A 114,167-nucleotide genomic window follows, 5' to 3' on the forward strand; every position below is an offset into this window, starting at 1 on the left:
GTCTCGCGCCATCTCCGTGACCAGCCGGTGGATTTCCGCCTTGGCGCCGACATCGATGCCGCGCGTCGGCTCGTCGAGGATGAGGATGCGCGGATTGGTGAGCAGCCAGCGCCCGATCAGTACCTTCTGTTGATTGCCGCCCGAAAGATTTTCCACCCGCTCGTAAAGATTGGGCGTTTTCACGCGCAGCTTTTTTGCCATGTCTTCGCAGGTTGCCTCGACTGCGCCCTGCTGCACGAAGCCGCCCTTGACGTATCTGTCCTGCAGAACGGCGATCTGCATGTTCTCGAGAATATCGAGGATCAGCAGGCAGCCGGTATCTTTGCGGTCTTCGGTCAGGAACGCCAACCGATTGCGGATGGCCTCGGTCGGCGAAGAAATGGCCACCGGCTTGCCGTAGAGCTCGATCGAGCCGGAGCTTGCCGGCGTCACGCCAAACAGTGTTTCGGCGACATTCGACCGGCCGGAACCGACGAGGCCGGCCACGCCGAGGATTTCGCCGGCCCTGACCTCGAAAGAGACGTTCTTGAAGACGCCGTTGAGACACAGATCCTTGACGGAAAGCACGACCTCGCCGATCGGCACCTCTTCCTTGGGAAACATCTGGGTGATCTCGCGCCCGACCATCATGCGGATGATGTCGTCGCGTGTGACGTCGGTCGAGGCATGCGTGCCGATATATCGGCCGTCACGGAAGACGGAGAACTCGTCGGCGATTTCGAAAAGCTCGTTCATCTTGTGGGTAATGTAGACGATGCCGATACCCTGGGCCTTGAGGTCGCGGATGATACGGAAAAGATGCTCGACTTCGCGCTCCGTCAGCGCTGAAGTCGGCTCGTCCATGATCAGCACGTCGGAATTATAGGAAACTGCCTTGGCGATCTCGACCATCTGCCGGTTGGCGACCGACAGGAACCGAACCTCGATATCGGGATCGATTGCGATATTGAGCCGAGTAAACAATTCCTCGGTCATGCGGTGCATCACGCCGTGATCGATGAAACCGAGGCGGTTCTTCGGTTCGCGGCGAATCCAGATATTTTCTGCGACCGTCATGAACGGCATCAGGTTCAGCTCCTGATGGATCATGGCAATGCCGTTCTCCAGCGCGTCGAGCGGAGATTTCAGCTGGATCTCGATCCCCTTCAGGCGAATATCGCCCTTATCAGGCGTATAGATGCCGGCGAGGATCTTCATCAATGTCGATTTGCCGGCGCCGTTTTCGCCCATCAGCGCATGCACGGAGGCGCGCTTCAGCCGGAACTGCACGTCGTCAAGTGCGACGACACCAGGAAATTCCTTGCGGACACCCTCGGCGCTCAAGAGATATTCCGCATTCGGAACTGCACCGCTCGCGCGCACGGCGGCCATGGTTGTCGGGCTGACGGCCATATCATCTCCTCCGGATACGGGTAGGCGAAAAGGATGCGGGCAAAGCCCGCATCCTGTGTGGCGTTCGCCTCAGTTCTTGGTGACGAAGTCCTTGACGTTGGCAGGCGTCACGAGTTGGAAGGGAATGTAGACCTTCTTGTCGATCTTTTCGCCCTTGGCGAGCTTGAGCGCTGCATCGAGCGAGCCCTTGCCCTGGCCGGCGGCATCCTGGAACACCGTGACATCGAGATCACCCGCCTGCATGGCGGCAAGCGCGTCCTGGGTGGCGTCGACGCCACCGACGACGACCTTGCTCATATCCTTGCCGGCTGCCTTCAGCGCCTGGATGGCGCCGATCGCCATTTCGTCGTTGTTGGAGATCACGGCGTCGAATTCGATGCCGCTGGAGAGCCAGTTGGTCATCAGGTCGGCGCCCTGGGTGCGGTCCCAGTTCGCCGTCTGCTCTTCGACGATCTCCAGGCCCTTGCATTCATCCGTCTTGATGACGTCATGAACGTCCTGGGTCCGCATGCGCGCAGCCTGGTTGGAGAGCTCGCCCATGATGACAACGGCCTTGCCTTTGCCGCCGAGAATGCGGCAGATTTCCTTGGTTTCCAGCGTGCCGGATTCCTGCTCGTTGGAAGCGACGAAGGCCTGCTTCTCCGGCAGCGTGTCGACGTTGACCGGCTGACGGTTGACGTAAACCAGCGGAATGCCGGCATCGGCCGCGAGCTTCGACATTGCCGTGGTCGCATCGGTATCGACTGGGTTGACGATGATCGCATCGACCTTGGATGCGATGAAATTCTGGATCTGGCTCTGCTGCTTGGAAACGTCGTTCTGTGCGTCTTCGACCTGCAGCGTCACACCGCTGAGTGTCTTTGCATAATCGGTCATGCCGTTGCGCAGAACCGTCAGGAAATTGTCGTCGAATTTCGCCATCGAGACGCCGACAGTTTCCGCGTGAGCCGCCGTCGACATGACGAGCGCCATCGCAGTGCCCAGGATAAACTTTTTCATTTTACTTCCTCCACAAAGCGGTGCCCGGCTGCACCCTCCTCACGCCGGAGCTCCAGGCATTTGCTCTGAAGCCGCAATTCCCCGCGCCACCTCTCCCGCGGCACTTCACAAAACGGAACAAACAAACCGTCAAATCCGTTCTGCGGAATATTCATTCCATTTTCTGTGAACGGCGTCAAGTCTCTTTAGCGGCGACAAGAGATGGATAAGAGCGCAATGCCATGCGGGCTTCAGGACCAACGCCCGCATTGTCGGTGTTGTGAAAGACGAAACGAGCATCCATCTATGCAGGGTCGAAGACAGGCTCACGGCCGCAGACGCCTTCGACCTCTCGCCGCGACCCAATCATTTGAAGATTTTGGAGACAGGACAGATGTCCATTTCGATGTATCGCCTTACCGTTCCGATGTTCCAGCGCGGCCTCGCCAGCCTGAAAACCTACCTCGACAAGGCCGAAGCCTATGCGAAGGAAAAGAATATCGACCCCGTCATATTGGTCGCCGCTCGCCTTGCGCCCGACATGCTGCCGCTCTCCGGCCAGTATCAGCGCGCCAGCGACACCGCCAAATTTGCGCTCGCCCGCCTGACGGCGACCGACGCCCCGAAATTCGAGGACAACGAAACGACATTCGACGACCTGCGCGAGCGCCTGGCAAAGACCGAAGCCTATCTCGCCGGCTTCTCCACGCAAGCACTGGAAGGCACGGAAACCTGTCAGATCACTCTGCCGGGAAAGAGTGGTATCGTGCTGCCGGGTGACGAATATATCGCCACCTTCGCCCTGCCGAATTTCTATTTCCACGTCACGACGGCCCACGCCATCCTGCGTAGCCAGGGTGCTCCGATCGGCAAGCGCGATTATCTCGGCTGAACCCTAGTTCGGCTCGGCTAGACCACTGCATAATTCCTTAAATCGGAATCGATTTAAGGATAAAATTATGCAGCGATTCAAAGTGTTACAGCGTCCTTTGCGCGTCTGAAAGAGACGCGCGGCGCTGTAATATCAGGGCCGGTGGGTCACCGGCCCTCTTTCCGTCAGTTCGGTATAGGCGAGCGTCTGATCGAGATGCCGTGCTCGGAGCGACAGCAGCTTCTCGGCATAGTCGAGCCGTATCGCCGCATAGGCCGGATCCGCCGCGACATTGTCGAGCTCCATCGGATCATCGGCAAGATTGAAGAGCAGCGGCGGCAACGCGGTGAAATGCACATATTTGAACTGCGCGTCTCGGATCACCGCGAGATTGCATTCGTTGGACCGCAGCCCGAAATGCCGCTCGGCCCCGCCATGCGCAATGTCGCGGAAATCGAATTCCCAAAATGCCGCGTCCCGCCAGCCTTGTCCGCCGCCACCCCTGACAAACGGCATGAGCGACCTGCCATCGAGCCCGTTCTTCGCGTCGACGCCGAGCCTTTGGCAAAGTGTCGGAAAAATATCGGCGGCGCTGCTGAATTTGTCGACGACTCCACCCGCAGCACTGCTTGCGGGATCGCGGATCACCAGCGGAATATGATAGCTGCCGTCGAAGAAGCCGCCCTTGCCGAGCGTCCAGTGATCGCCCGCCATCTCGGCGTGGTCCGAGGTGAAGACAACAAGCGTATCGTCCCAGGCGCCTGCGTCCTTGAGGGCCTGCCAGATGCGGCCGAGCTGCGCATCGACCTCTGATATCATGCCGTAATAGATCGCCCGGATCGCGGCAAAGTCCTCACCGTTCCAGCCGCTGAGCGGCCCCGTTGCCCCGTGGATGAAGTTGCCTTTGTCGGAGCGTGGCATGGCATAGGCGAGGTAGGGATGACTGTCCTGTTCGGCTTCGCAGTTTGCCGCGCGTGCAAAAACCGGTCCGTCCCCCGGCTTGAACATTCGGTTGAACGGCTCCGGCACGGAGAATGGCGGATGCGGACGCAAGAAGGAGACATGCGCGAACCACGGCCTGTCCTGTTCGCCCACCCAGCGAATGAACTCGCCGGCCAGGAAAGCCGTCTGGGTCTCGTCGCGCAAATAGGCCGGCGCCGCATTTGAAATTTCTCCTGCTTCCACGCCGCCAGGAATATGGATATCGCGGCTGACGGCATCGGCATGGCCGCGAGACCTGAGCCAGGAGAGCCACTGTCTTTCGTGCTCGGGCAGAAGCTGGCGGGCCGTAAATCCCGGCAGCACGCCTTCGTAGGTCGTCAGATGCGGATCGCCGGCATCCATCCCGCGCGGATCGGGCGCCGTATCCGTGTAGCCGAACAGCGTCGGGTCGTATCCCGCCCGCCGGGCCGCCAGCGCCAGATTGTCGAAGCGAGCATCGAGCGGCGAACCGTTGCGGCAGACCCGGTGGTTCATTTGATAGAGACCGGTATAGAGCGTGGCCCGCGCCGGTGAGCAGGGTGCCGCGCCGGCATAGTGCCGCCGGAAGAGCGTGCCTTCCCGCGCCAGCGCATCGACACCCGGCGTCTTTACACAGGCATGACCGACAGCCGACAGGCAATCGCCGCGCCACTGATCCGCCGTGATCAGCAGGATGTTCGGCCGACGCGCCTTCTCAATGCTGGTTGGATTTTGCATGCCAGTCCCAGGCGGAGCGGATGATCTCAGACAGATCATACTGCGGTACCCAGCCGAGCACGTCGCGCGCCTTGTCGTTATTGGCGACCAGCGTATGCGAATCGCCTTCGCGCCGGCCGATATATTCGACCGGGAAAGGCAGGTTCGACACCTCCTCGATCGCGCCGAGCAATTCCTTGACTGTCGTGCCGGTGCCGGTTCCGAGGTTGAGCGCGACGGAATCGCCGCCCTTCAGCAGATATTCGACGGCGCGTACATGCGCATCGGCAAGATCCAGCACGTGGATATAGTCGCGCACACAGGTGCCGTCGCGTGTCTCGTAATCGCTGCCGAACACCTTGAAACCCTGGCGGCGGCCGAGTGCCGCGTCGATCGCCAGGGGTATCGCATGCGTTTCCGGCTGGTGCCATTCGCCGATCCGGCCCTCGAAATCGGCGCCGGCCGCATTGAAATAGCGCAGCACCACCGAGCGCAGGCTCCTGTACTGGTCGTAATCGGCAAGCGCCTGTTCGACGATATATTTCGTTCGCCCGTAGGGATTGATCGGCACCTGCCGATGCGTCTCGTCGAGCGGCACGCTCTGCGGCAGGCCGTAAGTGGCGCAGGTGGAGGAAAAGACGAAGGCGTTGATGCCGGCCGCTTGCGCCGCCGAAAGCAGCGTCAAAGTGCCGATCACATTGTTCTCGTAGAAGGAAACCGGGTCCTTGACCGATTCGCCGACTTCGATCAGCGCCGCGAAATGCAGGATCGCCGCCGGCTTGTGTTTGGCCAGCACTTCATCCAGCCGGGCGCGATCGCGAATATCGCCTTCCTCGGCCGGCCCCCATTTGACGAACTCGCGATGACCGTTCGAAAAATTATCGAAGACGACAGGCGTATAGCCCTTGTTCGCCAGGTCGAGGCACGTATGCGAGCCGATATAGCCGGCGCCGCCGACGACAAGAACCGTTTCACCTGCCATGCACCACCCTTATTGTTCACGAGAGATGAGAGAAACCTAGACGAGATACACGTCAATAAAAAGAAGGAACTGCGATCGGCGTCAACGGACAATACGTCAAATGCCGATCCCCGCTCGACCGGGCGCGATCCGCCACCCGTGCATTTGTGCCGGATCAGGAAGAAACATGAATTATTCGCGTGATTTGCATAACGGCCCGATCTAAGGGGCTTGCACCACATGTGATGATCAACGGTCTGCAGCCATCAGGCAGGGAGAGCGCGAATGAGGAAGGCATTGGTCGTTTGGGGCGGCTGGCAAGGTCATGAACCGGAGCAATGCGCCGATATCGTCGCCGACCTCCTGCGCGAGGACGACTTTACCGTCGAGGTAACCGGCGATCTCGGCGTGTTCGGATCTCCGACGCTGGCGAAGGCCGATCTGCTGGTGCCCATCATTACCGGCGAAACGCTCGAAAAGCCTCATGCCGCTGCCCTGGTCGAAGCGGTGCGCGGCGGGCTGGGGCTTGCCGGCCATCACGGCGCACTCGCCACGTCCTTCAAGGAAAGCGCCCCTTTCCGTTATGTCTCCGGCGTCACCTGGGTCGCCCATCCCGGCAATATTATCGACTTCCGCGTCGCCGTCACCCGCCAGGACGATCCCGTCATGGAGGGCATTCCGGACTTCGACTATCGTTCGGAGCAATATTATCTCCACTATGATCCCACAGTCGAAATCCTTGCGACCACCACCTTCACCGGCGCCTACGATCCGGCAGCCCGCAATGTCGTGATGCCCGTCGTCTTCAAGCGCCATTTCGGTGCCGGCCGCATCTTCTATTCCGCCCTCGGCCATGTCGCTGCCGAATTCGACCATCCCTACATGCCCCTCATCCTGAGGCGTGGCCTGAGCTGGGCCGCACGCCAGTAGCGTCAGGACGAGCCGCACGCCGGCAAATGCCGACCGGCGGCGACAGCCGGGCGACGTCGGCCGCTAAAGAATGAGAATTTCGAGCTGGAGGGCAGCCTCGCCTCATCGGCCGGCATGGGTGAGCGCTTGCCGATCACCTGCCCGCGCCATAATTTGCCCGGATGCAGGATAGCTTCTCTTTCTTCCCCGCCACCGCCGACCGCCTGGCCGATATAGAAGCGGTCTTCGACGATTGCGCCGACGGCCGGAATTGTCGCTGCGCCTACTGGTATCGTCCGAATGCCGACTACAAGGCAGGATGGGGCGAGGGAAATCGCAATTGGTTCCGAAGCCTCGTCGCCGAACCGCGCCCGCCCGGCATTCTCGGCTATCATGAGAACGAGCCGGCCGGATGGTGCGGTGTCGCGCCGCGCATCGTTTTCGACCGGCTGCGCCGTTCAAAACCCTTTGCGCCGGTCGATGACAGGCCGGTCTGGTCGATCAATTGCCTCATCGTCCGCAAGCCGTTCCGGCGGCAGGGTCTGTCGCGATTGTTATTGAAACAAGCCGTTGAATTCGCAAGCGCGAACGGCGCCGAATGTCTCGAAGCCTATCCTGTCGATCAGGCGGCCCGTGCTTCGAACGGAGCCGAGCTCTATCCGGGAACGCTATCGATGTTTCTGGATGCGGGTTTCGTCGAAGTGGCAAGACGCCTGCCGGCAAGACCGGTGGTCCGCCTGGAATGCCGCTGAATATTTCGGCACTCAGGGGAGTGGCAATACGGTCTAGCGAGCCGCTTTGATCTGCCGGTCGTGCTCGACGGCGGGCGCCGCCTCGTCATAGATCCGCATCAGCCGCCCGGCTGCCTTCAGCTTCTCGATGAGGTCGTTTCCATCGGGCGAGGCCTTCGTCAGCTCCAGCTGCTCGAATTCCCTCAGCGCCTGCGCCCAATGGCTTTCCCCACGCCCATCCGGCCTGCCTTCCGATTCCCATAGTGAATAAGCGCGCTGGCTGACCCAGGCGTCTTTATTATGGCTCATAATCAACCCCAGCGAGAAATTTGGAAGCAATATTCGACAAGCAACAAGGTGCCAAAACCGGCTTTAGGAGTCGTTACGAGGCAGCGTTAGTTTTTAGCTAATCCGAGATGCCCGAGGGATTATCCCGTGCACACATTCCGGGACCTTGGCCTCGTACAGTCTGCAGGGTAGGGTCACCCGCAGAAACGACAGCGATGACCGATGGCAGCCAAGACAACACTCAATGCGAAGAATCTTGAATCCCTTGGTGCGCAGCGCCTTGCCGAGCTGCTGGTCGAGATCAGCATGGGCAGTGCTGCCCACAAGCGACGGCTTCGAATGGAACTTGCCGGCAACCACGGCAGCGCCGAGGTGGCGCGTGAGGTGCGAAAGCGGCTTGCCAGCATTGCCCGCGCTCGCACCCTCATCAACTGGCGCAAAGTGAAAGCGCTGAAGAGTGATCTCGAAACGCAGCGCAAGACGATCACAGAGACGGTTGCCGTCGATGATCCCCAGGAGGCTTTCGAACTGATATGGCAGTTCCTCGCCCTGGCGAATTCGATCTTTGAGAGATCCAACGAGAGCAGCGGTTCTGTCATCCAAAGTTTTCATCAGGCTTGCGAGGATGCTGCCGCAATCGCCGCGTCCGCCAGGATCGACTCCAATGTCCTGGCCGAGAAGGTGTTCAAAGCTGTGCAAGACGATGGTTACGGCCAGTACGACAACCTGATTGCGGCGATGGCGCCAGCTCTCGGCAAGGATGGTCTCGATTGCCTGAAAACCCTCTTCGTCCAATGGTCCAAGGAGCCGAAAGACAAGCCGGCGGAGGACAAGCGCGAGATCATCGGCTGGGGAGGCGGAAGCCCCCTTTACGAAGATGAGATCGACGGCACTCAGCGAGATCTGACGGTGCGCATAGCCTTGCAGGAAATTGCCGACGCCCAGGGCGACGTTGATGCCTACATCGCTCAGCAATCCGAGAAAACGCGCAACATGCCGATGATTGCGGCCGACATCGCCAATCGTCTGGTCTCGGCCGGCCGGGCAAAGGAAGCACTTGAGGTGCTGAGTGACGTCGATACGACAGGTCAGGCCGACATGCCATTCGAATTGCAGCGCGCGCGCGTCGAGACGCTCGAGGCCCTGGGGCGTGCAGAGGAGGCGCAGACCTATAGATGGACATGTTTCGAGCAGTCACTGCATGGCGAGCACCTCAAGGCTTTCCTCAAGCGGCTGCCGGATTTCGACGATCTCGAGGCCGAGGAGAAGGCATTTGTCCATGCCCGGGCTTTTCCTGACGTCCACCAGGCACTTGCGTTTTTTCTCAACTGGCCGGCGCTTGCCGAGGCGGCAAAACTTGTAGGGAGCAGGAAGGCGGAACTGGATGGCAATCTCTATGAGCTGATGACGCTGGCGGCCGAAGCTCTGGCGGAGAAACATCCGCTCGCGGCAACCATCGTCTTGCGCTCCATGATCGATTTTGCGCTCGATAGCGGCCGGTCCGGCCGCTATAAGCATGCGGCGAGACATCTGGCGGACTGCGCGTCCTTTGCGCCTCATATCAATGACTTCGGCAACACAAGATCCCATGACGTCTATGTCGCAGAACTCAAACGTCGGCACGGCAAGAGGCATGGCTTCTGGAGCCAGGTGACCTAAGTCGCAGTGATGCTTTACCTTCAGAGAGGAATTCCATGACGACCACCGCCTGGCACGCCGATCCGCTGACTTGGGGCAATGGACCGCGCATTTTCGAGGCCTTTCTGGAGCCGACTTGCCCTTACTCGGTCAGAGCGTTCAACAAGCTCGACGAACTGCTGAGCCAGGCGGGCGAAGACAAGATCACCGTGAAGATCCGCCTGCAGTCGCAACCTTGGCATATGTATTCGGGCGTCCTCGTCCGCTGCATCATCGCAGCCTCAACGCTGGAAGGCGGCAAGCAGACAGCAAGGAAAGTGATGGCCGCCATTGCCGCCCATCGCGAGGAGTTCGAGTTTGAACGCCATGCCGGCGGCCCAAATATGGATGTGACGCCCAACCAGATCATCGAGCGCCTGGAAGCCTACAGCGGCGTCAAGCTGAAAGAAGTCTTCGCAATCCCGGATCTCGACCGGGAGATCAAATGGCACTGCAAATATGCCAGACAGAACGGCATCCACGTCTCGCCGACGTTCATGATAGGTGGTTTGGTACAGCCCGACATGAGCAGCGGCGACGAGGTTGGAGTCTGGGTGAAGAAGGCGGTCGGTAGCTGACGCGATCCCGCACCAAAAGCCCCTCCGTATATTTGTCTCCTGCCTGTTTCTCTCAAGGGATATCGGGCAGAATCAGCGCAAACAAAGCGCGATGTTTTGATTCGGGAACGGCGCTGGTGCGGCCTTGGAATGCATGCGATTCTGACCGCCGGTCATGGCAATCTCCCGGTAATCTCAAAACGTTAATAATCCCGGGTGTCCTTCCCGAGAGAGGGGTGACAGTTCATACCGGAGACATGGGTTACACTTTTTGCCTTTGCGAGGAGAGCGAAGGTGCCTTGGCAGGAGTGCAACCGCATGGACGAGCGTCTCAAATTCGTTGCGCGGGTTCTGGATGGCGAGAAGATAGCGGCGCTGTGCCGCGAATTCGGCATCTCCCGCAAGACCGGTCACAAGATCATCAGCCGCTATAACGACAGCGGTCTGGAAGGACTGACAGATCGATCGCGACGGCCTTACCGGCACGCCAATCAGCTTCCTTTCCAAATCGAGAAGCTGATTGTGCGGACCAAGCAGGACAAGCCCAACTGGGGCGCACCAAAGATCAGGGAGCGGCTGGCGCGGCTATATCCGGATGTTCACACACCGGCGATCTCAACCGTGCATGCCGTCCTCGACCGCAACGGCCTGGTCAAGCACGGTAGGCGGCGGCGCAACAGGGCTGAAGGAACAGCCCTCTCCAATCCAGGGCTGCCCAACGACCTGTGGTGCGCCGATTACAAAGGCGAGTTCATGCTTGCCGATAAGCGCTATTGCTACCCATTGACGATCACCGACTTCGCCAGCCGCTATCTTTTGGCCTGCGAAGCGTTGCACACGACCAAGGAAGTCTACGCCTTTACCGTTTTCGAACGCGTCTTCAAGGAGTTCGGCCTGCCCAAGGCGATCAGAACCGACAACGGAGTGCCTTTCGCCAGCCCCAACGGACTGTTCAATCTGTCGCGGCTCGCCGTCTGGTGGCTCAGGCTCGGTATCGACATCGAGCGCATCAAGCCCGGCCATCCGCAGCAGAACGGCCGCCACGAGCGCATGCATCTGACACTGAAACTTGAGACAACCAAGCCGGCCGGAGACAATTTCCTGCAGCAGCAAGCCCGCTTCGACGACTTCGTCGAGGAGTTCAACACCGAGCGGCCCCACCAGGCGCTCAACATGGCCTGCCCGGCAGAATGCTACGACGCTTCACCGCGCGCCTACCGCGGCCTACCCGATCTCGACTACCCGCTCCACGACCAGACAGTCACCGTCACAACATGCGGACGCATCTGCTACAAGCGGAAGAAGATCAATCTCAGTCTGGTCTTCGCCGGTCAGGCCGTCGGCATCAAACAGGTCGAAGACCATATCTGGCTTACAAGCTTTATGGATTACGATCTGGGATACTTCGATGATGAGACATGCAGGCTTGAACCTTTGCCGAACCCTTTCGGTCCAAAAGTGTTACCTATGTCTCAGGAATAAACCGTAACCTATGTGTCCAGAACGGACCGGGAAATTCATGGCGGAGAGGGTGGGATTTGAACCCACGATACCCTTGCAGGTATGCCGCATTTCGAGTGCGGTGCATTCGACCACTCTGCCACCTCTCCGCGGTCTGGTCGGCGCTTGTTCGGCGCGGGCGTTCTCATAACGGGCAAATGACAGGCTGGCAAGCCGAAAAGTCGAAGCATTCCATCCTTTTGCCTTGACACCTTTTTGTCACTCGGCTATCTCGGCTGCGCAATAGGTTTGGAGAAATCCGCGCCTTAGCTGTCCCGCGCTCGCGCGGGGCTTCACCGGCAGGACGAGTTCGAGGATTACACCTCTGAAATCCCTGCTTAACTTCGACTGATAAAAAGACAGCCACCTGCTGGATTAGCGGGGAGCGCTGGAACGAACATGAAAGGATAAAAAATGTTCGCAGTCATCAAGACCGGCGGTAAGCAGTACCGTGTGGCGGCCAACGACGTGCTGACCATCGAAAAGCTGGAAGCCACCGCTGGCGACTCCATTGAATTCACCGAAGTGCTCGTGATCGGCGAAGGCGCCGACGCTGCGATCGGTGCGCCCTTCGTAACCGGCGCCTCTGTCAAGGCAGAAGTCGTCGAACAGAACCGCGGCAAGAAGGTCATCGCCTTCAAGAAGCGCCGTCGTCAGAATTCGAAGCGTTCGCGCGGCCATCGTCAGCATCACACGGTCGTCCGTATCACGGACATCGTGGCTGCCAAGTAAGATCAACGGGACAAGGTTTTAAAGGAGAACTCCAATGGCACACAAAAAAGCTGGCGGTTCATCGCGCAACGGTCGCGATTCTCAGTCCAAGCGCCTTGGCGTGAAGAAGTTCGGCGGCGAAGCCGTCATCGCAGGCAACATCATCGTGCGTCAGCGCGGTACTGAGTGGCATCCGGGTTCCAACGTCGGCCTCGGCAAGGATCACACGATTTTTGCGCTTACCGCCGGCAATGTGAACTACCGAACGAAGGCCAACGGTCGCGTCTACGTGTCTGTCATGCCGAAAGCGGAAGCAGCGGAATAAGCCGGTAGCGCTCAAAAACAGCCGGCGTCTCATCGACCCGGCTGGCCGTATCAGGTTCAGTCTAGAAAACAGGGGAGATGGGGCGCCATCTCCCCTTTTTCTTTACCCCTCAAGGAGGACTGAACCATGCAAGGCGAATTGTTAAGGGCAGACCAATCACGGTCTCCCCGGGAAGACCAGCGGTCTTCCGAAGAACGGCTGAGGCCGGAACGGTTAAGGACCGATTGCCCTGTCTTGTTATCGGAAAGGCTCGTCATGCGCGCGCCCCACGAAGAAGACATCGACGCCCTTGCCCATCTCGCCAACAACGCCAAAGTCGCCACCATGGTATCGCGTATGCCGCACCCTTATACCGCCGATGATGCTGCTGACTTCGTGCGTCGCACGAAAAATGGCGATATTGGCAAGTGCGTCTATGCGATCACCAAGGCCGAAAACGGCGCCTTTATCGGCTGCTGCGGCGTCGAGCCGCATGCGGACGGCAAGACCGTCGAGATCGGCTATTGGTTGGGCGAGCCCTATTGGAACAAGGGTTATACGACCGAGGCCTGCCATGCCCTGGTCGATATGGTGTTCAGAACCCGCCAGGATGTCGATCAGATCGACGCCCGTTGCCGGGTAATGAACGTCGCCTCGCGCCGCGTCATCCAGAAGTGCGGCTTCCAGTTCCAGGGATCGGGGCTCGCCGCCTCGCTGGCGCTCGGCAGCAACGTGCCGGTCGAATGGTACAGGCTCGACCGCAAGACCTGGATGTCCCTCCGAAGCTGGGGGAACATCGCATGAGCACGACTGCGCTGCAAAGGCCAGAGGTCAAGCCGATGATGCCCGGCCCCGCGCCTGTCATCTCGACCGCCCGGCTGACGCTCCGCCCCCACAGGCTGAGCGATGCGCCTGCGATCGCGGAATCGCTCTCCGATTTCGCGGTCACGCGCATGCTGTCCCGCGTACCCGCGCCGTTCGACCGGCAGGATGCGCTGGACTGGCTGATCCCGGTCACCTCGGGCACTCTGCCCGACTGGCCGCTGGCGATCACCGACAAGGACGATGTCCATATCGGCAACGTCTCGATCGAGCTGCGCCACGGTCGCTGGCACCTCGGCTACTGGCTGAACCGCTACTACTGGCGGCGCGGCTATATGAGCGAGGCGGTGGCGGCGATCATCGAGCGCTTCTCGCGCCGCATGCCGGAGACGCCGGTTCATTCCGGCGTCTTCGCCGACAACCCGGCTTCGCTGCGACTGCAGGAGAAGCTCGGTTTCCACATGACGGGTTGCGGCGAAATCTATTGTTTCGCCCGCAACACCATGGTGTCGCACATCGAAACCGTGCTGCAGCCGGGCATGCTGCAGCCGCGAAAGGTCGCCTGATCAAACTCGAGACGTCGCCGCACTGGCGGCGTCTCCATCAAACGCCGATCTCGACCCATAGAGGGAAATGGTCGGAACCGACGGATCGCGTATCGATCCGGGCGGATTTCAACCGGCTCTGCAGGCCGCAACTGACGAAGCAATAATCGAGATGCATGCGTTTGCCGTGATCTTCGGGATCCATCCAGCTGTAGCTCTCCGGAGAGTAAGTCTTCAGCGCCGCAAAGGCGTCGACCGGCGTCCCGATCCTTGCCACGCGACCGTAATATCCGCCGCCAGCCCCGGCAAGCGCGCAATATTCCGGCGATTCCGGCTCCATGTTGAAATCACCCATGATGACATAATCCTCCGGCAGCGGCGGCTCCGGCAGGTCGAATTCACCACCCCCCGTCAGCGACCCACCCTCCTGGACGAAGGCATTGATATGCGCGTTCAAGAATTGCAGTTGGCGGATGCGCTCGTCGGCGGAGACATGGTCGAGATGCACGGAGTAGACGCGGACCGCACCGCCGGGTACTGCGATTACCGCCTCGGTTGCGCCGCGCTGCAGGTTGATCTTGCCGATCGTCCGACTGCGCGGCAGAAGCAGCGTTCGGGTCGAGACAACAGGCCAGCGCGACAGCACCATGTTGCCGAACTGGAAACGGGTGCCCGCCACCGGCTGGAGCCCGCCTTCATCAGCTTCGACATGCATGTCGCAGGCCGGCCCATACACCCAGAAATAGTCGGGAAAGAAGGCTGCAACATCGGCCGCCATGTCGGCAAAACCGTTGCGCGAGAAGCCGCGAGTCACCTCCTGCAGCGCGATGACATCAGCTCCCTCGAGACTTCGGGCAATGCGCGCCAGATCGTATCTGCCGTCGAGACCGAAGCCGTACTGTATGTTATAGCTCGCAAAATTCACGATAATCTTTGACCTCCGTCGGAACCGCCTATATCGAATGGGCCAAGACGGGCCGTCCAACTGCCACTGAATATTGGAAGTAAAATGAAATTTCTCGACGAAGCAAAGGTCTATATCAAGTCCGGGGACGGCGGCGGCGGCAGCGTTTCCTTCCGACGTGAGAAATTCATTGAGTTCGGCGGCCCTGACGGAGGCGACGGCGGACGCGGCGGTGACGTCTGGGTCGAGACCGTCAACGGCCTGAACACGCTGATCGATTTCCGCTTTCAACAGCATTTCAAGGCGACGATCGGCACCCATGGCATGGGCAGGAACCGCACCGGCGCCAACGGCAGCGACGTGACGCTGAAGGTTCCCGTGGGCACCCAGATCTTCGAGGAAGACCAGGAAACGCTGATCTGCGACCTGACCGTCGAAGGCCAGCGTTACTGCCTCGCCCATGGCGGCAATGGCGGCTTCGGCAACGCCCATTTCAAAACCTCGACCAACCAGGCGCCGGATTGGGCCAATCCCGGCCTGCCCGGCGAGGAAAAGACTATCTGGCTGCGCCTGAAGCTGATTGCCGATGCCGGCCTCGTCGGCATGCCGAATGCCGGCAAGTCGACCTTCCTGGCTGCCGTCACCCGCGCCCGGCCGAAGATCGCCAACTATCCCTTCACCACGCTGCATCCCAATCTCGGCGTCGCCACCATCGACGAGCGCGAATTCATCCTTGCCGACATTCCGGGCCTAATTGAAGGCGCCCATGAAGGTGTCGGCATCGGCGACCGTTTCCTCGGCCATGTCGAGCGCACCCGCGTGCTGCTCCACCTCATCTCCGCCCAGGAGGAAAAGGTCGGCAAGGCCTATAAGACGGTCAAGCACGAACTCGAAGCCTATGGAAACGATCTGACCGACAAGGCGGAGATCGTGGCGCTGTCGCAGATCGACGTGCTCGACGATGCCGAACTGAAGAAGAAGACCAAGGAACTGGCCAAGGCCTGCGGCAGGACGCCATTCCAGATTTCGGCCGTCACCGGCAAGGGCATGACCGAGGTATTGCGTGCGCTGCGCGACATCATCGTTGAAGCCAATACCGAGGAGAAGCCGGCCAAGGTTCCGAAGCTGCGCCATCGCGACATGGTCGTCACCGATGAGGGCGAGGACAAGGGTGGAGACGAGGACGATGACCAGCCGTAAGCCGCTTGGCCGCTACCGCCGCATCGTCATCAAGATCGGATCCGCGCTTCTGGTCGACCGCAAGGCCGGGCTGAAGAAGGCCTGGCTTGACGCCATGTGCGCCGATATCTCCGGCCTGAAGGCCAAGGGCATCGACGTGCTCGTCGTCTCCTCGGGCGCAATCGCGCTCGGCCGCTCGGTGCTCGACCTGCCCTCCGGCGCGCTGAAGCTGGAGGAAAGCCAGGCGGCAGCGGCCGTCGGCCAGATCGCGCTGGCGCGTGCCTGGTCGGAAAGCCTGTCGCGCGACGAGATCGTCGCCGGCCAGATCCTGCTGACGCTCGGCGATACCGAGGAGCGCCGCCGCTATCTCAATGCGCGCGCCACCATCAATCAGCTTTTGAAGATCGGCGCCGTGCCGATCATCAATGAAAACGACACCGTCGCCACCAGCGAGATCCGCTATGGCGACAACGACCGCCTGGCCGCCCGCGTCGCGACGATGACCGGCGCCGACCTGCTCATTCTTCTCTCCGATATCGACGGCCTCTACACCGCGCCGCCGCATCTCGATGCAAACGCGACGTTCCTGGAAACGATTGCGGAAATCACTCCCGAGATCGAGGCGATGGCCGGCGGAGCCGCTTCGGAGCTGTCGCGCGGCGGCATGCGCACCAAGATCGATGCCGGCAAGATTGCAACGGCATCGGGCTGCGCGATGATCATCGCCTCCGGCAAGACCGATAATCCGCTGTCGGCGATCGAAAACGGCGCGCGTTCCTCCTGGTTCGCGCCATCGGGCACACCCGTTACTGCCCGCAAGACCTGGATTGCCGGGCAGTTGCAGCCGGCCGGCGAACTGCATGTCGATGATGGCGCCGTCGTTGCCCTCGGGGCCGGCAAGAGCCTGCTTCCCGCCGGCGTGCGCAGCGTTTCCGGCCTCTTCAGCCGCGGCGATACGGTGGCGATCATCGGCCCGGCCGGCCGCGAGATCGCCCGCGGCCTGGTAAGCTACGATGCCGACGACGCCCGTCGGATTGCCGGTCGCAAGTCGGCAGAGATCGAGGCCATCCTCGGTTATGCCGGGCGCGCCGCCATGGTCCATCGCGACGACATGGTGATGACCGCACAGATCGGTTCGAAATCGGAAAGGCAGAAGAAGGACGCGAGCTATGCTTGATACCGTTGCGCCAAGCCCTGACATTGACGTGCTGATGAACGACATCGGCCGCAAGGCAAGGGCTGCGGCACGACCACTGAGCTTTGCGTCGACTGAGGCGAAGAACAACGCGTTGAATGCCATGGCCGATGCGATCCTGGCGAACAAGGCGCATATTCTTGCCGAGAACGCCAAGGACCTGAAGGATATCGAAGGCACCGAGATGCTCGCGTCCTTCGTCGACCGGCTGACGCTGAACGACAAGCGCGTCGCCGAAATGGCCGAGGGAATCCGCGCCATCGCCGCCCTTGCCGATCCGGTCGGCGAAGTCATCGCTGCCTGGGACCGGCCGAACGGGTTGACGATCGAGCGCGTCCGCACACCGCTCGGCGTCATCGGCGTGATCTTCGAAAGCCGGCCGAACGTCACCGCGGATGCCGGCGCCCTTTGCCTCAAGGCGGGCAATGCCGTTATCCTGCGTTGCGGCTCGGATTCGCGCCGTTCATCGCAGGCTATCCATGCCTGCCTGGTCGAGGGCCTGAAGGCGGTGGGACTTCCAGAGCATGCTATCCAGCTCGTGCCTGTCGCCGACCGTGCCGCCGTCGGCGCCATGTTGCGTGGCCTCGACGGGGCGATCGACGTCATCGTCCCGCGCGGCGGCAAGAGCCTGGTTGCCCGCGTGCAGAGCGAGGCCCGCGTGCCGGTTTTTGCCCATCTCGAAGGCCTTTGCCACATCTATGTCGATGCCTCGGCCGATATCGAAATGGCGAAAAAGATCATCGTCAACGCCAAGATGCGGCGCACCGGCATCTGCGGGGCGGCCGAAACCCTGCTCGTCGACGGTGCTGCGATCGGCACGCATCTGACGCCGCTGCTCGAGGTTCTGACGGAGGCCGGCTGCGAAATCCGTGCTTCGGCAACGGTGCTGAAGGTCGCACCCGGCATGAAGCCCGCGACCGAAGAGGACTGGTCGACGGAATATCTCGACGCGATCATTTCGGTTGCCGTCGTCGACGGCATATCGGGCGCCATCGCCCATATCCAGACATATTCCTCCAACCACACCGAGGCGGTCATCGCCGAGGACCCTGAAGTCGTCGCGCGTTTCTTCACCGAAGTCGATTCGGCGATCCTGCTGCACAATGCCTCGACGCAGTTTGCCGATGGCGGCGAGTTCGGCATGGGTGCGGAAATCGGCATCGCCACCGGCAAGATGCATGCCCGTGGCCCTGTCGGAGTCGAACAGCTCACCTCTTTCAAATATCGGGTGCATGGTGCCGGACAGACGCGGCCCTGACGTGACGACCGAGAATGTGGATCGGCATTATCTCCGCATGCCGCACAGCGAGCGCGGCATCGTCGTCGGTCTGTTCGGCGGTTCGTTCAATCCGCCGCATCAGGGCCACGCGCTCGTCGCTGAAATCGCCATCAAGCGGCTCGGCCTCGACCAGCTCTGGTGGATGGTCACACCCGGCAATCCGCTGAAGAGCCGCAACCAGCTCGCTCCGCTTGCCGAGCGCATTGCCGAAAGTGAGCGTGTTGCCGCCGATCCCCGCGTCAAGGTCACCGCCTTCGAACAGGCATTCGGCGTCAGCTACACCGCCAACACACTTGCCCGCGTCAAGGCGCGCAATCCACATGTGCATTTCATCTGGATCATGGGCGCCGACAGCCTGCAGACCTTTCACAAATGGCAGAAATGGCAGGAGATTGCCCGCACCTTCCCGATCGCGGTGATCGATCGGCCGGGCGCGACGCTTTCCTTCCTGTCCTCGAAAATGGCCAGGACCTTCGATTTCGCCCGTGTCGACGAGGATGATGCGCGTGTTCTCTGGAAGAAGCGTGCGCCAGCCTGGACCTTCATCCATGGACCACGCTCCGGCCTGAGTTCGACCGCAATCCGCAACGGCTCGTCGCACGGCGACGCCGAATAGAGCGCCGCGCGCCCAGCAAGACGCATGCGCCGGCCTGATTTCAGAAGATCCCGAAAACGAGAAAGCCCGACGGGGGAGGATCCGTCGGGCTTATAAACTCGATCGACAACTGGGAGGAGGAGTGTTGTCGACCCTATCGAACGGCTATGGGAGGAGGAGAAGCCGTGTCGATGAGTATGTTTTATCATATTCGACAAAAAGGTGAATATCGATTGGTGCATTGCAGCAATGCATCGGATGCAAATCTCGAGGTGAATTTGGCTTCACCATTGCCGTTTTTGTTAGCAAAAATTAAGGAGCCAGTCCCGGTCGCCGGGAGTCCTTGCGGTTTGCAAACTGACTCCCAGGTATTTTCGCCCTGCTGATTTCACTTTCGGCGGAAGCCATGCACCTCACGAATGCGTGAGCATTGCGCCGCTACGAACGCGAGCGCCGATACGGTTATATTTTCTTGGATATATCCCTAGCCAAGGCGCGCGGCCCGTTATATTCGTCGCAATATTTCGTACCCTGGGGAATAAATCATGCCAAACCGCCGCCAATGGATGAAACTGGCAACCGCCGCGATCTCGGCCCTCTGGCTTGGCGCGACGGTGCTTTCGACGCCTGCCGCCGCAGCCGAAAAACTCACCATCTTTGCCGCGGCGAGCCTCAAGAATGCGCTCGACGCCGCCAATGCCGCCTGGACGAAGGAAAGCGGCAAGGAAGCCGTTGCCTCCTATGCGGCGAGCGGGGCGCTGGCCAAGCAGATCGAAAACGCCGCGCCCGCCGATGTCTTCATCGCGGCCGATCTCGATTGGATGGATTATGTCGCCAAGAAGAGCCTGATCAAGGCCGACACCCGCTCCAACCTGCTCGGTAACAAGATTGTGCTCGTTGCGGAAAAGGACAAGGCAAAATCGGTTGAGATCAAGCAAGGCTTCGATCTCGCCGGGCTTTTGGGTGACGGCAAGCTTGCCATGGGTGAGCCGAAATCCGTTCCGGCCGGCAAATACGGCATGGCCGCGCTCGAAAAGCTCGGCGTCTGGAAATCGGTCGAAACCAAGGTCGCCGCCGCCGAAAGCGTGCGCGCCGCCCTTGCCCTCGTCTCTCGCGGCGAAGCGCCTTATGGCATCGTCTATAAGACGGATGCCGCGGCCGATAAGGATGTCGCCATCGTCGGCACATTCCCCGCCGATTCCCACCCGCCGATCATCTATCCGATCGCAATCCTCGCCGAGAGCAAGAACCCGGATGCATCAGCCTATCTCGACTTCCTGAAATCCGACAAGGCGGCCGCCATCTTCACGGCGCAGGGTTTCACCATCCTGAAATGATCTAGGCCTGAAATGATCGGGGCCTCAAGGGATTGAAGGGCTGAAATGATTGCGGAATCGTCGGCCGCAGCTTAGCGTGAAGGCTCGCCTCGGCGAGCCTTCGATTTTCCAGGGAGACCGCTGCATTTGGATATGTTGGGCTTGAGCAATGAGGAATGGACGGCGATCCTGCTCAGCCTGCGCGTCTCGATTGTCGCCATGCTGGCGAGCCTGCCCTTCGGTATCCTCGTCGCCCTGCTGCTTGCCCGCGGCCGCTTCTGGGGCAAATCGGTGCTGAATGGCGTCGTTCATCTGCCGCTGATCCTGCCTCCGGTCGTCACCGGTTTTCTTCTCCTCATCCTGTTCGGCCGCCGCGGTCCGATCGGCAGCCTGCTCGACCAGTATTTCGGCATTGTTCTCTCCTTCCGCTGGACGGGTGCTGCACTGGCCTGCGCCGTCATGGCCTTTCCGCTAATGGTGCGCAGCATCCGCCTGTCGCTCGAGGCGGTCGACCGCAAGCTGGAAGAGGCGGCCGGAACGCTCGGCGCCGGCCCTGTCTGGGTCTTCCTGACGGTCACCCTGCCGCTGACCCTGCCCGGCATCATCGCCGGCATGATCCTTTCTTTTGCCAAGGCGATGGGCGAATTCGGCGCGACGATCACCTTCGTTTCCAACATTCCCGGCGAAACCCAGACGCTGTCGTCGGCGATCTACACCTTCACCCAGGTGCCGGGCGGCGATGCCGGTGCGCTCCGCTTGACGCTCGTCGCCGTCGTCATTTCCATGGCCGCCCTGCTCGCCTCCGAATTCCTCGCCCGTCTCGCCGGCCGGAGGATCGACCTGGAATGACGCTGATCGTCGAGGCAAAACAGAGGCTCGGCGCCTTTTCGCTCGATGCCGCCTTCACCTCCGAGCGCGGCGTTACCGCGCTGTTCGGCCGCTCCGGCTCCGGCAAGACCTCGATGATCCGCATCATCGCCGGCCTCGCCCACCCGGACGAAGGTCGCGTCGTCCTCGACGGCGAGGTCTTGACCGAAACCGCAACCGGCATCTTCGTCGCGAAACATCGCCGCCGCTTCGGTTATGTCTTCCAGGAGGCCCGGCTTTTCCCGCATCTCAGCATTCGCGCCAATCTCTCCTACGGCCGCTGGTTCGCGGCGAGACCGGCACACAGCGAGAGCTTCGATCACATCGTCGACCTGCTCGGCATCGAGACGCTGCTGGAGCGCAGCCCCTCAAAACTTTCCGGCGGCGAGAAGCAGCGCGTCGCCATCGGCCGCGCACTTCTCTCCTCGCCGCGCCTGCTGTTGATGGACGAGCCGCTCGCCGCCCTCGATGATGCGCGCAAGGCCGAGATCCTGCCTTATCTCCAGCGATTGCGCGACGAAACCGACATACCGATCGTCTATGTCAGCCATTCGATCGCCGAGGTGGCGCGGCTGGCAAACCAGGTCGTCGTCATGCGTGACGGCAAGGTGGAAGCGATAGGCCCTGCCATCGACATATTGAGCCGCCCCTCCACCGCCGCCGACCGGCGCGAGGCGGGTGCACTGCTGGAAGGCACGGTGGAAAGATTCGATGCGCGGCACCATCTATCGACGGTCGCGCTGAAATCTTGTCAGCTCCACATCCCGGGAGCCGCCCTTGCGCCCGGCAAAACGGTCCGCATCCGCATCCCCTCGCGCGATGTCATGGTGGCGACCGCAAGGCCCGAGGGGCTGAGCGCGCTGAATATCCTGGAAGCAAGGATAGACGGGATGTCGTCGACCGAGGACGGAACGGTGGAAATCCGGCTCGATTGCGGCGGCGATATCATTCTTTCCCGGATCACGACATTGTCCTGCGAGCGTCTGGATCTTCGACCGGGAAGGGCGGTCTTCGCCGTCATCAAGACAGTTGCCCTGGAGGCCTGATCAGCCGCGCTCGCCCTGCTGCAGGTTGCGCTTGCCCTCGAGCCAGGCGAGATCGTCGGCAAGGCTCGTGCGCATCGTCCTTTCCATCCGGCGGAAACGCCCGAGCAATTCCTCGCCGAACGGCGTCAGCGCCGCGCCGCCGCCCTTCTGCCCGCCGCGCTGCGATTCCACCACCTGTTCGTTAAACATCCGGTTCATCTCGCTGACCAGCAGCCATGCCCGCCGATAGGACATGTCCATCGCCCGCCCCGCCGCCGAGATCGATCCGGTCTGGCGGATATGCTCCAGCAGTTCCATCTTGCCATGGCCGAGACGATCCTCATCCGGGAAGCTGATTCGCAGGACGGGCACGAGTGTTTTTGCGGCTGAGTCGGTCATTGAATCTGGAGATCGTGGAATTTGCCGCACTTTACGCTGCGGCATGGAAACTGTACACCGCCCGCACGAGGCCGCCCCGGCAGTCAAATACTTCAATTCGAACGGCAGATCGGATTTTCGGCCGTTCCGTACCTTAGCATGTCTTGAAACATTAATGGTTTGATGCCTATCTTAACCATGATCCGATCTCGATCGGATCTGTGTTGTGCATAGTTTGTCATTCCAGGAAAGGGAAAGCACTGACAACAGTACACGCCAAGGGAAAAACGTTCGCCGTTATCCCGAAGAGTGCGGAACGTGGCGCCGATGCCGCCGCCCGTGCCCTAGAAACCGTCCTCGCCAGCCTCGAGGACTCCAAAGCTGAAGATATCGTCACCATCGACATTGCCGGAAAATCGGCGCTGGGAGACTACATGATCGTCGTCTCCGGCCGCTCCAACAGGCATGTCATGGCGATCTCGGATCACCTGCTCACAGATCTTAAGGACGACGGCCTCGGTACGGCCCGCGTCGAAGGTCAGGAAGGCGGCGATTGGGTCCTGATCGACACCGGTGACATTATCGTTCACGTGTTCCGTCCCGAAATCCGCGAGTTCTACAACATCGAAAAGATGTGGGCGGCTCCGGATATGGATGAAGAAACACGGCACTGACAGGCGTGCCGGCATCTTGTCCGGCGCCTGAGACGTGGCATTGGCTGGCCGGAAAACATCACAAACCGGCCGGTGGCGTAGTGTGCGCCCGAAGTGCCGCATGAGCGGGAGCGGATGAATGCGTATAGGTCTTTTTGCGGTGGGACGGCTGAAGTCCGGCCCCGAAAAGGATCTTGCCGCCCGTTATTTCGACCGTTTCGCCAAGGCCGGCCCTGCCGTCGGCCTCGAACTTACCCGTGTTGCCGAAGTTGCCGAAAGCCGGGCCTCCAATGCGGAGACCCGCAAGCGCGAAGAGGCGGCGATGCTTTTGAAATCGCTTGCCGATGGCAGCATCCTCATTCTTCTCGATGAACGCGGCAAGGCGCTTGACAGCGAAGCCTTCGCAAACCTGCTCGGCTCCTATCGCGACCAGGGCAAACGCGAGCTGACCATCGCGATCGGCGGTGCCGACGGCCTCGATCCCTCGCTTTACGACCGTGCCGACGCCACGCTGTGCCTGGGCAAGATGACTTGGCCGCACCAGCTCGTGCGCACGCTGATCGCCGAGCAGCTCTATCGTGCCGTCACCATCCTGTCCGGCCACCCTTATCACCGCGTCTGATGCCGCGTCGGCCTGATGTGTCGGCAATGCGTCGGCCAATGCGTCGCAATGTCACGCAGCCGTGTTTGCCTGACGCTCCGTTCTCCTGCAAACGTTATGGCAAAGCGCATCAAATCAGCTTAGTCTCCGCGCGACTTGAGAAAGTGCCCCAACACGCATGACGAGAACATCCATTAGGCGACACCGCATGATCCTCCCGGCTATCGCGGCCGGCGTCGGTGTCGCGGTGATTGTCGTGTCGGCAAATCCGTTCATCGTCCGAGCACAGGATGCTACGCCCGAGGCGGCACAATCTGCCCCGCAGCCGGCAGCCGAGCCGCCGCCACCCGATCCGGCCGCCGAACTCGCCGCCAAGCGTGACCAGACCCGTGCCGAACTCGAAAGCCTGTCGAAGACGATCAGCCTCTCCACTGACAAGGTGAGCGCACTTCAGCAGAGCATCGCCGATCTGGAAAAGAGCACGGAAAGCATCCGCCAGGCACTGATCGATTCCGCCGGCCGCCGCAAGGCGCTCGAAAAGCAGATCCTCGAAAGCGAGAAGAAGCTTGCCGATCTCGGCGTCAAGGAGGATGGCATCCGCCGTTCCCTGCACGAGCGCCGCGGCCTGCTGGCCGAGGTGCTGGCAGCGCTCCAGCGCATGGGCCGCAACCCGCCGCCGGCTTTGCTCGTCACCCCCGATGACGCGCTCGCCTCCGTGCGCAGCGCCATTCTGCTTGGCGCCGTCGTGCCCGGCATCCGCAAGGAGACCGACAAGCTTGCCGCAGACCTCGCAAGCCTCGCCGCATTGCAAACTGCAAGCGCTGCCGAGAAGGCCTCCCTGACCGGGACGATGACTGATGGCATCGAGGAAGAGCGGCGCATGGACCTGCTGCTTGCCGAAAACGACAAGCTCAGCCGCAGCAATGCCGCCGAACTCGGGGCCGAAAGGAAACGTTCCGAGGAACTGGCAGGCAAAGCGACCAGCCTCGAAGGCCTCGTCGCCTCGATGGAATCCGAGATCGCTTCGGTGCGGGATGCTGCCGCTGCCGCCCGCCAGGCGGAGGAGAACCGCAAGCTTATGACGGACGAGCAGCGCGCCCAGGCCAAGGCGCTTGCCGACAGCGGCGTGCCCGATAAAAACCGCATTGCGCCCGCATATCCCTTCGGAGAATTGAAGGCGAAAATGGAGGTGCCCGTTGCGGGCGATATCCTGCGCCAGTTCGGCGATGCCGACGGCACCGGGCACGAGGCCATGGGAATGACGGTCGCCACCAATCCAGAGACAGTGGTGACGGCGCCTGCGGATGGCCTGGTGGTTTTCGCCGGCGCATTTCGCAGTTACGGCCAGATGATCATCCTCGACGCGGGCGATGGGTACCACCTGGTTCTCTCGGGAATGGATACGATCAATACCCGTCAGGGAAAATTCGTTTTCTCCGGCGAGCCACTTGCCGTGATGGGCGCAAAAAGAGTGGCAAGCGCAACTGCATTGGCGCTGGAAACGAACCGGCCAACGCTTTACATTGAATTTCGAAAGGACGGTAAACCGGTCGATTCCCGGCCGTGGTGGACCGCCAAAGACACTGGAAAGGCACGCAATGATTCGTAGGGCTTCTCTTGTTCTGGTCGGCGCATTGATGGGTGCGACCGCAATGAGCGTCATTTACTCGGCGGGTGTGCCGGCAGAAGCGGCCGGATCCTCGACATACAAGGAACTTTCGGTTTTCGGAGATGTCTTCGAGCGTGTGCGTGCGCAATATGTGACGCCGCCTGCTGAAGACAAGCTGATCGAGAACGCCATCAACGGCATGCTCTCCTCGCTCGATCCGCATTCGAGCTACATGAATGCGAAGGACGCCGAGGACATGCGCACCCAGACCAAGGGTGAGTTCGGCGGCCTCGGCATCGAAGTCACGATGGAAGACGAACTCGTCAAGGTCATTACCCCGATCGACGATACGCCGGCCGCCAAGGCCGGCGTTCTCGCCGGCGACTACATCTCCGAGATCGACGGCCAGTCCGTGCGCGGCCTGAAGCTGGAAGACGCCGTCGAGAAGATGCGTGGCGCCGTCAACACGCCGATCAAGCTGACGCTGATCCGCAAGGGTGCCGACAAGCCGATCGAGCTGACGATCGTCCGTGACGTCGTTGCCGTCCAGGCAGTCAAGTCGCGTGTCGAGGACGATGTCGGTTATCTCCGCATCATCTCCTTCACCGAGAAGACCTATCCTGACATGGAAAAGGCGATCAAGAAGATCAAGGACACCGTTCCGGCCGACAAGCTGAAGGGTTATGTTCTCGACCTGCGCCTCAATCCGGGCGGTCTGCTCGACCAGGCGATCAACGTCTCCGATGCCCTGCTGCAGCGCGGCGAAGTCGTTTCGACCCGCGGCCGCAATCCGGATGAAACCCGCCGCTTCAATGCCGGCCCGGGCGACCTGACGGATGGCAAGCCGGTGATCGTGCTGATCAACGGCGGTTCGGCTTCCGCATCGGAAATCGTCGCCGGCGCTCTTCAGGATCTGCGCCGTGCCACCGTTCTCGGCACGCGCTCCTTCGGCAAGGGTTCTGTCCAGACGATCATCCCGCTCGGCGAAAACGGCGCGCTGCGCCTGACCACGGCGCTCTACTACACGCCGTCGGGCCGCTCGATCCAGGGTACCGGCATCACCCCCGACATCAAGGTCGAGGAACCGCTGCCGCAGGAACTGCAGGGCAAGATGGTGACCGAAGGCGAATCCAGCCTGCGCGGTCACATCAAGGGCCAGAGCGAGACGGACGAAGGTTCGGGTTCTGTTGCCTACGTCCCGCCCGACCCGAAGGACGACGTTCAGCTGAACTACGCGCTCGACCTTCTGCGCGGCAAGAAGACCGATCCGGCCTTCCCGCCGAATCCTGACAAGGCCGTCGTCGCCAAGTAATCGATCCCCTCAAGGCCGGGCACCTCGCCCGGCCTTGACCCTTTCTGCTGTTTCCCGGTTTTGGAGCGGGCGAAAAATTGGGAACGGACCTGCATACGCCTCTGGGCCGCAACCGCAAAACCGGCCGCAAGCGTCCGAGTTTTCTGCGCCTGGGCCGCATCGCCGCCAGTCTTTGCCTTTTCGCCATAGGCGGCTTTTCCCTCTATACGGCATTTCGCGGCGATGGGCTCGAACGCACCAAACCGCCGGCGGCCGAACAAGCCGCAACGCCCCCTTCCAATACGCCTCAACCGCCGACGGCCGCAGCGGACCAAACGGGCGACGGTATGCCCCGCGCCGACCCGCGCTCGGGCGCCAATGTCGAGCAGATGCTCACCGGTGACGGCTCGGTCGTCACCAAATACAGCCCCCGCCCGCGCGACGGCGGCGGGCCGGTGCTGGTCGACGCCATGCAGATCGGCCAGGATCCGCGCATGGCAGCCCAGCCCAATGACGCGCTGCTCGAAGAGACGCCTTTTGGCAGGCTGCCGATCATCGGCTCCGATGGCCGTCGGCCGATGGATCAATATGCGCGTCCCTCGTCCGGCGCGCGTGGCGTCCGTATCGCCATCGTCGTCAGCGGCCTCGGGCTCAGCCAGACCGGAACGCAGCGCGCCATCGCCGAACTGCCGGAGGAAATTACCTTCGCTTTCGCCGCAAGCGGCAACAGCCTGCAGCGCTGGATGCAGGAGGCTCGCCGCGGCGGTCACGAGATCCTCCTGCAAGTGCCGCTCGAGCCTTTTGATTATCCGGCGAACGATCCAGGCCCCGAAACGCTTTTGACCACCAAGTCGGCCGCCCGCAACATCGAGAACCTGCACAAGGCGATGGGCGAGATCACCAACTATACCGGCGTCATGAATTATCTCGGTGGCCGTTTCCTGTCTGATCCCACCGCCATGGAGCCTGTCATGCGCGACATCGGCAAGCGCGGGTTGCTGTTTCTCGACGATGGTACATCAGCGCAGTCGAAGACGGCGGCGATCGCCAAGGGAACCGAACTGCCCTATGCCTTCGCCGACCTGCAGCTCGACGGCCAGCTTGATATCAATGCCGTCCTGAAGAAGCTCGACGAACTCGAGCGCATTGCCCGCAAGAACGGACAGGCGATCGGCGTCGCCTCGGCTTTTGATGAGAGCGTTGACGCCATCGCCAAATGGAGCGAGGAGGCTGCGATGCGCGGCATCGAGATTGTCGGCGTTGCCGCCCTTTCCAACGACCCCAGGAATCCTTGAGAGGAATTCCTGAGAATAGTTCCTGAACGGAGAAGAAGATGAGCCAGGCGACCGTGAAAGCCGAGGATCTGCCCTACCGCCCCTGCGTCGGCGTGATGATCCTGAACCGCGATGGCCTCGTCTGGGCCGGGCGGCGCATCTCTGACGGCAATTCCGAATATGACGGCTCGCCGCAGCTCTGGCAGATGCCGCAAGGGGGCATCGACAAGGGCGAGGATCCATTGGACGCCGCCTACCGCGAGCTTTATGAGGAGACCGGCATGAAGACAGTGACGCTGCTTGCCGAAGCGAGAGACTGGATCAACTATGATCTGCCGCCGGCACTGATCGGCATCGGGCTGAGAGGAAAATTCCGCGGCCAGACACAGCGCTGGTTCGCCTTCCGCTTCGACGGCGACGAGAGCGAGATCGCCATCAATCCGCCGCCTGGCGGCCACGAGCCGGAATTCGATGCCTGGGAATGGAAGCCGATGCAGCAACTGCCGGAGCTGATCGTGCCCTTCAAGCGCGCCGTCTATGACCAGGTGGTAGCCGAGTTCCAGCACTTGGAAACACTTCAATCGGAAGATTGATCACGGCAGGATGACTGCCTCCGTTTGCCTCCGCGGCAGCAATAGGATCACCGGCCGCCATGGGCGGCCGGCATCTCGTTCGAATCTTATTCGGCTTCGTTGGCGGAATCGGCGTTGAGCTGGCCGTATTTGCTCTCGCCGATTTTCTCGAGCAGGTCGATCTGTGTTTCGAGGAAGTCGATATGACCTTCCTCGTCCGCCAGCAGCTCCTCGAAAAGTTTCATGGAAACGTAGTCGCCGGCGTCATGACAGATATCGCGCGACTTTTTGTAGGCCGTGCGGGCGTCGTACTCGCCGGCAAGATCGGCTTCCAGAACCTCCTTGACGTTCTGGCCGATGCGTAGAGGTGCAAGGGTCTGCAGATTGGGATGGCCTTCGAGGAAGATGATGCGTGCAACAAGCCGGTCGGCATGATGCATCTCTTCGATGGATTCGGCGCGCTCCTTCTTGGCGAGCTTGGTGTAGCCCCAGTCCTCAAGAAGGCGATAGTGAACCCAATATTGGTTGACCGCACCGAGTTCGAGGAACAACGCCTCGTTAAGCCGCTCGATGACCTTTTTGTCGCCTTTCAATGTCCGCTCTCCTGTTTTCCTCATGGAATTGTTTCAAGCGGGACATGAAATCAAATATTTCGGTGTCCGTCGAGTGGCGACGGGCGTGATATTCCTCGGTCGTCTGGATAATGATGTCGACGACGTTGGGGAAGCAGCCGCAGCAGCGGCCGCGTTTTTCCATGGCGTGGTAGACCTTCGCAGGCACGATAAGCTGCCAACAGTCTTCATCGAGAAGGTTGGTGATAACCTCTCGGATTTCCTTATCGGTTATATAATTGCAGCTGCAGACGAGCACGTCTTCATTTCCAAACATGACACTGACTATCGTGTTTTCTGCTAAAGAAGATGGTGGCTGTCAAGAAAAAATTCGAGTCCCGCATCATTGAACAACGGTGTGCGAATGAGGCCTCATACATATCGTTCGGGATTACACAGCGGTTTCAGGGGGATGACGCTATAAGTCCATGAAGGCGCGCGCATGGTCCTGATCGCTGCGACGCACTTCAATGGAAGTTGCGTCCGCGCGGCATCACCTCAGCGGTTTCCACCGCGCCGGCATGGCGGCCTGTGGCAACCATCCGTTTTTCCAGCTCCGCCCTCTCCTGCGCATTCGCAAGCTTTTTCTGCCGCTGATCGACACCCGGCCTCAGCACCTCGTCTGCCCGCTCGCAGACGCCGAAACGCCGGGCCTCACCTTGCAGGATACCGAGCGCCGGCGTCATGTCCTCGATATGCTCGACGACGGTATGGATCACTCCGCTCTGGCTTTGCAGCCTGCCGCGGATTTTCACCAGCCGGGCGCCCATCACGACCGAGCGGTATTTGTCGAACATTTTCGACCAGACAATCGCATTGGCCACGCCGGTCTCGTCTTCCAGCGTCATGAAAATCACACCTTTTGCCGAACCCGGTCGCTGGCGCACCAGCACGAGACCCGCGATCGTCACCCTCTGCCCGTTCGCGACCTTCAACAGATCGACATTGCGCGTCACGCCAGCCTTGCGCAATTCCTCGCGCAGGAAGGAGACAGGGTGCGCCTTCAGCGACAGTGAGAGATAACGATAGTCCTCGATAACCTGCTCTCCCGGCAGCATTTCCGGCAGCTTTGCTACAGGCTCGATCTGGAGGTCGACATGACGGACCTGCTCGAAAAGCGGCAGCTCCTCGGCCGCGCTCTTCACATCCAGTGCCCGCACCGCCCAGAGCGCGTCGCGTCGTGACAGTTTGAGGGACTGGAACGCATCGGCATCCGCCAGTCGCTCGATGACGGATTTCTGCAAACCGGACCGCAGCCAGAGATCACGCACCGAACTGTAGCCTTCGCCTCGATTGTCGACGAGCCGTTCCATATCGTCTGTCGAGAGACCCTTGATCTGCCGGAAGCCGAGCCGCACCGCATGCCGGGTCTTGATGATCTCGCGCATCTTGTCATGCCGGAAATCGATGGCATTCCGATCGAAGGCAGCTTCTTCCAGACCGCAATCCCAGTTCGATTCATTGATGTCGACCGGCAGGATCTTTACGCCATGCTCGCGTGCGTCCCGCACCAGCTGCGCCGGCGCATAAAACCCCATCGGCTGGGAATTCAGCATCGCTGCGCAGAAGATGTCGGGATAATAGGCCTTGAGCCATGAGGAGGCATAGACGAGCAGCGCGAAGGAGGCGGCATGGCTTTCCGGGAAACCGTATTCACCGAAACCCTTGATCTGGTTGAAACACTGCTGCGCGAATTCCTGGGCATAACCCTTTGAGACCATTCCCTCGATAAACCGCTTTTCGAAGTTACCGATCGTACCCGTTCTCTTGAATGTCGCCATCGCTCTGCGAAGCTTGTCGGCTTCCGCCGGTTTGAAGCCTGCGGCGGTAATGGCGATCTGCATGGCCTGTTCCTGGAACAAGGGTACGCCGAGGGTTCTTTCCAGAACCGTTTCCAGCTCCTTGCTCGGATATTTAATCGGAATGTTCTTGGCCCGCTGCTCCCGGCGCTTCAGATAGGGATGCACCATGTCGCCCTGGATCGGTCCTGGCCGCACGATCGCCACCTCGATGACGAGGTCGTAAAACACCTTCGGCTTCAGACGCGGCAGCATGCTCATCTGCGCCCGGCTTTCGATCTGGAAGACGCCGAGCGTATCGGCCCGGCCCATCATCTCGTAAACCGGCTCGCCTTCGTCCCCATGCTCCTTGTTGCCGAGGTCTGCGAGCGTCTTCTTCACGTCGTAATGCAATTCAAGCAGCGAGAAGGCCTTCCGCAGGCAGGTCAACATGCCGAGCGCCAGCACATCCACCTTGAGGATCTTGACGTTATCGAGGTCGTCCTTGTCCCACTCGATCATGTAGCGATCCGGCATCGCCGTCTTCATGATCGGCACCACCTCGTCGAGCCTATCGCGTGTGATGACGAAGCCGCCGACATGCTGGGTGAGGTGGCGCGGGAAGCCGAGAAGTTCGGACGCATACTGAAGAACGTTTCGGGTCACCGGATCCTTGATGTCGAGACCCGCCGCCTTCGCGTCCCGCTCCGAGAGATTATCCTCCGACCAGCCCCAGACGAGGCTGCTGATCGCCGACTGGACATCCTCCGACAGCCCAAAGGCCTTGGAGACCTCGCGGCCGGCCGAGCGCGTACGGTAGGTCGTCACCCCCGCCGTCAACCCGGCATGTTCTATGCCGTATCTTTTATAGATGAACTGGATGACCTCTTCGCGTCGATCATGCTCGAAATCAACGTCGATATCCGGCGGTTCGTCGCGATCCATCGAAATGAAGCGGTCGAAGAGCAGTGTGCTTTTTTGAGGATCGACTTCCGTTATCTCGAGGCAATAGCAGATGACCGAATTTGCCGCCGATCCGCGCCCCTGGCACAAGACCTTAAGTACATAGCGGGCGTGCTGGATAATCCTGTGAACCGTCAGGAAATAAGATGCATATTTCTTTTTTTTAATGAGATCGAGTTCGTACTCGATCTGTGGCGCCACCTTGGGCGGGATACCTTTGGGATAGCGTCTTGCGGCTCCCGCTCTCGTCAGCCTTTCGAGAGTCTCCTGCGGCGTTTCACCAGGATCGTTTTCGGGCGGATAATTGTGCTCCAGTTCCTTCAGCGAAAAGGTCAGCCTGTCGAAGAATGTCTGCGTATTCTCGATCGCATTAAGATAGTCCCGGAAGATCCGGACCATTTCACGTGAATCTTTGAGGTAACGTTCAGCATTCGGCGCCAGAAGGAACCCGGCTTGCGATATCTGCACATGCTCCCGGATCGCGATCACGATATCCGCAAGCGGCCGGCGTTCAGGATGATGGTAAAGCGGCTGGTTGGTTGCAATCAGCGGCACACGGTTTCGAGCGGCAAGCATGGCAAGCACCGCAAAGACCTGCCTGTCGCGGCCATCATAGGCTGGCGCCAGCGCCATATAAAAAGCCTTGCGGAAGCGTCTGCGAAACCGCTCCAGATAATCTTCCAGCGTCGGCTGACCCGCCTGATGACCGACAAGGGCGCGATCGGGAACGAGAGCAAGCATCATCTCGTCCCCCCATTCCATGAGTTCCGCTTCCGTCAGAATGCAGCTTCCCTTGACCGCTTCCTCCTTCAGATTGCCGGCGCTCAGAAGACGGCAAAGGTTCGCCCAGCCCCGTCGATTGCATGGATAGGCGAGGATATCAGGCGTTCCATCGGAAAAGACGAGACGGGCGCCCGGCTGAATCCGGATGGGATCGAGGATCTCCTCCTCTTTTCCTTCCTTCTTCGCTTGGGCCAGAATCTCATCCTTGTTCTTGTATCTCTCCTCAAGTTGCTCCGCCTGCGCATGCGCCCGCACGACGCCGGCAACCGAATTCCGGTCCGCAATGCCGAGTCCGCCGAGCCGTAGACGAGCAGCCTGCACGACCATCTCCTCGGGGCCAGAGGCACCTTCAAGAAACGAGAAATTCGTCCTTGTGCCGATCTCGAAGAATGCGCGCGCGATTGTCATGCGAACACGCCATGCATGAACCAGTGAGGATCAAGCGCCTGACCATAAAAGCCCCGCCGATAGATCCAGAAGCGATGTCCGGTCTCATCCTCGATGCGGAAATAGTCGCGCGACTCGGCGTCATTCCCATCGATCCACCATTCCATGGCAATCCGTTCCGGCCCTTCGCTTCTTGCCACCTGATGCTGAATGCGCCGCCAGCGGAAGATCTGCGGCGGACCATCGGGCACTTCGGCAAGTATGGTCTCGACGGGCTCCGGCGTTGCAAAGAGCCGCAGTGGGCGCTCTTCGCGGAAAGGAAGCTGGATGTCCTGCGCTGCCTTCCGCCTGGGAAGGCTCTCCATCACAGGAACCGTGATGACGGCGCGTTCCGGAACATGGCTCTCGCGGAGCTGAAAGCTTTGCAGGCAATCCGCACCAAGCCGGGCCGAGACCCGGTCGACGAAAACAGAAAGCGAGATCTCTCCCTGCCGGTCGCCCTCGAAATCACCCTGCGCCTCGTTGAAGGGATCGTGCCGCAACACATTCAATCGCACGATCTCGAAACCATAGCCGGCATCGAGATCGTCATAGACCGCCTGCAATCGCTCGGAAAAAAGCCCGGCAATGAACTTTGGTTCGCGAAGCGGCTGCGAAGCACCGACGGAGATGCGAAAGACCCTGCCGTCGACGCGGAACAGGACCAGTTCGAACACCCGTCCGCCAGCCCCCCGCGCCTCCAGCGACGGCTGCAGCGATAAGGCGACCTGCCTGGTGACGGCAAGGATCTGTTCTTCCGTGCCGATGGGCTCGATCAGCCGGCTTTCGGCCGAGAGGCTGGCAACAGGACGCCGGGGCGAGACCGGCTCCTCTTCACGGCCCAGCGCCTGGTCGAGACGCAGAAGCAGCTCCGGGCCGAACCGGCGGGTCAGCGGCGACCGCGGCGCATCGATGACGTCGCCGATATATTTCAGACCGAGCTTCTTCAGGGCAGCGACGGTTTGTCCTTCCAGCCGCAAGGCTGCAACCGGCAAGGACATCAGCACATGTTCCGTCTCTTCGTCCTCGATCACGCCGCCTTGCCCGAAGCGGGACGCGGCCCAGGAAAGGCCGGGCGACGATGAGACCGCGCCGCGGGCATCGAACCCCATATGAAAAAGCCGCGCCAGCACATCCCTAAGAAGCGCCTTTTCACCGCCGAAGAGATGGGCGCAGCCGCTAATGTCGAGAAACAGGCCGTCCTTGCCGTCGAACGCCACCAGCGGCGTATAACGGTCGCACCAGTCGGCAATTGCCTCCAGCAACCGGCGGTCGGACGCCGGATCTTCTTCCGCGACCTCGAGCATGGGGTACATGGCGCGCGCTTCGGCAACGCCCAGCTCTTTCCTCAACCCCAGCCTCTCGGCCAACTCGTCCAGTGCCGTCAGCCGCATGGCATTGTTGAGCTTGCCGGAACAGACGATAGGCGGCGTCTCAGGACGCCCTTTCGAACGCCAGGAGAGCCCCCATCGCTTGCGGGCGATGCGGTCCGTTGGCAGATGCGGGAAGCTGAGCGCCAGAATGCGCTGACTGTTCGCCTGGAGGACGAACGAGGTTTGGTTCGGCGATAGGGAGAAATTCGCGTTCATGGGGGTTCCACTCCAGAAGAAAGGAGAGCGGGGCCGGATTGCGGCTCTTCTCCAGTGTGAGACGGAAAATCGGATTGCCGATGCTGCCGGAAAGTTTCGATCCATCCGGCAACGGCCGCAGACCGGACGGGGCCGGTTCGACATGCAGGCGGAAGGCCGCACTGCTTGCCTCCTCCGCTCCGGCCTGACGGACAAGAAGGAGCGGACGGCGGGCAGCATGCGCCCTGAGACTAAGCCTGCGGCTTTCGGTCAGGCCGAAATGGGCGGGATTGCCTCGCACTTCGAAGATGACGGCCGAGAAGGCAGCGCTTTCCACTGCCACCTCCGCCAGCCAGAGCGCCTCGTCCAGCTTGCGCGGCGCGGCATGGAGAAACCGCTCCGGGCTCAGTCCGAAATCCCGAAGCCCGGGGGCATAAGGACGGCCGGCCTCCAGCGTCCCGACGGCATCGCCGATCCAGAGCAACGGCAGAAGCCTGCCGGCATCCGCTTCCCGTTTTTGCAGTCGCGCGGCAACAGCCATCGCCAACCCGCTTGCAGCACCTGCATCGCGAGACAGAGCCGAGCGGAATTCGGTGATCGCATCGAGCGGCAAGCCGCCTTCCAGCGCCTCGTCGAGAAACTCCACCCCAAACGCCAGGGGCGGCAGAATGCGCTCCTGGCGGGTCTTACGTCCCTCTGCCAGGGCTTCCTGCTCCGCTGCGGCAAGCGCCGGCGCGGGCCTTCCCTCCAGTCGGGCAATGGTTTCGCGGAGCGCAAAAAGCCGCTCGCGCGCCAGGGCGTGCTGCGCCATGGCGTTCTCCGATCCGTCTTGTTCCTGTTATGTTCTTATAGATTCCAGAGAGCTAATGAAGAGTCAACGGCCATTTTCTATGAATTTATTCCTGCCTTTGATTCCGCACTCGAAAATCGGCGATAAAGGTTCTATATGGGCCCGCAAAGGAAGGAATATTCATGGCCCGCATAGACCAGAGCGATGATTGGCGGGACCGCCATGCGCCGACGATCAGCACCTTCGAGTCGCTGGCCATGGAGGCCTATAGCCATCTGCCGGATGAATTTCGCCAGCTGACGACCAACCTCACGATCGAGATCGAAGATTTCCCCGATGACGACGTTTTCGAGGACATGGCGCTGGAAACCCCTTTCGATCTGCTCGGCCTTTTCGAGGGCAGGGGCATTTCCGAACGTTTCACGCTGGAAACCGGCGAGATGCCGAACCGCATCCGCCTCTACCGCCGCCCCATCCTCGATTACTGGGCTGAGAACGACGAGACGCTCGGCGATATCATCACCCACGTCCTGATCCACGAGATCGGCCACCATTTCGGGCTGAGCGACGATGACATGGAGCGGATCGAGGCAAGCGCCGAGGAAGCCGCCGAGCGCTAGAGCGCCGCGCGTCCAAGACGCGCTAAGAACGCTCTACCACTTTCAATCACGCATAATCCTTTCCGAAAATCGTAATCGATTTTCGGGGTTATGCGCTGAGCCTCACTGCTCGGAGAGCTTCATCTCAGGATCGTAATCCTTGCCTTCGACATGCTTGACGACGGCCTGACCGCATTGCATCGCGCCGGTCGCGGCATTGAAGGCATAGGTCGGCGAGCCCTCCAGCGACCAGCCCTTGTTAAGGGCGGCAGTGACCTTGTGGCAGAAGGAAGCATCGTCGGGACCGGTCAGGAAGCGGTAGAGTTTCATCACATCGTCTTTCGTGCTACAGCCTGGCGGGCTGCGATCAGGCGGGCTTTATGGACCAGACTTTCCGCCTGGACAAGATGCAACCGCTCGACCATCCGCCCGCCTGCATTGATGACGTTCAGCCCATCGGAGGCAGGATCGGCAAAGGCTGATATGATCGCCTCCGCTTCCGCGATCGCCGCCGGATCCGGGCCGAAATGGCGATTGGCGGGCTCGATCTGCGCCGGATGGATCAGCATCTTGCCGGCAAAGCCCATGGCCCTGCCCTGCAGGCATTCGGCATCAAAACCCTGTTCGTCCCTGAAATCGTTGAAGACGCTGTCGATCGCATCGAGCCCGTAGGCGCTGACCGCAAGGACGACCTGCATCAGCCACGGCACGAGATAGCTCCGCCCCGGCTGTGGAAGCACGCCGGTTTCCTTGCGCAGGTCGTTGAGCCCGACGACGAGGCAATCGAGCCGTGAGCCCGGTGTACGCCCGGCTTCGGCGATAACAGCCGCATTCAAGATGCCGCGCGGCGTCTCGATCATCGCCCAGATGCGCAGATCTTCCGATGCATCCGCCTCGGAGAGAAGATCGCCGACCGCCATGACATCCTGCGGTTCGTCGACCTTCGGCAGCAGTACGGCGTCGGGATTGAGCGCGATTACCAGTTCCATGTCCGCCAGGCCGAAATTGGTCGACAGGTCATTGATGCGGATAATCCGTTCCTTGCCTTCGAGCGGCCGAGCCGAAAAGAAATTCCTCAGATTTTCCCGCGCTTCCGCCTTCCTTTCCGGCGCCACGGAATCCTCGAGATCGAAGATCACCGCATCGCAATCGACCGCATGGGTTTTTTCGAGGGCGCGAGGATTGATGGCAGGCACGCTCAGCACCGAACGGCGCAGGTGGGCGGAGCGGGTCGCGGGGTTTCGGCTCATGGCGAAGTAGTGCCAAGCTTTGACAGTCGAAGCAAGCAGCCCGCCCCAGAACATCTAGCAGAACAACAAAAAGCCATGCTTGCCTTGCAGAGAGGAAGAAGAAGGACCACATTCCTTTCCGAAGAAAGGTCTCTAACCATGCAGAACATTCGCTCCATCTTCCTCATGCTTGCCGGCGCCACCTTTTTCGTGGCCATGCTACTTCTCACCTTTTCGGTGACGCTCGCCGTCGGCGGCATCCTGACCGTGCTCATGGTCGGACGCGCGCTTTCGATGAAGATGAAGCCCGCTCCGGTCCGCGCCAAGGCGAACAACGGTAAGCCGGAGATGCGCGTGTGGAACGACGGCCGCGGCACGATCATCGATCTCTGATCACCGGATTTTCCAAAAATTTTGACCGACACTGTCGGCTCCAGATTCCATCATGCGTCCTTGAAACAGCCAGGCATTCTGCTGGCTCGTGAAAAACGTATGGAGGACGAGCATGGATACGACGACAGAGAGCAACCCGACGAAGATGCCACCGGTCAAGAATGGCCTGCTGCCCTATCTGACGGTCGATGGCGCGGTGAAGGCTGCGGAATTCTACAAGAAGGCTTTCGGCGCCGAAGAGGCATATCTCGTGCCGGTCGACAAGAGCGGCCGAACGATGCATGTGCATCTCTACATCAACGGCAGCTCCCTCATGCTGTCGGATGCCTATCCCGAATACGGCCATCCCTTCAAAGGCCATGAAGGCTTCGCCATCCAGCTGGTTATCGACGATATCGATTTCTGGTGGGATCGTGCCGTGGCTGCCGGCGCCGAAGTCGTCATGCCGGTCGAACTGATGTTCTGGGGCGACCGCTACGGCCAGCTTCGTGATCCGTTCGGCGTCCTCTGGGGCCTGAACGCACCGTCCAAATAAGGGACAGCCGCAATCGGCGGACCGCGCGAAACGTCGCGTGGCCGCCCTCTGTGAAAGATTCTCCTTCATTTCGGCGAAAAACTGGACTAGATGCAAATTCAGAAAGTAGATTTGCTGAAATGGAGCATGGATCATGGATAAATTCGTGAAGCTCACCGGCGTTGCAGCACCGCTGCCGGTCGTCAACGTCGACACCGACATGATCATTCCGAAGGATTATCTGAAGACGATCAAGCGCACCGGCCTCGGCACCGGCCTCTTCGCGGAAGCCCGCTACAATGAGGACGGCTCAGAAAACCCGGATTTCGTGCTGAACAAGCCGGCCTATCGCGATGCCAAGATCCTCGTTGCCGGCGACAATTTCGGCTGCGGCTCCTCGCGCGAGCACGCGCCCTGGGCGCTTCTGGATTTCGGCATCCGCTGCGTGATCTCGACCAGCTTCGCCGACATTTTCTACAACAACTGCTTCAAGAACGGCATCCTGCCGATCAAGGTCAGCCAGGAGGATCTCGACAAGCTGATGGACGACGCCTCGCGTGGCTCCAACGCCATCCTGACCGTCGACCTCGAAAACCTCGAGATCACCGGCCCCGATGGTGGCTTGATCAAGTTCGATCTCGACGAATTCAAGCGCCACTGCCTGCTGAACGGTCTCGACGATATCGGCCTGACCCTGGAAAAGGGCAAGGCGATCGACAGCTTCGAAAAGAAGAACGCCGCTTCGCACCCCTGGGCAGCCTGAGCCCTCTCCAATCGGTTATCGATCAAGCCGGGCTTTCGCCCGGCTTTTTCTTTACAGTGCCGCGCGTCTTTTCAGACGCGCAAAGGACGCTGTAACACTTTAAATTGCGGCACATCAGAGAAATTTCTCTTTCCAGGCCTCAAGCTTTTCGAGCGACACGCCGATGCCACCACAGACTTCGATAAGCGGATTGTCGAAGCGCTGAAGCAACCCTGCATGCACATCGGCAACGGCAAGGGCCGCGCCGCAAGCCGGCTCGACCAGAATGCGCTGCGCATCGGCAAATTTCAGGCAGGCGACAACGGCATCAGCATCGCTGACGACAACACTTTCGATCGGATGCTGCTTCGGCAGGTCGAAGACATGCTGCGCCACCTGCCGCGCCCCGAGCGAATTGGCAATCGAGGTAATGGCGGGAAGGGTGATACGCTCATTCGCCTTGAGGCTGGCATTCAGCGAAGCCGCCCCTTCCGTTTCAACGGCGATAACAGGCACATCGGAACGCCCGTTGCGCTTCAACCCCTCGACAATGCCGGCAAGCAGCCCGCCGCCGCCGACGCTGGTGACGACGCAATCGAATTTTGCCCCCTTCGCCACCACCTCGTCGATCAACGTAGCATGGCCATCCCACAGAAGCGGATGGTCGAAGGGATGCACATAGGTTGCCTTGCGGCTCCGGGCGAGTTCGATCGCATGGGCATTGGCCTCATCGAAAACCGAACCATGAACGAGGACATTCGCGCCCGTTGCGGCAATCGTCTGCCGGACATCGGCCGCCGTCGTCTCCGGCACCACGATCGTGACCGGCACCCCGAGCGCCCGGCCGGCATAAGCCGCGGCAATACCGGCATTGCCGCCGGAAGCGCAAAAGATCTCGCGCGCCCCATTTTCCACCTCGTACTGGCAAAGCCGTCCGACGCCGCGCAGCTTGAAGCTGCCGGAAGGCTGCAGCGCATCGAGCTTCAGCCAGAGCGGTTTGCCGCTGGCGCTGTAGCCAGGTGCCGTCTGGACCAAGGGCGTATCGAGGTGGAGAGGCGCGAAAGGCATGGGAACCATCCAGGGAAGTAAAGCTCGGGGCTGCCGTTCTAATCCGTTTGCAGGCGCAGGAGCAACTATCGCGGCTCAGAGCGAAGCGTACCGATTCACCCCTTCTCTCGCTTGAAATGCCCATTTCCGGGGTCTAAGAAGCCGCAACTAGTTTTTCCCAGGAGGGTTTCATGACAGCGCGCAATCTTTTCCTGCTGCCGGGTGACGGCATCGGTCCCGAGGCCATGGGCGAGGTCCGCAAGATCATCGCCTATATGAACGAGGCGATGAATGCCGGTTTCGTCACCGACGAAGGCCTTGTCGGCGGTTGCGCCTATGATGCACATGGCGCTGCGATCTCGGAAGCCGACATGCAGAAGGCGCTTGCCGCCGATGCCGTTCTCTTCGGCGCCGTCGGCGGCCCGAAATGGGATAGCGTGCCTTACGAAGTGCGCCCGGAAGCCGGTCTGCTGCGCCTGCGCAAGGATCTGCAGCTCTTCGCTAACCTGCGCCCCGCCATCTGCTATCCGGCCCTTGCTGCGGCCTCGTCGCTGAAGCCGGAACTGGTCGAAGGCCTCGATATCCTCATCATCCGCGAGCTGACGGGCGGCGTCTATTTCGGCGAACCGAAGGAGATCATCGACCTCGGCAATGGCCAGAAACGCGGCATCGACACGCAGGTCTATGATACCTACGAGATCGAGCGCATCGCCGGCGTCGCCTTCGAAATGGCCCGCACGCGGCAGAACCGCGTCTGCTCCATGGAAAAGCGCAACGTCATGAAGTCGGGCGTGCTTTGGAACCAGGTGGTCACCGAGACGCACAAGGCGAAATATTCCGACGTCCAGCTCGAACACATGTTGGCCGATGCCGGCGGCATGCAGCTGGTGCGCCAGCCCAAGCAGTTCGACGTCATCGTCACCGACAATCTCTTCGGCGATATGCTCTCCGACGTCGCCGCCATGCTGACCGGCTCGCTCGGCATGCTGCCATCGGCCTCGCTCGGCGCGCCTGACGGCAAGACCGGCAAGCGCAAGGCGCTCTACGAACCGGTACACGGCTCGGCCCCCGATATCGCCGGCAAGGGCATCGCCAATCCGATCGCCATGATCGCCTCGTTTGCCATGTGCCTGCGTTACTCCTTCAATTTGGTCAAGGAAGCCGACGATCTGGAAAAGGCGATCGCCAACGTGCTCGACAAGGGCATCCGCACTGGTGACATCATGGCCGACGGCGCAAGACAGGTCGGCACCGTCGAGATGGGCGATACGATCCTCGCCGAGTTCAAGACGCTTTCTGCCTGATATTTCACGTGAAACAGTTCCGGCCCTTCGCAGGATTCTTGCGGAGGGCTTTTTTCCCAGGACCGCAAGCCGCACCGGCTTGGTCGAATTATCCCAAACCGACTATCCTCGGCCACAATCTCGTGTATTTTTGCGCCGGATTTTAACGAGCGCATAACCTCGACATTGGAAACGATCTTCCAATGGATTATGCGCCAATTCAAAATAATAGAGCGTCCTTAGCGCGTCGTGGCACTTTAGGGCAAATTCGAACGGACGACGGAATGCGGGCATTTTGGGCTTCCCTGAACAGGCGTTGGCGCCGGAGCAGCGCCGGCATGCCGCCTTTGCGTTGGCAGGCCTGCCTCCTCATCACGCTCAATGCCGTGATTCTGTCCATGCTGCTCTTCGATGCACCGATCGGCGCCAGCGAGGCTCCTGCACCGGTGAAGCACCTCGGCGAAATACTGACCGGCTTCGGCGATTCCGCCTGGCTGATCTATACCAGCATCCTGCTGTTCTTTCAGGGCCGGGCGGGCTACAAGCTTGTGAAGACGGCGCGCTCCAAGGCGCAAGCGCTTTATGTCAGCTGGATCGGCGCTTATCTCTTCATCACGGTTGTCTTCTCCGGGCTGCTCGCCAATCTGCTGAAGCGGGCGATCGGCAGGGCGCGTCCCGATCATTTTCATGACTACGGCATGTTTTCCTTCACGCCCTTTTCAGGCCATGCCGCTTTCGAAAGTTTTCCGTCCGGCCATTCCACCACGGTCGGCGCCTTCTTCGCTGCCTTCGCGCTGCTGTTTCCGCGCTATCGCATTGCCTTCATCGCTTGCGCCATCTGGCTCGGCATGACGCGTGTCATGGTCGGTGCCCATTATCCGAGCGACGTCATCGCCGGCCTTGCCTTCGGCGCCTGGTTCTCGCTGCTGACGGCGATCGTCTTTGCTCGCTGCGGCTTGCTCTTCAAGCTGGCACCGGATGGCTGGCCACTCTCGAAGCGCCTGTTTCGCACTGCATAATTCCTTAAATCGGAATCGATTAAGGATAAAATTATGCAGCAATTCAAAATGTTACAGCGTCCTTTGCGCGTCCGAAAAGACGCGCGGCGCTGTAATATGGAAAAGCCCGGCGCCTTGTGAGCGCCGGGCCTTTTTCTCAAGCGCGGATTGGTCTCAATCCGCCGCTCAATCCATGGCGTGGATATCCCTGTTCTTCGTTTCCGGCAGGAAGATCAGGCCGATCACCAGCGTGATCGACGCAAAGACGATCGGGTACCAGAGACCGTAATAGATATCACCCGCGGCAGCGCTCATCGCGAAGGCTGTCGCCGGCAGCAGGCCGCCGAACCAGCCGTTGCCGATGTGATAGGGCAGCGACATGCCGGTATAGCGGATGCGGGTCGGGAAGAGCTCGACCAACAGTGCCGCAATCGGGCCGTAGACCATCGTCACATAGAGGACGAGGACGAACAGCACGGCGATCGTACCGATCCAGTTGACGCGGGCCGGATCGGCAACCATGGCGAAAGTGCCGCCATTGGCGATGTTGTAGACCGCCATGTCGGTGACGCCATTGGCCTCATCCGTCGTCAGCAGCTTGGTCTCGACCAGCTTCGCCGCCGGTACGGTTTCCTTCTCGCCGGCGCGCACGGCATCGGCATTGAGCGACAGTTCCGGATTGGCTGCGATGAAGGCATCGAGCTTGGCATCCGGCACCTTGACGGCGCCGCGGTTCAGCGGGTAGCCGGCATCATGGAGCGCGATGTTGACGCCCTTTTCGAAGGCGCCGGTCATGCCCTTGGCCTTGTCGCCGGCAGCGACGACGTCGAAGCTTGGGATCGTCGCGTTGCCGACCTTCACCGTTGCCGGCTGTCCGGCAGTACCGGGCACAACGTCGTAAGGCACCGAGTTCCTCGTCAGGAATGCCGTTGCCACGTCGCAAGAACTGGTGAACTTGGCCGTGCCGGTCGGGTTGAACTGGAACCTGCAATCCGCCGGATCAGCCGTCACCGTTGCCCGGATCGAAGCCTGCGCTTCGGCCAGCGCCGGGTTTGCCGTCCAGGTCATCGCCTTGAACAGCGGATTATAGGTCACCGCCGCAATGAGAAGGCCTGCCATGATGATCGGCTTGCGGCCGATCTTGTCGGAGAGACCGCCGAAGATGACGAAGAACGGCGTGCCGAGGAGAAGTGCGATGGCGACCATGACGTTGGCCGAGAACAAGTCCACCTTCAGCACGTTCTGCAGGAAGAACAGCGCATAGAACTGGCCGCCGTACCAGACGACCGCCTGGCCCATGGTGGCGCCGAGAAGCGCGATGATCGCGATCTTGGCATTTTTCCATGTCCCGAAGGCTTCGGTCAGCGGCGCCTTGGAGCCTTTGCCTTCCGCCTTCATGCGCTGAAACGCCGGCGACTCGTTCATCTTCAGGCGGATCCAGACGGAAATGCCGAGCAGGACGACCGAGACCAGGAACGGAATGCGCCAGCCCCAGGCGGCGAACTGAGCCGCACCCATCAGATATTGAACCAGGACGATGACGATCAGCGACAGGAACAGGCCGAGCGTCGCCGTCGTCTGGATCCATGAGGTAAAGTAGCCGCGGCGCCCGTTCGGCGCATGTTCGGCGACGTAGGTTGCCGCACCGCCATATTCACCGCCCAGCGCCAGGCCCTGGAGCAGGCGCAGCCCAATCAGGATGATCGGGGCTGCGATGCCGATGGTGGCGGCACCCGGCAGGACGCCGACGAGGAAGGTCGACAGACCCATGATCATGATCGTCATCAGGAAGGTGTATTTACGGCCGACGAGATCGCCGAGACGGCCGAACACCAGCGCGCCGAAGGGGCGCACCAGGAAGCCGGCGGCAAAGGCAAGCAACGTGAAGATGTTGCGCGTTGCCTCGGGATATTGGGTGAAATAGGTCGCGCCGATATAAGTGGCGAGCGAACCATAGAGATAGAAATCGTACCATTCGAAAACGGTGCCGAGCGAAGAGGCGAAGATGACCTTCTTCTCTTCGCCGGTCATCGGACCGGCCTTCGCGCCGTCGATGCTTGCGACATTTGCCATTGTCTGTCCTCCACAGAGTGATGATCACGCGCGCGACCTACTCTCCTCAAAGCATACCCCTGGCCGCGACACGCCTGACGAGAGTGTGCCAGAAACGACAGATCAAAAAGAGAGATGCTTTGGGATTATGACTTTAGTCTAATGGCGCCACGCTTTGTCACGCACATCAGGTTGCCCGCCGCCCGTGCCGATTGAGCTGCCGGAGGTTTGGAGCAGGTTTCACTGCGGTTTGCGACGTGGACCCGTTATGCTCTCAGCGCCTGCGCCGGCGATTGCCGATAGGCGAGCACCGCCGGCAGCGCAGCGAGAATTGTGGCAAAGGCAAGCAGCACTGCCGCAAGCCCAGCGTCTTCACGGGCAAAGCCGACCGGCATGGCGACCCCGCTCGTTTGCGAGAACATACCGGACAAGATGAGGGCCGCGGCATAACCGAGTGCGAATCCAAGTGCGATGCCAACCGCCACCAGGAAGAAGAATTCCACCCAGACGATGCCGAAAATCGCGCCGCGTGGGGCGCCGAAGGCCCTCAGCGCGCCGATCTGGCGGCGGCGCTGGCCGATATGGATGACCGTGACCAGCACCAGCGAGGCTGCGACGAGAGCTTGCGCGCCGGAGGCGACTGCGACGAGGATCTGCTTGGCGTCGCCGAGCGTGGCGTAGAGATTGGTCAGCACCTCGCCGGGAAAGACGGCGACGGTATTGCCGCTGCGATATTCCTGTCGCAGCTTGTAGGCATCGGCGATCGTCTTCGGCTTGACGAGAATGGCGGGAAGGCCGGGAGCACCCGCAGTCCAGGTCTCATCAAGCGCGGCATCCGGATCGGCTTTCCCGTGATGCCCATGCCCATCGTGATCAGCGCCGGCTTTCTCATGCTCATGGCCATGTTCAGCGCTATCCGTTCCGGACGCCGCTTCATGTTCGTGCTCACCGTCCTCCGCATGTTCCTCCGCCTCCATGCCATGGATGTGCCAGACGGCTTGGATGGGAACGAGAATGGCCCGGTCCCAGGCGGTGCCGGTCGGCCGCAAGCGGCCGGCGATATGATAGACGAGCTGGGTATGGGTCTCGCCGCCCTCTTCCAGCGACCCGTGCATCGGCTTGATCTCGCCGCCGAGCGGCAGCTTGACAGCGGCGCCGATCACCGCCTCGCCCTCGCGCGCAAAAATCCTGCCTTCGGCCAAGCCGCCGGACAGGTTCTGCGCCAGCATGGTCGTTGCGCCGATGATCGGATAGGCGGAGAAGGAATCGCCGAAGCCGATCGGGGCCGCCCAATCGACCCGAGGATCTGCGGCAAGTTTGCCCAGCACTTCACCCGGCATCAACGGTAAAGGCGAGGGCTGCAGGAAGACGGAGGACAGTACGAGCTGCGTCTCGCTGCCGCCGGCGCCGATCACAAGATCGAATTTATCGGCAGCGCGTGCGCTGCCGAGACGAAGCGCCCGCTCCTGAAGGACGACAGAAACGCCGAGCGCCGTCGCAAGCGCCACCAGCAGCACGACCACCAGCGACCCCGCCCAGAGGCGACGAAGATCGGAAAGGATGAAGCGGATCATGCAGCCTCTCCCGCCGTCGCCGCGGAATCTTCGCTGATCCGGCCGGAGCCGAAGGTGATGCGCCGGTCGAGGCGGCCCGCCAAGCGCCGGTCGTGTGAAACGACAATCAGCGTGCTGCCTTCGGCAATGGCAAGATCAAGGAGGAGATCGCCGACCGCCTCGCCGCTTTCGGCATCGAGGCTTGCGGTCGGCTCGTCGGCGATGATGACGCCGGGCTTACGCAGCAGCGCCCGGCTGATCGCCACGCGCTGCATCTCGCCGCGCGACATGGTTTCGATTTTTTGGTCGGGGCGGGAAAGACCGACCGTGCCCAAAAGCGCATGACCCCGCTCGATGACATCAGCTGTGACAGCGCCGGCAAGCCGCGCCGGCAGGAGTACGTTCTCCAGCGCCGACAGGCCGGGGAAGAGATGGAACTCCTGCATGACCAGGCCGATATTGGCGGCACGGAACCGATCACGCCGGCTTTCTGAAAAACTCGCGATATTCTCACCGTTCCAGCGGATGCGGCCTTGCCGCGTCCGCTCCAGCCCAGCAACGATATTGACGAAAGTGCTCTTGCCGGAGCCGGACGCCCCTGTAATGGCGACCCTGCTGCCTGCATCGATCGACAGGCGGGCGATCGCCAGTGCCGGCGAGGACAGGCCTGGGAAGGCAACGGTCAGGTTTTCGATATCGAGAGCGAGCATATCGGTTCAGACGGCGGAATATTCGGCCTGGCGGATCCGCAGCAGGCTGACGAAGCCAGTGTCCGGATCCGTCCACGAACCGTATTCCAGCGTGCCGCGCACTTCGATCGTCTGGCGCGGCTGCACGAAGGTCTGTTTCTCCAAGAGATAGACGACGACGATATTGTCCGGCCAGTCCGTATCCGAGGAGCAGAAGGGGCAGAGCGACATCGGCACCTCGGTGAGCACGAAGAACTGGGCCTCAGCCTTCAATGGCGGCGCCATGAAACCTTTCATGCTGACGTCTTTGCCGGCAAGGCGCTTCACCTTGTCGGAGAATTCGAGGCCGAGCACGCCGAACTTGCCGTAAAGCTCATCGAAGCTGATCAAGGAATCCGCAGCAAAACTCGGGCGAGCAATTGCGGCGAAGGCCAGCGTACCGATGGCGCCGATCAGGCCGCGGCGGCTGAGATGCAGCGAAGGGAGCTTTTCCATGGCGATCTCCAAGAATGAAATCCCGGCCGCTGAACGGCCGGGACCATGATCGGTGAAAGAGGCAAGGCCGGCAAGCGGCCTAGCCGGATGGGCCAGAGCATGATGCCGAAAAGTGTGCGCGATTTTCGGACGACATCATGCTCCATTTCTTTGATTTAGATGCGGATTCAGATTTTAGGCCGAGCCGGCCTAAAATCATCCGCATCTGGAGATCAGTTCGTCTGCTTGGAGCCGAGAGCGAAGGTATCGGCGAGCACGCGATAGACGTCGCTCTGTTCCATGTAACCATGGAAACCTTCAGCGCCAGGACCTGCCGACTGCAGGACGACGTCGTCGACGGCGTGGACGCCACTATCGCCGGTCTTCGGGATATTGCCCTGAACGAAGACTGCGCCGGGAACATCCTTATACTGCTCGTTGGCGACATATTCCTTCTTTTCGTTCTGGACAGCCGGAACGAACGGACCATCGAGCTTCGGACGGAAGGTCTCGTAGTGATCGGGGCCGTTATTGGCGCTCAGGAACAGTCGGCGGCTGACGTCGACCTTATCGGGATAGCCGTCGCCGTTTTCGTCCTTGTAGTTCGGGAAGCCGGCCTCGGCATAGGTCCCGACCTTTTCGCGCATTTCCGTGCCGGGCTTTTCATCATCGACGGTACCGATGATGGATACGCCATGCGTGTGGTCGCCGGTGACGACGATCAGCGTGTCCGGATGGGCCTTCTGGAATTCGCGGGCAACGCCGATGGCCTGGTCGAATTCGATGGTTTCGTAGACGGCACGATCCCAATCGAGCGGATGAGACATCTTGTCGATCGAGGAGCCTTCGACCATCAGGAAGAAACCATCAGGATTCTTGGAAAGGCGGTCGAGCGCAACCTTGGTCATGGCGACGAGACCCGGCTGGTTCGGGAACTTGTCGACGGTGCCTTTCTTCAGGAACTCGCGATCAAGCGTGACGTCCATATTGCCGGTGTGAAAGAGACCGAGGAGATTGCCTTCAGCCGATGCATTGGCTGCGAGTTCGTTCTTGTCGGTCGCAAGCTTGTAGCCGGCATCCTGGAACTGCTTAATGTAGTCCTGATTGTCCTTGCGCTTGGAGCCGGCGACTTCCTTGCCGAGGAAATAGGCCGAGCCGCCACCAAGGAGGACTTCCGGCTTGACGTCGAGCAGCATACCGACGACGTCGGCCTTGTCGTTGCGGTTGCGGGTGTGGGAAACAACCGCCGCTGGTGTGGCGTCTTCAACCTCTGCCGTTGCAACGATGCCGATCGACTTCTTGGTCAAGCGGCGAACGGCTTCTGCGAAGGTTTCAACACGCGGGTCATCGAGCGAGGCCGGCGTACGGTCCGCGTAAACGCCGATCGCATTGACGGCCGTCTTGTGACCCGTCATGTAAGCCGACATGGTGTTGGCCGAGTCCGTATCGACGGCATTCGTCGCCGACGTGCCGATAAAAGCCATACGCTCGAGATCGTCCATATTCAGGCGACCATTCGCCTTCCCTTCAGTCATGCCCTTGGACATGATGCGGGCAGCGGTGCGATGCGCAACGGAAAGCCCGTCACCCAGCAGGAAGATGATGTTCTTGGCCTTCGGCTGGGCTGCTGTTTCGTAAACGTTCCAGGTGACAGACTTCGTTTCGTCTCCGGCCGCGACTTCAATCTTGTAGTCGCCGGGAGCGGAAATCTTCAGGCCGCGCAGCAGGATAGCGGAACCGAGAGCCTTGTCATCCTTGCCTTTTTCCAGTTCGACGAACTGCGCCTCGCCCCCAAGCACGGTCTTGTAGTCCTGGCCATTGACGGTGATCTTTACGTCTTCAGGCTTGACCTGCTTGTTGAGCTCGACCTTGAAATCAAACGGTGAACCGGCAAGAATCGTCGCGCGATCAAGCGGATAGACCGTCGTCGCCTGAGCGGCGCCCGCAAGGATGGTGGTGGCCGCAAAGGCGGCAAGAAGCGTACGCATGGAAAACCCCCGTTTTCGTTGCAGACATTAACAACTGGGCCGGGATACCTCCCGAGGATGACAGCGGCATGACAAAACGTCGCAGCATTGCGGCGGCCGCTTTCGCCTGCGGGCTCTAAGCGCAAAAACCTTGACTCCTGTGGAAAACCTTCTAAGAGCAACATCGGAAAAGGAATCTCCATGGTTCGCGACGAACACGCCATTGCCGAATGCAATGACCGGGCACGGGTTGCCGGGGTGGACATTGCCGTTCCGGTTTCTGCCAAAATCAAGGCCAAAACGACGACGAAAACCGTCTGACGTCTCTGGCCTGCCGCTCTCTCCCCGGCTCGGCTGGGGACAGGAAGACGCGATTAATCGCGCCTTTCCCCTCACCGGACAAGAGGAGAGAAGAGAAAGAGAGCTTGAGAAATGGGTTTCAAAGTAGCAGTTGCGGGAGCGACCGGAAATGTTGGCCGGGAGATGCTCAACATCCTCTCCGAGCGAGGCTTCCCCGCCGATGAGGTCGTGGCACTCGCCTCCTCGCGTTCGCAGGGCACCGAAGTTTCCTTCGGTGACCGGACGCTGAAGGTCTCCAATCTGGAGAATTACGATTTCTCCGATACCGACATCTGCCTGATGTCGGCCGGCGGCGAGGTCTCCAAGAAGTTCTCGCCGAAGATCGGCCAGCAGGGCTGCATCGTTATCGACAATTCCTCGGCCTGGCGCTACGACGCCGACGTGCCGCTGATCGTGCCGGAAGTGAACCCGGATGCCATCAGCCAGTTCACCAAGCGCAACATCATTGCCAATCCGAATTGCTCGACCGCCCAGCTGGTGGTGGCGCTGAAGCCGTTGCACGACTTCGCCAAGATCAAGCGTGTCGTCATCTCGACCTACCAGTCGGTCTCCGGCGCCGGCAAGGACGGCATGGACGAGCTGTTCAACCAGACGCGCGCCGTCTTCGTTGCCGATCCGATCGAGAACAAGAAGTTCACCAAGCGTATCGCCTTTAATGTCATCCCGCACATCGACGTCTTCATGGAGGACGGCTACACCAAGGAAGAATGGAAGGTGCTGGCCGAGACGAAGAAGATGCTCGACCCGAAGATCAAGGTGACCTGCACGGCAGTGCGTGTGCCGGTTTTCATCGGTCATTCGGAATCGGTCAACATCGAATTCGAAAACGAGATCACTGCCGACCAGGCCCGCGACATCCTGCGCGATGCACCGGGCTGCCTCGTCATCGACAAGCGCGAGGACGGCGGCTACATCACGCCATATGAATCCGCGGGCGAGGATGCGACTTACATCTCGCGCATCCGCGAGGATGCGACGGTCGAAAACGGCCTCAACATCTGGGTGGTCTCCGACAATCTGCGCAAGGGTGCTGCGTTGAACGCCATCCAGATCGCCGAGCTGCTCGTCAATCGCGGCCTTGTCAAGCCGCGCAAGCAGGCCGCCTGATACCATTTGTAAACCATAATATGTTAAAGCCCTGCTGATGAAGGCAGGGCTTTTTGCCGAGCCGTAGGCGCCCTCTATCCATAAGCGCTTACTAAAAGGTGATCGTGACAAAATCGCCTTCGGCTGGCATTCTGCCCGGCGTCAAGCCAAGCTATGCCGCCCGAGACCGTGTAGCGGTTTTGGGGCAACGATATGAACAGAACGAAGATTTAAGGCGCGTCGCATGGTCCCGATCGGCCGCGGCGCGCTTCAGCAGACCGGAGCGGGGTTCCTCATGCGCATGACAACATTCCTTCTGGCGACGTTTACGGCAGCCGGCGTTCTCCACGCGCTGCCGGCAGCGGCCCAGGGCGCCCAATGCGGCAATAATAGCAGCGGTTTCACTGCCTGGGTCGCCGACTTCAAGCAGGAAGCGGCGGCAAACGGCGTCAGCCGCTCGGTCCTCGACCGCGCCTTCGCCAACGTCAATTACAACAAACCGACGATCGCCGCCGACCGCGGCCAGAAGAGCTTCAAGCTCTCCTTCGACGCTTTCATGCAGAAACGCGGCGGTGCCACGGTCATCTCCCGCGGCCGCAGCATGAAGGCCGCCAACCAGGCGCTTTTTGCCTCGATCGAGCGCCGTTTCGGCGTTCCGGCCGGCCCGCTGATTGCGATCTGGGGCATGGAGACCGGTTTTGGCAGCTATATGGGCAACCAGCATACGCTGTCGGCTGTTTCAACCCTTGCCTATGACTGCCGTCGTTCGGAATATTTCACCGACCAGCTCTATGCCGCGCTCCAGCTCGTCTCCGAGGGTTATCTGAGCCCGCAGGCCAAGGGTGCCGCCCATGGTGAAATCGGCCAGACACAGTTTCTGCCGCGCAATGTCGTGCGTTTCGGCGCCGACGGCGATGGCGACGGCCGCGTCGACATGGTCGGCTCCCGCGCCGATGCGCTGGCCTCGACAGCGAATTTCCTCAAGGGTCATGGCTGGCGCGCCGGCGCCGGCTATCAGCCTGGAGAGCCGAATTTCGTCGCCATCCAGGGCTGGAACGCCGCCAGCGTCTACCAGCAGGCGATCGCCTATATCGGCCAGCAGATCGACGGCAGATAAGCCTTCATCGACACCAATACCCAAAAACGCCGCTGCGATATGCGGCGTTTTTCATTTGCGGAAATCAAAGCCGCCGCCCGACGCCGTCTTGCGTCGCTCCTCTTGGGCCGGAGCCGGCAGGATTGGTCCTGAGACGACGCAGTTGCGGCCGGAGGCCTTGGCGGCATAAAGCGCCAGGTCGGCGCGCTTGACCAGATCCTCGAAGTTCCGGTTGGTGGCTTCATTCGCCCGTCCGGCACATCCGAAACTCGCCGTCACCTTGAGAACATCGCCGCTCGGCAGGGGGATTTCCGTCGCCTCGATTGCCAGCCGCACGCGCTCGGCAACGATTGCGGCATCGTCGGGCGTCGAATCCGGCAGAAGCGCCAGGAACTCCTCGCCGCCATGGCGCACCAACAGATCGAAGGAACGAAAATTCTCACGCGCAACGCCCGCGACCTGCCGGAGCACGGCATCGCCGGCGTCATGCCCGTGAACATCGTTGATCTTTTTGAAATGATCGAGGTCGAAGAGCACCACGGAAATCCAGCGCGACCCATGCTCGGCCTGTGTCAGAAGCGCCGATGCGGCGACCTCGAAGCCGCGCCTGTTGTAAAGGCCGGTCAGAAGATCGGTCTGGGCGGCGCTACGCAACTCGCCCACCAGCGTCTCCCGATCCTGCGTCAGCCGGTCGATCAGCCGCAGCCCCTTTGCCGCCAGCACCATCACCAATGTGGCGAGAATCAGCAAGCCGGCACACAGCGCCAGGATCCGCGTCAGGTGAATGTGCGAGCGCATCGAAAGATTTTCGCCGGTCTCGTGAATATCTTTTGCGGCCTCGATCATCTTCTGCTGCAGGAAGGTCATGCGTTCGCTCTGCGCGGCGGCCCAGACGTCGTGCACGGCCCGTGTCGGCCGCGATCCGGCGAGAATGGCATCGGTGATCGCATTTGCCTTCACCTGGCCGCTGCGGCCGAGATAGGCAACGATTTCGCGCACGATCGGCGCGGAGGAATGGAAGACCATATGATCCATGCCCTCACCGAGCATGACCTTGCCCTGTACGAACAGCTCCACCGGCAATCTGGCGGAAACACCGTGATCGAGGTAGCGGGTGCCAACGCCGGTAATCAGCCTTTCGCCGTAATAGGTCAGCAGGATGCCCATCAGCTGGTTGGATTTCTCAAGCAGCACCGGATCGCTGATCAGCGGTGAAAGCGCATCGACGACGGCAAGCTGCTTGAGAGCCGCATACCAGTAGATGGAACCGGGATCGCTGCCGGTATAACGCCCTTGGTCGACGGCGCTGCGCGCAGCGATGATGCGGCTGTAGGCAAGGCTGAGAATCGATAATTCGCCGACGAGCCCCTCGTCGAGCGCATCGCGGGAGGGCAGGCTGGCATAAAAAGCACGGCGTTCGCGATCGAGCGTCACCCGGCTTTGCTGCATGTCGGCGGCAGTCCCGCTGTTGGGACGCGCGAGGTAGCGGCGGGTGGCGCCAATTTCACTCAGGATCTCGGTGGCGGCGATGGACCCGCCACGGGCAAGCACATCGGCAAACTGCCGGTCCTTTTCGAGATCCCGGTATTGTGTGACCGAAGCCCGAATGACGACGACGCCTTCAATGAGCATGAAGACGAAGGGCAGCATGATAGCGGCCAGGATAACCTTTTTGATGGTTTCGAACTTCATCGCCAATCGCCACGGTGATCAAAACCTCGGTCGTGCGCGACCAATTGACGGCGAGCTTAACAACAATCCTTAAAAAAGTGATAAACTGGCATGTCCCTAAATTTCGGGACGAATGAAGTCGCGTGTCTCGGCGTCCATGACCCAGAGTTCACCGGTCGAAATGTCGAACCAGGCGCCGTGGAGATGAAGGTTTCCCGCTTCCTCGAGGGCCTTAATGTCGGGGAAGCTTCTGAGATTGTTGATTGAATTGCGGATGGAGACACGCTCCAGCGCCGTTTGTCGCTCGGCGGCCGTCATCACGTCGTTGCTCTGGATCTGCTCGGCGGCAGGCTTGACCAGCGACATCCAGCGGCCGATGAAGTCGCCAGGCGACAATGGCTCGGCATTCGGATCGAGCGCAGCGCGGATGCCGCCGCAGCGGCCGTGACCCATCACGACGATATCCGAGACCTTCAGCACCTGCACGGCAAATTCGAGTGCGGCCGAGGTCGAATGAAAATGGCCATCCGGCTCGTAGGGCGGGACCATGTTGGCAACGTTGCGAATGACGAAGAGCTCGCCCGGGCCGGCATCGAAGATCAGCTCCGGTGCCGCGCGAGAATCCGAACAGGCAATGACAAGCGTATGGGGACTTTGACCGTTTTCGGCAAGCTGCCGATACCTGTCGCGGGCGTCGGAATAGCGCCCGTTCATGAAGTTGCGATAGCCGTCCAGAAGAGGGTTTGGAAAACGCTGCATGCTTCTGGATTAGCGCGCGCGGACGACAAGATCAACTGCTGCACCGCAAAATGAACATATTGGCAGATGCGTCACTTTTTCCGCCGCTGCGCCGGGTGCACGAGCCGGCGCATCTGCACCATGGCCATCGGCGTCGAAAGACTGGAAGCATCGCTTGCCAGCATCAACTCGTTGCTGCCGCGCTTGACGGCCCGCGCAAGCACCTCGAAGACGCTGGCCGTGGCAAGCTGCAGCGCCTTTTCGTCCTCGAGCCCGGAAAGCAGGCGCGACAGGAAGACGGCGGCGAGCAGGTCGCCGAGACCATTCGGCGGGTTTTCGACGACACGGTGCTCGGCAAGAAGCGCGTGGCGACCGGAAAGATAAAGATTGCCCGTACCGCCCGCCATCATCGGCACGGCTGAAGTGACGAGCATGCGCGATGGTCCGAGCGCGAGCGCCGCCTCCATGATCGTGCTGTTGTCTTCGAGGGCCGCCCCCGAAAGCCATGCGAGCTCGTACCGGTTCGGCGTCGCGAGCGAGGCGAGCGGAATAAGATGATCGCGAATGGCCTCCGCGGTCGCTTCCGGCACATAAAGGCCGCCGAGATCGCCCATGACGGGATCGCAGACATAGAGCAGCTCGGGATTGTTTTGCCGGAGCGCACCGATCAGCCGAGCGACGGAGCGCGCCTGGGCGGCATTGCCGAAATAGCCCGAAAGCACCGCCTTGACTTCGCCGATCCAGGGCGCGCGGATCAGATCGTCGATCGCCGCGTCGAAATCCGTTTCCGCAAAGGTCAGTCGTGTCGAGCGGCCGTGGCCGGGATGCCAGGGCAGCACGATGGTCGGCATGGCCCAGACCGGATGACCGAGCGTCTCCAATGCAAAGACGGCTGCCCGGTTTCCGACCGAGCCACGCACCACATGGCTGGAAATGACGATGACTGCGCCCGCTGCATTTTCCGACATGATATCCAAGATCCGAATGATGACCGCGTTTGATGATCTTTTTGACGTCACGCTGTCAACCATTCTTCATGCGAGCGTGGAAATGTTCGCCGGAACGAAAAACCGGAAGACGGGACTTTCCCTTTCGTTTGACGACGAAAGCGGAAAATCTCTTACAATTTCTCATTTCCAGTGCCAAAAAAGCGCCAAAACAATCCTTCGGACCGCTCTTTTAGAGATTTTTTCGAGGAATCTTCTGCTAGCTTGCGAAAAATCAGACATTGAGGGAGGCGATCCATGGCTGCCAGAAACAATCCGAAACGGGAAAAGCAGATCGAAAGCGCGCGCAAGATCGCCAAGGCGACGGGTGAGGCGCATCTCGATCCGGAAATTCTCTTCGGCCGGGCAAGCAATGACGATCTCGAACTCTACACGCCGGAAATGCTGGCACTCTCCGCCGTGCATTCGGCAAAGGAACTCGCCGCCTGGAACGGCAAGGTGCCTCGTGTCGGCATCGACACCATTGCCGATGTGACGCCTGATGGCATCGCGGTCTCGGTGCTTTCAGTCACCGACCAGAACATGCCTTTTCTTTTTGAATCGGTCATGGGCGAAGTGACGAGCACCTATCGCGACCTGTTCATGGCCGTGCATCCCATCCTGATCATGGAAAAGGGCAAGGCGCCGGCGCTTTATTCCGCCGATCACCCAAGCGATCCGACCAACCGCGTCAGCCATATCCAGCTTCATATTGCGCCGCTCAATTCCGCCCAGGCCGCCGATCTCGTCAAACGCATCGAAAAAGTGCTCGAGCAGGTCCGCCTGTCGGTTTCCGACTGGAAGCCGATGCTTTCCAAGATCGACGGAGTGATCGCAGAGCTTGCGGCCAATGGCGCCAGCCGGAAGAAGGCCGATCGCGACGAAGCCGTCGCTTTCCTGACCTGGCTGCGCGATGAGAATTTCACGTTCCTCGGCATGCGGGAATATGTCTATTCCGGCAAGGGGAGCGATGCCAAGGTCGAGCGCGACAAGGGTGCTGGCCTCGGCATCCTCTCCAATCCCGATGTTCTGGTGCTGCGCACCGGCAAGGACGCCGTAACGACAACGCCTGAGATCCTTGCCTTCCTCGACGGCCCCGACTTCCTGATCGTCACCAAGGCGAATGTGAAATCGATCGTCCATCGCCGGGCCTATATGGATTATGTCGGCGTCAAGCGCTTCGACGCTGAGGGCAACGTCACCGGCGAACTGCGCATCGTCGGCCTCTTCACCTCGACGGCCTATACGTCGCTCGCCTCCGAAATCCCGCTGCTACGGTCCAAGATCGAAAAAGTGAAGGAACATTTCGGCTTTGACCCGATGAGCCATTCCGGCCGCATGCTCGACAACACGCTGGAATCCTATCCGCGCGACGACCTTTTCCAGATCGACACGACGCTGCTTGCAAGTTTTGCCGAACAGATCAACGACTTGGCCGATCGGCCGCGCGTGCGCGTCCTGCCGCGCATCGACCATTTCGACCGCTTCGTCTCGGTGATCATCTACGTACCGCGCGAGGAATATGACTCGATCGTTCGCGAACGGATCGGCACCTATCTGAAGACTGTCTATGACGGCCGTGTCTCCGCCTATTACCCGGCTTTCCCGGAAGGCGGCGTGGCGCGCGTGCATTTCATCATCGGCCGCTCGGGCGGCAAGACGCCGCGCATTCCGCAGGCAAAGCTCGAGCAGGCGATCCGCGAGATCACCGCCAGATGGGACGGCCGTTTTGAGGCGCTGGCCGGGGCCAAGGCGCCGAAGATATCCGTCGACCAAGCCTTCCAGGATTCCTTCACCCCGGAGGAAACCGTGGCCGACCTCGCCGATATCGGCGCCTGCGCCGCCGGCGAGCCGCTTCGCATCCAGTTCTACCATCGCCAGGAGGAACAGGGCCGTACCCTTTCCTTGAAGATCTTTCACGCCGGCGGCCAGCTGGCGCTGTCGCGCCGAGTGCCGCTTCTCGAGAATCTCGGCTTCAATGTCGTCAGCGAACGCACCTTCGACATCGGGGTGCCTGCCGCTGACGGAGAAACCAAACTCGTCGTGCTGCACGACATGGAACTCGAGGCCCGCAACGGCGGCGAGATCGATCTGCAGCGTTACGGCGCCGCCCTCGAGGAAGCCTTCGTCGCCGCCTTCGCCGGCACGATCGACAATGACAGCTTCAACCGGCTGATCCTTTCGGCCGGGCTCTCCGCGCGCGAGACGAACGTTCTGCGCGCCTATGCGCGTTATCTCCGCCAGGCCGGCATCGCCTATTCGCAGGATTATATCGCAACGACGCTCGACAAATATCCCGGTGTCGCCGCTGCCATCTTCCGTCTCTTCCATGACACGCTCGACACCAGGCTTTCCGAGAAGGCTCGCGTGAAGAAGCTTTCCGAATTGCATCAGGCGATCGAGACCGAGCTTGCCAACGTGCCAAGTCTTGACGACGACCGTATCCTGCGCCGCTACGTCAATATCGTCGATGCGACGTTGCGCACCAATTATTTCCAGAAGAACCCGGATGGCTCGCCGAAACCGATGCTGGCCTTCAAGCTCGATCCGCATCTGGTGGACGGGCTGCCGCAGCCGAAACCCTTCCGCGAGATGTTCGTCTATGGCGTCGAGGTCGAAGGCGTGCACCTGCGCTTCGGCAAGGTGGCGCGCGGCGGCCTTCGCTGGTCGGATCGTGCCGAGGATTACCGCACCGAGGTGCTCGGCCTCGTCAAGGCCCAGCAGGTCAAGAACGCAGTGATCGTGCCGGTCGGCGCCAAGGGTGGTTTCTATCCGAAGAAGCTTCCTGTCGGTGGCAGCCGCGACGAGATCTTCAACGCCGGCCGCGAGGCCTACAAGACCTACATCCGCACGCTGCTTTCGATCACCGACAATATATCGGGCGCCGATATTGTGCCGCCGAAGGATACGGTCAGGCTCGACGGTGATGACCCTTATTTCGTCGTCGCCGCCGACAAGGGCACCGCGACCTTCTCCGACACCGCCAATGCACTGGCGCAGGAGGCCGGCTTCTGGCTGGACGACGCCTTTGCCTCCGGCGGCTCGGCCGGCTACGACCACAAGAAGATGGGCATCACTGCCCGCGGCGCCTGGGAAACCGTGAAACGCCATTTCCGTGAAATGGACATCGATATCCAGACGACGCCCTTCACCGTCGCCGGCGTCGGCGACATGTCGGGCGACGTCTTCGGCAACGGCATGCTGCTCTCTCCCAAAATCCGGCTCATTGCCGCCTTCGATCACCGCGACATCATCATCGATCCCGACCCCGATATGGAAAAGACGCTGGCCGAACGCCAGCGGCTCTTCGACCTGCCGCGTTCGAGCTGGCAGGATTTCGACAAGAGTGTGCTGTCGAAGGGTGCGATGATCATTTCCCGCGCAGCGAAATCGGTCACGCTGACGCCGGAAGCGGTTGCCGCGATCGGCATCGACAAGGCCGTAGCCACACCCTTCGAGATCATGATGGCGATCCTGAAGAGCCCGATCGACCTGCTCTGGTTCGGCGGCATCGGCACCTATGTGAAAGCGCCGTCTGAAACCGACACCGAAGTCGGCGACCGCGCTAACGACCCGATCCGCATCACCGCGGTGGAAGTGCGCGCCAAGGTGATCGGCGAGGGCGCAAACCTCGGCGTCACCCAGAAGGGCCGCATCGCCTACGGTCTGAAAGGCGGGCGCTGCAATTCCGACGCCATCGACAACTCGGCCGGCGTCAACACCTCCGACGTCGAGGTCAATATCAAGATCGCGTTGGCAGCCGCCATGCATGACGGACGCCTGACGCGCGCAAAACGCGACCAGCTTCTTTCTTCGATGACCAGCGAAGTGGCGTCCCTGGTGCTGCGCAACAATTACCTGCAGTCGCTGGCGATCTCACTGACGGAACGCAAGGGCACGGCAAACGGTCTGCAGCTTGGCCGCTTCATGACTGTGCTCGAGGGCGCCGGCCATCTTAACCGCAAGGTCGAGACACTGCCGGACGACCAGACGCTGGCCGAACGCTATACGGCCGGCAAGCCACTGACGCGGCCGGAAATCGGCGTGCTGGTATCCTATGCCAAGATCGTACTCTTCGACGCGTTGGCCGCAAGCGATCTGCCTGACGATCCCTATTTCATCGCGACGCTTTTGAATTATTTCCCTGTGAAGATGCAGAAGTCGAATGCCGGCGATATCACCAGTCACCGCCTGAAGCGCGAAATCGTCGCGACCGTGCTTGCCAACGAAGCGATCAACCGTGGCGGGCCAAGTTTCACCGTCGCCATGATCGACGCGACGGCAGCTTCGGCACCGGAAGTGGTGCGCGCCGCAATCGTTGCCCGCGACGGTTTCGACCTGACCCGGCTCTGGGCCGAAACCGACGCTCTCGACGGCAAGGTTTCCGGCGACATGCAGAACCGGATCTACGAGGAGATCAGCCATAGTTTCACCGTTCTGACGCGCCTGCTGTTGAAGACCGGTATGACCAAGGCGGATATGGCAGAAGTGATTAGCCGGCTGCAGGCTGCTCTGAAGAAACTGAAGCCTGCCTTCGCCGAACAGTCGGCCGGCGATGCCGCCGCGCGTCAAGCGGAATATAGCCAGGCGGGCGTGCCCGAAAAACTCGCGGCCGAGATCGCCAACCTGCAGAGCTTCGCGCTGGTGCCGGAGATCATGCAGATTGCCGAACGCACCGGCGAGCCCCTGGTGCGCGCCGCCGAAAACTACTTCGCGGTGTCGCAGACCTTCCGTATCGGCAGACTGCTGGCGGCGGGCGGGCGGATCCTCACCTCAGACCATTATGAGAATCTGGCGCTTGCCCGCAGCATCGACCAGATCGCCAGCGCAAGACGCGACATCGTCATCTCGGCTCTTTCCGATCACGGCAAGGAAAAGCTTCCCGTTCAAGCCTGGCATGCGCAGGATCGCATCCGCATCAACCGCATCCTCGAGGAGCTCTCAAGCCTCAGCGACGGCGGCGATCCCAACCTTGCGCGTATTACCGTTGCTGCAGGTATCCTGACCGATCTTGCGCGCGACCGGGCGAGGTGAGACAGTCCGCGTCAAAAGAAGGAGCGGATGTTGAATCGCATTGACTGGACAGGAACGCAACCGCCGAAGGCCACGGAGAAGGGCATCTGGGGGTGGATGTTCTTCGATTGGGCAGCACAACCCTTCTTCACCGTGGTCACAACGTTTATCTTCGGACCCTATTTCGTTTCCCGCCTGACCGATGACCCGGTTTCCGCGCAGACGACTTGGAGCAACATGGCGACGATCTCCTCGGTGATCATCGCCCTGCTCTCACCCGTCCTCGGCTCGATCGCCGACCAGTCCGGCGCACGCAAACCCTGGATCGGCTTCTTCGCGATCATCAAGATCGCCAGCCTCTTCTGCCTGTGGTTTGCCGCCCCCGGTTCGCCTGTTGTCTATCCCGTCATTTTCATGATCCTCGCCTCGATCTCGGCCGAGTTCTCGATCGTCTTCAACGATTCGATGATGCCGCGCCTGGTCGGCAAGCACGAGGTCGGAAAGCTCTCCAACACCGCCTGGGGGCTCGGTTATCTCGGCGGCATCATCGTGCTCATTGCCGTCGTGACGCTTTTGGCGGCGAGCCCCGAGACCGGCAAGACCGTCCTCGGTCTCGATCCGCTATTCGGCCTCGATCCTGAGACCGGTCAGGATGCACGCATCACCGGGCCGATCTCGGCCGTCTGGTATCTGATCTTCATCCTGCCGATGTTCTTCTTCACGCCGGATGTCGGCAGGGGTCTTCCCTTCGGCATTGCCGTCCGCTCCGGCTTGCGGGAACTCAGAAACACGCTTGGCGAACTCAGAGAACGCCGCGGCATCCTGACATTCCTCATCGCCCGCATGATCTATCAGGACGGCGTCAACGGCCTGCTGATCCTTGGCGGTATCTTCGCGGCCGGCATGTTCGGCTGGGCGACGATCGAGATCGGCATCTACGGCATCATCCTGAATGTCGTCGCGATCTTCGGCTGCCTGATCGCCGGCCGCGTCGACAAGAGCGTCGGTTCGAAGGTGACTGTCGTCATCAGCCTCACCATGCTGCTTCTCGCCACCATCGGCATCATCTCGACAGGACCGGGTTACACCCTGTTCGGACTGATGCCGCTGCCGACGGCCGATTCCGGCGGCCTTTTCGGTACTGCGGCGGAAAAGGCCTATATCCTCTATGGTCTGCTGATCGGGCTCGCTTTCGGGCCGGTGCAAGCCTCGTCGCGCTCCTATCTCGCCCGCAGCGTCAGTCCGGAGGAAGCCGGCCGCTACTTCGGCATCTACGCGCTTTCGGGCCGCGCCACGAGTTTCATGGCGACGCTGCTCTTCTCGCTGGTGACCTATATGAGCGGATCACCGCGGCTCGGGATGGCCACGCTGATCCTGTTTCTTGCCGGCGGACTGGTGCTCTTGTTCCGGACACCCTATCCGGCCGATCGGGCATAGCGATCAGCTCTGTCCGATCTGCGGCGGCCTGCAATCACTCAGTGCCGGAAGTGGCGCATGCCGGTAAAGACCATCGCGACGCCGTGTTCATTGGCGGCATCGATGACTTCCTGGTCGCGCATCGAACCGCCCGGCTGGATAACCGCCGTCGCCCCTGCGGCGATCATCGACAGAAGACCGTCGGCAAAAGGCAGGAAGGCCTCGGAGGCGACCGCCGAGCCATGTGTCATCGGCACTGCAAGGCCAAGCGCCTTGGCGGCCTCTTCGGCCTTCAGCGCGGCGATGCGGGCGGAATCGACCCGGCTCATCTGGCCGGCGCCGATACCGGCGGTCTGGCCGTCCTTGGCATAGACCACGGCATTCGATTTCACATGTTTGCCGACCTTGAAGGCGAACTTCATGTCATCAAGTTCCCGTGCCGTCGGCGCGCGCTTGGTGACGATCTTGAGTTCCAGATCCTCGACCATGCCGTTGTCGCGGCTCTGGACGAGCAGGCCGCCCGAAACGGTCTTTGCCGTCAGGCCCGCGGCACGCGGATCAGGCAGGCCACCGGCGGACAGCAGCCGCAGGTTCGGCTTACGGGCGACGATCGCCTTTGCCTTCTCCGTGACATCGGGCGCGATGATCACTTCGGTGAAAAGCTTGACGATCTCCTCGGCCGTTTCGGCATCCAGCGTCCGGTTGAGCGCGATGATGCCGCCGAAGGCGGAAACGGAATCGCAGGCGAGCGCCCGCTGATAGGCTTCCACCAAGCTGGATCCGGTGGCGACGCCGCAGGGATTGGCGTGCTTGATGATGGCGCAGGCCGGCGCCTTCTCAGGCAGGAACTCGGCGACGAGTTCGTAGGCGGCATCGGTATCGTTGATGTTGTTGTAGGAGAGCTGCTTGCCCTGGAGAAGAGCGGCTGTCGAAACACCCGGGCGCTTCTCGCCGGTCACATAGAAGGCGGCCTTTTGATGCGGGTTTTCGCCGTAGCGCATCTCCGCCTTCAGCGCGCCGCCGATCACCCGGTGACGCGGCGTGTCGATCGATAGCGCATCGGCGAACCAGTTGGAGATCATTGCATCATAGGCGGCGGTGCGGGCATAGGCCTTGGCGGCCATACGCTGGCGGAAGGCATAGGCGGTCTTGCCGTCATCTGCGGAAAGCTGCTCCAGCAGCTCGGCATAATCGGCCGGATCGGTCAGGGTCGTCACATAGGCATGGTTCTTGGCCGATGCGCGGATCATCGCCGGACCGCCGATGTCGATATTCTCGACCGTCGTCGGATAGTCGCCGCCGGCGGCGCGCACCTCCTCGAAAGGGTAGAGGTTGATGACGGCGAGGTCGATGCCCTCGATGCCGTGTGTTTTCATCGCATCCTGGTGTTCGCCGTCGTCACGGATCGCCAGCAGGCCGCCATGCACCATTGGGTGCAACGTCTTGACGCGCCCGTCCATGATCTCGGGAAAACCGGTGATTTCGGAGACATCGGTGACGGCAAGACCGGCCGCAGCGATCGCTTTATAAGTGCCGCCGGTCGAGAGCAGGCGCACACCTCTGGCAGACAAGGCCTGGGCGAGTTCGACGATCCCGGTCTTGTCGAAGACGGAGATGAGCGCGGTCTTGATTTCGACCTTGTCGGGGGCGGGGATCTTCTTGGAAATGACGGCCATGAAACCTTCTCCGTTCGGGCTTCGGGAGGACATCCGCGAGGGATGTTCGCATGCTGGCGCCGCGTTAGCACAGGTTTGCCGCCGCGCAAACAGGCGGCAGAGCAGATGTCGAAAAGCACGAGCCATTTTTGGCTCGCATCATACCTTACTTCCTTGCTGTGGATGCGATCCCAATCCTTGGCCATTCGGCCTAAAATCATCCGCCTCTAGCTTTTGCGAGATAGGAACCAGCGGATTTCCGTCTTTTCGGCAAGATCGAAGTCGATTTCGATCTGGTCCGAACCGCAGATGCCGGAGCTGTCGGCAAAGAAGATGTCCTCAGCGATCAGCACCTCATTGCCGGGCGCCGAAAACAGCCAGCTTTCGCCGTCCGGCGCCGTCAGCAGCACGGACTCCCCGTCACTCTGATGCAGGACGATCGAGGGATGGATATGAAAACGGGCGACGGCCTTCAAAGGTTCGTCATGCTCATATCCTTCGCGGACGACGAGCCGGTCGCGGCCCGTCACGATCGAGCCTGCGGCATTGAGTGTCAGCTCACGCTCGTGCAGCACCCCGAACACCCTGAGATAACCGTCATGGCTGAGCTTGATACCGTCGCGTCCGTCCTCGGTTTCGGCGCGCTCGACAGTGATGGTTCTCACCGGTTCGGTGATCGCGTGATTAAGGAAGGGTGAGGGCGAAAAACGGCTGGATGACGTGTCGTGGAGGATGACGGTCGAATGCGCCGCCGTCGTGCGCGCCATCTGGACATAACGGTGCCCGGCAAATTTCGGCGAACCGGAATTGACGATGAAGCGATGGCGGCCGGACGACATCTCGAAGGAGAGGCTGCCGGCATGCACGGTCCGAAGTGCGCCTCCCGAAGGCGGCGTGCCGGTATCGGCAATAATCACCGTCTTTCCCCCGGAAAGCCGCTGATAGCGCGACTGCGGCAAAGCCTTGAACGGCTGGCCGGCGGTTTCGTCATATCGCAGCACCGACATCAGCTCGTTTGCGAGCGTCGAGGTCGCCCCGTTGAACAGCGCCAGATCCCCGTCCTGATGGCGAAAGAACCGCAATGCCGGATACATCCGATCTATGCCGGAGATCAGCTTCTGCGGCAGGTCATGGCCGAGATTGACATAGGTCTGCCTGAGCGGCAGCAGATCGAGCAGCAGTTCCAGCCCGACGCGCGGATTGCGCGACACATGTCCGCCATCTGGCAGAATCTGGCTATCGAATTCACGGTCGAGTGCCTGCGCCGCCCTTCTCAGCGTGGAGGCGCGCGCCGGCATGGCGACGGAGGCCATGGCGAGCGCGATACGCAACCGAAACAGCTCCAAGCCGCCGAGGGTGAACGGCGCCATGCGGCGCAGGAACCTCACCTGGAACGCCAGCGACTTCATGAAGCGGCGATAGAAGCCGCGGTCGGCGTTCTGCAACACCACCGGCGAATGCGACAGCCAGGCGATAACGCGTTGGGCGGTGACGTCGGTCTCCCAGGCAATCCCCTCCATGCGACCGGCATGGATGGAAAGCCAGCTGTCGACGATCGCGCGGGCCGCAGCCGAACTACGCTCCGTCTTGTTCGCCCGCATATGCCGCAGCCAGCCGAAGCTGTGAAGACGCGTCGCGAAGGGGCGCGAGGGCAGGGTGAAGGTGAAGGGCGACTTTCCGTTTGTTTCCAGCATGCGCCCGGCCAGAAGAAACCGTCCGTTGAGGATCTCGTCGGCCACATGTGGATCGATGCTGCGGAGATCGGTCGGCGCGACGATCAGACGCTCAGGCACCTTGATCGAATGACGAAAGAGCTTCAGGCGCAGCAACGCGACGCGGCGCAAGGCGCGCCGCCAAGCCTCCCGAACATACATGCTCGCAAAACGCCGACCGGACTGCATATTCTATTGTCTATTGACCCTCGTGGTTAAGAATAGGTGAAAAGCGGCCGATTTCATCGTCCGCAATGAATTAATTCGTGACAAGGTTCGAATATACGCAAATTAACGCGTTTCACCTGAAATCATGCGGGGGGTTTTGGAGAACGGCATGCGTGACACGAGGCTATAAAGCACCCCGTATAGTGCAGGCTCGCCGCGAGCGCTCGAGCCTTGCAATCAGGCCACGCGCCGCAGCACAGCCGCATAGAAGCCGTCGAGGCCGGAGCCGATGCCATCAGGCATTTTCAGCATGGTGGGAAGCGTGCGGAATTCGCCGAGCGGCGTGATCGCCGCTTCAAGGCCGGGCCAGTCACCGGCGCCGATCGGAACGCGCTCGACCGCATCGGTATCGGAAAGAACACGGGCGACGACTTCCTCACCCTCGACAGGATCGAGCGAACAATTCGAAAAAACCAGTGTGCCACCCGGCTGCAGCAATGTCAGCGCATGACGCAGCAGCCGCTCCTGCAGCGCCGCCAGCCTGGCGATATCCTCGGGCCCCTTGGTCCACAACACGTCAGGGTGCCGGCGTGTCGTGCCGGTAGAAGAGCAGGGAGCATCGAGCAGGATCGCATCGAAGCGTTCCGCCGGCTCGAATGTCGTCAGGTCTGCCGCAATCGTCTCCGCCTTGAGGCCGAGCCGGTCGAGATTCGAGCGAAGCCGTCTCAGCCGGCTTTCCGACTGGTCGAGTGCGGTGACTGCGCCGCCGGCAAGGATGAGCTGCGCCGTCTTGCCGCCGGGCGCAGCACAGAGATCGGCGGTGTGTTTGCCGGAGAGATTGCCGAACAGTTTCGCCGGGATGCTTGCTGCCGCATCCTGCACCCACCACGCGCCCTCATCGAAGCCTTCGAGCGAAGGAATGCCACCCTCGAAGGCGGCGAGCCGCACGCCGCCCGTGGGCAGGACGACGCCGGTAAGCCGCTTCGCCCAGCCTTCCGGGTCGGACTTGACGGTCAGATCGATTGCGGCCGGTTCGAGCTGGGATTCCGAAATCGCCAGCGCCGCATCCCGGCCATAGGCCTTTTCCAACCTGGCAATGAACCAGGCCGGCATCGGCGCGACCTTGCCGATCTCATCAAGCACCTGCTGCTTCTCGCGGCCGAGCCGGCGGAGGATGGCATTGACCAGCTTGGCGAAACGGCGATTGCGTGGATCCAGATTGGCCTGCTCGACGGCAAGATCGACAGCCGAATGATCCGGCACATCGAGATAGAGGATCTGCGCCGCCCCGATGGCGAGGACGTGATGCAGCGCCCTTGCGCCCTCCGGCAGCGGCGAATCCAGCAACGCGGCAATCGCGGCATCGATGCGCGGCAGATGACGCAGCGTCGTGTTCAGGATGGCGCGGACGAGCGCCCGGTCGCTTTCTCCGAGCGCCCTATAGGCCGGATTGCCGTGTTCATGATCGAGAGCACCGTCGAGCGGCAGCTTGCGGTCGACGACGGCTGCAAGAATTTTTGCCGCCGCGGCCCGGGCCTGCAGACCGGGCTTATCAGGCGCAGATCGCTCAGTGGAGGGCTTATGCTTGCGGAATGGTTTCTTCGTGCCGTCTGAATTCAAGACCACGGACCTTTTGGCGGTTGCGAACCACCGCGACCAAGACCCGTATCCGGAACAGAGCGCGATTTGCGCGACGGATTAGCAGCACGAGCCGGCGACGTCGAGACATTCATGCCGGCTTGCGCCATGTCGTGCAGCGCAGCGATGCGGTTTTCCGTGTTCGGATGCGTGGAGAACAGATTGTCCATACGCTCGCCGGAGAGCGGATTGATGATGAACATATGTGCCGTCGCCGGGTTGCGCTCGGCGTCCGCGTTCGGCACGTGGGCAGCGCCGCGCGCGATCTTGCCGAGCGCCGAAGCGAGCCAGAGCGGGTTGCCGCAGATCTCGGCGCCGCGGCGGTCTGCCGAATATTCGCGCGTGCGGCTGATCGCCATCTGCACCAGCATGGCGGCGAGCGGCGCCACGATCATCGCGACGAGGACGCCGACGAAGCCGAGGGGATTGTTGTTGTTGTTCTCGCGGTTGCCGCCGAAGAAGAAGGCGAAGTTGCCGAGCATGGAGATCGCGCCGGCAAGTGTTGCCGTGATCGTCATCGTCAGCGTGTCGCGGTTCTGAATGTGCGCCAGTTCATGCGCCATCACGCCTGCGACCTCCTCGGGAGACAAGGCGCCGAGCAGGCCGGTCGAGGCGGCGACGGCGGCATTATCGGGATTGCGGCCGGTGGCGAAGGCATTCGGCTGCGGGCTGTCGTAGAGATAGACCTTCGGCATCGGCAGGCCGGCATTATGGGCGAGATCGCGCACGATCCGGAAGAATTCCGGCGCATTGCGCTCATCGACCTCCTGCGCGTGATAGGCCGAAAGCACCATCCGGTCGGAATTCCAGTACGAGAAGAAATTCATGCCGGCGGCAATGACGAACGCGATCATCATGCCGGCCCGACCGCCGATCAGGAAGCCGACAAACATGAAAAGCGCCGTCATGAAGGCAAGCAACATGGCAGTGCGAACGAGGTTCATTGCGGATCTCCATCTCCGATTTCGGCGTCACAAGCTTTTAATCCCGGCACCGGCGCATTATGATTTGGTTATTCACCAGCCATTTTCAATATTTCCGGCAGGAGACGGCCATGCAGGACGCCGATAACGACAATAGCGAAACGCCGATGGCCGAGGGAACGGAGCCGCCGCGCAAGATGCTGTCCCCGGCTGCCAGACGCGCCCTTGCCGAAGCCGAGGAGCGGCGAAAGAACCAGAAGCCGCTGGAGCTGCCGCCGGAGATCGGCGGCCGCGGCGGAGCCGAGCCGGCGCGCTTCGGCGATTACGAAATCAATGGCCGAGCGATTGATTTCTAAGTCAATATTCCTATTGGCGTCTTACGATCGAAATAGCCGAGAATCCGGCTAACGAAGCGAGTGGGCCGCTCCGGAACCGAACGGACCGGACCAGCTCGATATGTCAGGCGGTTGCCTTGTTTTGCCGATTGGCGATCAGATCGTCGACCACGGCCGGATCGGCAAGCGTCGAGGTGTCGCCGAGAGCGCCGAAATCGTCTTCGGCGATCTTGCGCAGGATGCGGCGCATGATCTTGCCGGAGCGGGTCTTAGGCAGGCCGGGCGCAAACTGGATCTTGTCAGGCGCAGCGATCGGGCCGATTTCAGCACGAACATGTTTCACCAGATCCTGCCGAAGCGTATCCGATCCCTCGTGACCGGCCATCAACGTCACGTAGCAATAAATGCCCTGGCCCTTGATCGGATGCGGATAACCGACGACTGCGGCTTCCGAAACCAGGTTGTGAGAGACAAGCGCGGATTCCACCTCTGCCGTCCCGAGCCGGTGGCCGGAGACGTTCAGCACGTCGTCGACGCGGCCGGTGATCCAATAATAACCGTCCGCATCGCGCCGGCAGCCGTCGCCGGTGAAATACTTGCCCTTGTAGGTGGAGAAATAGGTCTGAATGAAGCGCTCGTGATCGCCATAGACCGTGCGCATCTGACCTGGCCAGCTGTCGGTGATGCAGAGATTGCCGTCGGCCGCGCCTTCCAGCACCTTGCCCTCATTGTCGACCAGCTGCGGCTTGATGCCGAAGAACGGGGTCGTCGCCGAACCGGGTTTCAGATCGGTGGCGCCAGGTAGCGGCGTGATCATATGGCCGCCGGTTTCCGTCTGCCACCACGTATCGATGACAGGGCAGCGCTTGTCGCCGACGACATTGTAATACCACTCCCAGGCCTCGGGATTGATCGGCTCGCCGACCGTGCCGAGCAGGCGCAGCGAAGAGCGGGAAGAGCGCGTGACGAATTCGTCACCGGCACCCATCAGCGAGCGGATCGCCGTCGGCGCCGTGTAGAAGATGTTGACCTTGTGCTTGTCGATGACTTCCCAGAAGCGGCCCTGATCCGGGAAATTCGGCACGCCCTCGAACATCAGCGTCGTCGCGCAGTTCGCAAGCGGCCCGTAGACGATGTAGGAGTGACCGGTGACCCAGCCGACATCTGCCGTACACCAGTAGACGTCACCGTCGTGATAATCGAAGACATATTCATGCGTCATCGCCGCATAGACGAGGTAACCGCCCGTCGTATGCAGCACGCCCTTCGGCTTGCCGGTCGAGCCTGACGTATAAAGAATGAAGAGCGGATCTTCCGCCTTCATCTTCACCGGCGGGCATTCCGCCTTCACCGTGGCGATCTCCTGGTGATGCCAGAGATCGCGGCCCGGCGCCCAGCCGGTCTTGCCACCGGTGCGACGAACGACCAGCACCTTGCTGACCCTGACATGCTGTCGAGCGGCGATATCGATCGCCGTATCGGTATTGTCCTTCAGCGGCACCGGCTTGCCGCCGCGCACGCCTTCGTCGCAGGTGATGACGAAGGTGGATTCGCAGTCAACGATGCGCCCCGCCAGCGCCTCCGGCGAGAAACCGCCGAAGACGACCGAATGCACCGCGCCGATGCGGGCGCAGGCAAGCATCGCATAGGCCGCTTCCGGGATCATCGGCATGTAGATGGTGACGCGATCACCCTTCTTGACGCCGTGCTTCTTCAACACGTTCGCCATCCGGCAGACATGCTCGTAGAGCTCGTTATAGGTGACCTTCTTGTCGATATAGGGGTTGTCGCCTTCCCAGATGATCGCCACCTGGTCGCCATTCGTTTTCAGATGGCGGTCGATGCAGTTGTAAGAGACGTTTGTCTGACCGTCCTCGAACCACTTGATCGAAACCTTGCCGGTAAAGGAAGTGTTCTTGACCTTGGTATAGGGCTTGAACCAGTCGATCCGCTTGCCGTGCTTACCCCAGAACTTGTCCGGGTTCTCGACGCTTTCCTCGTACCATTTCAGGTACTTTTCCTTATCGATCAGGGCGCGCGCCTTCACCGGCTTCGTGACCGGATAGATCTTCTCCGACATGCAACTCCTCCTCATGGGACATGCGACGGGCCGCGTGAGCTAGGAAGGGCCCGGACTTGAAATCACGGCAATTCATAGCAGTTCGCATCGCCACGGCAATTAGACAAAGGTCATTTCATTTCGGAAGAATTGCAATTATGCGACAGTGCGGTTATATAGCGGCATATTTCCCGGACATTGTGGTGACAATCCACGGACCGCGACCGGCGCGGACGATAGAAGGACTATATCCATGGCTCAAACACTGCTCATGCCGAAGGCGACCGCCATCTGGCTCGTCGACAATACGGCACTGTCTTTCGATCAGATCGCGCAGTTCTGCAAACTGCATCCGCTCGAAGTCAAGGCAATCGCCGACGGCGAAGCGGCGCAGGGCATCAAGGGCCTCGACCCGATCTCGACAGGACAGCTTTCCCGCGACGAGATTGCCCGCGCCGAGGCCAATCCGAACCACAAGCTGAAGCTTTCCGAACCGAAGGTGCGCGTGCCGGAATCCAAGCGCCGTGGTCCGCGTTATACGCCGGTTTCCAAGCGCCAGGACCGCCCGAACGCCATTCTCTGGCTCGTTCGCAACCATCCGGAGCTGAAGGACGCGCAGATTTCCCGCCTCGTCGGCACGACGAAGTCGACCATCGAGCAAATCCGCGAGCGCACCCACTGGAACTCCGCCAACCTAGCGCCGATGGATCCGGTAACGCTCGGCCTCTGCAGCCAGATCGATCTCGACATGGAAGTGGAAAAGGCCTCCAAGGGCCGTCCGCTGCCGACCGCTGCCGAGCTTGGCGCGACGCTGCAATCGGCACAGGAAACCGAGCGCCTGACCCCGAGCTACGAGCGCGAGGAGGAAAAGGAAAAGGAAATCGACGCCGATGCCGTCTTCCGCAAGCTGAGCTCGCTGCGCTCGGCCCCGAAGGACGAGGACGACGATCAGTACTGAGATATCAGCGATTTCATGAAAAACCCCGCCGGTATGAGCTGACCGGCGGGGTTTTTTATTGCGAATTGCCTGTTTCGAATTAGCTGCGGAACAGGGTGAGAATGTTCTGTGCCGAACTGTTGGCGATCGAGAGCGACTGGACAGCGAGCTGCTGCTGCGTCTGCAACGCCGAGAGCTTGCTTGATTCCTCTTCCATATCGGCATCGACCAGGCGGCCGACGCCGGAGTCGATCGAATCGTGCAGACCGCTGACGAATGTTTCCTGCAGCTGAATACGGGTCGAGATCGAGCCCAATGCCGAGCCGGCGGCAGTCATGGCGCCGAGAACCAGTTCGACACCGGTCAGGGCCGAGTCAAGCTGACCCTGGGTGAAACCGGTGATGTCGAGATCATATATTGACGCCATGACGATCACGGTGCCGCCATAGGTTCCGTTGAAGGCCGTGCCGATGATACCGCTTGATGTCTCGATCGCACCGGTGCTCGTCATGCCGAAAAGCACGTTTCCAAGCGAGCCCGAATCGAGCACATAGTCCGTCATCTTGACGGAGACGGCATTGCTGCCGTCGCGGACGAAGGACGAAACGACGCTCTTCGTGCCGGAAGCGCCGGCAACCCAGTTTTCGCCGGAGAAGGACGCCGATTGAGCAATGCTGAGCAGCTGCTCCTGCAGCTGGTCGAGTTCTTGCTGGATCTTCGTCTTGTCGACGCCCTTTTCGGTGGCGGCGACGATCTTGGCCTTGATGTCGCTGACGACATCGAGTGCGCTATCCATGGCCGAATAGGCCGTATCGACCTTCGCCGCGCCGAGACCGAGCGCGTCGGAGACGGCCGAAAGCGCCTTGTTGTCAGAACGCATGGTCGTAGCAATCGACCAGTAAGCGGCATTGTCAGCCGCCTTTTCGACACGATAACCCGATGAAACGCGACCCTGGGTGTCCTTGAGGCTATCGTTTACGCCGCGCAAAGTCTGCAGCGCTGCCATGGCAGCGTTGTTGGTAAGGATGCTTGTCATGATCCGTTCCACAATCGTTGAGAAAGGGGCAATCCGGACTAGGCCGGTAACGGCGACCGCGTCATGCAAAGCCTGCTATGCAAGCCATTGCCGTTAACAAATGCTTGCATCAACATGGTTAACAATTCCTCAATTAGGCTTGCCGAAAGTTTAATTTCACATCGGCAGGGAGCCTAAACCGCGCCCGCGCAGCGCCTCGGCAATTTCCTCTAAAATCGTTGGATCATCAATGGTTGCAGGCATTTTCCAGGGTATGCCGTCGGCGATCTTCTGCATCGTGCCGCGCAGGATTTTGCCGGAGCGCGTCTTCGGCAACCGGTTAACGGTGATGGCCGTCTTGAAGGCAGCAACAGGCCCGATCGAATCACGAATCATCGCCACGACCTCTGATTCGATCGCCGTCGCGTCACGGGAAACATGTCGTTTCAGCACCAGGAAACCGCAGGGCGCCTGACCCTTCAGCACATCGATCACGCCGATAACAGCGCATTCGGCGACATCAGGATGACGCGCACAGACCTCCTCCATCGCCCCGGTCGAGAGCCGATGACCGGCGCAATTGATGATGTCGTCGGTGCGCGACATGATGAAGAGATAGCCATCCTCATCGACGTAGCCAGCATCGGCCGTCTTATAGTAACCGGGAAACTCATCGAGATAGGCCGAGCGAAAACGTTCGTCCGCGTTCCAGAGGGTCGGCAGACAGCCGGGCGGCAAGGGCAGCTTGACGACGATATTGCCGAGCGTTCCCGCCTCGATCGGATGACCGGCATCATCGAGCACCGCAATGTCATAGCCGGGCATCGGCAGTGTCGGCGAACCGTGCTTGATGGGAAGGGCGCCGAGACCGAGCGGATTTGCGGCGATCGGCCAGCCGGTCTCCGTCTGCCACCAATGATCGATGACGGGTATGCCAAGCATACGCTCCGCCCATTTCAGCGTCTCCGGATCCGCTCTCTCGCCGGCCAGAAACAGTGCGCGCAAATCCGGCGTGGGATACTTGTGCATCAATTCACCGTCACCATCCTCCCGCCGGATGGCTCGGAATGCCGTCGGCGCCGTGAACAGCACCCGCACCTTATGCTCCGAAACGATGCGCCAGAATGTGCCGGCATCCGGAGTGCCGACCGGTTTGCCCTCGAAGATCAGAGTGGTTACGCCAGCGAGCAGCGGGGCATAGACGATATAGGAATGTCCGACGACCCAGCCGATATCCGAAGCCGTCCAGAAGACTTCGCCCGGCTTCAAGCCGTAGATATTCCGCATCGACCAGTTGAGCGCGACCATATGGCCGCCATTGTCGCGCACGACGCCCTTCGGCTGGCCCGTCGTGCCCGAGGTATAGAGGATGTAGAGCGGATCTGTCGCCTTGACGGAGACACAGGCGATCTCGGCGCCACGATGCTGCGCCACCGCCGCCTCGAAATCCTGATCCCGGCCGCTGACGAGATCTGCACGAAGCTCCGGCCGCTGCAGCACCAGACAGCGCGCCGACTTCGAACGCGCGATCTCGATCGCCTGATCGACCAGGGGCTTATAGGCGACGATGCGACCAGGCTCGAGCCCGCAGCTCGCGGTGATTACCAGCTTCGCACCGCAATCGTCGATGCGCGCCGCAAGTTCGCTGGCGGCAAACCCGCCGAAAACGACGGAGTGAACCGCACCGATGCGGGCGCAGGCGAGCATGGAAAAGACCGCCTGCGGCACCATCGGCATATAAAGGATGACGCGATCGCCTTTGCCGATGCCGCGTTCGAGCAACGCTGCTGCGATGGCCATCACATCCCGAAGCACCTCATCATAGGTGAAGTGGCGCTTCTCGCCGTTCATTGGCTGTCGAAGATGACCGCTGTCTCGCCGCCGCGGCCGGCAGCCACATGCCGGTCCAGGCAATTGTGGCAGGTATTGGTTTCCGCTCCGGAGAACCAGCGGCCGTAGACGCCCTCATTGGGCGAAAAAATCCGCTCCGGCGGCTTGAACCAGTCTATGTCGACCGCCGCTTCGCGCCAGAAGGCTTCGGGATCGCCTTTCCATGCCGCGTAGACCTGATGATAGCCCTTCTGCATCTGCTCCTCCCCAGGACATGCAAGCCTCGATATCAATCTAGGCGGCATTGAGGGGAACAGGAAGCCCGACCAAAGCAGCGTTTCAGCGCGTGCCGAATATCGCTGATCCCACACGCACGCTGGTGGCGCCGAAGGCGATTGCCGTCTCGTAGTCGCCCGACATGCCCATGGAAAGTTTTCCGACGCCGCATTTGAACGCTAGCTTTGCCAGCAGTGCAAAATGCGGCCCTGGATTTTCATCGGCCGGCGGAATGCACATCAAACCTTCGATGGAAAGGCCGAGCTCATCGTGGCAAAGGGCAATGAAGGCTGGCGTGTCGTCAGGAGCGATACCGGCCTTCTGCGGTTCGAGCCCGGTATTGACCTGGACGTAGAGCCGCGTCGTCTTGCCCTGCCGCTTCATCTCCTCGGCAAGCGCGCGGGCAATCTTTTCCCGGTCGACCGTCTCGATGACGTCGAAAAGCGCTACCGCATCCGCCGCCTTGTTCGATTGCAGCGGCCCGATCAGATGCAGCTCGATATCTGGACGCTCGGCTTTCAGCGCCGGCCACTTGCCCTGGCTTTCCTGCACCCGGTTCTCGCCGAAGACGCGCTGTCCGGCTTCGATGGCCGGACGGATCGCGTCCGCCTCGAAGGTCTTCGACACCGCGACCAGCTGAACGGAACCCGCCGGACGACCTGCCGCGCGTTCCCCGGCCGCAATCCGTGATCGCACGTCGTTCAACCGCTCTTGAAGTTCCATCGTTCTGCCTCGACATACCAGGATGAAAGGATTGGCAATGAACTAACCAGCCAACCTGTGCTTGCCAAGACCCGCCTTCGCGAAATCGCTTGCGCGTGATCAAGATCGGACGCTTGCAGCGCCTGCAAAACTTGACGCTACGGTGGTTTCATGGTGAAGGTCTCGGCCAACTCCCCTGATTTTCCGGAAATACGAATACTATGGCCACCGAACGTTATAATCCGCGCGATGCCGAGCCCCGCTGGCAGCAGAAATGGAATGAAGACAAGGTCTTCGAGACCGACAATGCCGATCCGCGCGAAAAATATTACGTCCTCGAAATGTTCCCCTATCCATCGGGGCGCATCCATATGGGCCATGTCCGCAACTACGCCATGGGCGATGTCGTCGCCCGCTACAAGCGCGCGCGGGGCTACAACGTGCTGCACCCGATGGGCTGGGACGCTTTCGGCATGCCAGCAGAGAATGCCGCCATGGAGCGCGGCGTGCATCCCGCTTCCTGGACCTACCAGAATATCGGCTCGATGAAGGCGCAGCTGAAGGCCATGGGGCTCTCACTGGACTGGAGCCGCGAATTCGCCACCTGCGACGTTGAATATTACCAGCACCAGCAGCATCTCTTCGTGGATTTTCTGGAAAAGGGCCTGGTCTACCGCAAGCAGTCGAAGGTCAACTGGGATCCTGTCGACAACACCGTGCTGGCCAACGAACAGGTGATCGACGGCCGCGGCTGGCGTTCCGGTGCGTTGGTCGAACAGCGCGAGCTGACGCAATGGTTCTTCAAGATCACCGATTTTAGCCAGGATCTGCTCGACGCGCTGGATACGCTCGACCAGTGGCCGGAAAAAGTGCGGCTGATGCAGAAGAACTGGATCGGCCGCTCGGAAGGCCTGGCTATCCGCTGGGAGATCGTGCCGGAAACGGCACCTGCCGGCGAGAGCGAAGTCACGGTCTATACCACCCGGCCGGACACGCTGTTCGGCGCCTCCTTCCTGGCGATCGCCGCCGATCATCCACTGGCGAAGGATGCTGCCGCGAAAAACGCCGATATCGAAGCCTTCTGCGAGGAGTGCCGCCGTGCCGGCACGTCGCTCGCAGCACTCGAGACCGCCGAAAAGAAGGGCATGGATACCGGTATCCGCGTCAGGCATCCGCTTGATCCCTCCTGGGAGCTGCCTGTCTATATCGCCAATTTCGTCCTGATGGATTACGGCACGGGCGCGATCTTCGGCTGCCCATCAGGCGATCAGCGCGATCTCGATTTTGCCCGCAAATACGGCCTTCCGGTCGTGGCCGTCGTCATGCCGAAAGATGGCGATGCTGCAAGCTTTGCCGTCGGCGACACCGCCTATGACGGTGATGGTGTGATGATCAACTCCCGTTTCCTCGACGGCAAGACGACCGAGGAAGCCTTTGATATTGTTGCAGATCGGCTGTCTGCCGCTTCACTCGGCAATGCGCCGCAGGCCGAACGCAAGGTCAATTTCCGTCTGCGCGATTGGGGCATTTCCCGTCAGCGTTATTGGGGCTGCCCGATCCCGGTCATCCATTGCGATGATTGTGGTGTCGTGCCGGTGCCGAAGAAGGACCTGCCGGTCAAGCTGCCCGACGACGTCACCTTCGACCAGCCGGGCAATCCACTCGACCGTCATCCGACCTGGCGTCATGTCTCCTGCCCGAACTGCGGCAAGGATGCCCGCCGCGAGACGGATACGATGGATACTTTCGTCGATTCGAGCTGGTATTTCACCCGCTTTACCGCGCCCTGGGAAGGAGAGCCGACCGATCCCGAGGCTGCGAACCGCTGGCTGCCGGTCGACCAGTATATCGGCGGCATCGAGCACGCGATCCTGCACCTGCTCTATTCCCGCTTCTTCACCCGCGCCATGCGCGAAACCGGTCACGTCGCTGCCACCGAACCTTTCAAGGGTCTCTTCACCCAGGGCATGGTGGTCCACGAAACCTATAGCCGCGGCGCTGGCGCCGGCCGCGAATGGGTGGCACCTGCCGATATCCGCATCGACGAACTCGACGGCAAACGCCGGGCTTTCTTGCTGACGAACAACGAGGAAGTCGCGATCGGCTCGATCGAGAAGATGTCGAAATCGAAAAGGAACGTCGTCGATCCTGACGATATCATCGCCTCCTACGGCGCCGATACCGCTCGTTTCTTCGTTCTGTCCGACTCGCCGCCGGAGCGTGATGTCATCTGGTCCGAGGCGGGCGTTGAGGGCGCTCATCGCTTTACCCAACGTCTGTGGCGCCTGATTTCCGAAGCCGCCGATGCGCTGGCCGCCGTCGCACCGGCCCCGGCCACCGATGGGGAAGCCTTGTCAATCTCGCAGGCTGCCCACAAGACGCTGAAGGCTGTCCAAAACGACTATGACAAGCTCTGGTTCAACAAAGCCGTTGCCCGAATTTATGAACTCGTCAACGCGCTGGCCGCACCGATGACGAGGGTCGCGGCAGGCGAGGGTGATGCGACCTATCGTGCGGCGGTACGCGATGCCGTCGAGATCCTGATTCAGCTCGTCTCTCCGATGACGCCGCATCTGGCTGAGGAATGCTGGGCCGCGCTCGGCAATGAAGGACTGCTTGCCCGGGCAAGCTGGCCGCAATACGACGAAACACTCGTCATCGAAAACGATGTCGTCCTGCCGGTACAGATCAACGGCAAGAAACGCGCTGAATTGACAATTTCTCGCGATGCAGATCAGAATGCCGTCACCGACGCCGTGCTGGATCTGGATGCGGTGAAGAACGCGTTGAACGGACAAGCACCGAAGAAAATCATCGTGGTTCCCCAAAGGATTGTAAACATTGTCGTCTGATATCGCTTGCAAGCTGGCTCGCAATGCCGGCATCGCCATGATCCTTGCCTCCGCGGCTTTTCTCTCCGCCTGCCAGGTTCGTCCGCTCTACTCTGAGAATTCCGGTGTCACTGCAAAGCTTTCCTCGGTCGGCTTTTCCCCAGCAGGCAGCCGCATCGAGCAGCAGGTTCGCAACCACCTGATCTTCCTTGCGTCGCGTGGGGCCGGCGAGCCTGAAAAACCGGAATACCAGGTCGAAATGCACGCCTCATCGTCCGTTGCCGATACGCTGCTTACGGAATCCGCCGATACGTCGCGAGCCGGTCGTGTGACCGTCAGCGTCACCTACACGCTGCGCGCGACGAGCGACAATCATGTCATCAAGGCCGGCAGCCGCGCTACCACGGCGCTGGTGGATTTCCCTGACCAGCAATTTGCCAAGCAGCGGGCAATCCGCGATGCCGAAAACCGTGCGGCGGATCAGGTGGCGGAATTCGTAGGAGCCGATATCGCCGCTGCTCTCAGCCGCTGAGGGCGGAGATGTGGCAGAGATAAAATCCCACGAATTCAAGACTTTTCTGCAGAAATCGGCACGAAACTATCGGATTTTCGTCATCTACGGGCCGGATCGCGGCCTTGTTTCCGAACGAGCGGGCCTGCTCGCCGGCAAGAGCGGTGTCGCGCTCGATGATCCCTTCTCGCTGACGAAACTCGATATCGGCGACCTGCAGAAGGATCCCGGTCGGTTGGTCGACGAGGTCCAGTCGATCGGGCTGTTCGGCGGTGAAAAACTGATCTGGATCCGCGGTGCCGCCAACGAGAAATACCTGGTCGATTCCCTGGCGCTGCTGGCTGAAAAACCACTCGAAGCCGCCTATCTGATCGTCGAGGCCGGCGACCTGAAGAAGGGCTCGTTGTTGCGCAAGACGGCGGAAGCCGCACGATCTGTCATGACGATCCCGTCCTACGCCGATGACAGCCGCGCCCTCAATGCCTTGATCGATACTGAGCTCGGTGCAGAGAAGCTCGGCATTACGCCGGCCGCGCGCCAGGCGCTCATAGCCTTGATCGGCGGCGACAGGATCGCTTCCCGAAACGAGGTACGCAAGCTTGCTCTCTACTGCCGTGGCTTTGATACGGTCGAAGAACATCACGTTACCGAAATAATTGGCGACGCCAGCGCCATCTCGGTTGACGATGCTGTCGATGCCATTCTCGGCGGCGATCTCAACGCCTTTCTGCACGCCATGCAAAAAATCAGCAGCTCGAAAACCGCGATCTTTCTCGTTCTGCAAGCATGCCTGAAGCAATTTCAGCTTCTTGACTCGATGCGCGCCGAAATGGATGAAAAACGGCTGCAGCCGCCTCAGATCATGCAGACGATGGGGCGGCATTTGCATTTTCGCCGCAAGCCAATCATCGAACAGGCATTGCGCCAGTGGACCGCGGAAAGCATCGCGCGTGAATCCAATCGGCTGCAGGCCGCTATTCTGCAAAGCCGACGGCGACAGGTACTGGAGGACAGCGTAGCGATGCAAACGCTTCTGTCCACCACTCTACAATCCGGCCGGAAATCCGCCTGAATAGCAGCTGTCCGAAAATCGGAATCGATTTTCGGACAGCACGATGCCAGGATTGAAAGAGTGAGTGCGTCCTTTGCGTATCCGAAAGGATCGCATGGCGCTCTAGCGTCTCTCGAGCAAGCGGCAGATTTCCTCGAGCTGTTCTAGTGACTTATAGGAAATTTTGATCTGGCCACCGCTCGCCTTGTGATTGATCGCAACCTCAAGGCCGAGTGCATCGGAAAGTGTCCGCTCCAGCGCCAGCGTGTCGGAATCCTTTTGATCTCGCCGCAGGGCTGCTTGCTGTGGTTCCGACTGGGCCTTGATATTGTTTTGCGCCAATTTTTCCGCGTCACGCACCGACATGCCCTTGGCAACGATCGTACGGGCAAGACTTGCCGGGTCAGATGTCGAAACCAGTGCGCGCGCGTGCCCAGCCGATAGGCTGCCGGCGGCAAGCAGATCACGAACCGGATCCGGCAGCTTCAACAAGCGCAAGGAGTTGGCAACGTGGCTGCGGCTTTTCCCAATGATTTCCCCAAGGTCGTTCTGGGTGTAACCATACTCAGCAATAAGCTGCTCATAGCCCAATGCCTCTTCGAGGGCATTGAGATCCGCGCGCTGCACGTTTTCGACGATGGCGATTTCCAGCGCCGTCTTATCATCCACGTCACGGACGATGACAGGAATCTCGATCAGCCCGGCAAGCTGAGCTGCGCGCCAACGTCGCTCGCCGGCGATGATTTCATATCGATCCCGCGACATAGTCCGCACAACAATCGGCTGAACGATACCGTGTTGACGAATGGAGCTTGCGAGATCATGCAGCTCAGCGTCATCGAAGAAACGACGAGGATTGCGGGGATTGCGGCTAACGAACTCGATCGGGATCATCCTGTCGGCACTGATAATCCGCTCGGCTTCCACCGGAACAGGCTGATCCATTTCACCAATCAGCGCCGCAAGGCCACGGCCCAATCGCCTCTTCGATACATCGTCATTCATGATCTACACTCACCTACACCCCGAAAATGATATCACGCGGCCAGTCTTTGGCGCTCGCGCTGGATGACCTCGGAGGCCAGCTGCAGATAGGCCTGACTGCCGGCGCACTTCAAGTCATAGAGAATGGCAGGCTTGCCGTAGGACGGAGCCTCAGAAACCCGGACGTTGCGCGGAATTAACGTGTGGTAAACCTTGTCCCCGAGATGCGTGCGCACGTCATTGACAACCTGCTGAGCAAGATTGTTGCGCGCATCGAACATCGTCAGGACGATCCCCTGAATATCCAGACGCGGGTTAACCGTTCGCCGAACCTGGCTGACGGTCTCAAGCAGCTGACTCAACCCCTCCAGCGCAAAGAATTCACATTGCAGCGGCACCAAAACCGAATGGGCGGCTGCCATGGCATTCATCGTCAGCAGATTGAATGATGGCGGGCAGTCCAGAAGAATATAAGAAAACGCCATGGCTTCGGGCGAAGATAACGCTTTCCGCAATTTGAAGACCCGATCGCTCTGCTGCGAAATCTCCATCTCGATGCCGAGCAGGTCCATCGTCGACGGGACGATAAAGAGATTAGGAACCGCTGTTTCGAGAGTCACGTCAGGGATCCCACGATCGCCAACCATCAGATCATAGGAGGAAAGCTTGCGATCACGACGATCGATACCGAGGCCGGTGCTGGCATTGCCCTGCGGGTCGAGATCGACGATCAAGACACGCTCGCCAATAGCAGCAAGCGCCGTTGCCAGATTGATTGCTGTGGTCGTTTTACCAACGCCACCCTTCTGATTTGCGATGGTGATAATCCGATGTCGTTCGCCAGCCATTGCCGCAATATCCCATCTGTTAAACCAAGCGCCGGAGATTTGATACTTCCAAAACAACGGATTCCTGCTCGACGGCGCTCTTATGTTCTAACAGATCGAATTCCCACCGACCACGTGCTTTGTCGATTTCCCTCAGGTAATCCCGGCCTTTGTGAAAAAAACCACGACAATTTTCTTTGCCAAGCATCCAGGGGGCAGAATAGCCGAGAAGCCCATCAAGATCGGCAAGGGCGCGCGCTGAAATCGCGTCGCATTCGCCAACTTCCGTATAGGCATCTTCGATTCGAGTGATATGCACGCTGCCGCGCGCATTGGTCTCCCGCAACGCGGTCCTAAGAAACGCCGCCTTTTTATGGTTGCTTTCGACCAGATGTACCCATCCGTCCTGCAATTCGGCCAGAAAAATCGCCGTAATAACGCCGGGAAAGCCACCGCCACTTCCAAGGTCGACCCAGCTTATTGGTTGCGGATGGATCTGAAAGACCTGACTACTATCGGCGATGTGCCGGTCCCATAAGTCATCGAGGGTCGACGGCGCCACCAGATTAATCGCTTTCGCCCACTTCTGAAACAGCGCAGCGAAGTGTCGAAGCCGTTCCTGTGTTTCACGTGAAACACGCAAGCCGTTTAATTCCATTCTGAAAGACTCTCAAATCTTGTAATCAGGCGCTATGACGCTCAGCAGATGGTAGGCGGCGCAAGTGCACAAGCAGCAATGCGATTGCCGCGGGCGTCATTCCTTCAACGATTGTAGCCTGGGCAATATTGAAAGGGCGAGCAGCACCGAGCTTCGCCTTAAGCTCGTTGGAGAGACCAGAAAGTGCCTCATAATTGAAATCAAGTGGTATCTGCCGCTCTTCGTCGCGTTGCTGATCAGCAATCGCCGTCGCTTGCCGATCCAGATAAACCGAATAGCCGGCCTCGATTTCCAACGCTTCCGCAACTTTGGGACTAATCGCGCCGAGCGCCTCTGGCCAAACATGCTGGAGCGCGGCAAAATCGTAATTTGGATACGATAACAAATCATAGGCCGTTCGGCGCTGCCCATCGAGATTGATGTTCAGGCCAGCGCGTCGCGCCTCATTCGGTGTAAGTGTCAGCGACTGCAACAGCGCCCGGCCACTCTCGATTTCTGCTTGATAGGATGTGAATCGCCGCATCCGTTCGCCACTTACGCATCCAAGCCGCATAGCCAGGGGCGTCAAACGCATATCGGCATTGTCCGCACGCAAAGTTAGCCGATATTCCGCACGTGATGTAAACATTCGATACGGCTCCGTAACGCCGCGTGACGTGAGATCGTCAATCATCACCCCGATGTAGGAATTCGTCCGGCTAAAATGAAACGGATCCGAATCGTTGCTTCGCAATGCAGCATTCAACCCGGCTGCCAGGCCTTGAGCAGCAGCCTCTTCATATCCAGTCGTGCCATTGATCTGGCCGGCGAGAAACAGGCCTCTCAACCGTTTGACCTCCAACGATGGCGTCAACTCTCTCGGATCGACATGATCATATTCGATCGCATAGCCCGGTTGCAGTATTCTTGCCTGTTCGAGACCCGGGATCGTTTTAATGAATTCGGCCTGTACATCCGCCGGCAAAGAGGTGGAAATCCCGTTCGGATAGACCGTGTCATCGTCCAGTCCCTCAGGCTCGAGAAAGACCTGATGTCCATCCCGCTCTCCAAATTTCACCAGCTTGTCTTCGATAGACGGGCAATAACGAGGCCCGACGCCCTCGATCTGCCCGGAATACATTGCCGAGCGCATAATGTTGTCGACAATGATGCGGTGGGTCGCTTCGGTCGTCCTGGTCACCCCGCATTCGATTTGTGGCGTGGTAATCGTGTCTGTCATAAAGGAGAAGGGGACAAGCTCCTCGTCAGCTCGCTGTCGACCGATGGATTGCCAGTCGATCGTCTTTCCGTCCAGCCGGGCGGGTGTGCCGGTCTTCAGACGTCCCAGCCGCAGTCCAAGGCGGGCGAGGGTTGCAGACAATCCGATCGACGGCGCTTCACCCACACGCCCGGCCGGTGTCTTTTCCGACCCGATATGAATAAGGCCGCGCAGAAAGGTGCCCGTGGTCAAAACCACCGCCGGCGCTTTCAGGGTTCGACCATCCTTCATGATCACGCCGGCGACGCAACCATCGACAACGTCCAGATCAAACGCATCGCCTTCGATGATATCCAGGTCCGGCGTCGCTTCGATCGCCGCCAGCATTGCCATCCGATAAAGCTTTCGATCGGCCTGCGTCCGCGGTCCTCGGACAGCCGCGCCCTTCTTCTTGTTGAGCATCCTGAATTGAATGCCTGCAACATCGGCGACGCGACCCATCAGGCCATCCATCGCATCGATCTCCCGAACCAGATGGCCCTTGCCCAGCCCGCCAATCGCCGGATTACAGGACATGACTCCGATCGTCTCCCGCCTATGCGTAATCAGAGCGGTTTTTGCCCCGAGGCGCGCAGCTGCGCCGGCAGCCTCCGACCCCGCATGGCCGCCACCGATCACAATCACATCGAAGACACTATCCGTCATTCAAGACTCCATATCCGGCAGGCGTTTCACGTGAAACCGTGCAGGCCTTTAGCTCCAAAGGTTTCACGTGAATCATTTGCCAATACAAAATTCGGAGAAGATTACCCCGAGCAGATGTTCGACATCCACCCTTCCGGTAATTCTGCCCAAATACTCAGCCGCAATTCGCAGCTGCTCGGTTCGCAGTTCAAGATTTACATCCGGCTGCGATATGGCCGCCTCGAGCGCTGCTAAACATTTCGTTAGCGAATCCTTATGCCGCTGCCGGCTGGGAATCGCCATAGACAGACCAGCGAAACGTCTCTCGACGATATTGCCGATCAACCGACGCAGTTCCGGCAGACCGACACCCGTCGCCGTCGAAATCTCCAGATCATACCGATCCGAGGCGATATCGATGAGATCCCTCTTTGTCCCGACAGTAACATGTGGAGAGGTCTGCTCCAAGTCATCGGGTATCAGAGGATTCGCCATGTCAACCAGCAGCAGAACAAGATCGGCATCGCGAAGCGCAATGCGCGCCCGCCGCACGCCTTCCATTTCGACACGGTCGTCCGCCTGCCGAAGTCCCGCAGTGTCATAGAGCTTAATGAGATAGCCATCAATATCGAGATCAACCTGCAGGACGTCGCGGGTGGTTCCGGCAATCTCCGTCACGATTGCGACATCGCGACGCGCCAAGGCGTTCAATAGGCTTGATTTCCCGGCGTTCGGAGCCCCGGCGATGACCACCTTGAAGCCGTCCCTGAGAATTTCACCGGCCGAAGCTGCGGCCAGGTGATGCTCGATATCGCTACGGAGCTTGCCCATATCGGCCCAGACCATATCCGATACTGACCCCGGAACGTCATCCTCGTCAGGGAAATCAAGTTCCGCCTCGATCAGCGCTCGGGCGCGCGTTAATCGTTCCGCCCACGAATCGTAAATAGCGGAAAGTCCGCCTGCGCTATGCTCGACCGCAAGGCGTCTCTGCATTTCGGTCTCGGCGCCAATGAGGTCGGCCAGCCCCTCCACCTCGACGAGATCAAGCTTGCCGTTCTCGAAAGCCCGGCGAGAGAACTCACCCTCGACCGCCATCCGAACACCTGGATTATCGCCAAGCGCGTGAAACAGCGCCGCCAGCACGGCTCTGCTGCCGTGGACCTGCAACTCGGCAACATCCTCGCCGGTAAACGAATTGGGAGCAGGAAAAAACAGCACCAGGCCGCTATCAATCGGCTGATTGTTACGAGTCCGAATCGTTCGGTAAGACACATGCCGGGCTGCCGGAACGGATCCGACGAGCATCACCAATATGTCTCTGGTCAGCGGGCCGCTGATTCGAACGACTGAAACACCCGAAGGCAGGGCACCGCTCGATAGTGCATATATGGTATCATTCAACATGGCCATATCGCCTGGTTGATCGGTTGGGATCGAAATCGATTCCTTCAAATAGAAAAGCTGGTGACATCATGACGATGTCCCCAGCTTTCATAGAACGAATCCGGCTAAAGATTATGTGTTCATCGATTCGAAGAAGTCCGAATTGTTCTTCGTCTGCTTGAGCTTGTCGATCAGGAATTCGACCGCATCGGTCGTGCCCATCGGAGCAAGGATGCGGCGGAGCACGAAGATCTTCTGCAGATCCTGGCGCGGAACCAGAAGGTCCTCCTTGCGTGTACCGGACTTCAGGATGTCCATGGCCGGGAAGATGCGCTTATCGGCGACCTTGCGATCGAGGACGATTTCCGAGTTGCCCGTGCCCTTGAATTCCTCGAAGATCACTTCGTCCATGCGGCTGCCGGTATCGATCAGCGCGGTCGCGATGATCGTCAAAGAGCCGCCTTCCTCGATGTTACGCGCCGCGCCGAAGAAGCGCTTCGGCCGCTGCAGAGCGTTGGCGTCCACACCGCCCGTCAGGACCTTGCCTGACGAGGGAACGACCGTGTTATAGGCACGGCCCAGGCGCGTGATCGAATCGAGCAGGATGACAACGTCGCGGCCGTGCTCGACAAGGCGCTTAGCCTTCTCGATGACCATCTCGGCGACCTGCACGTGACGCACGGCCGGTTCGTCGAAGGTCGAGGAGATAACCTCGCCACGAACCGAGCGCTGCATGTCGGTCACTTCTTCTGGGCGTTCATCGATCAGTAGGACGATCAGATAGCACTCCGGATGGTTGGCGGTGATCGAATGCGCAATGTTCTGCAGCAACACGGTTTTACCGGTACGCGGCGGTGCGACGATCAATCCACGCTGGCCCTTGCCGAGCGGCGCCACCAGATCGATCACACGCGGCGACAGATCCTTGGTGGTGGGAATATCCAGTTCCATCTTGAAGCGCTCGTTCGGATAGAGCGGCGTCAGATTGTCGAAATGAACCTTATGACGGATCTTTTCCGGATCGTCGAAATTGATGGTGTTGACCTTGAGCAGCGCGAAATAGCGCTCACCTTCCTTCGGCCCACGGATGGGGCCCTCGACCGTATCGCCCGTTTTCAGCGAGAAACGGCGGATTTGCGATGGGGAGATGTAAATATCGTCCGGGCCTGGCAGGTAGTTTGCATTGGGCGACCGCAGGAAGCCGAAACCGTCCTGCAGCACTTCGACGACGCCTTCGCCGATGATTTCGACATCCTGGCTGGCAAGCATCTTGAGGATCGCAAACATCAGCTCCTGCTTGCGCATCGTGCTTGCATTCTCGACCTCGAGCGATTCGGCAAATGCCAGCAGATCCGTCGGGGATTTACTCTTAAGTTCCTGAAGCTTCATTTCAGCCATGAAGTGACCAATACTCTTTTCAATTTCAAAGGGGAAAGGCGATGTTGGGTCGTATTCGGTACCGCGAAAGGGCTCGCAGACGACTGAACTCTACACACATGCCACGTAGATGAGATGCGCGGAAAATAGCGACTCGCAATCGCTGCCGCAAGAGGGCTGCTTAAAATGAAGCAAATTTAACCCAGAGGACGATTTTCCTCAGAACGGCTTCACCACGACGAGGATGACGATCACGATCATCAGCACTGTCGGCGCCTCGTTCATGAACCGCCAATAGCGCGCCGAGCGGCGATTTTCATCCCGCTCGAACGCTCCAACGGCGCGGCTGAAGAACATATGAACACCGGTCAACAGCACAACGAGACCGATCTTGGCATGCAGCCAGCCGCCCTGGAATCCATAGACCGACCAGGCGAGATAGAGGCCGAAAATCCACGTCAACATCATCGCCGGCGTCATGATGATTCGAAGTAGCCGGCGCTCCATCACCTTGAAGGTTTCCGATTGCACCGAGCCGGGCTCCGCGTCGGTGTGATAGATGAACAGCCGCGGCATGTAGAACAGCCCGGCCATCCAGGAAATGACCGCAATGATGTGCAGCGCCTTGATCCAGAGGTAGAGATTATCGGGGTTCCAGGCAAAAAGCCCGACCGCCATCAGTGCGAAGAATGCCAGCGCAAAATGAGCCCGGCGCCGGGCGTAAGCGCCAGATCTCCGATCGGTCTGTTTTTCCATCGTCACGCCCCGCCTCGTACGCGCCCACCTCGCACGTGATCGACCAGCAGACGCACATGCTCGGGGTCGGCCTGCGGCGTAATGCCATGACCGAGATTGAAAATCAGCGGACCATTGCCGAGGTGCTGCAGAATATCGTCGATGCCCTCTTCCAACGCCCGGCCGCCGGCAACGACGCGCATCGGATCGAGGTTGCCCTGAACCGGACCATCCTTTTGAAGTTCGGCTGCAAAGGCCAGCGGGACCGACCAGTCGAGGCCGATTGCATCCGCGCCCGTCTTCTGGCGATAGGTTTTCAGCTGGTAGCCGGCGCCCTTGGCAAAAGCGATGATACGCGTATGTGGCCGTTGCGATTTGACCGAAGCGATCATCCGCGCAACCGGCCTGATCGCAAACGCCTCGAACTCCTTCTCGCCGAGAACACCAGCCCACGAATCGAAGATCTGCACGGCATCGGCGCCGGCATCGATCTGGGCGACGAGATAATCGGCCGATACGTCGGCAAGCAGCATCAGCAGATGCTCGAAGGCGCGGGGATGCCTGTAGGCGAAAAGCCGGGCAGGGGCCTGATCCGGCGTGCCGTGACCGGCGATCATGTAGGTCGCAACCGTCCATGGCGCGCCGCAGAAGCCGAGCAGCGTCGTCTCGACTGGCAACTCGTCCCGCAGCCGCCGCACCGTCTCCAGAACCGGCCTGAGATAATCGACAACCTCTTCGCCATTCAATCTGCCGATCCCGGCTTCATCGATCGGATCCATCTCCGGACCATGGCCCTCGGTGAACCGGACATTCCGCTTCATTGCATCGGGAATGACCAGGATATCTGAAAACAGAATGGCGGCATCGAAGCCATAGCGGCGGATCGGCTGCAAAGTCACTTCGACGGCGTGGTCAGGCGTATAGCAGAGATCGAGAAAACTCCCTGCCTTTGCCCGCGTCTCCCGATATTCCGGGAGATAACGTCCTGCCTGTCTCATCAGCCAGAGAGGAGGAGGGGAGAGGCTCTCGCCACTCAAAACCCTCATGATCTTTCGCCGCGTATCGCTCAAGCGCTTCTTCCCTATAAAAAAACAAAGATCTTTTAAAAGGTTTCTATTTCTTAGAGTCGGTGACTATCAAGGATTAAAATCCATCCACCGCCGATGCCATTTGTCGCGCGGCTGCAAAAGAACATCGGAAAGATTTGTCCATCTTGTCCAAATTTCGGGGAGAAGCCGAATCCGAAAATGATTCCAAATCCTTCCAGCTCGGCAATTTTTCTCATAGCTGTGGATATGCTGTGGACGAGCTTTCAAGAAGCCTAGCCCTTCCCCGTCGTCCACAGGGTCAACCGAAACCGATCGGCAAAATCCGAAATGTGGATAAAGAGGCATGTTTTCCCTTGCCGGAGACTGCCTCGCCGCCGTAGCTCTGTTTCATCCAGTCTTTTCAACAGGCAGCGGAAAATAGCGTGGAGAACAGAACGAACTTCTTTCATCTGCATCTGATTTCTGACTCAACCGGAGAGACTCTGATCTCCGCCGGGCGTGCCGCGTCGGCGCAATTCAGATCGGCGCAGCCGATCGAGCATGTCTACCCGCTGATCCGCAATCGCAAGCAGCTGCTGCCGGTTCTGCAGGCGATCGATGACGCCCCCGGTATCGTGCTCTACACCATTGTCGACCGGGAGCTTGCAAGCCTGATCGATGAGCGCTGCATCGAGATGGGTGTCGCCTCGGTGAATGTGCTGGAGCCGGTGATGAATGCCTTCCAGATCTATCTCGGGGCCCCGTCGCGCCGTCGGGTTGGAGCCCAGCATGTGATGAATGCTGGCTACTTCGCGCGCATCGAAGCGCTGAATTTCACCATGGATCACGACGACGGTCAGATGCCCGACGATTACAACGACGCCGATGTCGTGATCATCGGCATCAGCCGTACGTCGAAAACACCGACCAGCATCTACCTCGCCAACCGAGGCATCAAGACGGCGAACATTCCCATCGTCTATGGCGTGCCATTGCCGGAGAGCCTCTTCGTCGCGAGCAAACCGCTGATCGTCTGTCTGATCGCCACCACCGACCGCATCTCCCAGGTGCGGGAAAATCGGGTGCTCGGGGTGACGCAGGGCTTCGACCGCGAACACTACACCGATCGCGCCGCGATTTCGGAGGAGCTGAAATATGCCCGCTCACTTTGCGCTCGTCATAACTGGCCGCTGATCGACGTCACCCGCCGCTCAATCGAGGAAACAGCCGCAGCAATCGTTGCCCTGCGTCCGAAGCTGCGCTAAGCGCTGACGAAAAGCCGGCACTCCGAGGAACACATGACGCCGAAACTCATCCTTGCATCGTCGAGCCCTTTTCGCCGGATGCTGATGGAAAATGCCGGTCTGGCCTTCGAGGCGCATGCCGCAAGGATCGATGAACGCGCCGTCGAAGCGCCGCTGGAAAGAGCCGGCGCTAAACCCGATGCCGTGGCCCTCGTTCTGGCCAGGGCCAAAGCCGAGGAAGTCAGCAGCCGTTTTCCGGATAGCCTGGTCATCGGTTCCGATCAAACGATGTCGCTCTGTGATCGCGTCTTCCATAAGCCGAAGGACATGGCCGACGCAGCTAGTCATCTTCAAGCCCTTTCGGGCGTAACCCACCGATTGAACAGCGCTGTCGTCATCGTCAGCGATGGCGTGGTCTTGTGGGAACATCTCGCCCATGCGGAGCTGACGATGCGGCCGTTGACGGCGGAGTTCATCACCAGACATCTGGCGCGGGTTGGCGAACGGGCGCTTTCCAGCGTCGGCGCCTATCAATTGGAGGGGCAGGGCATTCAGCTCTTCGAGAAAATCGAGGGTGACTATTTCACCATTCTCGGCCTGCCGATGCTGCCGCTCTTAAAAGAACTGCGAGAACTTGGAGCGATCGATGGGTGATTCACGTGAAACATTCGGGCCGAAAGCGTTTGTTACAGGCTTTCCCATCAAGCACTCGCGCTCGCCGTTGATCCACGGATATTGGCTGAAGACGCTCGGCCTGCCGGGCAGCTACCGCGCTCATGAAGTGGCACCCGAGGCCTTTGCCGATTTCATTCACTCGTTGAAGGACGGCAGTTCCGACTTTGCCGGAGGCAACGTCACCATTCCCCACAAGGAATTGGCGTTCCGGCTCGCCGACAAACCGGACGCGCTATCCCACGAGCTCGGCGCCGCGAACACGCTCTGGCTGGAGGATGGCGCTCTGCATGCGACGAATACCGACGGTCGCGGCTTCACCGCCAATCTCGACGAACGCCATCCGGGCTGGGACCGGCATGGCACGGCCGTCGTCTTTGGCGCCGGCGGCGCCAGTCGGGCGATCATCCAGGCGGTCCGTGATCGCGGTTTCAAGGAGATCCATGTCGTCAATCGTACCGTCGAACGCGCGCGAGAACTCGCGCATCGTTTTGGCCCGCGTGTTCAGGCCCATCCGGCCGGGGCGCTTGCCGAAGTGATGAAAGGTGCGGGCCTCTTCATCAATACCACCTCGCTCGGTATGGACGGCGAGGCGGCGCCGCAACTCGATTTCTCGCCGCTTGCAGCCGATGCCGTCGTCACCGACATCGTCTATGTACCCTTGAAGACGCCGATCCTGACACAGGCGGAAGAGCAAGGATTTCCCATCGTCGATGGTCTCGGCATGCTGCTGCATCAGGCCGTGCCGGGATTCGAGAGATGGTTCGGCCGGCGTCCCATCGTCGACGCAGCGCTGCGCGCGCTCATCATCGCGGATATGGAAGCACACTGATGCTAAAGATCGGTCTCACCGGCTCCATTGGAATGGGAAAATCAACGGCGGGAAAGCTCTTCGCCGATGCCGGAATCCCGGTGAACGATTCGGATGCCGTGGTCCACGATCTCTATGCGGGCGAGGCTGCACCCCTGGTGAATGCCGCCTTCCCCGGCACGATGAAGGATGGAGCCGTCGACCGACATGAACTTGGCCGCCAGCTTGCTCTTCATCCTGACAGCTTCAAACGCCTGGAAGCGATCGTCCATCCGCTGGTTCGCAAACGCGAGACGGAATTTCTGAAGCGACAGCGCGCCGCCGGCGCCGACATGGTATTGCTCGATATTCCATTACTTTTCGAAACTGGCGCCGAGGCAAGAGTGGATATCGTCGTCGTCGTCAGCACTGATCCACAGATTCAGCGCCAGAGGGTGCTTGCGCGCCCAGACATGACCGAGGAAAAATTCGACATGATTCTCTCACGCCAGACGCCGGACGCGGAAAAACGGCGGCGGGCCGATTATCTGATCGACACCAGTGACAGTATCGCGGCGACCAGGGAACGGGTGCTCGATATCGTCGCCGACCTGAAAACGCGGATTGCCAAGGGAGATTTCCGGAATGCGTGAAATCATCTTCGATACGGAAACCACCGGCCTCGACAACCGCGCCGACCGCATTATCGAAATCGGCGGCATCGAGCTCTTCAATCATTTCCCCACAGGCAACACGATCCACATCTTCATCAATCCTGGAGATCAGAAAGTTCATCCGGATGCGCTCGCCGTGCACGGCATCACCGATGAATTCCTGAAGGACAAGAAGCCTTTCGGGGAGATTGCCGAACAAATCCTTACCTTCTTCGGCGATGCGAAGTGGATTGCCCATAACGCCACCTTCGATATGGGCTTCATCAACGCGGAATTCGCGCGAATCGGTTTGCCGCCGATCCTGCCGGAAAGGGTGCTCGACACCTTGTCGATGGCGCGGCGCAAACACCCGATGGGACCGAATTCGCTCGATGCGCTCTGCCGGCGCTACGGCATCGATAACTCGCACCGCACCAAACACGGCGCGCTGCTCGACTCCGAATTGCTCGCCGAAGTCTATATCGAGATGATCGGTGGCAGACAGGCAGCCCTAGGCCTCGGCATGGCCGGCAAATCCAACCAGGCAGCTCGCGGTGACATGGGAGACGATGTGGTGATTGCCGCGGTGCTCGAGCGGCCCCGGCCGCTCGCCCCGCGCCTCAGCCAAATCGAGGAGCAGGCACATGAGGCGCTCGTCGCCAAGCTCGGTGAAAAAAGCGTCTGGGCGAAATACGCCAACCTCGATTAAACCGGTCCTCAATTGAAAATGCCCGGGACCAGCCCGGGCATCCGCATTTCAAACAAGAAAGAACCGGTCAGTTCGGAACGGCCTGAACCTTGGCGCGGGCCTGTTCTTCGGCAACGCGCTGAGCGAACATTTGCGTGAAGTCGATCGGGTCGATCATCAGCGGCGGGAAACCACCGTTGCGGGTGACGTCGGCGATGATCTGACGGGCGAAGGGGAAGAGCATGCGCGGGCACTCGATGAAGAGAACCGGCAGCATGTGTTCCTGCGGGAAACCGGCAACCCGGAAGACGCCGCCATAGGTGAGTTCGGTATGGAAAACCGTCTTGTCGCCGTCCTTGGCTTCGGCATTCAGCGACAGCACGACATCGAAATCCGTATCGGAAAGCGGGTTGGCGTTGACGTTCACATTGATGTTGATCGTCGGCGCCTTGTCGCGGGCCTGCAGTGAACGCGGCGCACCCGGATTTTCGAAGGAAAGATCCTTGGTATATTGCGCAAGGATCGAAAGGGTGGGGTTGGTCGCACCGTTGCTGTTGTTATCGTCTGCCATTGGCTTTTCCTCGAGGGGCATGGGAATGGTGCCGCCATCTAACATTTCAGGGAAGGGCTTACAACCCTGGGCGCTTGGCGCGGTTGATCAGCCGCAGTGCCTCAATCGCTAAGATGCTTGCCGGACCACGGCGAGTTGCGATCCGGCTCTCTATGATAGTCCTCTTCGTCGAGATCGACCACTTTCGAGTTCGGCTTGCGGTCGCGAAAATCGGGTTGCGGAGCGGAGGAAAAACTGCCCTTGGCATTGACGACGACGAAGCGTTTGGCGATCGCCCGCCAAACGAGATCGCGCACCGGCGGGATGAGAATGAGGATTGCGATGATATCCGTGAGGAAGCCGGGAATGATCAGGAGCAGCGAGGCGATGACGTTCATCGCCGGCCGCAGAAGGTCGCGGCCCGGCATTGCACCGTTTCGTCCTTCGCTCGACATGCGGCGCAAAATACCGATGCCCTGCCGGCGCAGCAGAACCACACCGATAACGAAACCCAGCATGAAGAGCGCGAGCGTCAGCCACAATCCGATAGCCCGGCCGACGACGACGAAACCGGCAATTTCGGCGAGTGGCAGCAGCAGAATGAAAGCTGGCAGGATCGAAAAACGCATCTCGGTCATGTCCCGGGCTCGCCGGTCTCCTCTTGGCGCTGGAGAAGATACCAGCCATCATTTGAATCATCTGTATAGGCAGACTATATGGGAGTACAAATCAGAGATGTTAACGGCGGCTGCGATACGATATGAGTTCGAACGACTTCATCACATTATTTTTCCTGGTGGCGGCTGTGCTGATTTTCTTTCAGCTCCGCTCCGTGCTCGGGCGCCGCACAGGAAACGAGAAGCCGCCGCGCGATCTCTATACGCCGCGGGATGCGGCTCCGGCCGAAGCCGCCGATGCCGGCAAGGTCGTGACGCTGCCGCGCCGCGATGCGACGACGGAGGACGAGGATCGCTTCGCCGCCATCGATGCTTTCGCGGCACCCGGAACGCCACTCAACGAATCGCTGCGCGCGCTGAACAAGGCCGATCCCGCCTTCAGCCCGAAGGAGTTTCTGAACGGCGCCCGCATGGCTTACGAAATGATCGTCATGGCCTATGCCGATGGCGACCGGAAAACCCTGAAGAACTTGCTGTCCCGCGAAGTCTATGACGGGTTCGATACGGCGATCGGCGAGCGCGAAGCCCGGGGCGAGAAGGTGAAGTCCACCTTCGTCGGCATCGACAAGGCCGAAATCACCCATGCGGAAACGAAGGGCAGCGAAGCACAGATCACCGTGCGCATCGTCAGCCAGCTGATATCGGCCACCTACGACAAGGCGGATGTGCTGATCGAAGGCGACGCCGAAAACGTCGCCGAGGTCAACGACCTCTGGACCTTCGCCCGCGACACTCGTTCGCGCGATCCGAACTGGAAACTCGTGGCGACCGAATCGGAACATGAGTGACCACGCATCGGACTTCGTCCTGCAGGCCATAAGCTTCGACACTCTGGAAGGCTGGAAGGATGATGATCCCTCCGGCCTTTTTGAAGTCATGCGAAGCTGCCGGCGGCAGATCACCGATGTCAAACCTTACCGCACCGGATCGCTTGGCCTGAGCTCGGAAGACTTGCTTCCGCTTCTCGCCGCCGCCGAAGATTTCACGCCGTCATCTCCGGCATTGGCACGCGCCTTTTTCGAGACGCACTGTCGGCCTTTTCTGATCCGCCGCAAGGATGGCAATTCCGGCTTCGTCACCGCCTTCTACGAACCTGATATCGACGTGTCGGAGCGGCCGGACGAAATTTTCCGTTTTCCTTTCTACCGGCGCCCGGACGATCTGATCGATCTCGACGACGCCAATCGTCCCGTCGAGCTCGACAAGGCCTATGTTTTCGGCCGTCTGCATGACGGCCGCGTCGCAGCCTATCCGGACCGCCGCGCCATCGATCAGGGTTTTCTCGAAGGCCGCGGCCTCGAAATTGCCTGGGCGAAGTCGAAGGTCGATGTCTTCTTCGTGCATGTGCAGGGTGCTGCCCGCCTGCGTTATAAGGATGGTCGTATCGGCCGCATCACCTATGCGGCGAAGGCCGGCCATGCTTTCTCGGCGATCGGCAAGCTGCTGATCGAGCGGGGGGAGATCGACCGGGCGGAGATTTCGATGCAGGCGATCCGTGCCTGGCTGGCGCGCAATCCCGAGCGCGTCGACGAGGTGTTATGGCATAACCGCTCTTATATTTTTTTCCGTGAAGCGCCGGTTGCCGATCCGCAGGCAGGTCCGATCGCGGCCGCCAAGGTGCCGCTTCTCGCCGGGCGGTCGCTTGCGGTCGACCGGATGATCCATTCCTTCGGCTTTCCGTTTTTCATTCACGCCGAAAGCCTCACCCATCTCAACCAGGGCCGGCCGTTCAGTCGGCTGATGCTGGCGCTCGATACCGGCTCGGCAATCGTCGGGCCGGCGCGGGGTGATATCTTCACCGGTTCGGGAGATATGGCCGGAGAAAGTGCCGGCACCGTCCGCAATGACGCCGATTTCGCCATCCTCATTCCCAATGCCGCCGCCGGAAGATTCGACTGATGGCCAGGGATCGCAAGCTGAGCGCGGATGAGAGGATCCTCTGGGGCAAGGTTGCCCGCAGCACGCGGCCGATGCCCGGCAAGGCGGGGGCATTGACCGAACTCGATGCCTTTCTTGCCGAAGCCGAAGCGGCGGCTGAACGGGAACAGGAAAAGCAGACGCCTGCCACACTGATGCCGCCGCAGCCGACCGCACCGTCAACGGCGAAGCCATCGGCCGGGATACATCATCCGTTGGAAAAGCCGGTCAAGCGCAAGATCGCCAAGGGCCGGCTGGCGCTTGAAGCGCGGATCGACCTGCACGGTCTGGTGCAGAGCCAGGCTCATGCCATCCTTCTCGATTTCCTGATCCGCGCCCACGAGCGCGGCATGCGCCATGTGCTCGTGATCACGGGCAAGGGCAGCTCGATGGGCAGCGAGGGCGCGCTGAAGCGGGCCGTGCCTCTCTGGTTTTCGAAACCGGAATTTCGCTACCTCATCTCCTCCTATGAGCCGGCCGCACAGCATCATGGCGGTGAGGGCGCGCTCTACATTCGCCTGTCGCGACGGCATGGGGAAAGGCCATGACACCCTTTGGTGAGGCCGTTCGCAGGCTGAGAGCGCGCAAGGGCGTCTCGCAGAAGGAGATGGCGGAAGCGCTGAATGTCTCTCCCGCCTATCTCTCGGCGCTCGAACATGGAAAGCGTGGTTTGCCGACATTCGATCTGCTGCAGCGCATCGCCGGCTATTTCAATATCATCTGGGATGAGGCCGAGGAACTGTTCCTGCTCGCCCGCTCGTCCGACCCGCGCGTCGTGATCGACACCTCCGGTCTGCCCCCCGAATATACCGAATTTGCCAACCGGCTGGCCCGGCGGATTCGCAACCTTGACAGTGCGGAGATAGGCCGGCTATCGGCTCTTCTCGAAAATGGCGGCAAAGGCGACGGAAAAGCGTCATAATCCCCTGTTTTATGCCTTGTTTTAGGGGCTTGCCATTGGGAACTGGGTTCAAAAAACCTATATACGAGAGTGAAGAAAGCCGGTGATTCGCAAGGCGCGCCGCAGCTTTACGACAACAGGGAAAATCTCGACAGAATGAGCGATACATCCGCGACGGAAAACGGCGTAAGCACCGAATATGGCGCAGATTCCATCAAGGTTCTGAAGGGCCTCGATGCCGTGCGCAAACGCCCCGGCATGTATATCGGCGATACCGACGATGGCTCCGGCCTTCATCACATGGTCTATGAAGTCGTCGACAACGCGATCGACGAAGCGCTTGCCGGCCATGCCGACATCGTCACCGTCACTCTCAATCCGGATGGCTCGGTGACCGTCACCGACAATGGTCGCGGTATCCCGACGGACATTCACACCGGTGAAGGCGTGTCGGCTGCCGAAGTCATCATGACGCAGCTTCATGCCGGCGGCAAGTTCGACCAGAATTCCTACAAGGTCTCCGGCGGCCTGCACGGTGTCGGCGTCTCCGTCGTCAACGCGCTGTCCGTCTGGCTGAAGCTGAAGATCCGCCGTCACGACAAGATCCATGAAATGAGCTTCACCCATGGCGTGGCCGATGCTCCGCTAAAGGTTACGGGCGACGCGCCGAATGAAACCGGCACGGAAGTGAGCTTCATGCCGAGCACCGGCACCTTCACCATGACGGAGTTCGACTACGGCACGCTGGAGCATCGCCTTCGCGAACTCGCCTTCCTGAATTCAGGCGTCCGCATCCTGCTGACCGACAAGCGCCATTCCGATATCAGGCAGGAAGAGCTGCGTTATGACGGCGGCCTCGAGGCTTTCGTCGCCTATCTGGACCGCGCCAAGAAGTCGCTCGTCGACAAGCCGGTTGCCATCCGCGGCGAAAAGGACGGCATCACCGTCGAAGTCGCGATGTGGTGGAACGACAGCTATCATGAGAACGTGCTGTGCTTCACCAACAACATTCCCCAGCGCGACGGCGGCACGCATATGGCCGGCTTCCGCGCGGCGCTGACGCGCCAGGTCGTTTCCTATGCCGACAGTTCCGGCATCACCAAAAGGGAAAAGGTGACGTTGCAGGGCGAAGATTGCCGCGAAGGCCTAACGGCGGTTCTGTCGGTGAAGGTGCCGGATCCGAAATTCTCCTCGCAGACCAAGGATAAGCTCGTTTCCTCGGAAGTCCGTCCTGTTGTCGAAAGTCTCGTCAACGAGGCGCTGAACACCTGGTTCGAAGAACATCCGAGCGAAGCCAAGATTCTTGTCGGCAAGGTCGTCGAGGCAGCCGCCGCACGCGAAGCGGCCCGCAAGGCCCGCGAGTTGACCCGCCGCAAGGGCGCACTCGATATCGCTTCGCTGCCGGGCAAGCTCGCTGACTGCTCCGAGCGTGATCCGACAAAATCCGAAGTCTTCCTCGTCGAGGGCGATTCTGCCGGCGGTTCGGCCAAGCAGGGCCGCTCGCGCGAAAATCAGGCGATCCTGCCGCTGCGCGGCAAGATCCTGAACGTCGAACGCGCCCGTTTCGACAAGATGCTGTCGAGCCAGGAAATCGGCACATTGATCACCGCGCTCGGCACCGGCATCGGCAAGGACGAGTTCAATGTCGAAAAGCTGCGCTACCACAAGATCATCATCATGACGGACGCTGACGTCGACGGCGCCCATATTCGCACCCTGCTGCTGACCTTCTTTTTCCGCCAGATGCCGCAACTGATCGAGCGCGGTCATCTCTATATCGCCCAGCCGCCGCTCTATAAGGTCTCGCGCGGCAAGTCGGTGCAGTATCTGAAGGATGAGAAGGCCCTCGAAGAATATCTCATCAGCCAGGGCCTGGAAGATGCTTCGCTGAGACTCGGTAGCGGCGAGGTTCGCGCCGGCCAGGATCTACGCGAGGTCATCCTCGATGCTTTGCGCATGCGCGCGCTCCTCGACAATCTCCATTCGCGCTACAATCGTTCCGCCGTCGAACAAGCGGCGATTGCCGGCGCCCTCAACGCCGAGCTCGCCAGCGACCCGGCCAGAGCGCTGGCGCTGGCAAACGAAGTGGCTGCACGCCTCGACATCATCGCCGAGGAAACCGAGCGCGGCTGGCGGGGCGATGTGACAACCGATGGCGGTCTGCGCCTTGAGCGCATGGTCCGCGGCGTCAGGGAAATGGTCGTGCTCGACATGGCGCTGATCGGTTCCTCGGATGCCCGTCACATCGACCAGCTGACGGCACGCCTCAAGGAAATCTATCAGACGCCGCCGTCTCTGCATCGCCGCGAAGGCGACGTCGAAATCTCTGGCCCGCGCGCCCTGCTCGACGCGATCTTCGCAAGCGGCCGCAAGGGCCTCACCATGCAGCGCTACAAGGGTCTTGGCGAGATGAATGCCGAGCAGCTCTGGGAAACGACGCTCGATCCGAACGTGCGCTCGCTGCTGCAGGTCAGGGTCAATGATGCCACCGATGCCGACGGCCTGTTTGCTCGACTGATGGGCGATGAAGTCGAGCCGCGGCGCGAATTCATCCAGGAGAATGCGCTGAGCGTTGCAAACCTCGATATCTAATTGTTATTTCAGAAATAAATGGCCCCGCTATCCCTAAGATGGCGGGGCTTTCGTTTGCGCGATATCTGCTTGGCCTTTGGCTTCGCTCAATTCGCGACAAAGCGGCCGTTGAAGGCGACCTCGGAGAGCGGCTTGCGTTGGCTGGGGAATTCCCGCGCCTGATTGCGTTCGGAAAGAACGCTCTTGTTGGCCAGGCGGCCGACGGCGATGCCTGCTTCGACCCGGTATCCCTCGGGAATGGCGCAAGCCTGCCTGATCTCTTCATGCTTGATGCCACCCATGCCATGGGCGTAAAAGCCGGAGAGGCGCGCCTGGATCGCCAGATGCCCCCATGCCGCACCGGCATCGAAGGAATGGGTGTAGCTCGGCTTTTCCTCAGCCGAGCCGGCAGCCCCGGTGAAGGCGCGCGACACGACGAAAATCAGCGCCGATGCACTCCTGGCCCATTCCTGATTGGAATCGTTGAGCAAGGCGACAAATTTTTCCCAATGCTCCGAACCCTTGAGGCCATAGATGAAGCGCCAGGGCTGATGGTTGGCCGAGGACGGCGCCCAATGGGCGGCGTCGAGCAGACCGAGCAGCTGCGCTTCCTCGATGATTTCGCCGGTGAAGGCGCGCGGCGACCAGCGGTCGAGAAACATCGGATCGACCGGATATTCGGATTCGCGGTGATTGCTCTTCGTCATGCTTGTTCCAGGGTTTGGGGCAGAAAATTTGGATCGGGGGCTGGGCTTAGTCCGTCCAGACGATGTCGAGTTCTTCGCGGAAGGCGAAGCGCTTCAGATGATCGTCGATGACGTGCTGCATCCTTTCCTGTTGCGAGGGATCGGCGACGGAAAGTGTCATGGTCAGCGCCGCATCGTCGGCCGCAAACGTCACCTCGGCCGTATCGCTGAACGGCACCCGGCCCTTCAGAGCATCAAAATCGACGCTGAACTTGTGGCTCCAGTGTTTGCAGAGCTGCTGCAGGTAGCGGCTTGCATGTTCGGTCCGCACGACGGCCTTCGAGAGATGCATTTCGAACTCCACGTCATTTTGTATAGCAGAGACATATTTCCTGCTTCACCGGCTTGGCAAGCGCAGCATCGTCGCAGTTTGGGTGTACAGACTGTCTCCATAAAAGCGGCCTCACGCCGGCGTCGAAGCAGGATAATCAACCGTTTAGTCAATCGTTCGGGGAGTTGCGCATGCTGGTGAACGGAAAATGGACGGAAGACTGGCAGCCCGTCCAGGCAAAGGACGAGAAGGGCGGCTTTGTCCGTCAGACCTCCAGTTTTCGCAATTGGGTAACCCCGGATGGCAGCGCCGGGCCGACCGGCGAAGGCGGCTTTGCAGCCAGCGCCGGCCGTTACCATCTTTATGTCGCCTATATCTGCCCCTGGGCCTCGCGCACCCTGATCGGCCGCAAGCTCAAGGGCCTGGAAGGCGTCATCTCGATTTCGGTCGTCGAGCCGCTGCTGGGCAAGCAGGGCTGGCGCTTCGGTGATTATCCCGGCGCGACGGAAGATCACGTCAACGGCGTAACCTATATGCATGAAATCTATACCAGGGCGGCACCGGATTTCACCGGCCGGGCCACCGTGCCGGTTCTCTGGGACAAGCAGAGAAAGACCATCGTCAACAATGAATCCGCCGATATCCTGCGCATGCTGAACGGCGGCTTTGGCGCCCTGGCAAAAAATCCGATCGATCTTTACCCGGCGGAGAGGCGCACCGAGATCGATGCTTTCAACGACCGCATCTATCCTGATCTCAACAATGGCGTCTACCGCGCCGGTTTCGCCACCACGCAGATCGCCTACGAAGAAGCCTTTGCCGATGTCTTTTCCTGCCTCGACTGGGTCGAGCAGCAGTTCGAGGGCCGGTCTTTTCTCTTCGCCGATCATCCCACCGAGAGCGATATCCGGCTTTTCGTGACGCTGGTGCGCTTCGACGTCGCCTATCACGGCATCTTCAAATGCAATCTGCGCCGGCTTTCCGACTATGCCAAGCTGCGCGCCTTCTGCCGCCGCATGCTGGATTGGCCGGGCATCGCCGAAACGGTGAACCTCGATCACATCAAGCGCGGCTACTATTCGATCGAAAGCCTCAATCCGACAAAGATCGTTCCCGTCGGCCCTGATCTGGCGGAAATTTTTAGAGCATGATGCCGAAAGATGCGGGCGGTTTTCGGCAGAAATCACCCAAATCGCGGCAAAGCCGTACCGCTTCCCGGCAAAGCCGTAATGACACCGATGAATAATTCGTTCATAGGTGGTCGCAAATCGTTTTTCGATGAGGAGGAAACCCATGAAGCTGATGCGTGTTGGCGAAGCAGGCAGTGAAAAACCCGCGTTTCTCGATGCCGATGGCAAGATCCGCGATCTCTCCGGTCATGTCGCCGATATCGGCGGCGAAGCGATCACACCGGCAGGCCTTGCGAAGATAGCAGCCATCGATCCGAAGAGCCTTCCGGAACTTTCCGCCGGCCGCATCGGCGCCTGCGTCGCGGGCACTGGCAAGTTCATCTGCATCGGCTTGAATTATTCGGATCATGCCGCCGAAACCGGCGCGACCGTGCCGCCCGAGCCGATCATCTTCATGAAAGCAACATCCGCAATCGTTGGGCCGAACGACAATGTCATCATTCCCCGCGGTTCGGAAAAGACCGATTGGGAAGTCGAGCTCGGCGTCGTCATCGGCAAAACCGCCAAATATGTGACGGAAGCCGAAGCGCTGGATTATGTCGCCGGTTATTGCGTCTCCAATGACGTTTCCGAGCGCGCTTTCCAGACCGAGCGGTCCGGGCAATGGACCAAGGGCAAATCTTGTGACACCTTTGGCCCGATCGGCCCCTGGCTCGTAACCAAGGATGAAATTCCGCAACCGCAGAACCTCGGCATGTGGCTGACGGTCAACGGCCAGAAGATGCAGAACGGCTCATCGAAGACGATGGTTTACGGGGTTGCGTTCCTGGTCTCCTATCTCAGCCAGTTCATGTCGCTGCATCCCGGTGACGTGATCTCGACCGGCACGCCTCCCGGCGTCGGCATGGGCCTCAAGCCGCCGCGTTATCTCAAGGCCGGCGACGTGGTCGAACTCGGTATCGAAGGTCTCGGCACGCAGAAGCAGACCTTCATAGCGGATCGTTAACGACGCTTCCTCTTGAGAAACTTAAGTTTTCAGGTCGATAATGATGCCGGAGGTCAATTCTGCGGCATTTCTTGTGTCGGTCTGGTTCGTCCATGTTGCTGTGCAACAGAAACCTGTTAGTCTGCGTTACGTGCCCGCATTACGAAAAGAGTCGATGCCTCTCAATCGGCGTCATCTTTTCGATAGAGAAAGGTGGCGCCTTCCAATGTTTTATCAGCTTTATGAATTGAACCATGCCGCCATGGCGCCGTTTCGCGCCGCGGCCGATATCATGCGATTTGCCTATGCCAATCCGCTGAACCCGTTCTCCCACACGCCGTTCGGCCGGACGATGGCGGCAAGCCTCGAAATGTTCGAACGCACGACGCGCCGCTACGGCAAGCCGGAATTCGGACTGAAGCAGACCACGATCGGTGACCGGACGGTGTCCGTCCGCGAAGAGGTCGTCTGGTCGCGACCCTTCTGCAATCTCTTGCATTTCGCGCGCAGTGTTCCAGCCGCCCGCGGCAATGATCCGCGCATCCTGATCGTCGCGCCGATGTCCGGCCACTATGCCACGCTGCTGCGCGGCACGGTCGAGGCGCTGCTGCCGAGTGCCGATATCTACATCACCGACTGGATCGACGCCCGCATGGTGCCGATGACGGAAGGCACGTTCGATTTCGACGATTACGTCGACTACGTCATCGAGATGCTGCATTTCCTCGGTCACGACACGCATGTCATCGCCGTCTGTCAGCCTTCCGTTCCGGTGCTGGCAGCCGCTGCCGTGATGGAAGAAGCTAGGGACCCGCTTTCGCCGGCGTCGATGGCGCTGATGGGCGGCCCGATCGACACGCGCATCAACCCGACGGCGGTCAACAAGCTCGCCCAGGAGCGATCGCTGCAGTGGTTCTCTGACAATGTCATCATGAACGTGCCCTGGCCGCAGCCGGGCTTCATGCGCCCGGTCTATCCGGGATTCCTGCAGCTCTCGGGCTTCATGTCGATGAATCTTGATCGCCACCTCGTCGCCCACAAGGAATTCTTCATGCATCTCGTGAAGAACGACGGCGAGCCGGAAAAACATCGCGATTTCTACGACGAATATCTCGCCGTCATGGATCTGACTGCCGAATTCTATCTGCAGACGGTGGAGGAGGTCTTCATCAAGCATTCACTGCCGAAGGGCGAACTGATGCATCGCGGCAAACGCGTTGATCCGGCGGCGATTCGCAATGTGGCGCTTCTGACCGTTGAAGGCGAGAACGACGATATCTCCGGGGTCGGCCAGACAAAGGCGGCGCAGACCATCTGCGTGAACATTCCCGAAGATATGCGCATGCACTATCTTCAGCCGGATGTCGGCCATTATGGTGTTTTCAATGGTTCGCGGTTCCGCCGCGAGATCGCGCCGCGCATTATCGATTTCGTCCGCCAGCATTCGCGTTCTGCCGTTAAGCCACCGGTCCCGCGTGTCATCAAGGGCGGTCGGGCGGGCTGAATCAGGGATAGCTGAATTAGAAAAACGGATTCAAGGCCTTGTCCGATTTCGCGGGCAATCGTCTTGAAGGCGGTTATTGCGGTAACCACATCGATTTCAGCGTTCGGTATTCTGCCGGGCGCGGAAAGCGAGGGATACCCGCACGATGAACCAGTCAGCATTGCTTCGACCGGATTGGACTCCGGCTACCATTGCCCTGATGATTCTCGGCTTCATGGTTTTCTGGCCTCTGGGTCTTGCCATGCTTGCCTACATCATCTTCGGCGACCGTCTGCGCGGCTTCAAGCGTGACGTCAACCAGGCGACCGATGGCTTCTTTGCCTCCTGCCGCCGCCCGCATGGCCGTCACCGCCCGCATTTTTCGACCGGCAACGTCGCCTTTGACGACTGGCGTAAGGCCGAACTCGACCGGATGGAGGAAGAGCGCCGCAAGCTTGACGAAATGCGCGAGGAATTCGACTCTTATCTGCGCGAACTCCGCCGCGCCAAGGATCAGGAAGAGTTCGATCGTTTTATGCGCGACCGCAGGAACGCCAAGCGCGATGACAATGGCCCGGTCGCTGAATACCAGACACCGTAAACGCCTGAACGATGAATTGATGACCGGCATCTCGCGATGCCGGTTTTTCCATGTCCGCCCTTCCGGCGATCATTTAGATTTGCCGGCGAATCGTATAGAAAACACGCATGTTCTCGCTTCTGAAAACAAGGTCGAAGGCGCGAAAGCCGGCTCCGCCCGAAATGCGGACGCTCGACGTCGCTGGCCGGCTCATGCCGCTGACGATCAAGCAGCATGACCGGGCGACACGCATCACGCTGCGCATCGAACCGGGTGGCCGCGCCTTGAAGATGACGGTGCCGAAAGGCCTTGCGACGCGTGAGGTCAATGCCTTCCTCGATCGTCACCAGGGCTGGCTGCTCACCAAGCTTGCCAAGTTTTCGACCGATGCCGGCCTGCGTGACGGCGGCGAAATCCTCCTTCGCGGCGTTTCCCATCGCATCCGGCATAGCGGCAGCTTGCGCGGGCTGACGGAGGCGGTTTCCATGGATGGCATGCCGGTATTGCGCGTCAGCGGCATGCCGGAACATGTCGGACGGCGCATTGCAGCCTTTCTCAAGAAGGAGGCGCGCGCCGATCTCGCAAGACTGGCGACGATGCATGCCGCAACGATCCGGGCGCCGATCCGCTCGATCTCGATGAAGGATACCCGCAGCCGGTGGGGCTCGTGCTCGTCTGAGGGAAATCTGAGCTTTTCCTGGCGTATCGTCATGGCGCCGCCTTCGGTGATCGATTATCTCGCCGCCCATGAGGTCGCCCATCTCAAGGAAATGAACCACGGCCCGCACTTCTGGGCCCTCTGCCGTAAACTTTGCCCCGGTATGGAGGAGGCGAAGTCCTGGCTCAAGCGGCATGGCAGCCAGCTGCATGCCATCGATTTCGACTAGCGCGTAACCCCGAAAATCGGAATCGATTTTTCGAAAAGGATTATGCGCAGATTTAAAGTGATAGAGTGTCACTAGCATGCCCTTTGGACGAGCGGCGCTCTGGCCGAGAGCCGCGCTAAATTCAATGCCCGTCGCAAATTGGCTCGACTCTTTCCGCATTTCGTGCCACTTCGCTGCCATGAGACCGGATATCAAGATCTGTGGCTTGAAGACGCCCGACGCTGTCGATCGCGCGCTGAAACGCGGCGCGACCCATATCGGTTTTATCTTCTTCGAAAAGAGCCCGCGTTACATCGAGCCGGACCTGGCGGCAAAACTTGCCGAACCTGCGCGTGGCAAGGCAAAAATCGTTGCCGTCGTCGTCGATCCGACCAATGACGAACTCGACGAGATCGTATCGTTGTTGAAGCCGGATATGCTCCAGCTTCACGGCAACGAGAGCCCCGAACATGTGCTGACCATAAAGGCGGTGTATGGTCTGCCTGTGATGAAAGTCTTTTCGGTACGCACGGCAGACGACTTGAAGCGGGTCGAGGCCTATATCGGCATCGCCGACCGTTTCCTCTTCGACGCCAAAGCGCCGAAGGGTTCGGAACTGCCTGGCGGCAACGGTATTTCCTTCGATTGGAGCCTTCTCAGCTGGCTTGACGGCAGCGTCGACTACATGCTTTCCGGCGGGCTGAACAAGGACAATGTCGCAGAAGCGCTTTTCATCACCAAGGCACCGGGCATCGACGTCTCCTCGGGAGTCGAAACTGCGCCTGGCGTGAAAAGCGTCGCGAAGATCGATGAATTTTTTGACGCGGTCGAAAAGGCGAATGCGCCGATGATGGCCTCAGGGGGTTGAGAGTGAACGAGACGCCTAAACCGAATTCCTTCCGTTCCGGCCCCGACGAAGATGGCCGTTTCGGCATTTATGGCGGTCGTTTCGTCGCCGAAACATTGATGCCGCTGATCCTTGATCTGCAGGACGAGTGGAACAGGGCAAAGAACGATCCGGCATTCCAGGCCGAATTGAAGCATCTCGGCGCGCATTATATCGGCCGCCCGAGCCCGCTCTATTTCGCCGAGCGGCTGACGGCTGAACTCGGCGGCGCGAAGATCTATTTCAAGCGCGAGGAATTGAACCACACCGGCTCGCACAAGATCAACAACTGCATCGGCCAGATCCTGCTCGCCAAGCGCATGGGCAAGACCCGCATCATCGCCGAAACCGGTGCAGGTCAGCACGGCGTCGCCTCCGCGACCGTTGCCGCCCGCTTTGGCCTTCCCTGCGTCGTCTATATGGGCGCCACTGACGTCGAGCGTCAGGCGCCGAACGTTTTCCGCATGAAGCTGCTCGGCGCGGAGGTCAAACCGGTCACGGCAGGCAGCGGCACGCTGAAGGACGCCATGAACGAGGCGCTTCGCGACTGGGTCACCAATGTCGAGGATACCTACTACCTGATTGGAACGGCAGCCGGTCCGCATCCCTATCCGGAGATGGTCCGCGATTTCCAGTCGGTGATCGGTATCGAAGCGAAAGAGCAGATGCTGGCAGCCGAAGGCCGTCTTCCGGATCTGGTCATCGCTGCCGTCGGCGGCGGCTCGAACGCCATCGGCATTTTCCATCCTTTCCTGGATGATCCCTCGGTCAAGATCGTCGGCGTCGAAGCCGGCGGCAAGGGTCTGCAGGGCGACGAACATTGCGCCTCGATCACCGCCGGTTCGCCGGGCGTGCTGCACGGCAACCGCACCTACCTGCTGCAGGATGGTGACGGTCAGATCAAGGAAGGCCATTCGATTTCGGCCGGCCTCGATTATCCCGGCATCGGCCCCGAACATTCCTGGCTGAACGATACCGGCCGCGTCGACTATGTGCCGATCATGGATCACGAAGCGCTCGAGGCTTTCCAGACCCTGACCCGCCTCGAAGGCATCATCCCGGCGCTCGAGCCCTCGCATGCCATTGCCGAGGTGATCAAACGCGCACCGACGATGGGCAAGGATGAGATCATCCTGATGAACCTCTCTGGCCGCGGCGACAAGGATATCTTCACCGTCGGCAAGATTCTGGGAATGGGACTGTAAGACATGACCGCACGCATGGACAAACGCTTTGCCGAGCTGAAGGCCGAGGGCCGTCCGGCGCTTGTGACCTATTTCATGGGCGGCGATCCTGATTATGACACCTCGCTCGGCATCATGAAGGCGCTGCCGGAGGCGGGCTCCGACATCATCGAGCTCGGCATGCCTTTTTCTGATCCGATGGCCGACGGCCCGGCGATCCAGCTGGCCGGCCAGCGCGCCCTGAAAGGCGGCCAGACGCTGAAGAAGACGCTGCAGCTGGCGGCCGATTTCCGAAAGACGAACGATGCAACGCCGATCGTGATGATGGGTTACTACAACCCGATCTATATTTATGGCGTCGAAAAATTCCTCGACGACGCGCTCGCCGCCGGCATCGACGGCCTGATCGTCGTCGACCTGCCGCCCGAGATGGATGACGAACTCTGCATTCCGGCCATCCGCAAAGGCATCAATTTCATCCGCCTGGCGACGCCCACGACCGATGAGAAGCGCCTGCCGAAGGTACTGAAGAACACCTCCGGCTTCGTCTACTACGTCTCCATGAACGGCATCACCGGTTCGGCGCTGCCCGATCCGTCGCTGGTTTCGGGCGCGGTCGAGCGCATCAAGCAGCACACGGACCTGCCCGTCTGCGTCGGCTTTGGCGTCAAGACGGCGGAACATGCAAAGGTCATCGGCGGTTCGGCCGACGGCGTCGTCGTCGGCACCGCGATCGTCAATCAGGTCGCGACCAGCTTGACGAATGACGGAAAGGCAACGGCGGACACGGTTCAGGCCGTTGCCACGCTGGTGCGCGGCCTTTCCACGGGAACACGTTCGGCGCGCCTTGTTGCTGCCGAATAGTTTGCCCACATTGGCACTAAAGCATGTCGCGCAAAGGTGTGCAGCGGTTTTGCGGCAACGACATGCGGGAAACCAAAGACCTAAAAGCGTGGCAGGCAAATCTGAAAGATCGCGACGCGCTTTAGTCAATCAGGAGTATTCGAGTTGAACTGGATCACCAACTACGTTCGCCCGCGGATCAATTCCATGCTGGGCCGTCGCGAAGTGCCGGAGAACCTCTGGATCAAGTGCCCGGAAACGGGCGAGATGGTCTTCCACAAGGACCTGGAAGGCAACAAATGGGTCATTCCGGCGTCCGGTTATCACATGAAGATGCCGGCCAAGGCCCGCCTGGCCGATCTTTTCGACAATGCCGAGTTCGAATCGCTGCCGCAGCCGAAGGTCGCGCAGGACCCGCTGAAGTTCCGCGATTCGAAGAAGTATAGCGATCGCCTGCGCGACAGCCGCCTGAAGACCGAACAGGAGGATACGATCCTCGCCGGTGTCGGAAAGGTGCAGGGACTGAAACTCGTGGCCGTCGTGCATGAATTCAACTTTATCGGTGGTTCGCTCGGCATGGCCGCCGGTGAGGCGATCGTCAAGGCTTTCGAGCGTGCGACGTCTGAAAAGTGCCCGCTGGTGATGTTCCCCGCTTCCGGCGGGGCGCGCATGCAGGAAGGCATCCTGTCGCTGATGCAGTTGCCGCGCACGACGGTTGCCGTCGACATGCTGAAGGAATCCGGCCAGCCCTATATCGTCGTGCTGACCAATCCGACGACCGGTGGCGTCACGGCCTCCTATGCCATGCTTGGCGATATTCATCTGGCAGAACCCGGCGCCGAAATCGGCTTTGCCGGCAAGCGTGTGATCGAGCAGACGTTGCGTGAAAAACTGCCCGAAGGCTTCCAGACCTCCGAATATCTGCTGGAGCATGGTATGGTCGATATGGTCGTCAAACGTCACGATATCCCGGAAACGCTGGCGCGCCTCTTGAAGATCTTGACGAAGAAGCCGGTTTCTGCGGCGAACGACATGAATGGCGGCGCGATCGCTCTGGCGGCGAGCGCCTGATAACCGACAAGCAGGCGGGGTGCCGAATTGATACCCAGAGGCCAAACCGCGGTGAGTGAGGCAGCACAGGAGATCGACAAGCTCATGGGATTGCATCCCAAGGGTTTTGATCTGTCTCTCGATCGCATCACCCGTCTTCTCGATGTGCTCGGCAATCCGCACAGGAAACTGCCGCCGGTGATCCATGTCGCCGGCACCAACGGCAAGGGGTCGGTCACCGCCTTCTGCCGCGCCCTGCTCGAAGCCGGCGGCTACAGCGCTCACGTCCACACCTCACCGCACCTCGTCAATTGGCACGAGCGTTATCGCATTGGCGTCAAGGGCGGACGCGGACAGCTTGTGGATGACGCCGTCTTTGCCGAGGCCGTGCGTCGCGTGGCCGATGCCAATGCAGGACAGCACATCACCGTCTTCGAAATCCTGACGGCGGTCACCTTCATCCTGTTTTCCGAACATCCGGCCGATGCCTCGATCATCGAAGTCGGTCTCGGCGGCCGGTTCGACGCCACGAATGTCATTTCCGATCCGGCCGTCTCGGTCATCATGCCGATTTCGCTGGATCACCAGCCCTATCTCGGCGACAGGGTCGAGCTGATCGCGGCCGAAAAGGCCGGTATCATGAAGCCGGGATTTCCTGTTGTCATCGGCCATCAGGAATATGACGCAGCACTCGACGTGCTGATGTCGACGGCCGAGCGGCTGCATTGCCCGAGCGCCGTCTTCGGGCAGGATTTCATGGCGCATGAGGAATATGGCCGGCTCGTCTACCAGGACGAATTCGGTCTTGCCGACCTGCCGCTGCCGCGCCTTCCCGGCCGGCATCAATATGCCAATGCCGCCGCCGCCATTCGTGCCGTCAAGGCGGCGGGTTTCACGGTCACCGAGACGATGATGGAAAAGGCGATGAGTTCGGTTGAATGGCCGGGCCGGCTGCAGCGTCTGAGCGAGGGCCGGCTGCTGTCGCATGCGCCCGCCGGCGCCGAGATCTGGATCGATGGCGGACATAATCCGGGTGCAGGCGAGGTGATCGCCGAAGCCATGGCCAATTTCGAGGAGCGCCAGTCTCGGCCGCTTTTTCTGATTACCGGCATGATCAACACCAAAGATCCGGTCGGCTATTTCAAGGCCTTTACCGGCTTGGTCGAAAAGGTTTTCTGCGTGCCGATCCGCGGCAGCGAGGCGATGATCGACCCAGTGATATTGTCGAATGCCGCTTATGATGCCGGTTTGGTTGCCGAACCGATGTTGACGGTAGGCGATGCGCTGGAAGCAATAAAAGCCGTTCTCGATCCAGAGGCTTTGCCGCCGCGCATCTTGGTCGGCGGCTCTCTCTATCTCGTCGGCGATGTCCTTGCCGACAACGGCACGCCCCCGAAATAAAGGCTGCAAAATGAAAAAAGCCCGGTCGAACCGGGCTTTTTTCATTGTGATACAAATCGAGCCATATCAATCAGGCAGCGCTCGAAATCCAGTTCGAAAGCGCCGTCTTCGGCTTTGCGCCGACCGAGATATCGGCAACTTCGCCGCCCTTGAAGATCGCAAGCGTCGGAATGGAGCGTACACCGAACTGTGCAGCGAGTTCCGGGTTCTCATCGATATTCAGCTTGGCCACCTTGACCTTGCCTTCCATCTCGACGGCGATTTCTTCGAGGCTCGGAGCAATCATCTTGCACGGGCCGCACCATTCAGCCCAGAAATCGACGACGACGGGTTCTGCGGATTCCAGAACTTCCGACTGGAAGTTATTGATATCGACTTTCACGGTAGCCATAGGCTGCTCCTTTACCGGAATTTACGTGTTGAACCACATGTGATGCTGCGGTGCCGAATTTTCAATGTCCGGTATTTCACTTTGTATTGAGTCCTGCAAGCGCCAAACTGAGTGCCTTCTCGCTCAGCGTATAGAGCGAAGCATTCTCGGTATAGACAAGCATGCAGTCGATACGTTTGCCCGGATAAAGCGGCGCCAGGATTTCACGATAGATTGCCAGCTGCGCCCGGTGCGCGAAGGGAATAGCCTCTTCCGTTACCGGCGGCACCCGATTGGTCTTGTAGTCGAGAATGACGACACGATCGGAAAGAACCGCAAGCCGGTCGATGCGGCCCGAAACCGCATAGCGCCTGTCAACGAGCGTCAATGTCCCCATGATCGAAACCTCAGGCTGAGCCTGTGCGCCGAGAACGGCCTGCAGACCTTTCTCGTCCAATAGTTTCAGAACCGAATCGACAAGCTTGCGCCGTTCGCCTTCCGGCCAGAATCGCGCCGCCCGTTCGGCATAGCGGCTTGCCGCATCAGGCCGTTCGCCAAGTGGAATTTCGGGAAGCGCCTGCAGCATGCGATGGATCAGCCTGCCCTTCTCCAGTGAGCGATCGCTGTGCTCCTTCTCGCCAAACAGCGGCGAAACGACCAGCAGACCGCCTTCATCTTCATCGACGATCGTCCCGGCACCGGAAGGGCTGAGTGGCCGGGGCAGCTCAGCCTGCGGCGGCAATGGCCGCAACAGGCCGTCCGGCAAGGTCTCCTCGCTGTCGCGCTCTTCGCTGCGATCGATACGCTCGAAACTTCGTTCTATCCGCGGCACGCGCCACTTGATGCCCGGCCATTCCCCATCGGGACCGGAGAATGTAGTCGCCTCCACATGTGGATGGTCGTCGTCCAGTGCCGTCGAAATCATCATATGCCAGGTGTCGTTGTTCACACGCACGCCACGATAGCCGCAGACGACCAACCGGTCGGCCGCGCGCGTCATGGCGACATAGAGTAACCGGCGGTATTCTTCTTCCGCCAGCATCTGGATACGCGTCGCATCGTCCTGCGTCAGCGAATTGGCGAGATCGGAGACAGGAACCCAGACGGGCATCGGCGGCTCGTCGAGGCCGGTCTCGATCAGGCGAAGCTTCGGCAGATGGGTATGGGTGAAGGCCTTCGAACCGCCGTCGACGAGGAAAACGATCGGTGCCTCAAGGCCCTTGGAGGCATGCACCGTCATGATCCGCACCTCGTTGCGCCCCTTGTCCTGCTCGCGCTTCATCACCGGTGCTTCGAGTTCCAGCGTCGAGATGAAGGATTGCAGCCCAGGAAGGCCGGAACTCTCGTGGTCGAGCGTGAAGGTCAGGAATTCGTCGAGGATATCGCTGACCTCGGTGCCGAGACGGGCAAGGAATTGCCGCCGCCCGCCATAGCTCCCCAGCACGCGCGCATAGAAATCATGGACCGACAGGCTCCTGGACTGCCGGAGAAATAGCTCCAGCCTCTCGACGGCAGCGCGGAAACGCTCGGTGCCGTCGGCGGCGAAGCTTTTGAGATGGCTCCAGACGCTCTGATTGTCGCCGCGCAACGCGGCGATCGCAAAGATGTCGTCCTCCGAGAGATCGAAAAGCGGGCTCTTGAGCACGGCGGCGAGCGAAAGATCGTCTTCCGGCAGAAGCAGGAAACGGCCGAGCGCCAGCAGATCCTGCACGGCGATATGGCTGGTCAGCACCAGCCTGTCCGCACCGGCGACGGGAATATCGCCGCGGCGCTTCAACGCGCGCGTCAACGCATTGACGAAGGCGTCGCGCTTGCGCACCAACACCAGAATGTCGCCGGCCTCGATCAGGCGCTCCTTGCCTTTGTCGACGATCGTTTCGCGGCCGACGAGACTGCCGATCGAATGGGCGATCCGCCGTGCGAGGATCGCGGCCGGCGCGCTTTCCGGCGTTGCGTCGAAGGGTGCCGTCCAGTCCTCCTCCTTCACCACCGCTTCCGGCGCAACCATCTCCCAGAGATCGACGGCGCCGGGATGTCCGATGCGGCTGGAACGATGCACGACCGGTTCGCCGAGCGCGCTGAGGCCGCGCGCGTTCTCGGATGTCTTGAAAATGTGGTCGACGGCCTCGAGCACGTCGGCGGTCGAGCGGAACGACAGCGGCAGCCGCACGGAGGAAAAACTCTGCCCGCTGTCGGAAACGCGCCGCCGCGTCCGGTCGCTCTCCTCGGAAAAACGCTCGGGTCTCGCCCCTTGGAAGGAATAGATCGACTGCTTTTCGTCGCCGACGGCAAACAGCGTGCGCACGATCGGCCGGGCGCTTTCGCCGGAGAAGAAATCTTCGGCGAGCGACTGGATGACGCTCCACTGGATCGGGCTGGTATCCTGGGCTTCGTCAACGAGGATATGATCGATGCCGCGATCGAGCTTGTAGTGGATCCAGGGGCCGACGCCACTTTTCGTCAGGAGGTCGGCGGTGCGGGTGATCAGGTCCTCGAAATCGAGCTGGCTGCGCTGCTTCTTCAACTCCTCATAGTCGTGATTCAGCCGGTCGGCGAGTACGAGCGCCGCATGTGTGGCGCCGTACATCCGCATCAGCTTCAGCCGGTCGCGGCTTGCTGCGACATGCGCGCGGGCAATGGCGATGGCCTCCGACAGCTGCGGTGCCTCGGCAAGCATGGCCTTGACGAAGAATTGCGAGTCCGCCTTGGGCTCGCCCTTCACGGTCAGAAAGATTTTTTCGAGGATCTCAGCGCGCCTTGCGTCGTCGCGCTCCCGCCCGGTGAGCCTGAGGCCATAGGCAACCTCTTGCGCCTTCGCACCGCCCTTCTGGTCGGCGAGCGAGAGATAAAGCTCTAGCGTGCTGCCCGAAAGCGCGGGCAATGGCCAATATTGCGCCGCGATCCGGTCTTCCGTGTCGCCGGCGGCAAGGCCAAGCCTTTTGCGCAGAACCATTTCCACGCCGCCCTGCTGTTCGGCCGTCGCCGTGAAACGACGAATGGCATTGCGGTTGGCGACGATGTCGCCGAGCAGATTCTCCAGTCCGGATTCGTCGCCGAGATTGAGCACGTAGGCGAATGCCTCGGCAAGGGCGCTATCTTCGTCAGGCGCCGTTGCCGTCAGCAGCGCCCGGCGCGCATCGGCAAGCAGCGCCACCGCCGCGCGATCGTCGAGAACCGAGAAATGCCCGGCAACGTTGGCCTCCAACGGGAATTGATGCAGCAGTGCCTCGCAAAAGGCATGGATCGTCTGGATCTTCAGTCCGCCGGGTGTCTCCAGCGCCTTGGCAAACAGCCGGCGGGCCTCGGCAAGCTTCAATCCGTCGGGAGCCGTACCCTCGATCTCAGTGATCCGCCGGCCGAGGTCTTCATCGTCAAGCACCACCCATTCCGCCAACCGTTCGAAGACACGGTTCGACATTTCGGAGGCGGCAGCCTTGGTATAGGTGAGGCACAAAATGGCGGAAGGCCGCGCGCCGGCAAGCAGCAGCCGGATGACGCGCTGTGTCAGTACATGCGTCTTGCCGGAACCGGCATTGGCCGAGACCCATGCCGAACGCATCGGATCGGAGGCAATCGCCTGCTGGATCGTCGTCCAGCCGATCCAGGCGCCCGGATCGTCGTCGTTGGGAAGGGCGGTCACATCACTCATCGCCGCCGCCCTCTTCGGTTTCGGCCGTCGACCACTCGGAGACGCGGGCAAGAT

Annotated in this window: 103 protein-coding genes, 1 tRNA gene and 2 pseudogenes (2 of these 106 only partly in view); 59 read left to right on the forward strand and 47 right to left on the reverse strand. The window is 60.3% G+C overall.

What is annotated here, in order from left to right; genetic code table 11:
• Positions 1-1,392, reverse strand: partial view of a sugar ABC transporter ATP-binding protein gene (locus CUJ84_RS21910; protein ID WP_027682403.1) — the 5' portion only. It extends 150 nt beyond the left edge of the window; 1,392 of the gene's 1,542 nt are visible here — the first part of the coding sequence; the start codon lies at positions 1,390-1,392; its stop codon lies beyond the left edge, outside the window.
• A 69-nt stretch (positions 1,393-1,461) separates the two neighbouring features.
• Positions 1,462-2,391, reverse strand: a complete 930-nt coding sequence (locus tag CUJ84_RS21915) for a sugar ABC transporter substrate-binding protein (RefSeq protein ID WP_075225358.1) — start codon at positions 2,389-2,391, stop codon at positions 1,462-1,464.
• 373 nt (positions 2,392-2,764) lie between these two features.
• Here CUJ84_RS21915 and CUJ84_RS21920 point away from each other — a divergent pair, with 373 nt between their 5' ends.
• A complete protein-coding gene (locus CUJ84_RS21920) occupies positions 2,765-3,262 on the forward strand; it encodes a DUF1993 domain-containing protein (protein ID WP_105007726.1) in 498 nt (165 codons plus the stop codon).
• Between the two features lie 132 nt (positions 3,263-3,394).
• On the opposite strand, the gene CUJ84_RS21925 is transcribed toward CUJ84_RS21920, so the two are convergent.
• On the reverse strand, positions 3,395-4,939 hold the full coding sequence (locus CUJ84_RS21925; RefSeq protein WP_105007727.1) for an alkaline phosphatase family protein: 1,545 nt from the start codon (positions 4,937-4,939) through the stop codon (positions 3,395-3,397).
• On the reverse strand, positions 4,917-5,900 hold the full coding sequence (gene galE / locus CUJ84_RS21930; RefSeq protein ID WP_018448352.1) for a UDP-glucose 4-epimerase GalE: 984 nt from the start codon (positions 5,898-5,900) through the stop codon (positions 4,917-4,919). The genes CUJ84_RS21925 and galE overlap by 23 nt, the downstream gene beginning before the upstream one ends.
• Before the next feature lie 264 nt (positions 5,901-6,164).
• Here galE and CUJ84_RS21935 point away from each other — a divergent pair, with 264 nt between their 5' ends.
• Both CUJ84_RS21935 and CUJ84_RS21940 read left to right on the forward strand, forming a co-directional pair.
• Positions 6,165-6,809 carry a ThuA domain-containing protein gene (locus tag CUJ84_RS21935; RefSeq protein ID WP_018448353.1) on the forward strand — a complete coding sequence of 215 codons (645 nt, stop codon included), beginning with the start codon at positions 6,165-6,167 and terminating at the stop codon, positions 6,807-6,809.
• A 161-nt stretch (positions 6,810-6,970) separates the two neighbouring features.
• Complete coding sequence (locus CUJ84_RS21940) at positions 6,971-7,540, forward strand: GNAT family N-acetyltransferase (protein WP_105007728.1); 570 nt, start codon at positions 6,971-6,973, stop codon at positions 7,538-7,540.
• 33 nt (positions 7,541-7,573) lie between these two features.
• On the opposite strand, the gene CUJ84_RS21945 is transcribed toward CUJ84_RS21940, so the two are convergent.
• Positions 7,574-7,828 (reverse strand): DUF2934 domain-containing protein, encoded by a 255-nt coding sequence (locus CUJ84_RS21945; protein ID WP_105007729.1) that lies wholly within the window; start codon positions 7,826-7,828, stop codon positions 7,574-7,576.
• Positions 7,829-8,029: 201 nt separating this feature from the next.
• Between CUJ84_RS21945 and CUJ84_RS21950 the strand changes: the two genes are divergently transcribed.
• From CUJ84_RS21950 to CUJ84_RS21965, 3 genes are all read left to right on the forward strand, one after another.
• A complete protein-coding gene (locus CUJ84_RS21950; RefSeq protein ID WP_105007730.1) occupies positions 8,030-9,466 on the forward strand; it encodes a DUF6880 family protein in 1,437 nt (478 codons plus the stop codon).
• 35 nt (positions 9,467-9,501) lie between these two features.
• The gene (locus CUJ84_RS21955; RefSeq protein ID WP_105007731.1) at positions 9,502-10,062 is read left to right on the forward strand and encodes a DsbA family protein; all 561 of its coding nucleotides are present in this window, start codon (positions 9,502-9,504) and stop codon (positions 10,060-10,062) included.
• Positions 10,063-10,335: 273 nt separating this feature from the next.
• Positions 10,336-11,523 (forward strand): IS481 family transposase, encoded by a 1,188-nt coding sequence (locus CUJ84_RS21965; RefSeq protein WP_425349269.1) that lies wholly within the window; start codon positions 10,336-10,338, stop codon positions 11,521-11,523.
• 38 nt (positions 11,524-11,561) lie between these two features.
• On the opposite strand, the gene CUJ84_RS21970 is transcribed toward CUJ84_RS21965, so the two are convergent.
• Positions 11,562-11,651, reverse strand: a tRNA-Ser gene (locus tag CUJ84_RS21970).
• Between the two features lie 304 nt (positions 11,652-11,955).
• On the opposite strand from CUJ84_RS21970, the gene rplU reads away from it, so the two are divergent.
• From rplU to CUJ84_RS21990, 4 genes are all read left to right on the forward strand, one after another.
• Complete coding sequence (gene rplU, locus CUJ84_RS21975) at positions 11,956-12,273, forward strand: 50S ribosomal protein L21 (protein ID WP_003543907.1); 318 nt, start codon at positions 11,956-11,958, stop codon at positions 12,271-12,273.
• Positions 12,274-12,307: 34 nt separating this feature from the next.
• Positions 12,308-12,577: a 50S ribosomal protein L27 gene (rpmA, locus tag CUJ84_RS21980; RefSeq protein ID WP_003543909.1), complete on the forward strand. Its 270-nt coding sequence runs from the start codon at positions 12,308-12,310 to the stop codon at positions 12,575-12,577.
• Positions 12,578-12,703: 126 nt separating this feature from the next.
• Complete coding sequence (locus CUJ84_RS21985; protein WP_018071941.1) at positions 12,704-13,360, forward strand: GNAT family N-acetyltransferase; 657 nt, start codon at positions 12,704-12,706, stop codon at positions 13,358-13,360.
• On the forward strand, positions 13,357-13,944 hold the full coding sequence (locus CUJ84_RS21990; protein ID WP_027668025.1) for a GNAT family N-acetyltransferase: 588 nt from the start codon (positions 13,357-13,359) through the stop codon (positions 13,942-13,944). Before CUJ84_RS21985 ends, CUJ84_RS21990 begins: the two co-directional genes overlap by 4 nt.
• Positions 13,945-13,981: 37 nt before the next feature.
• Here CUJ84_RS21990 and CUJ84_RS21995 read toward each other — a convergent pair whose 3' ends face one another.
• Entirely contained in the window at positions 13,982-14,848 is an 867-nt protein-coding gene (locus CUJ84_RS21995; RefSeq protein ID WP_105007732.1) for an endonuclease/exonuclease/phosphatase family protein, read from the reverse strand.
• A gap of 84 nt (positions 14,849-14,932) precedes the next feature.
• Here CUJ84_RS21995 and obgE point away from each other — a divergent pair, with 84 nt between their 5' ends.
• The 7 genes from obgE (at position 14,933) to modC (ending at position 22,304) form a co-directional block, all read left to right on the forward strand.
• The gene (obgE, locus tag CUJ84_RS22000; RefSeq protein WP_105007733.1) at positions 14,933-16,027 is read left to right on the forward strand and encodes a GTPase ObgE; all 1,095 of its coding nucleotides are present in this window, start codon (positions 14,933-14,935) and stop codon (positions 16,025-16,027) included.
• Positions 16,014-17,183, forward strand: a complete 1,170-nt coding sequence (gene proB / locus CUJ84_RS22005) for a glutamate 5-kinase (protein ID WP_105007734.1) — start codon at positions 16,014-16,016, stop codon at positions 17,181-17,183. Before obgE ends, proB begins: the two co-directional genes overlap by 14 nt.
• Positions 17,176-18,459 carry a glutamate-5-semialdehyde dehydrogenase gene (locus CUJ84_RS22010; RefSeq protein WP_105007735.1) on the forward strand — a complete coding sequence of 428 codons (1,284 nt, stop codon included), beginning with the start codon at positions 17,176-17,178 and terminating at the stop codon, positions 18,457-18,459. The genes proB and CUJ84_RS22010 overlap by 8 nt, the downstream gene beginning before the upstream one ends.
• On the forward strand, positions 18,434-19,096 hold the full coding sequence (locus tag CUJ84_RS22015; RefSeq protein WP_105007736.1) for a nicotinate-nucleotide adenylyltransferase: 663 nt from the start codon (positions 18,434-18,436) through the stop codon (positions 19,094-19,096). Before CUJ84_RS22010 ends, CUJ84_RS22015 begins: the two co-directional genes overlap by 26 nt.
• Before the next feature lie 524 nt (positions 19,097-19,620).
• The gene (gene modA, locus CUJ84_RS22020) at positions 19,621-20,412 is read left to right on the forward strand and encodes a molybdate ABC transporter substrate-binding protein (protein ID WP_105007737.1); all 792 of its coding nucleotides are present in this window, start codon (positions 19,621-19,623) and stop codon (positions 20,410-20,412) included.
• A gap of 126 nt (positions 20,413-20,538) precedes the next feature.
• A complete protein-coding gene (gene modB / locus CUJ84_RS22025; protein ID WP_105007738.1) occupies positions 20,539-21,240 on the forward strand; it encodes a molybdate ABC transporter permease subunit in 702 nt (233 codons plus the stop codon).
• The gene (modC, locus tag CUJ84_RS22030; RefSeq protein WP_105007739.1) at positions 21,237-22,304 is read left to right on the forward strand and encodes a molybdenum ABC transporter ATP-binding protein; all 1,068 of its coding nucleotides are present in this window, start codon (positions 21,237-21,239) and stop codon (positions 22,302-22,304) included. The genes modB and modC overlap by 4 nt, the downstream gene beginning before the upstream one ends.
• Here modC and CUJ84_RS22035 read toward each other — a convergent pair whose 3' ends face one another.
• On the reverse strand, positions 22,305-22,682 hold the full coding sequence (locus CUJ84_RS22035) for a winged helix-turn-helix domain-containing protein (protein WP_105007740.1): 378 nt from the start codon (positions 22,680-22,682) through the stop codon (positions 22,305-22,307).
• Between the two features lie 209 nt (positions 22,683-22,891).
• Here CUJ84_RS22035 and rsfS point away from each other — a divergent pair, with 209 nt between their 5' ends.
• From rsfS to CUJ84_RS22065, 6 genes are all read left to right on the forward strand, one after another.
• Entirely contained in the window at positions 22,892-23,335 is a 444-nt protein-coding gene (gene rsfS / locus CUJ84_RS22040; protein ID WP_003589592.1) for a ribosome silencing factor, read from the forward strand.
• Between the two features lie 118 nt (positions 23,336-23,453).
• Complete coding sequence (rlmH, locus tag CUJ84_RS22045) at positions 23,454-23,936, forward strand: 23S rRNA (pseudouridine(1915)-N(3))-methyltransferase RlmH (protein WP_011654027.1); 483 nt, start codon at positions 23,454-23,456, stop codon at positions 23,934-23,936.
• Between the two features lie 187 nt (positions 23,937-24,123).
• Positions 24,124-25,524: a murein hydrolase activator EnvC family protein gene (locus CUJ84_RS22050; protein WP_105007741.1), complete on the forward strand. Its 1,401-nt coding sequence runs from the start codon at positions 24,124-24,126 to the stop codon at positions 25,522-25,524.
• Positions 25,514-26,836 carry a S41 family peptidase gene (locus tag CUJ84_RS22055; RefSeq protein ID WP_017995549.1) on the forward strand — a complete coding sequence of 441 codons (1,323 nt, stop codon included), beginning with the start codon at positions 25,514-25,516 and terminating at the stop codon, positions 26,834-26,836. Before CUJ84_RS22050 ends, CUJ84_RS22055 begins: the two co-directional genes overlap by 11 nt.
• Positions 26,837-26,913: 77 nt before the next feature.
• Positions 26,914-28,110, forward strand: coding sequence for a divergent polysaccharide deacetylase family protein (locus CUJ84_RS22060; protein WP_105007742.1), 1,197 nt, complete (start codon positions 26,914-26,916; stop codon positions 28,108-28,110).
• Between the two features lie 38 nt (positions 28,111-28,148).
• The gene (locus tag CUJ84_RS22065) at positions 28,149-28,682 is read left to right on the forward strand and encodes an RNA pyrophosphohydrolase (RefSeq protein WP_105007743.1); all 534 of its coding nucleotides are present in this window, start codon (positions 28,149-28,151) and stop codon (positions 28,680-28,682) included.
• Positions 28,683-28,768: 86 nt separating this feature from the next.
• Here CUJ84_RS22065 and bfr read toward each other — a convergent pair whose 3' ends face one another.
• The 5 genes and pseudogenes from bfr to CUJ84_RS38830 form a co-directional block, all read right to left on the reverse strand.
• Positions 28,769-29,254 (reverse strand): bacterioferritin, encoded by a 486-nt coding sequence (gene bfr / locus CUJ84_RS22070; protein ID WP_017966050.1) that lies wholly within the window; start codon positions 29,252-29,254, stop codon positions 28,769-28,771.
• Positions 29,220-29,619 (reverse strand): annotated as a pseudogene (locus CUJ84_RS22075) ((2Fe-2S)-binding protein). The gene bfr and the pseudogene CUJ84_RS22075 overlap by 35 nt, the downstream one beginning before the upstream one ends.
• 120 nt (positions 29,620-29,739) lie before the next feature.
• Entirely contained in the window at positions 29,740-33,204 is a 3,465-nt protein-coding gene (locus CUJ84_RS22080; protein ID WP_105007744.1) for an error-prone DNA polymerase, read from the reverse strand.
• Positions 33,201-34,616 (reverse strand): Y-family DNA polymerase, encoded by a 1,416-nt coding sequence (locus CUJ84_RS22085; RefSeq protein ID WP_245457562.1) that lies wholly within the window; start codon positions 34,614-34,616, stop codon positions 33,201-33,203. The genes CUJ84_RS22080 and CUJ84_RS22085 overlap by 4 nt, the downstream gene beginning before the upstream one ends.
• Positions 34,617-34,656: 40 nt before the next feature.
• Complete coding sequence (locus CUJ84_RS38830) at positions 34,657-35,601, reverse strand: ImuA family protein (protein WP_245457500.1); 945 nt, start codon at positions 35,599-35,601, stop codon at positions 34,657-34,659.
• Positions 35,602-35,762: 161 nt separating this feature from the next.
• Here CUJ84_RS38830 and CUJ84_RS22090 point away from each other — a divergent pair, with 161 nt between their 5' ends.
• Positions 35,763-36,200, forward strand: coding sequence for a metallopeptidase family protein (locus tag CUJ84_RS22090; protein ID WP_003589582.1), 438 nt, complete (start codon positions 35,763-35,765; stop codon positions 36,198-36,200).
• A 102-nt stretch (positions 36,201-36,302) separates the two neighbouring features.
• Here the strand turns inward: CUJ84_RS22090 and CUJ84_RS22095 are convergent, their stop codons facing one another.
• Positions 36,303-36,509 carry a DUF1737 domain-containing protein gene (locus CUJ84_RS22095; RefSeq protein WP_017962591.1) on the reverse strand — a complete coding sequence of 69 codons (207 nt, stop codon included), beginning with the start codon at positions 36,507-36,509 and terminating at the stop codon, positions 36,303-36,305.
• Positions 36,509-37,429 carry an HpcH/HpaI aldolase/citrate lyase family protein gene (locus CUJ84_RS22100; RefSeq protein ID WP_105008275.1) on the reverse strand — a complete coding sequence of 307 codons (921 nt, stop codon included), beginning with the start codon at positions 37,427-37,429 and terminating at the stop codon, positions 36,509-36,511. Before CUJ84_RS22100 ends, CUJ84_RS22095 begins: the two co-directional genes overlap by 1 nt.
• 138 nt (positions 37,430-37,567) lie before the next feature.
• Here CUJ84_RS22100 and CUJ84_RS22105 point away from each other — a divergent pair, with 138 nt between their 5' ends.
• From CUJ84_RS22105 to leuD, 3 genes are all read left to right on the forward strand, one after another.
• Positions 37,568-37,801, forward strand: a complete 234-nt coding sequence (locus CUJ84_RS22105; RefSeq protein WP_027682366.1) for a hypothetical protein — start codon at positions 37,568-37,570, stop codon at positions 37,799-37,801.
• 112 nt (positions 37,802-37,913) lie between these two features.
• Positions 37,914-38,336, forward strand: coding sequence for a VOC family protein (locus CUJ84_RS22110; protein WP_105007746.1), 423 nt, complete (start codon positions 37,914-37,916; stop codon positions 38,334-38,336).
• Between the two features lie 133 nt (positions 38,337-38,469).
• Positions 38,470-39,078 (forward strand): 3-isopropylmalate dehydratase small subunit, encoded by a 609-nt coding sequence (leuD, locus tag CUJ84_RS22115; protein WP_003543984.1) that lies wholly within the window; start codon positions 38,470-38,472, stop codon positions 39,076-39,078.
• Between the two features lie 114 nt (positions 39,079-39,192).
• Here the strand turns inward: leuD and CUJ84_RS22120 are convergent, their stop codons facing one another.
• Entirely contained in the window at positions 39,193-40,125 is a 933-nt protein-coding gene (locus CUJ84_RS22120) for a pyridoxal-phosphate dependent enzyme (protein WP_105007747.1), read from the reverse strand.
• 170 nt (positions 40,126-40,295) lie between these two features.
• Between CUJ84_RS22120 and leuB the strand changes: the two genes are divergently transcribed.
• Both leuB and lpxE read left to right on the forward strand, forming a co-directional pair.
• On the forward strand, positions 40,296-41,408 hold the full coding sequence (gene leuB, locus CUJ84_RS22125) for a 3-isopropylmalate dehydrogenase (RefSeq protein ID WP_105007748.1): 1,113 nt from the start codon (positions 40,296-40,298) through the stop codon (positions 41,406-41,408).
• 263 nt (positions 41,409-41,671) lie between these two features.
• The gene (lpxE, locus tag CUJ84_RS22130; protein WP_105007749.1) at positions 41,672-42,406 is read left to right on the forward strand and encodes a lipid A 1-phosphatase LpxE; all 735 of its coding nucleotides are present in this window, start codon (positions 41,672-41,674) and stop codon (positions 42,404-42,406) included.
• A gap of 165 nt (positions 42,407-42,571) precedes the next feature.
• On the opposite strand, the gene CUJ84_RS22135 is transcribed toward lpxE, so the two are convergent.
• The 5 genes from CUJ84_RS22135 to CUJ84_RS22155 form a co-directional block, all read right to left on the reverse strand.
• Positions 42,572-44,458, reverse strand: a complete 1,887-nt coding sequence (locus tag CUJ84_RS22135) for an MFS transporter (protein WP_105007750.1) — start codon at positions 44,456-44,458, stop codon at positions 42,572-42,574.
• Positions 44,459-44,703: 245 nt separating this feature from the next.
• Positions 44,704-46,011 carry an ABC transporter permease gene (locus tag CUJ84_RS22140; RefSeq protein ID WP_105007751.1) on the reverse strand — a complete coding sequence of 436 codons (1,308 nt, stop codon included), beginning with the start codon at positions 46,009-46,011 and terminating at the stop codon, positions 44,704-44,706.
• Complete coding sequence (locus CUJ84_RS22145) at positions 46,008-46,700, reverse strand: ABC transporter ATP-binding protein (protein ID WP_105007752.1); 693 nt, start codon at positions 46,698-46,700, stop codon at positions 46,008-46,010. Before CUJ84_RS22145 ends, CUJ84_RS22140 begins: the two co-directional genes overlap by 4 nt.
• A 6-nt stretch (positions 46,701-46,706) precedes the next feature.
• Positions 46,707-47,174, reverse strand: coding sequence for a hypothetical protein (locus CUJ84_RS22150; RefSeq protein ID WP_027682358.1), 468 nt, complete (start codon positions 47,172-47,174; stop codon positions 46,707-46,709).
• A gap of 212 nt (positions 47,175-47,386) precedes the next feature.
• On the reverse strand, positions 47,387-49,141 hold the full coding sequence (locus CUJ84_RS22155) for an alkaline phosphatase (RefSeq protein WP_105007753.1): 1,755 nt from the start codon (positions 49,139-49,141) through the stop codon (positions 47,387-47,389).
• 87 nt (positions 49,142-49,228) lie between these two features.
• Between CUJ84_RS22155 and CUJ84_RS39285 the strand changes: the two genes are divergently transcribed.
• From CUJ84_RS39285 to CUJ84_RS22170, 3 genes are all read left to right on the forward strand, one after another.
• The gene (locus tag CUJ84_RS39285) at positions 49,229-49,441 is read left to right on the forward strand and encodes a hypothetical protein (RefSeq protein ID WP_027682356.1); all 213 of its coding nucleotides are present in this window, start codon (positions 49,229-49,231) and stop codon (positions 49,439-49,441) included.
• A 111-nt stretch (positions 49,442-49,552) separates the two neighbouring features.
• Entirely contained in the window at positions 49,553-50,587 is a 1,035-nt protein-coding gene (locus tag CUJ84_RS22165) for an aspartate-semialdehyde dehydrogenase (protein WP_105007754.1), read from the forward strand.
• Positions 50,588-50,861: 274 nt separating this feature from the next.
• Positions 50,862-51,683 (forward strand): lytic murein transglycosylase, encoded by an 822-nt coding sequence (locus CUJ84_RS22170; protein WP_105008276.1) that lies wholly within the window; start codon positions 50,862-50,864, stop codon positions 51,681-51,683.
• A 51-nt stretch (positions 51,684-51,734) separates the two neighbouring features.
• Here CUJ84_RS22170 and CUJ84_RS22175 read toward each other — a convergent pair whose 3' ends face one another.
• The 3 genes from CUJ84_RS22175 to pdxY all read right to left on the reverse strand — a co-directional run bounded on the left by CUJ84_RS22175 (position 51,735) and on the right by pdxY (position 55,039).
• Entirely contained in the window at positions 51,735-53,354 is a 1,620-nt protein-coding gene (locus CUJ84_RS22175) for a GGDEF domain-containing protein (protein ID WP_105007755.1), read from the reverse strand.
• Positions 53,355-53,450: 96 nt separating this feature from the next.
• On the reverse strand, positions 53,451-54,092 hold the full coding sequence (locus tag CUJ84_RS22180) for a carbonic anhydrase (RefSeq protein WP_018244137.1): 642 nt from the start codon (positions 54,090-54,092) through the stop codon (positions 53,451-53,453).
• A 71-nt stretch (positions 54,093-54,163) separates the two neighbouring features.
• A complete protein-coding gene (pdxY, locus tag CUJ84_RS22185) occupies positions 54,164-55,039 on the reverse strand; it encodes a pyridoxal kinase PdxY (RefSeq protein WP_026188562.1) in 876 nt (291 codons plus the stop codon).
• Between the two features lie 276 nt (positions 55,040-55,315).
• Between pdxY and CUJ84_RS22195 the strand changes: the two genes are divergently transcribed.
• Together CUJ84_RS22195 and CUJ84_RS22200 are read left to right on the forward strand one after the other, a co-directional pair.
• Positions 55,316-60,091 carry an NAD-glutamate dehydrogenase gene (locus CUJ84_RS22195; protein WP_105007756.1) on the forward strand — a complete coding sequence of 1,592 codons (4,776 nt, stop codon included), beginning with the start codon at positions 55,316-55,318 and terminating at the stop codon, positions 60,089-60,091.
• Positions 60,092-60,118: 27 nt separating this feature from the next.
• A complete protein-coding gene (locus CUJ84_RS22200) occupies positions 60,119-61,507 on the forward strand; it encodes an MFS transporter (protein ID WP_105007757.1) in 1,389 nt (462 codons plus the stop codon).
• A gap of 38 nt (positions 61,508-61,545) precedes the next feature.
• Here CUJ84_RS22200 and purH read toward each other — a convergent pair whose 3' ends face one another.
• From purH to htpX, 4 genes are all read right to left on the reverse strand, one after another.
• Entirely contained in the window at positions 61,546-63,162 is a 1,617-nt protein-coding gene (gene purH / locus CUJ84_RS22205; protein ID WP_105007758.1) for a bifunctional phosphoribosylaminoimidazolecarboxamide formyltransferase/IMP cyclohydrolase, read from the reverse strand.
• A gap of 206 nt (positions 63,163-63,368) precedes the next feature.
• Entirely contained in the window at positions 63,369-65,042 is a 1,674-nt protein-coding gene (locus tag CUJ84_RS22210; protein WP_105007759.1) for a heparinase II/III family protein, read from the reverse strand.
• Between the two features lie 216 nt (positions 65,043-65,258).
• On the reverse strand, positions 65,259-66,647 hold the full coding sequence (locus tag CUJ84_RS22215) for an RsmB/NOP family class I SAM-dependent RNA methyltransferase (RefSeq protein WP_105007760.1): 1,389 nt from the start codon (positions 66,645-66,647) through the stop codon (positions 65,259-65,261).
• The gene (gene htpX, locus CUJ84_RS22220; RefSeq protein WP_105007761.1) at positions 66,638-67,603 is read right to left on the reverse strand and encodes a zinc metalloprotease HtpX; all 966 of its coding nucleotides are present in this window, start codon (positions 67,601-67,603) and stop codon (positions 66,638-66,640) included. The genes CUJ84_RS22215 and htpX overlap by 10 nt, the downstream gene beginning before the upstream one ends.
• Positions 67,604-67,713: 110 nt before the next feature.
• Here htpX and CUJ84_RS22225 point away from each other — a divergent pair, with 110 nt between their 5' ends.
• Positions 67,714-67,938, forward strand: a complete 225-nt coding sequence (locus CUJ84_RS22225; protein ID WP_064649388.1) for a DUF1674 domain-containing protein — start codon at positions 67,714-67,716, stop codon at positions 67,936-67,938.
• Between the two features lie 103 nt (positions 67,939-68,041).
• Here the strand turns inward: CUJ84_RS22225 and acs are convergent, their stop codons facing one another.
• A complete protein-coding gene (gene acs, locus CUJ84_RS22230) occupies positions 68,042-69,997 on the reverse strand; it encodes an acetate--CoA ligase (protein ID WP_105007762.1) in 1,956 nt (651 codons plus the stop codon).
• Positions 69,998-70,229: 232 nt separating this feature from the next.
• On the opposite strand from acs, the gene CUJ84_RS22235 reads away from it, so the two are divergent.
• Positions 70,230-70,934 (forward strand): DUF1013 domain-containing protein, encoded by a 705-nt coding sequence (locus CUJ84_RS22235; protein ID WP_007632151.1) that lies wholly within the window; start codon positions 70,230-70,232, stop codon positions 70,932-70,934.
• A 79-nt stretch (positions 70,935-71,013) separates the two neighbouring features.
• Here the strand turns inward: CUJ84_RS22235 and CUJ84_RS22240 are convergent, their stop codons facing one another.
• The 3 genes and pseudogenes from CUJ84_RS22240 to CUJ84_RS22250 all read right to left on the reverse strand — a co-directional run bounded on the left by CUJ84_RS22240 (position 71,014) and on the right by CUJ84_RS22250 (position 74,757).
• Positions 71,014-71,949 carry a flagellin gene (locus tag CUJ84_RS22240; protein WP_105007763.1) on the reverse strand — a complete coding sequence of 312 codons (936 nt, stop codon included), beginning with the start codon at positions 71,947-71,949 and terminating at the stop codon, positions 71,014-71,016.
• Between the two features lie 156 nt (positions 71,950-72,105).
• Positions 72,106-74,015, reverse strand: a pseudogene (locus tag CUJ84_RS22245) (propionyl-CoA synthetase).
• An 82-nt stretch (positions 74,016-74,097) separates the two neighbouring features.
• Entirely contained in the window at positions 74,098-74,757 is a 660-nt protein-coding gene (locus CUJ84_RS22250; protein ID WP_105007764.1) for a YggS family pyridoxal phosphate-dependent enzyme, read from the reverse strand.
• A 200-nt stretch (positions 74,758-74,957) separates the two neighbouring features.
• Here CUJ84_RS22250 and leuS point away from each other — a divergent pair, with 200 nt between their 5' ends.
• The 3 genes from leuS to holA are packed head-to-tail and all read left to right on the forward strand — an operon-like array spanning position 74,958 to position 79,150.
• The gene (gene leuS / locus CUJ84_RS22255; RefSeq protein ID WP_105007765.1) at positions 74,958-77,588 is read left to right on the forward strand and encodes a leucine--tRNA ligase; all 2,631 of its coding nucleotides are present in this window, start codon (positions 74,958-74,960) and stop codon (positions 77,586-77,588) included.
• The gene (lptE, locus tag CUJ84_RS22260) at positions 77,578-78,099 is read left to right on the forward strand and encodes an LPS assembly lipoprotein LptE (protein ID WP_105007766.1); all 522 of its coding nucleotides are present in this window, start codon (positions 77,578-77,580) and stop codon (positions 78,097-78,099) included. The genes leuS and lptE overlap by 11 nt, the downstream gene beginning before the upstream one ends.
• A 10-nt stretch (positions 78,100-78,109) precedes the next feature.
• Complete coding sequence (holA, locus tag CUJ84_RS22265; protein ID WP_105007767.1) at positions 78,110-79,150, forward strand: DNA polymerase III subunit delta; 1,041 nt, start codon at positions 78,110-78,112, stop codon at positions 79,148-79,150.
• 102 nt (positions 79,151-79,252) lie between these two features.
• Here holA and CUJ84_RS22270 read toward each other — a convergent pair whose 3' ends face one another.
• The 8 genes from CUJ84_RS22270 to hemE all read right to left on the reverse strand — a co-directional run bounded on the left by CUJ84_RS22270 (position 79,253) and on the right by hemE (position 88,048).
• Positions 79,253-80,134, reverse strand: a complete 882-nt coding sequence (locus CUJ84_RS22270; RefSeq protein WP_027682338.1) for a ParB/RepB/Spo0J family partition protein — start codon at positions 80,132-80,134, stop codon at positions 79,253-79,255.
• A 32-nt stretch (positions 80,135-80,166) separates the two neighbouring features.
• Positions 80,167-80,961, reverse strand: a complete 795-nt coding sequence (locus CUJ84_RS22275; RefSeq protein ID WP_018244154.1) for a ParA family protein — start codon at positions 80,959-80,961, stop codon at positions 80,167-80,169.
• Positions 80,962-80,980: 19 nt separating this feature from the next.
• Entirely contained in the window at positions 80,981-81,598 is a 618-nt protein-coding gene (rsmG, locus tag CUJ84_RS22280) for a 16S rRNA (guanine(527)-N(7))-methyltransferase RsmG (RefSeq protein WP_105007768.1), read from the reverse strand.
• Between the two features lie 25 nt (positions 81,599-81,623).
• Complete coding sequence (gene mnmG, locus CUJ84_RS22285; protein WP_105007769.1) at positions 81,624-83,501, reverse strand: tRNA uridine-5-carboxymethylaminomethyl(34) synthesis enzyme MnmG; 1,878 nt, start codon at positions 83,499-83,501, stop codon at positions 81,624-81,626.
• A gap of 72 nt (positions 83,502-83,573) precedes the next feature.
• Positions 83,574-84,893, reverse strand: a complete 1,320-nt coding sequence (mnmE, locus tag CUJ84_RS22290; RefSeq protein WP_105007770.1) for a tRNA uridine-5-carboxymethylaminomethyl(34) synthesis GTPase MnmE — start codon at positions 84,891-84,893, stop codon at positions 83,574-83,576.
• A 105-nt stretch (positions 84,894-84,998) separates the two neighbouring features.
• The gene (rho, locus tag CUJ84_RS22295; RefSeq protein WP_020052216.1) at positions 84,999-86,264 is read right to left on the reverse strand and encodes a transcription termination factor Rho; all 1,266 of its coding nucleotides are present in this window, start codon (positions 86,262-86,264) and stop codon (positions 84,999-85,001) included.
• Positions 86,265-86,462: 198 nt separating this feature from the next.
• On the reverse strand, positions 86,463-86,999 hold the full coding sequence (gene hemJ / locus CUJ84_RS22300; protein ID WP_105007771.1) for a protoporphyrinogen oxidase HemJ: 537 nt from the start codon (positions 86,997-86,999) through the stop codon (positions 86,463-86,465).
• Between the two features lie 2 nt (positions 87,000-87,001).
• Positions 87,002-88,048, reverse strand: coding sequence for a uroporphyrinogen decarboxylase (gene hemE, locus CUJ84_RS22305; protein ID WP_105007772.1), 1,047 nt, complete (start codon positions 88,046-88,048; stop codon positions 87,002-87,004).
• A gap of 401 nt (positions 88,049-88,449) precedes the next feature.
• Here hemE and CUJ84_RS22315 point away from each other — a divergent pair, with 401 nt between their 5' ends.
• Genes CUJ84_RS22315 through dnaQ form a run of 5 tightly spaced genes read left to right on the forward strand, consistent with a single transcriptional unit; the run spans position 88,450 to position 92,074 of the window.
• The gene (locus tag CUJ84_RS22315) at positions 88,450-89,271 is read left to right on the forward strand and encodes a pyruvate, water dikinase regulatory protein (RefSeq protein ID WP_011649834.1); all 822 of its coding nucleotides are present in this window, start codon (positions 88,450-88,452) and stop codon (positions 89,269-89,271) included.
• A gap of 33 nt (positions 89,272-89,304) precedes the next feature.
• Positions 89,305-89,904 (forward strand): Maf-like protein, encoded by a 600-nt coding sequence (locus CUJ84_RS22320; RefSeq protein WP_105007773.1) that lies wholly within the window; start codon positions 89,305-89,307, stop codon positions 89,902-89,904.
• A complete protein-coding gene (locus tag CUJ84_RS22325) occupies positions 89,897-90,754 on the forward strand; it encodes a shikimate dehydrogenase (protein WP_105007774.1) in 858 nt (285 codons plus the stop codon). Before CUJ84_RS22320 ends, CUJ84_RS22325 begins: the two co-directional genes overlap by 8 nt.
• The gene (gene coaE / locus CUJ84_RS22330; protein ID WP_105007775.1) at positions 90,754-91,365 is read left to right on the forward strand and encodes a dephospho-CoA kinase; all 612 of its coding nucleotides are present in this window, start codon (positions 90,754-90,756) and stop codon (positions 91,363-91,365) included. Before CUJ84_RS22325 ends, coaE begins: the two co-directional genes overlap by 1 nt.
• On the forward strand, positions 91,358-92,074 hold the full coding sequence (gene dnaQ, locus CUJ84_RS22335) for a DNA polymerase III subunit epsilon (RefSeq protein WP_105007776.1): 717 nt from the start codon (positions 91,358-91,360) through the stop codon (positions 92,072-92,074). The genes coaE and dnaQ overlap by 8 nt, the downstream gene beginning before the upstream one ends.
• Positions 92,075-92,141: 67 nt before the next feature.
• Here dnaQ and secB read toward each other — a convergent pair whose 3' ends face one another.
• Positions 92,142-92,624 carry a protein-export chaperone SecB gene (secB, locus tag CUJ84_RS22340; RefSeq protein ID WP_017995590.1) on the reverse strand — a complete coding sequence of 161 codons (483 nt, stop codon included), beginning with the start codon at positions 92,622-92,624 and terminating at the stop codon, positions 92,142-92,144.
• Positions 92,625-92,725: 101 nt separating this feature from the next.
• On the reverse strand, positions 92,726-93,232 hold the full coding sequence (locus tag CUJ84_RS22345) for an FxsA family protein (RefSeq protein ID WP_105008277.1): 507 nt from the start codon (positions 93,230-93,232) through the stop codon (positions 92,726-92,728).
• 131 nt (positions 93,233-93,363) lie between these two features.
• On the opposite strand from CUJ84_RS22345, the gene CUJ84_RS22350 reads away from it, so the two are divergent.
• The 5 genes from CUJ84_RS22350 to gyrB all read left to right on the forward strand — a co-directional run bounded on the left by CUJ84_RS22350 (position 93,364) and on the right by gyrB (position 98,690).
• A complete protein-coding gene (locus CUJ84_RS22350; RefSeq protein ID WP_105007777.1) occupies positions 93,364-94,068 on the forward strand; it encodes a Tim44/TimA family putative adaptor protein in 705 nt (234 codons plus the stop codon).
• Positions 94,061-95,179 (forward strand): murein transglycosylase A, encoded by a 1,119-nt coding sequence (mltA, locus tag CUJ84_RS22355; protein ID WP_105007778.1) that lies wholly within the window; start codon positions 94,061-94,063, stop codon positions 95,177-95,179. Before CUJ84_RS22350 ends, mltA begins: the two co-directional genes overlap by 8 nt.
• Positions 95,179-95,745, forward strand: coding sequence for a Smr/MutS family protein (locus CUJ84_RS22360; protein ID WP_027682325.1), 567 nt, complete (start codon positions 95,179-95,181; stop codon positions 95,743-95,745). Before mltA ends, CUJ84_RS22360 begins: the two co-directional genes overlap by 1 nt.
• Complete coding sequence (locus tag CUJ84_RS22365; RefSeq protein ID WP_003544097.1) at positions 95,742-96,119, forward strand: helix-turn-helix domain-containing protein; 378 nt, start codon at positions 95,742-95,744, stop codon at positions 96,117-96,119. The genes CUJ84_RS22360 and CUJ84_RS22365 overlap by 4 nt, the downstream gene beginning before the upstream one ends.
• Positions 96,120-96,254: 135 nt before the next feature.
• Positions 96,255-98,690, forward strand: coding sequence for a DNA topoisomerase (ATP-hydrolyzing) subunit B (gyrB, locus tag CUJ84_RS22370; protein ID WP_105008278.1), 2,436 nt, complete (start codon positions 96,255-96,257; stop codon positions 98,688-98,690).
• Between the two features lie 86 nt (positions 98,691-98,776).
• On the opposite strand, the gene CUJ84_RS22375 is transcribed toward gyrB, so the two are convergent.
• Both CUJ84_RS22375 and CUJ84_RS22380 read right to left on the reverse strand, forming a co-directional pair.
• A complete protein-coding gene (locus tag CUJ84_RS22375; RefSeq protein WP_105007779.1) occupies positions 98,777-99,376 on the reverse strand; it encodes a nitroreductase family protein in 600 nt (199 codons plus the stop codon).
• A 46-nt stretch (positions 99,377-99,422) separates the two neighbouring features.
• Positions 99,423-99,707: a DUF2218 domain-containing protein gene (locus tag CUJ84_RS22380; protein ID WP_105008279.1), complete on the reverse strand. Its 285-nt coding sequence runs from the start codon at positions 99,705-99,707 to the stop codon at positions 99,423-99,425.
• A 170-nt stretch (positions 99,708-99,877) separates the two neighbouring features.
• Here CUJ84_RS22380 and CUJ84_RS22385 point away from each other — a divergent pair, with 170 nt between their 5' ends.
• From CUJ84_RS22385 to CUJ84_RS22430, 10 genes are all read left to right on the forward strand, one after another.
• Positions 99,878-100,837, forward strand: a complete 960-nt coding sequence (locus CUJ84_RS22385; protein ID WP_105007780.1) for a glutathione S-transferase family protein — start codon at positions 99,878-99,880, stop codon at positions 100,835-100,837.
• A gap of 142 nt (positions 100,838-100,979) precedes the next feature.
• A complete protein-coding gene (locus CUJ84_RS22390; RefSeq protein ID WP_105007781.1) occupies positions 100,980-101,822 on the forward strand; it encodes a fumarylacetoacetate hydrolase family protein in 843 nt (280 codons plus the stop codon).
• A gap of 205 nt (positions 101,823-102,027) precedes the next feature.
• Positions 102,028-103,305 carry a polyhydroxyalkanoate depolymerase gene (locus CUJ84_RS22395; RefSeq protein WP_105007782.1) on the forward strand — a complete coding sequence of 426 codons (1,278 nt, stop codon included), beginning with the start codon at positions 102,028-102,030 and terminating at the stop codon, positions 103,303-103,305.
• A 145-nt stretch (positions 103,306-103,450) separates the two neighbouring features.
• A complete protein-coding gene (locus CUJ84_RS22400; protein ID WP_017962639.1) occupies positions 103,451-103,885 on the forward strand; it encodes a DUF2852 domain-containing protein in 435 nt (144 codons plus the stop codon).
• 107 nt (positions 103,886-103,992) lie between these two features.
• Positions 103,993-104,751, forward strand: coding sequence for a M48 family metallopeptidase (locus CUJ84_RS22405; protein ID WP_105007783.1), 759 nt, complete (start codon positions 103,993-103,995; stop codon positions 104,749-104,751).
• 178 nt (positions 104,752-104,929) lie between these two features.
• Positions 104,930-105,598, forward strand: coding sequence for a phosphoribosylanthranilate isomerase (locus tag CUJ84_RS22410; RefSeq protein ID WP_105008280.1), 669 nt, complete (start codon positions 104,930-104,932; stop codon positions 105,596-105,598).
• Between the two features lie 2 nt (positions 105,599-105,600).
• Positions 105,601-106,821: a tryptophan synthase subunit beta gene (trpB, locus tag CUJ84_RS22415; protein WP_003544114.1), complete on the forward strand. Its 1,221-nt coding sequence runs from the start codon at positions 105,601-105,603 to the stop codon at positions 106,819-106,821.
• A gap of 3 nt (positions 106,822-106,824) precedes the next feature.
• Complete coding sequence (gene trpA / locus CUJ84_RS22420; protein WP_105007784.1) at positions 106,825-107,664, forward strand: tryptophan synthase subunit alpha; 840 nt, start codon at positions 106,825-106,827, stop codon at positions 107,662-107,664.
• A gap of 144 nt (positions 107,665-107,808) precedes the next feature.
• A complete protein-coding gene (gene accD / locus CUJ84_RS22425; RefSeq protein WP_105007785.1) occupies positions 107,809-108,714 on the forward strand; it encodes an acetyl-CoA carboxylase, carboxyltransferase subunit beta in 906 nt (301 codons plus the stop codon).
• 27 nt (positions 108,715-108,741) lie between these two features.
• The gene (locus CUJ84_RS22430; RefSeq protein WP_199788748.1) at positions 108,742-110,094 is read left to right on the forward strand and encodes a bifunctional folylpolyglutamate synthase/dihydrofolate synthase; all 1,353 of its coding nucleotides are present in this window, start codon (positions 108,742-108,744) and stop codon (positions 110,092-110,094) included.
• 70 nt (positions 110,095-110,164) lie between these two features.
• Here the strand turns inward: CUJ84_RS22430 and trxA are convergent, their stop codons facing one another.
• From trxA to addB, 3 genes are all read right to left on the reverse strand, one after another.
• Positions 110,165-110,485: a thioredoxin gene (gene trxA, locus CUJ84_RS22435; protein WP_003544118.1), complete on the reverse strand. Its 321-nt coding sequence runs from the start codon at positions 110,483-110,485 to the stop codon at positions 110,165-110,167.
• Positions 110,486-110,561: 76 nt separating this feature from the next.
• Complete coding sequence (addA, locus tag CUJ84_RS22440) at positions 110,562-114,113, reverse strand: double-strand break repair helicase AddA (RefSeq protein ID WP_105007787.1); 3,552 nt, start codon at positions 114,111-114,113, stop codon at positions 110,562-110,564.
• Positions 114,106-114,167 carry the end of a double-strand break repair protein AddB gene (addB, locus tag CUJ84_RS22445; RefSeq protein ID WP_105007788.1) on the reverse strand. It continues 3,133 nt past the right edge of the window, so 62 of the gene's 3,195 nt are visible here — the last part of the coding sequence; the start codon falls outside the window, past its right edge; it ends in the stop codon at positions 114,106-114,108. Before addB ends, addA begins: the two co-directional genes overlap by 8 nt.

This window comes from Rhizobium leguminosarum (assembly GCF_002953715.1).
GTDB classification, from domain to species: Bacteria; Pseudomonadota; Alphaproteobacteria; order Rhizobiales; family Rhizobiaceae; genus Rhizobium; species Rhizobium leguminosarum_V.

What these genes read in the sequence shown, in the direction of transcription:
- CUJ84_RS21915 (WP_075225358.1), bottom strand. Translation starts at nt 2,391, where the DNA reads ATGAAAAAGTTTATCCTGGGCACTGCGATGGCGCTCGTCATGTCGACG.
- CUJ84_RS21920 (WP_105007726.1), top strand. Translation starts at nt 2,765, where the DNA reads ATGTCCATTTCGATGTATCGCCTTACCGTTCCGATGTTCCAGCGCGGC.
- CUJ84_RS21925 (WP_105007727.1), bottom strand. Translation starts at nt 4,939, where the DNA reads ATGCAAAATCCAACCAGCATTGAGAAGGCGCGTCGGCCGAACATCCTG.
- galE (WP_018448352.1), bottom strand. Translation starts at nt 5,900, where the DNA reads ATGGCAGGTGAAACGGTTCTTGTCGTCGGCGGCGCCGGCTATATCGGC.
- CUJ84_RS21935 (WP_018448353.1), top strand. Translation starts at nt 6,165, where the DNA reads ATGAGGAAGGCATTGGTCGTTTGGGGCGGCTGGCAAGGTCATGAACCG.
- CUJ84_RS21940 (WP_105007728.1), top strand. Translation starts at nt 6,971, where the DNA reads ATGCAGGATAGCTTCTCTTTCTTCCCCGCCACCGCCGACCGCCTGGCC.
- CUJ84_RS21945 (WP_105007729.1), bottom strand. Translation starts at nt 7,828, where the DNA reads ATGAGCCATAATAAAGACGCCTGGGTCAGCCAGCGCGCTTATTCACTA.
- CUJ84_RS21950 (WP_105007730.1), top strand. Translation starts at nt 8,030, where the DNA reads ATGGCAGCCAAGACAACACTCAATGCGAAGAATCTTGAATCCCTTGGT.
- CUJ84_RS21955 (WP_105007731.1), top strand. Translation starts at nt 9,502, where the DNA reads ATGACGACCACCGCCTGGCACGCCGATCCGCTGACTTGGGGCAATGGA.
- rplU (WP_003543907.1), top strand. Translation starts at nt 11,956, where the DNA reads ATGTTCGCAGTCATCAAGACCGGCGGTAAGCAGTACCGTGTGGCGGCC.
- rpmA (WP_003543909.1), top strand. Translation starts at nt 12,308, where the DNA reads ATGGCACACAAAAAAGCTGGCGGTTCATCGCGCAACGGTCGCGATTCT.
- CUJ84_RS21985 (WP_018071941.1), top strand. Translation starts at nt 12,704, where the DNA reads ATGCAAGGCGAATTGTTAAGGGCAGACCAATCACGGTCTCCCCGGGAA.
- CUJ84_RS21990 (WP_027668025.1), top strand. Translation starts at nt 13,357, where the DNA reads ATGAGCACGACTGCGCTGCAAAGGCCAGAGGTCAAGCCGATGATGCCC.
- obgE (WP_105007733.1), top strand. Translation starts at nt 14,933, where the DNA reads ATGAAATTTCTCGACGAAGCAAAGGTCTATATCAAGTCCGGGGACGGC.
- proB (WP_105007734.1), top strand. Translation starts at nt 16,014, where the DNA reads ATGACCAGCCGTAAGCCGCTTGGCCGCTACCGCCGCATCGTCATCAAG.
- CUJ84_RS22010 (WP_105007735.1), top strand. Translation starts at nt 17,176, where the DNA reads ATGCTTGATACCGTTGCGCCAAGCCCTGACATTGACGTGCTGATGAAC.
- CUJ84_RS22015 (WP_105007736.1), top strand. Translation starts at nt 18,434, where the DNA reads ATGGTGCCGGACAGACGCGGCCCTGACGTGACGACCGAGAATGTGGAT.
- modA (WP_105007737.1), top strand. Translation starts at nt 19,621, where the DNA reads ATGCCAAACCGCCGCCAATGGATGAAACTGGCAACCGCCGCGATCTCG.
- modC (WP_105007739.1), top strand. Translation starts at nt 21,237, where the DNA reads ATGACGCTGATCGTCGAGGCAAAACAGAGGCTCGGCGCCTTTTCGCTC.
- CUJ84_RS22035 (WP_105007740.1), bottom strand. Translation starts at nt 22,682, where the DNA reads ATGACCGACTCAGCCGCAAAAACACTCGTGCCCGTCCTGCGAATCAGC.
- rlmH (WP_011654027.1), top strand. Translation starts at nt 23,454, where the DNA reads ATGCGTATAGGTCTTTTTGCGGTGGGACGGCTGAAGTCCGGCCCCGAA.
- CUJ84_RS22050 (WP_105007741.1), top strand. Translation starts at nt 24,124, where the DNA reads ATGATCCTCCCGGCTATCGCGGCCGGCGTCGGTGTCGCGGTGATTGTC.
- CUJ84_RS22055 (WP_017995549.1), top strand. Translation starts at nt 25,514, where the DNA reads ATGATTCGTAGGGCTTCTCTTGTTCTGGTCGGCGCATTGATGGGTGCG.
- CUJ84_RS22065 (WP_105007743.1), top strand. Translation starts at nt 28,149, where the DNA reads ATGAGCCAGGCGACCGTGAAAGCCGAGGATCTGCCCTACCGCCCCTGC.
- CUJ84_RS22080 (WP_105007744.1), bottom strand. Translation starts at nt 33,204, where the DNA reads ATGACAATCGCGCGCGCATTCTTCGAGATCGGCACAAGGACGAATTTC.
- CUJ84_RS22085 (WP_245457562.1), bottom strand. Translation starts at nt 34,616, where the DNA reads ATGCGGCTGACGGCACTGGACGAGTTGGCCGAGAGGCTGGGGTTGAGG.
- CUJ84_RS38830 (WP_245457500.1), bottom strand. Translation starts at nt 35,601, where the DNA reads ATGGCGCAGCACGCCCTGGCGCGCGAGCGGCTTTTTGCGCTCCGCGAA.
- CUJ84_RS22090 (WP_003589582.1), top strand. Translation starts at nt 35,763, where the DNA reads ATGGCCCGCATAGACCAGAGCGATGATTGGCGGGACCGCCATGCGCCG.
- CUJ84_RS22095 (WP_017962591.1), bottom strand. Translation starts at nt 36,509, where the DNA reads ATGAAACTCTACCGCTTCCTGACCGGTCCCGACGATGCTTCCTTCTGC.
- CUJ84_RS22100 (WP_105008275.1), bottom strand. Translation starts at nt 37,429, where the DNA reads ATGAGCCGAAACCCCGCGACCCGCTCCGCCCACCTGCGCCGTTCGGTG.
- CUJ84_RS22105 (WP_027682366.1), top strand. Translation starts at nt 37,568, where the DNA reads ATGCAGAACATTCGCTCCATCTTCCTCATGCTTGCCGGCGCCACCTTT.
- CUJ84_RS22110 (WP_105007746.1), top strand. Translation starts at nt 37,914, where the DNA reads ATGGATACGACGACAGAGAGCAACCCGACGAAGATGCCACCGGTCAAG.
- leuD (WP_003543984.1), top strand. Translation starts at nt 38,470, where the DNA reads ATGGATAAATTCGTGAAGCTCACCGGCGTTGCAGCACCGCTGCCGGTC.
- CUJ84_RS22120 (WP_105007747.1), bottom strand. Translation starts at nt 40,125, where the DNA reads ATGCCTTTCGCGCCTCTCCACCTCGATACGCCCTTGGTCCAGACGGCA.
- leuB (WP_105007748.1), top strand. Translation starts at nt 40,296, where the DNA reads ATGACAGCGCGCAATCTTTTCCTGCTGCCGGGTGACGGCATCGGTCCC.
- lpxE (WP_105007749.1), top strand. Translation starts at nt 41,672, where the DNA reads ATGCGGGCATTTTGGGCTTCCCTGAACAGGCGTTGGCGCCGGAGCAGC.
- CUJ84_RS22135 (WP_105007750.1), bottom strand. Translation starts at nt 44,458, where the DNA reads ATGGCAAATGTCGCAAGCATCGACGGCGCGAAGGCCGGTCCGATGACC.
- CUJ84_RS22140 (WP_105007751.1), bottom strand. Translation starts at nt 46,011, where the DNA reads ATGATCCGCTTCATCCTTTCCGATCTTCGTCGCCTCTGGGCGGGGTCG.
- CUJ84_RS22145 (WP_105007752.1), bottom strand. Translation starts at nt 46,700, where the DNA reads ATGCTCGCTCTCGATATCGAAAACCTGACCGTTGCCTTCCCAGGCCTG.
- CUJ84_RS22150 (WP_027682358.1), bottom strand. Translation starts at nt 47,174, where the DNA reads ATGGAAAAGCTCCCTTCGCTGCATCTCAGCCGCCGCGGCCTGATCGGC.
- CUJ84_RS22155 (WP_105007753.1), bottom strand. Translation starts at nt 49,141, where the DNA reads ATGCGTACGCTTCTTGCCGCCTTTGCGGCCACCACCATCCTTGCGGGC.
- CUJ84_RS22165 (WP_105007754.1), top strand. Translation starts at nt 49,553, where the DNA reads ATGGGTTTCAAAGTAGCAGTTGCGGGAGCGACCGGAAATGTTGGCCGG.
- CUJ84_RS22170 (WP_105008276.1), top strand. Translation starts at nt 50,862, where the DNA reads ATGCGCATGACAACATTCCTTCTGGCGACGTTTACGGCAGCCGGCGTT.
- CUJ84_RS22175 (WP_105007755.1), bottom strand. Translation starts at nt 53,354, where the DNA reads ATGAAGTTCGAAACCATCAAAAAGGTTATCCTGGCCGCTATCATGCTG.
- CUJ84_RS22180 (WP_018244137.1), bottom strand. Translation starts at nt 54,092, where the DNA reads ATGCAGCGTTTTCCAAACCCTCTTCTGGACGGCTATCGCAACTTCATG.
- pdxY (WP_026188562.1), bottom strand. Translation starts at nt 55,039, where the DNA reads ATGTCGGAAAATGCAGCGGGCGCAGTCATCGTCATTTCCAGCCATGTG.
- CUJ84_RS22195 (WP_105007756.1), top strand. Translation starts at nt 55,316, where the DNA reads ATGGCTGCCAGAAACAATCCGAAACGGGAAAAGCAGATCGAAAGCGCG.
- CUJ84_RS22200 (WP_105007757.1), top strand. Translation starts at nt 60,119, where the DNA reads ATGTTGAATCGCATTGACTGGACAGGAACGCAACCGCCGAAGGCCACG.
- purH (WP_105007758.1), bottom strand. Translation starts at nt 63,162, where the DNA reads ATGGCCGTCATTTCCAAGAAGATCCCCGCCCCCGACAAGGTCGAAATC.
- CUJ84_RS22210 (WP_105007759.1), bottom strand. Translation starts at nt 65,042, where the DNA reads ATGCAGTCCGGTCGGCGTTTTGCGAGCATGTATGTTCGGGAGGCTTGG.
- htpX (WP_105007761.1), bottom strand. Translation starts at nt 67,603, where the DNA reads ATGAACCTCGTTCGCACTGCCATGTTGCTTGCCTTCATGACGGCGCTT.
- CUJ84_RS22225 (WP_064649388.1), top strand. Translation starts at nt 67,714, where the DNA reads ATGCAGGACGCCGATAACGACAATAGCGAAACGCCGATGGCCGAGGGA.
- acs (WP_105007762.1), bottom strand. Translation starts at nt 69,997, where the DNA reads ATGTCGGAGAAGATCTATCCGGTCACGAAGCCGGTGAAGGCGCGCGCC.
- CUJ84_RS22235 (WP_007632151.1), top strand. Translation starts at nt 70,230, where the DNA reads ATGGCTCAAACACTGCTCATGCCGAAGGCGACCGCCATCTGGCTCGTC.
- CUJ84_RS22240 (WP_105007763.1), bottom strand. Translation starts at nt 71,949, where the DNA reads ATGACAAGCATCCTTACCAACAACGCTGCCATGGCAGCGCTGCAGACT.
- CUJ84_RS22250 (WP_105007764.1), bottom strand. Translation starts at nt 74,757, where the DNA reads ATGGAACTTCAAGAGCGGTTGAACGACGTGCGATCACGGATTGCGGCC.
- leuS (WP_105007765.1), top strand. Translation starts at nt 74,958, where the DNA reads ATGGCCACCGAACGTTATAATCCGCGCGATGCCGAGCCCCGCTGGCAG.
- CUJ84_RS22270 (WP_027682338.1), bottom strand. Translation starts at nt 80,134, where the DNA reads ATGAATGACGATGTATCGAAGAGGCGATTGGGCCGTGGCCTTGCGGCG.
- CUJ84_RS22275 (WP_018244154.1), bottom strand. Translation starts at nt 80,961, where the DNA reads ATGGCTGGCGAACGACATCGGATTATCACCATCGCAAATCAGAAGGGT.
- rsmG (WP_105007768.1), bottom strand. Translation starts at nt 81,598, where the DNA reads ATGGAATTAAACGGCTTGCGTGTTTCACGTGAAACACAGGAACGGCTT.
- mnmG (WP_105007769.1), bottom strand. Translation starts at nt 83,501, where the DNA reads ATGACGGATAGTGTCTTCGATGTGATTGTGATCGGTGGCGGCCATGCG.
- mnmE (WP_105007770.1), bottom strand. Translation starts at nt 84,893, where the DNA reads ATGGCCATGTTGAATGATACCATATATGCACTATCGAGCGGTGCCCTG.
- rho (WP_020052216.1), bottom strand. Translation starts at nt 86,264, where the DNA reads ATGGCTGAAATGAAGCTTCAGGAACTTAAGAGTAAATCCCCGACGGAT.
- hemJ (WP_105007771.1), bottom strand. Translation starts at nt 86,999, where the DNA reads ATGGAAAAACAGACCGATCGGAGATCTGGCGCTTACGCCCGGCGCCGG.
- CUJ84_RS22320 (WP_105007773.1), top strand. Translation starts at nt 89,305, where the DNA reads ATGACGCCGAAACTCATCCTTGCATCGTCGAGCCCTTTTCGCCGGATG.
- CUJ84_RS22325 (WP_105007774.1), top strand. Translation starts at nt 89,897, where the DNA reads ATGGGTGATTCACGTGAAACATTCGGGCCGAAAGCGTTTGTTACAGGC.
- coaE (WP_105007775.1), top strand. Translation starts at nt 90,754, where the DNA reads ATGCTAAAGATCGGTCTCACCGGCTCCATTGGAATGGGAAAATCAACG.
- dnaQ (WP_105007776.1), top strand. Translation starts at nt 91,358, where the DNA reads ATGCGTGAAATCATCTTCGATACGGAAACCACCGGCCTCGACAACCGC.
- secB (WP_017995590.1), bottom strand. Translation starts at nt 92,624, where the DNA reads ATGGCAGACGATAACAACAGCAACGGTGCGACCAACCCCACCCTTTCG.
- CUJ84_RS22345 (WP_105008277.1), bottom strand. Translation starts at nt 93,232, where the DNA reads ATGCGTTTTTCGATCCTGCCAGCTTTCATTCTGCTGCTGCCACTCGCC.
- CUJ84_RS22350 (WP_105007777.1), top strand. Translation starts at nt 93,364, where the DNA reads ATGAGTTCGAACGACTTCATCACATTATTTTTCCTGGTGGCGGCTGTG.
- mltA (WP_105007778.1), top strand. Translation starts at nt 94,061, where the DNA reads ATGAGTGACCACGCATCGGACTTCGTCCTGCAGGCCATAAGCTTCGAC.
- CUJ84_RS22360 (WP_027682325.1), top strand. Translation starts at nt 95,179, where the DNA reads ATGGCCAGGGATCGCAAGCTGAGCGCGGATGAGAGGATCCTCTGGGGC.
- CUJ84_RS22365 (WP_003544097.1), top strand. Translation starts at nt 95,742, where the DNA reads ATGACACCCTTTGGTGAGGCCGTTCGCAGGCTGAGAGCGCGCAAGGGC.
- gyrB (WP_105008278.1), top strand. Translation starts at nt 96,255, where the DNA reads ATGAGCGATACATCCGCGACGGAAAACGGCGTAAGCACCGAATATGGC.
- CUJ84_RS22375 (WP_105007779.1), bottom strand. Translation starts at nt 99,376, where the DNA reads ATGACGAAGAGCAATCACCGCGAATCCGAATATCCGGTCGATCCGATG.
- CUJ84_RS22380 (WP_105008279.1), bottom strand. Translation starts at nt 99,707, where the DNA reads ATGCATCTCTCGAAGGCCGTCGTGCGGACCGAACATGCAAGCCGCTAC.
- CUJ84_RS22385 (WP_105007780.1), top strand. Translation starts at nt 99,878, where the DNA reads ATGCTGGTGAACGGAAAATGGACGGAAGACTGGCAGCCCGTCCAGGCA.
- CUJ84_RS22390 (WP_105007781.1), top strand. Translation starts at nt 100,980, where the DNA reads ATGAAGCTGATGCGTGTTGGCGAAGCAGGCAGTGAAAAACCCGCGTTT.
- CUJ84_RS22395 (WP_105007782.1), top strand. Translation starts at nt 102,028, where the DNA reads ATGTTTTATCAGCTTTATGAATTGAACCATGCCGCCATGGCGCCGTTT.
- CUJ84_RS22400 (WP_017962639.1), top strand. Translation starts at nt 103,451, where the DNA reads ATGAACCAGTCAGCATTGCTTCGACCGGATTGGACTCCGGCTACCATT.
- CUJ84_RS22405 (WP_105007783.1), top strand. Translation starts at nt 103,993, where the DNA reads ATGTTCTCGCTTCTGAAAACAAGGTCGAAGGCGCGAAAGCCGGCTCCG.
- CUJ84_RS22410 (WP_105008280.1), top strand. Translation starts at nt 104,930, where the DNA reads ATGAGACCGGATATCAAGATCTGTGGCTTGAAGACGCCCGACGCTGTC.
- trpA (WP_105007784.1), top strand. Translation starts at nt 106,825, where the DNA reads ATGACCGCACGCATGGACAAACGCTTTGCCGAGCTGAAGGCCGAGGGC.
- trxA (WP_003544118.1), bottom strand. Translation starts at nt 110,485, where the DNA reads ATGGCTACCGTGAAAGTCGATATCAATAACTTCCAGTCGGAAGTTCTG.
- addA (WP_105007787.1), bottom strand. Translation starts at nt 114,113, where the DNA reads ATGAGTGATGTGACCGCCCTTCCCAACGACGACGATCCGGGCGCCTGG.